88 protein-coding genes, 3 pseudogenes and 1 riboswitch are annotated in these 97,972 nt (G+C 73.1%); of the genes and pseudogenes, 48 read left to right on the top strand and 43 right to left on the bottom strand.

What is annotated here, in order from left to right; translation table 11 throughout:
• Positions 1 to 297: 297 nt before the first annotated feature.
• A complete protein-coding gene (locus UO65_RS06290; RefSeq protein WP_035279700.1) occupies positions 298 to 585 on the top strand; it encodes a hypothetical protein in 288 nt (95 codons plus the stop codon).
• Between the two features lie 26 nt (positions 586 to 611).
• Here UO65_RS06290 and UO65_RS06295 read toward each other — a convergent pair whose 3' ends face one another.
• The gene (locus tag UO65_RS06295; RefSeq protein WP_200873320.1) at positions 612 to 1,412 is read right to left on the bottom strand and encodes a hypothetical protein; all 801 of its coding nucleotides are present in this window, start codon (positions 1,410 to 1,412) and stop codon (positions 612 to 614) included.
• 192 nt (positions 1,413 to 1,604) lie between these two features.
• Between UO65_RS06295 and UO65_RS06300 the strand changes: the two genes are divergently transcribed.
• Positions 1,605 to 2,339, top strand: a complete 735-nt coding sequence (locus UO65_RS06300; protein WP_035279702.1) for a response regulator transcription factor — start codon at positions 1,605 to 1,607, stop codon at positions 2,337 to 2,339.
• Positions 2,317 to 3,768, top strand: coding sequence for a sensor histidine kinase (locus tag UO65_RS06305; protein WP_035279704.1), 1,452 nt, complete (start codon positions 2,317 to 2,319; stop codon positions 3,766 to 3,768). Before UO65_RS06300 ends, UO65_RS06305 begins: the two co-directional genes overlap by 23 nt.
• A gap of 242 nt (positions 3,769 to 4,010) precedes the next feature.
• On the opposite strand, the gene UO65_RS06310 is transcribed toward UO65_RS06305, so the two are convergent.
• The 3 genes from UO65_RS06310 to UO65_RS06320 form a co-directional block, all read right to left on the bottom strand.
• Positions 4,011 to 4,787: a MerR family transcriptional regulator gene (locus tag UO65_RS06310; RefSeq protein ID WP_233427458.1), complete on the bottom strand. Its 777-nt coding sequence runs from the start codon at positions 4,785 to 4,787 to the stop codon at positions 4,011 to 4,013.
• A gap of 17 nt (positions 4,788 to 4,804) precedes the next feature.
• The gene (locus tag UO65_RS36615) at positions 4,805 to 5,644 is read right to left on the bottom strand and encodes a hypothetical protein (RefSeq protein WP_161784433.1); all 840 of its coding nucleotides are present in this window, start codon (positions 5,642 to 5,644) and stop codon (positions 4,805 to 4,807) included.
• Between the two features lie 834 nt (positions 5,645 to 6,478).
• On the bottom strand, positions 6,479 to 6,868 hold the full coding sequence (locus UO65_RS06320; protein WP_152551998.1) for a hypothetical protein: 390 nt from the start codon (positions 6,866 to 6,868) through the stop codon (positions 6,479 to 6,481).
• Between the two features lie 128 nt (positions 6,869 to 6,996).
• Here UO65_RS06320 and UO65_RS06325 point away from each other — a divergent pair, with 128 nt between their 5' ends.
• The gene (locus UO65_RS06325; RefSeq protein ID WP_035279710.1) at positions 6,997 to 7,437 is read left to right on the top strand and encodes a hypothetical protein; all 441 of its coding nucleotides are present in this window, start codon (positions 6,997 to 6,999) and stop codon (positions 7,435 to 7,437) included.
• A 61-nt stretch (positions 7,438 to 7,498) separates the two neighbouring features.
• Here the strand turns inward: UO65_RS06325 and UO65_RS06330 are convergent, their stop codons facing one another.
• Positions 7,499 to 7,981, bottom strand: a complete 483-nt coding sequence (locus UO65_RS06330) for a MarR family winged helix-turn-helix transcriptional regulator (protein WP_035279711.1) — start codon at positions 7,979 to 7,981, stop codon at positions 7,499 to 7,501.
• A 112-nt stretch (positions 7,982 to 8,093) separates the two neighbouring features.
• Here UO65_RS06330 and UO65_RS06335 point away from each other — a divergent pair, with 112 nt between their 5' ends.
• Positions 8,094 to 9,269 carry an FAD-dependent monooxygenase gene (locus UO65_RS06335; RefSeq protein WP_035279712.1) on the top strand — a complete coding sequence of 392 codons (1,176 nt, stop codon included), beginning with the start codon at positions 8,094 to 8,096 and terminating at the stop codon, positions 9,267 to 9,269.
• Between the two features lie 12 nt (positions 9,270 to 9,281).
• Here UO65_RS06335 and UO65_RS06340 read toward each other — a convergent pair whose 3' ends face one another.
• Positions 9,282 to 9,485 (bottom strand): DUF3072 domain-containing protein, encoded by a 204-nt coding sequence (locus UO65_RS06340; RefSeq protein WP_035279714.1) that lies wholly within the window; start codon positions 9,483 to 9,485, stop codon positions 9,282 to 9,284.
• Positions 9,486 to 9,592: 107 nt separating this feature from the next.
• Between UO65_RS06340 and zwf the strand changes: the two genes are divergently transcribed.
• Entirely contained in the window at positions 9,593 to 10,975 is a 1,383-nt protein-coding gene (gene zwf / locus UO65_RS06345) for a glucose-6-phosphate dehydrogenase (RefSeq protein WP_035279806.1), read from the top strand.
• Positions 10,972 to 12,762, top strand: coding sequence for a glycoside hydrolase family 15 protein (locus tag UO65_RS06350; RefSeq protein WP_084175349.1), 1,791 nt, complete (start codon positions 10,972 to 10,974; stop codon positions 12,760 to 12,762). The genes zwf and UO65_RS06350 overlap by 4 nt, the downstream gene beginning before the upstream one ends.
• Before the next feature lie 10 nt (positions 12,763 to 12,772).
• Here the strand turns inward: UO65_RS06350 and UO65_RS06355 are convergent, their stop codons facing one another.
• Together UO65_RS06355 and UO65_RS38555 are read right to left on the bottom strand one after the other, a co-directional pair.
• Entirely contained in the window at positions 12,773 to 13,123 is a 351-nt protein-coding gene (locus UO65_RS06355; RefSeq protein WP_035279717.1) for an MmcQ/YjbR family DNA-binding protein, read from the bottom strand.
• Between the two features lie 57 nt (positions 13,124 to 13,180).
• A complete protein-coding gene (locus tag UO65_RS38555; RefSeq protein ID WP_267880586.1) occupies positions 13,181 to 13,312 on the bottom strand; it encodes a hypothetical protein in 132 nt (43 codons plus the stop codon).
• Positions 13,313 to 13,482: 170 nt separating this feature from the next.
• Here UO65_RS38555 and UO65_RS06360 point away from each other — a divergent pair, with 170 nt between their 5' ends.
• The gene (locus UO65_RS06360) at positions 13,483 to 14,115 is read left to right on the top strand and encodes a TetR/AcrR family transcriptional regulator (RefSeq protein ID WP_035279719.1); all 633 of its coding nucleotides are present in this window, start codon (positions 13,483 to 13,485) and stop codon (positions 14,113 to 14,115) included.
• A 42-nt stretch (positions 14,116 to 14,157) separates the two neighbouring features.
• Positions 14,158 to 15,405: an MFS transporter gene (locus UO65_RS33075; protein WP_052020803.1), complete on the top strand. Its 1,248-nt coding sequence runs from the start codon at positions 14,158 to 14,160 to the stop codon at positions 15,403 to 15,405.
• A gap of 81 nt (positions 15,406 to 15,486) precedes the next feature.
• Here the strand turns inward: UO65_RS33075 and UO65_RS06370 are convergent, their stop codons facing one another.
• The 6 genes from UO65_RS06370 to UO65_RS06395 all read right to left on the bottom strand — a co-directional run bounded on the left by UO65_RS06370 (position 15,487) and on the right by UO65_RS06395 (position 23,557).
• Positions 15,487 to 17,382, bottom strand: a complete 1,896-nt coding sequence (locus UO65_RS06370; RefSeq protein ID WP_035279722.1) for a KedN5 family methylcobalamin-dependent radical SAM C-methyltransferase — start codon at positions 17,380 to 17,382, stop codon at positions 15,487 to 15,489.
• 21 nt (positions 17,383 to 17,403) lie between these two features.
• Positions 17,404 to 19,041 (bottom strand): FAD-dependent monooxygenase, encoded by a 1,638-nt coding sequence (locus UO65_RS06375; protein WP_035279724.1) that lies wholly within the window; start codon positions 19,039 to 19,041, stop codon positions 17,404 to 17,406.
• Positions 19,042 to 19,079: 38 nt separating this feature from the next.
• Positions 19,080 to 20,150, bottom strand: coding sequence for a methyltransferase (locus tag UO65_RS06380; protein ID WP_052020804.1), 1,071 nt, complete (start codon positions 20,148 to 20,150; stop codon positions 19,080 to 19,082).
• A gap of 85 nt (positions 20,151 to 20,235) precedes the next feature.
• Positions 20,236 to 20,850: a malonic semialdehyde reductase gene (locus UO65_RS06385; protein ID WP_035279725.1), complete on the bottom strand. Its 615-nt coding sequence runs from the start codon at positions 20,848 to 20,850 to the stop codon at positions 20,236 to 20,238.
• A gap of 25 nt (positions 20,851 to 20,875) precedes the next feature.
• The gene (locus UO65_RS06390) at positions 20,876 to 22,492 is read right to left on the bottom strand and encodes an FAD-dependent oxidoreductase (RefSeq protein ID WP_035279726.1); all 1,617 of its coding nucleotides are present in this window, start codon (positions 22,490 to 22,492) and stop codon (positions 20,876 to 20,878) included.
• A gap of 12 nt (positions 22,493 to 22,504) precedes the next feature.
• Complete coding sequence (locus UO65_RS06395; RefSeq protein WP_200873321.1) at positions 22,505 to 23,557, bottom strand: acyltransferase domain-containing protein; 1,053 nt, start codon at positions 23,555 to 23,557, stop codon at positions 22,505 to 22,507.
• 227 nt (positions 23,558 to 23,784) lie between these two features.
• Here UO65_RS06395 and UO65_RS06400 point away from each other — a divergent pair, with 227 nt between their 5' ends.
• Together UO65_RS06400 and UO65_RS06405 are read left to right on the top strand one after the other, a co-directional pair.
• Positions 23,785 to 24,810 (top strand): class I SAM-dependent methyltransferase, encoded by a 1,026-nt coding sequence (locus tag UO65_RS06400; RefSeq protein ID WP_152551999.1) that lies wholly within the window; start codon positions 23,785 to 23,787, stop codon positions 24,808 to 24,810.
• A 9-nt stretch (positions 24,811 to 24,819) separates the two neighbouring features.
• The gene (locus UO65_RS06405) at positions 24,820 to 26,292 is read left to right on the top strand and encodes an FAD-dependent monooxygenase (RefSeq protein WP_035279728.1); all 1,473 of its coding nucleotides are present in this window, start codon (positions 24,820 to 24,822) and stop codon (positions 26,290 to 26,292) included.
• A gap of 201 nt (positions 26,293 to 26,493) precedes the next feature.
• On the opposite strand, the gene UO65_RS06410 is transcribed toward UO65_RS06405, so the two are convergent.
• A complete protein-coding gene (locus UO65_RS06410; protein ID WP_035279731.1) occupies positions 26,494 to 27,459 on the bottom strand; it encodes an aldo/keto reductase in 966 nt (321 codons plus the stop codon).
• A 101-nt stretch (positions 27,460 to 27,560) separates the two neighbouring features.
• Here UO65_RS06410 and UO65_RS06415 point away from each other — a divergent pair, with 101 nt between their 5' ends.
• Both UO65_RS06415 and UO65_RS06420 read left to right on the top strand, forming a co-directional pair.
• Positions 27,561 to 28,487 carry an SRPBCC family protein gene (locus UO65_RS06415; RefSeq protein ID WP_035279733.1) on the top strand — a complete coding sequence of 309 codons (927 nt, stop codon included), beginning with the start codon at positions 27,561 to 27,563 and terminating at the stop codon, positions 28,485 to 28,487.
• A complete protein-coding gene (locus UO65_RS06420) occupies positions 28,484 to 29,587 on the top strand; it encodes a Gfo/Idh/MocA family protein (RefSeq protein ID WP_152552000.1) in 1,104 nt (367 codons plus the stop codon). Before UO65_RS06415 ends, UO65_RS06420 begins: the two co-directional genes overlap by 4 nt.
• Before the next feature lie 22 nt (positions 29,588 to 29,609).
• On the opposite strand, the gene UO65_RS06425 is transcribed toward UO65_RS06420, so the two are convergent.
• Genes UO65_RS06425 through UO65_RS06445 form a run of 5 tightly spaced genes read right to left on the bottom strand, consistent with a single transcriptional unit; the run spans position 29,610 to position 35,685 of the window.
• Positions 29,610 to 30,380: a cyclase family protein gene (locus UO65_RS06425; RefSeq protein WP_035279738.1), complete on the bottom strand. Its 771-nt coding sequence runs from the start codon at positions 30,378 to 30,380 to the stop codon at positions 29,610 to 29,612.
• A gap of 23 nt (positions 30,381 to 30,403) precedes the next feature.
• On the bottom strand, positions 30,404 to 31,630 hold the full coding sequence (locus UO65_RS06430) for an FAD-dependent monooxygenase (RefSeq protein ID WP_035279741.1): 1,227 nt from the start codon (positions 31,628 to 31,630) through the stop codon (positions 30,404 to 30,406).
• Entirely contained in the window at positions 31,627 to 33,921 is a 2,295-nt protein-coding gene (locus UO65_RS06435; RefSeq protein WP_052020805.1) for an AMP-binding protein, read from the bottom strand. Before UO65_RS06435 ends, UO65_RS06430 begins: the two co-directional genes overlap by 4 nt.
• Positions 33,908 to 34,861, bottom strand: a complete 954-nt coding sequence (locus tag UO65_RS06440) for an aromatase/cyclase (RefSeq protein ID WP_035279742.1) — start codon at positions 34,859 to 34,861, stop codon at positions 33,908 to 33,910. The genes UO65_RS06435 and UO65_RS06440 overlap by 14 nt, the downstream gene beginning before the upstream one ends.
• 11 nt (positions 34,862 to 34,872) lie before the next feature.
• Entirely contained in the window at positions 34,873 to 35,685 is an 813-nt protein-coding gene (locus tag UO65_RS06445) for an SDR family NAD(P)-dependent oxidoreductase (RefSeq protein ID WP_052020825.1), read from the bottom strand.
• Between the two features lie 195 nt (positions 35,686 to 35,880).
• On the opposite strand from UO65_RS06445, the gene UO65_RS06450 reads away from it, so the two are divergent.
• From UO65_RS06450 to UO65_RS06485, 8 genes are all read left to right on the top strand, one after another.
• Complete coding sequence (locus tag UO65_RS06450) at positions 35,881 to 36,324, top strand: nuclear transport factor 2 family protein (protein ID WP_035279743.1); 444 nt, start codon at positions 35,881 to 35,883, stop codon at positions 36,322 to 36,324.
• A gap of 10 nt (positions 36,325 to 36,334) precedes the next feature.
• A complete protein-coding gene (locus UO65_RS06455) occupies positions 36,335 to 37,498 on the top strand; it encodes a cytochrome P450 family protein (protein ID WP_035279744.1) in 1,164 nt (387 codons plus the stop codon).
• A gap of 546 nt (positions 37,499 to 38,044) precedes the next feature.
• On the top strand, positions 38,045 to 39,946 hold the full coding sequence (locus UO65_RS33080) for an AfsR/SARP family transcriptional regulator (protein ID WP_052020806.1): 1,902 nt from the start codon (positions 38,045 to 38,047) through the stop codon (positions 39,944 to 39,946).
• A 282-nt stretch (positions 39,947 to 40,228) separates the two neighbouring features.
• Positions 40,229 to 41,500 (top strand): beta-ketoacyl-[acyl-carrier-protein] synthase family protein, encoded by a 1,272-nt coding sequence (locus UO65_RS06465; RefSeq protein ID WP_035279746.1) that lies wholly within the window; start codon positions 40,229 to 40,231, stop codon positions 41,498 to 41,500.
• Entirely contained in the window at positions 41,497 to 42,729 is a 1,233-nt protein-coding gene (locus UO65_RS06470) for a ketosynthase chain-length factor (protein WP_035279749.1), read from the top strand. The genes UO65_RS06465 and UO65_RS06470 overlap by 4 nt, the downstream gene beginning before the upstream one ends.
• On the top strand, positions 42,726 to 43,001 hold the full coding sequence (locus UO65_RS06475; protein WP_035279751.1) for an acyl carrier protein: 276 nt from the start codon (positions 42,726 to 42,728) through the stop codon (positions 42,999 to 43,001). Before UO65_RS06470 ends, UO65_RS06475 begins: the two co-directional genes overlap by 4 nt.
• Entirely contained in the window at positions 42,998 to 44,032 is a 1,035-nt protein-coding gene (locus tag UO65_RS06480) for a ketoacyl-ACP synthase III family protein (RefSeq protein WP_035279752.1), read from the top strand. Before UO65_RS06475 ends, UO65_RS06480 begins: the two co-directional genes overlap by 4 nt.
• Positions 44,033 to 44,061: 29 nt before the next feature.
• Positions 44,062 to 45,708: an FAD-dependent oxidoreductase gene (locus UO65_RS06485; RefSeq protein WP_035279753.1), complete on the top strand. Its 1,647-nt coding sequence runs from the start codon at positions 44,062 to 44,064 to the stop codon at positions 45,706 to 45,708.
• A gap of 379 nt (positions 45,709 to 46,087) precedes the next feature.
• Here the strand turns inward: UO65_RS06485 and UO65_RS06490 are convergent, their stop codons facing one another.
• The 3 genes from UO65_RS06490 to UO65_RS06500 are packed head-to-tail and all read right to left on the bottom strand — an operon-like array spanning position 46,088 to position 49,267.
• The gene (locus UO65_RS06490; RefSeq protein ID WP_035279755.1) at positions 46,088 to 46,855 is read right to left on the bottom strand and encodes a TylF/MycF family methyltransferase; all 768 of its coding nucleotides are present in this window, start codon (positions 46,853 to 46,855) and stop codon (positions 46,088 to 46,090) included.
• Positions 46,856 to 46,886: 31 nt separating this feature from the next.
• The gene (locus UO65_RS06495) at positions 46,887 to 48,047 is read right to left on the bottom strand and encodes a class I SAM-dependent methyltransferase (protein ID WP_035279756.1); all 1,161 of its coding nucleotides are present in this window, start codon (positions 48,045 to 48,047) and stop codon (positions 46,887 to 46,889) included.
• Positions 48,048 to 48,076: 29 nt separating this feature from the next.
• A complete protein-coding gene (locus UO65_RS06500; protein ID WP_052020808.1) occupies positions 48,077 to 49,267 on the bottom strand; it encodes a class I SAM-dependent methyltransferase in 1,191 nt (396 codons plus the stop codon).
• A gap of 121 nt (positions 49,268 to 49,388) precedes the next feature.
• On the opposite strand from UO65_RS06500, the gene UO65_RS34390 reads away from it, so the two are divergent.
• The 5 genes from UO65_RS34390 (at position 49,389) to UO65_RS33090 (ending at position 53,825) form a co-directional block, all read left to right on the top strand.
• A complete protein-coding gene (locus UO65_RS34390; protein ID WP_052020809.1) occupies positions 49,389 to 50,672 on the top strand; it encodes a DUF6365 family protein in 1,284 nt (427 codons plus the stop codon).
• 73 nt (positions 50,673 to 50,745) lie between these two features.
• The gene (locus UO65_RS06510; RefSeq protein WP_052020810.1) at positions 50,746 to 51,207 is read left to right on the top strand and encodes a hemerythrin domain-containing protein; all 462 of its coding nucleotides are present in this window, start codon (positions 50,746 to 50,748) and stop codon (positions 51,205 to 51,207) included.
• Positions 51,208 to 51,273: 66 nt separating this feature from the next.
• Complete coding sequence (locus UO65_RS06515) at positions 51,274 to 51,876, top strand: hypothetical protein (protein WP_035279758.1); 603 nt, start codon at positions 51,274 to 51,276, stop codon at positions 51,874 to 51,876.
• On the top strand, positions 51,876 to 53,402 hold the full coding sequence (locus tag UO65_RS06520) for an MFS transporter (protein ID WP_063935900.1): 1,527 nt from the start codon (positions 51,876 to 51,878) through the stop codon (positions 53,400 to 53,402). The genes UO65_RS06515 and UO65_RS06520 overlap by 1 nt, the downstream gene beginning before the upstream one ends.
• 15 nt (positions 53,403 to 53,417) lie before the next feature.
• Positions 53,418 to 53,825, top strand: coding sequence for a VOC family protein (locus tag UO65_RS33090; protein ID WP_052020811.1), 408 nt, complete (start codon positions 53,418 to 53,420; stop codon positions 53,823 to 53,825).
• A gap of 811 nt (positions 53,826 to 54,636) precedes the next feature.
• Here UO65_RS33090 and UO65_RS06530 read toward each other — a convergent pair.
• Entirely contained in the window at positions 54,637 to 55,320 is a 684-nt protein-coding gene (locus tag UO65_RS06530; RefSeq protein WP_035279759.1) for a MerR family transcriptional regulator, read from the bottom strand.
• 128 nt (positions 55,321 to 55,448) lie between these two features.
• On the opposite strand from UO65_RS06530, the gene UO65_RS06535 reads away from it, so the two are divergent.
• From UO65_RS06535 to UO65_RS33095, 6 genes are all read left to right on the top strand, one after another.
• Positions 55,449 to 57,689 carry an ATP-binding cassette domain-containing protein gene (locus UO65_RS06535; RefSeq protein WP_233427459.1) on the top strand — a complete coding sequence of 747 codons (2,241 nt, stop codon included), beginning with the start codon at positions 55,449 to 55,451 and terminating at the stop codon, positions 57,687 to 57,689.
• Positions 57,686 to 58,030, top strand: coding sequence for a hypothetical protein (locus tag UO65_RS36620; RefSeq protein ID WP_035279761.1), 345 nt, complete (start codon positions 57,686 to 57,688; stop codon positions 58,028 to 58,030). The genes UO65_RS06535 and UO65_RS36620 overlap by 4 nt, the downstream gene beginning before the upstream one ends.
• Positions 58,031 to 58,161: 131 nt before the next feature.
• On the top strand, positions 58,162 to 60,054 hold the full coding sequence (locus UO65_RS06545) for an ArnT family glycosyltransferase (RefSeq protein ID WP_152552001.1): 1,893 nt from the start codon (positions 58,162 to 58,164) through the stop codon (positions 60,052 to 60,054).
• Positions 60,055 to 60,137: 83 nt separating this feature from the next.
• Positions 60,138 to 61,439 (top strand): bifunctional glycosyltransferase family 2/GtrA family protein, encoded by a 1,302-nt coding sequence (locus UO65_RS06550; protein ID WP_052020812.1) that lies wholly within the window; start codon positions 60,138 to 60,140, stop codon positions 61,437 to 61,439.
• Positions 61,436 to 63,325, top strand: a complete 1,890-nt coding sequence (locus tag UO65_RS06555; protein WP_035279762.1) for an ArnT family glycosyltransferase — start codon at positions 61,436 to 61,438, stop codon at positions 63,323 to 63,325. The genes UO65_RS06550 and UO65_RS06555 overlap by 4 nt, the downstream gene beginning before the upstream one ends.
• A gap of 120 nt (positions 63,326 to 63,445) precedes the next feature.
• Positions 63,446 to 63,790, top strand: a complete 345-nt coding sequence (locus UO65_RS33095) for an STAS domain-containing protein (RefSeq protein ID WP_161784434.1) — start codon at positions 63,446 to 63,448, stop codon at positions 63,788 to 63,790.
• Between the two features lie 49 nt (positions 63,791 to 63,839).
• On the opposite strand, the gene UO65_RS06565 is transcribed toward UO65_RS33095, so the two are convergent.
• Both UO65_RS06565 and UO65_RS06570 read right to left on the bottom strand, forming a co-directional pair.
• A complete protein-coding gene (locus tag UO65_RS06565) occupies positions 63,840 to 64,496 on the bottom strand; it encodes a response regulator (RefSeq protein ID WP_035279763.1) in 657 nt (218 codons plus the stop codon).
• Complete coding sequence (locus tag UO65_RS06570; RefSeq protein WP_152552002.1) at positions 64,486 to 65,631, bottom strand: sensor histidine kinase; 1,146 nt, start codon at positions 65,629 to 65,631, stop codon at positions 64,486 to 64,488. The genes UO65_RS06565 and UO65_RS06570 overlap by 11 nt, the downstream gene beginning before the upstream one ends.
• An 85-nt stretch (positions 65,632 to 65,716) precedes the next feature.
• On the opposite strand from UO65_RS06570, the gene UO65_RS06575 reads away from it, so the two are divergent.
• Positions 65,717 to 67,141: a serine hydrolase domain-containing protein gene (locus UO65_RS06575; RefSeq protein ID WP_035279764.1), complete on the top strand. Its 1,425-nt coding sequence runs from the start codon at positions 65,717 to 65,719 to the stop codon at positions 67,139 to 67,141.
• Here UO65_RS06575 and UO65_RS06580 read toward each other — a convergent pair.
• Positions 67,123 to 67,734, bottom strand: coding sequence for a TetR/AcrR family transcriptional regulator (locus UO65_RS06580; RefSeq protein ID WP_052020816.1), 612 nt, complete (start codon positions 67,732 to 67,734; stop codon positions 67,123 to 67,125). The two genes, UO65_RS06575 and UO65_RS06580, sit on opposite strands and share 19 nt — an antisense overlap.
• Before the next feature lie 70 nt (positions 67,735 to 67,804).
• Between UO65_RS06580 and UO65_RS06585 the strand changes: the two genes are divergently transcribed.
• Both UO65_RS06585 and UO65_RS06590 read left to right on the top strand, forming a co-directional pair.
• Positions 67,805 to 69,232, top strand: coding sequence for a carotenoid oxygenase family protein (locus UO65_RS06585; RefSeq protein ID WP_035279765.1), 1,428 nt, complete (start codon positions 67,805 to 67,807; stop codon positions 69,230 to 69,232).
• A gap of 119 nt (positions 69,233 to 69,351) precedes the next feature.
• A complete protein-coding gene (locus UO65_RS06590) occupies positions 69,352 to 70,113 on the top strand; it encodes an SCO4402 family protein (protein WP_152552003.1) in 762 nt (253 codons plus the stop codon).
• A 31-nt stretch (positions 70,114 to 70,144) separates the two neighbouring features.
• Here the strand turns inward: UO65_RS06590 and UO65_RS06595 are convergent.
• Positions 70,145 to 70,825, bottom strand: a pseudogene (locus UO65_RS06595) (zinc-binding dehydrogenase); the annotation flags it as partial.
• 29 nt (positions 70,826 to 70,854) lie between these two features.
• Between UO65_RS06595 and UO65_RS38925 the strand changes: the two are divergent.
• Positions 70,855 to 70,929, top strand: a pseudogene (locus UO65_RS38925) (TetR family transcriptional regulator); the annotation flags it as partial.
• A 405-nt stretch (positions 70,930 to 71,334) separates the two neighbouring features.
• Here UO65_RS38925 and UO65_RS06600 read toward each other — a convergent pair.
• The 6 genes and pseudogenes from UO65_RS06600 to UO65_RS06625 all read right to left on the bottom strand — a co-directional run.
• The gene (locus UO65_RS06600; RefSeq protein WP_035279767.1) at positions 71,335 to 71,943 is read right to left on the bottom strand and encodes a TetR/AcrR family transcriptional regulator; all 609 of its coding nucleotides are present in this window, start codon (positions 71,941 to 71,943) and stop codon (positions 71,335 to 71,337) included.
• Positions 71,940 to 73,073: an acyl-CoA dehydrogenase family protein gene (locus UO65_RS06605; protein ID WP_035279768.1), complete on the bottom strand. Its 1,134-nt coding sequence runs from the start codon at positions 73,071 to 73,073 to the stop codon at positions 71,940 to 71,942. The genes UO65_RS06600 and UO65_RS06605 overlap by 4 nt, the downstream gene beginning before the upstream one ends.
• Positions 73,070 to 74,260: an acyl-CoA dehydrogenase family protein gene (locus tag UO65_RS06610; RefSeq protein WP_035279770.1), complete on the bottom strand. Its 1,191-nt coding sequence runs from the start codon at positions 74,258 to 74,260 to the stop codon at positions 73,070 to 73,072. Before UO65_RS06610 ends, UO65_RS06605 begins: the two co-directional genes overlap by 4 nt.
• Positions 74,257 to 74,727: a MaoC family dehydratase gene (locus UO65_RS06615; RefSeq protein ID WP_035279773.1), complete on the bottom strand. Its 471-nt coding sequence runs from the start codon at positions 74,725 to 74,727 to the stop codon at positions 74,257 to 74,259. Before UO65_RS06615 ends, UO65_RS06610 begins: the two co-directional genes overlap by 4 nt.
• Positions 74,728 to 74,767: 40 nt before the next feature.
• A complete protein-coding gene (gene fabG, locus UO65_RS06620; protein ID WP_035279775.1) occupies positions 74,768 to 75,523 on the bottom strand; it encodes a 3-oxoacyl-ACP reductase FabG in 756 nt (251 codons plus the stop codon).
• A 59-nt stretch (positions 75,524 to 75,582) separates the two neighbouring features.
• Positions 75,583 to 75,825: pseudogene (locus UO65_RS06625) on the bottom strand (XdhC family protein); the annotation flags it as partial.
• Positions 75,826 to 75,931: 106 nt separating this feature from the next.
• On the opposite strand from UO65_RS06625, the gene UO65_RS06630 reads away from it, so the two are divergent.
• Positions 75,932 to 76,117 (top strand): hypothetical protein, encoded by a 186-nt coding sequence (locus UO65_RS06630; protein WP_035279777.1) that lies wholly within the window; start codon positions 75,932 to 75,934, stop codon positions 76,115 to 76,117.
• A 40-nt stretch (positions 76,118 to 76,157) separates the two neighbouring features.
• Here UO65_RS06630 and UO65_RS33100 read toward each other — a convergent pair whose 3' ends face one another.
• The gene (locus UO65_RS33100; protein WP_052020818.1) at positions 76,158 to 76,865 is read right to left on the bottom strand and encodes a TetR/AcrR family transcriptional regulator; all 708 of its coding nucleotides are present in this window, start codon (positions 76,863 to 76,865) and stop codon (positions 76,158 to 76,160) included.
• Between the two features lie 300 nt (positions 76,866 to 77,165).
• Here UO65_RS33100 and UO65_RS06640 point away from each other — a divergent pair, with 300 nt between their 5' ends.
• Entirely contained in the window at positions 77,166 to 77,825 is a 660-nt protein-coding gene (locus tag UO65_RS06640; protein ID WP_035279779.1) for an NADPH-dependent F420 reductase, read from the top strand.
• Between the two features lie 176 nt (positions 77,826 to 78,001).
• Here the strand turns inward: UO65_RS06640 and UO65_RS06645 are convergent, their stop codons facing one another.
• Positions 78,002 to 78,772, bottom strand: coding sequence for a pirin family protein (locus UO65_RS06645; protein WP_035279780.1), 771 nt, complete (start codon positions 78,770 to 78,772; stop codon positions 78,002 to 78,004).
• A gap of 117 nt (positions 78,773 to 78,889) precedes the next feature.
• Here UO65_RS06645 and UO65_RS06650 point away from each other — a divergent pair, with 117 nt between their 5' ends.
• A complete protein-coding gene (locus UO65_RS06650) occupies positions 78,890 to 79,333 on the top strand; it encodes a MarR family winged helix-turn-helix transcriptional regulator (protein WP_035279781.1) in 444 nt (147 codons plus the stop codon).
• Positions 79,334 to 79,374: 41 nt separating this feature from the next.
• Here UO65_RS06650 and UO65_RS06655 read toward each other — a convergent pair whose 3' ends face one another.
• Positions 79,375 to 80,157, bottom strand: a complete 783-nt coding sequence (locus UO65_RS06655; RefSeq protein WP_035279782.1) for a DeoR/GlpR family DNA-binding transcription regulator — start codon at positions 80,155 to 80,157, stop codon at positions 79,375 to 79,377.
• A 119-nt stretch (positions 80,158 to 80,276) separates the two neighbouring features.
• Between UO65_RS06655 and UO65_RS06660 the strand changes: the two genes are divergently transcribed.
• Positions 80,277 to 81,188 carry an ROK family protein gene (locus UO65_RS06660; protein WP_035279783.1) on the top strand — a complete coding sequence of 304 codons (912 nt, stop codon included), beginning with the start codon at positions 80,277 to 80,279 and terminating at the stop codon, positions 81,186 to 81,188.
• 206 nt (positions 81,189 to 81,394) lie between these two features.
• Here UO65_RS06660 and UO65_RS06665 read toward each other — a convergent pair whose 3' ends face one another.
• Positions 81,395 to 84,010 (bottom strand): bifunctional FO biosynthesis protein CofGH, encoded by a 2,616-nt coding sequence (locus UO65_RS06665; RefSeq protein WP_052020819.1) that lies wholly within the window; start codon positions 84,008 to 84,010, stop codon positions 81,395 to 81,397.
• A gap of 107 nt (positions 84,011 to 84,117) precedes the next feature.
• Between UO65_RS06665 and UO65_RS06670 the strand changes: the two genes are divergently transcribed.
• Positions 84,118 to 84,552 (top strand): PPOX class F420-dependent oxidoreductase, encoded by a 435-nt coding sequence (locus UO65_RS06670; RefSeq protein WP_035279785.1) that lies wholly within the window; start codon positions 84,118 to 84,120, stop codon positions 84,550 to 84,552.
• A gap of 169 nt (positions 84,553 to 84,721) precedes the next feature.
• On the opposite strand, the gene UO65_RS06675 is transcribed toward UO65_RS06670, so the two are convergent.
• Together UO65_RS06675 and UO65_RS06680 are read right to left on the bottom strand one after the other, a co-directional pair.
• Entirely contained in the window at positions 84,722 to 85,294 is a 573-nt protein-coding gene (locus UO65_RS06675) for a DoxX family protein (RefSeq protein WP_035279787.1), read from the bottom strand.
• A 14-nt stretch (positions 85,295 to 85,308) separates the two neighbouring features.
• Entirely contained in the window at positions 85,309 to 85,815 is a 507-nt protein-coding gene (locus UO65_RS06680; RefSeq protein ID WP_035279788.1) for a hemerythrin domain-containing protein, read from the bottom strand.
• Positions 85,816 to 86,056: 241 nt separating this feature from the next.
• Between UO65_RS06680 and UO65_RS06685 the strand changes: the two genes are divergently transcribed.
• Both UO65_RS06685 and UO65_RS33105 read left to right on the top strand, forming a co-directional pair.
• A complete protein-coding gene (locus tag UO65_RS06685) occupies positions 86,057 to 86,410 on the top strand; it encodes an effector-associated constant component EACC1 (RefSeq protein ID WP_035279790.1) in 354 nt (117 codons plus the stop codon).
• 1 nt (position 86,411) lies between these two features.
• A complete protein-coding gene (locus UO65_RS33105; RefSeq protein ID WP_052020820.1) occupies positions 86,412 to 88,115 on the top strand; it encodes a TNT domain-containing protein in 1,704 nt (567 codons plus the stop codon).
• A gap of 8 nt (positions 88,116 to 88,123) precedes the next feature.
• Here UO65_RS33105 and cobN read toward each other — a convergent pair whose 3' ends face one another.
• Entirely contained in the window at positions 88,124 to 91,708 is a 3,585-nt protein-coding gene (gene cobN / locus UO65_RS06695) for a cobaltochelatase subunit CobN (RefSeq protein ID WP_035279792.1), read from the bottom strand.
• A 50-nt stretch (positions 91,709 to 91,758) separates the two neighbouring features.
• Positions 91,759 to 91,830, bottom strand: a riboswitch (cobalamin riboswitch).
• Positions 91,831 to 91,871: 41 nt separating this feature from the next.
• Here cobN and UO65_RS06700 point away from each other — a divergent pair.
• The 3 genes from UO65_RS06700 to UO65_RS06710 are packed head-to-tail and all read left to right on the top strand — an operon-like array spanning position 91,872 to position 95,163.
• The gene (locus tag UO65_RS06700) at positions 91,872 to 92,999 is read left to right on the top strand and encodes a hypothetical protein (protein WP_052020821.1); all 1,128 of its coding nucleotides are present in this window, start codon (positions 91,872 to 91,874) and stop codon (positions 92,997 to 92,999) included.
• A gap of 26 nt (positions 93,000 to 93,025) precedes the next feature.
• Positions 93,026 to 93,652 carry a precorrin-8X methylmutase gene (locus UO65_RS06705; protein ID WP_052020826.1) on the top strand — a complete coding sequence of 209 codons (627 nt, stop codon included), beginning with the start codon at positions 93,026 to 93,028 and terminating at the stop codon, positions 93,650 to 93,652.
• Positions 93,649 to 95,163 (top strand): precorrin-2 C(20)-methyltransferase, encoded by a 1,515-nt coding sequence (locus UO65_RS06710; RefSeq protein ID WP_035279795.1) that lies wholly within the window; start codon positions 93,649 to 93,651, stop codon positions 95,161 to 95,163. The genes UO65_RS06705 and UO65_RS06710 overlap by 4 nt, the downstream gene beginning before the upstream one ends.
• Here UO65_RS06710 and UO65_RS06715 read toward each other — a convergent pair.
• Both UO65_RS06715 and UO65_RS06720 read right to left on the bottom strand, forming a co-directional pair.
• Positions 95,135 to 95,572, bottom strand: coding sequence for a VOC family protein (locus tag UO65_RS06715; protein ID WP_035279797.1), 438 nt, complete (start codon positions 95,570 to 95,572; stop codon positions 95,135 to 95,137). The genes UO65_RS06710 and UO65_RS06715 overlap by 29 nt on opposite strands.
• Before the next feature lie 62 nt (positions 95,573 to 95,634).
• On the bottom strand, positions 95,635 to 96,288 hold the full coding sequence (locus UO65_RS06720) for a TetR/AcrR family transcriptional regulator (RefSeq protein ID WP_035279798.1): 654 nt from the start codon (positions 96,286 to 96,288) through the stop codon (positions 95,635 to 95,637).
• 96 nt (positions 96,289 to 96,384) lie between these two features.
• On the opposite strand from UO65_RS06720, the gene UO65_RS06725 reads away from it, so the two are divergent.
• On the top strand, positions 96,385 to 97,155 hold the full coding sequence (locus UO65_RS06725; protein WP_063935902.1) for a DUF4386 family protein: 771 nt from the start codon (positions 96,385 to 96,387) through the stop codon (positions 97,153 to 97,155).
• Between the two features lie 109 nt (positions 97,156 to 97,264).
• Positions 97,265 to 97,972: DUF6801 domain-containing protein (locus UO65_RS06730; RefSeq protein ID WP_035279799.1), on the top strand; the 708-nt coding region annotated here is incomplete at its 3' end.

Consider the following 97,972-nt stretch of genomic DNA (forward strand, 5'->3'; position numbering starts at 1 on the left):
TCGTTCCGGTTGTTTTCCCGGCCCGTGTCGCTCTGACTTGGATAAAGTTACACGACCCCAAAACGGGGGTTCACAGGGGGGTCCCTTAAGCCGTCATCGGCCGTGTTCGCGCTGGTCAGCGCCCACCCCGAGGTCGCGGCGCAGCCCGAGCGGCCACGCCGGGCCCGCGACCGCCCCCGGCGCGGAGACCCGCCGCCGCACGCCGGTCCCGACATCCGTCCCGACATTCCGTCTCGACACCGAGCCCCTCTCTCGCTATCTTGATAACGGATAGAGACTTGCGATGTCAGGAGTGGGATGGACGCCGGTGATGTGGGTCGACTGCTGTTCGGCAGGCCGAGTCGACTGCGGTTGGCACTGTGGATTCACCAGCACGCGGGGCCGCGGTTCTTCCAGTCGGAACCACCGAAGACGGTGATCGCGCAGAGCGCCTGCGGTGTGGAGCTGACCCGGCTGGTGGACCTGGGCATGTTGACCGAGCACCGCGAGCCCGCGAACCGGCGCGTCTACTACGAGCGCACCCGCAGCCCGTTGTGGTCGATCATCACCGCCGCCTCGAAGGTCGTCGACCCCGTCGACAAGTAGTCGACGGGGTCGAGCGGGCCGGTCGGTCAGTTCCCGGGCGGGGTGCCGCCCCCGTCCGGGCCCTGGTCGTCGGTGCCGCCGGTGCCGTCGCGGCGCGGCGGCACGCCCTGCTGCTGACCACCGGGCATCCCACCAAGGGCTCCGGGACCACCCATGACGTCTCCCTCGGAGACGGACTCCGCAGTGGCGGTGTCGCCGGAGGTGGTGGCCAGGACCATCACCTGGTCGCCGGTCTCCACCGCGGTCTTCACCGTGTCGGCGTCGATCACGTAGGTCTTGGTGAAGCCGTCGGCGCTCTTGGCGGTGATCGAGGTGTCGCTGATCGCGGTGACCTCACCGGTCTGCATCAGCTTGGTCTCGTAGCCACCGTTGCCGTCCGAGGCGACGAATTCGCCGTGCAGCGCGCCCATCAGCCCACCCACCCCGCCCCGGATGACCATGCCGCCGGGACCTCCGCGCATCCCGCCGGGTCCACCGCGCTGCTCGGCGCCGTCCGCGGTGGCGTTGCCCGCCGCGTAGACGGCGAACCCGCCGCCGACGGCGACCCCCACGGCGACAGCGGTCGCGGCGGCGGTCTTCTTCCACGACCAGCGGGGCGCGGTCCGCTCCGGTGCGGGCGCGCCCCAGGTCATGGACTGTTCCGGCCCGGGTGCGCCCCAGGCCGCCTGCTGCTGGGGTGCGGGTTGCCCCGGCGCGGCCTGCGGCGCCGCGGACTCCTGGCCCACCGGCTGCCGCGCCGCGGGGTCGTGCGCCTCGGGCCGCGGGGCCGTGGGCTGCGCCGCGGGGGCGGGCTGCTCCTGGCCGGGCCTGCCGGTCTGGTCGGACATGGTTCCTCCTGGGTCCACCGCGGGGCCCCGTGCCCCTCGGTGTGGGACCAGGTTCGCCGCCGTCCCTGTGGATGAGCTGTGCACCGCTTCTGCGTCACCTATGTCCGGCTCGTCCGGGGAGCCGTCGCCGCGCACAGCTGATACACAGGGTCGGCACAGTGCGACCCCAACCAGGCGCACCACGATGGGAGCATGTCCGTGAACGCCGTGTCCCGCCCCGACCTCCGCAGGCCCGACGGCCAGCCCGTGCGCGTGCTGGTGGTCGACGACGAACCGACCCTGGCCGAGCTGGTCACGCTGGCGCTGCGCTACGAGGGTTGGGACGTGCGCAGCGCCCTGGACGGGGCCACGGCCGTGCGCACGGCGCGCGAGTTCAAGCCGGACGCGGTGGTCCTGGACGTGATGCTGCCGGACTTCGACGGCATCGAGGTGCTGCGGAGGCTGCGCGCGGAGAGCGACAACCTGCCGGTGCTGTTCCTGACCGCGAAGGACTCGGTGGAGGACCGGATCGCGGGCCTGACCGCGGGCGGCGACGACTACGTCACCAAGCCGTTCAGCGTCGAGGAGGTCGTGCTGCGGTTGCGGGCGCTGATGCGCCGGACCGGGGTGAGCGAGGCGGGCAACGACGCCACCCTGGTCGTGGGTGACCTGACGCTGGACGAGGACACCCGCGAGGTGCACCGGGCGGGTGTGGAGATCACGCTGACCGCCACCGAGTTCGAGCTGCTGCGGTTCCTGATGCGCAACCCGCGCCGGGTGCTGAGCAAGACGCAGATCCTCGACCGGGTGTGGAACTACGACTTCGGCGGTCAGGCCAACATCGTCGAGCTCTACATCTCCTACCTGCGCAAGAAGATCGACGCGGGCCGGGAGCCGATGATCCACACCATGCGGGGGGCGGGCTATGCCCTCAAGCCCGCTGGGTGAGCGGCCCCTGTCCCTGCGCACCCGGCTCATCGCCGAGCAGCTCGTGCTGCTGGCGCTGGTGTGCCTGGTGATCGGGGTGGTCACCGTCGTGGGGTTGCGGGCGTTCCTGGTGGGGCAGCTCGACGACCAGTTGCGGCAGGCGAGCGGCCGGGCCACCGAGTTCTCCGGCCGGATGCCGCCGGGGATGCGCCCACCGCCGAGCAACGCGCCGGGCCGGGGGCCGGGCACGATCAGCGCGCTGATCGTGGGCGGCGCGGTCGACGACGCGAAGCGGCAGACCAACACCCTGGTCCAGGAGCCGCTGTCCGGCTCGGCGATGGACGTGCTGGCGGCGCTGCCCGCCGACGGGGTCACCCGGGACCGGGAGCTGGACGGGGTGGGCAACTACCGGCTCATCGCGGTCCGCACGGTCTACGGCGACGTCGTGGTGACCGGGCTGCCGCTGGCCGGGGTCGAGGACACGCTGCTGACCACGGGCCTGGTGCTCGGCGGGGTCGCGCTGATCGGGTTGACCATCGCGGGGGTGGCCGGGGCGCTGATCGTGCGCCGGACCCTGGAACCGCTCGACCGGATGGCGGCGACCGCGCAGCGGGTGTCCGAGTTGGAGCTGGACCGGGGTGAGGTGGCGCTGTCGGTGCGGGTGCCCGCGGTGGACTCCGACGAGCGGACCGAGGTCGGGCAGGTGGGGTCCGCGCTGAACCGGATGCTCGGGCACATCGGCCGCGCGCTGACCGCCCGGCAGGCCAGCGAGACCCGGGTGCGGCAGTTCGTGGCCGACGCCAGCCACGAGCTGCGCACGCCGCTGGCCGCGATCAGCGGGTACACCGAGCTGGCGAGCAGGCGCACCGGGGAACTGCCGCCGGACGTGGCGCACGCGCTGTCGCGGGTGGGCTCGGAGGCGCGGCGGATGACAGCCCTGGTGGAGGACCTGCTGCTGCTGGCCCGGCTGGACTCCGGGCGCCCACTGCTGCACGAGACGGTCGACCTGTCACTGCTGGTGATCGACACCGTCGGCGACGCCCGGGTGGCAGGCCCGGAGCACCACTGGCGGCTCGACCTGCCGGGCGAACCGGTGCTGGCGGTCGGCGACCAGGCCAGGCTGCACCAGGTCTTGGCGAACCTGCTGGCCAACGGCCGCACGCACACCCCACCGGGCACCACGATCACCGTGGCCCTGACCCGCTCGGGCCCGGAGGCGGTGCTCACGGTGGCCGACGACGGCCCCGGCATCGCCCCGGACCTGCTGCCGGAGGTGTTCGAGCGCTTCGCCCGAGGCGACAGCTCCCGCAACCGCGCGGCGGGCAGCAGCACCGGCCTCGGCCTGGCGATCGTGGCAGCGGTGGTGCAGGCCCACGACGGTTCGGTCGACGTGGCGAGCGTGCCGGGCGAGACCCGCTTCACGGTGCGGCTGCCCGCAGCAGAAGCCTGACCGACGGGCGAGCCGGGCCTCACCACGCAGGTACCCGGAAGCCCGGCCGGGCGAGATCCGCTTCGTGGGGCGGGTGCCCGGCAAGACCCGCCTCTCTGTGCGGCTGCCCGCGGCGCAGGCCCGACCGGCGGTGTTCCACCGTGCGGGTGTCCGCGGCGGAAGCCCGACAGGCGGGCCTGCCGGGCACGGCACGCCTCACCACGCGGCTGTCCGCGTCGCAGGATTGACCGGTGGGGCGTCGGTCAGGGCGGGGTGGTCGCGCGGTCGGCGTTGACGATGATCGCGTCGTGGACGTAGCGCGACAGGCCGGGGGCCATGTCGTCGTAGTTGCGGCCGATGCGCTCGTTGGCCAGGTAGGTGGCGGCGAGGTGGCGGTGCGTGTCGTGGTCGCAGTCGTGGAACCACCGGTGCAGGTGCAGGCGCTGCTCCTCGGCGAGGTCCGCGGCGGTCGGGGAGGTGGCCGGGACACCCGCCCGCATGGCGTCGAGCAGGCGCTGGTGGATGCCGGACTGCTCGGCGCGGATGGCGAGCCAGTCCGGCGCGGAGTGGGCCGAGGCGCGCCGCCGCCGCTGCCGCCACTGCTCGGTGCCGCCCCAGCGCTGCTCGGCGCGGTCGGCGTTGTCCTCCAACCGGGTGCTGCCGAACACCTCTAGTCGCTCCTGCGGGGTGAGGGTCAGGCCCAGCTTGCGTGCGGCCACCTCCCGGTCGATGACCGCCATCATGGCCTGGTGGCGGGCGATCCGCTCGCCGAGCAGCTCGCGTTGGGCGCGCAGCAGGTCCTCGTCGGTGACCCCGGGTTCGGCCAGCACGGCGCCGATCGTGCCGAGGTCGAGGTCCAGTTCCCGGTAGAACAGGATGCGCTGCAACCGCCGCAGGTCGTCGGCGGAGTAGAGCCGGTAGCCCGCCGGGCTGCGGTCGTTCGGTTCCAGCAGCCCGATCTCGTCGTAGTGGTGCAGGGTCCGCACGGACACCCCGGTGAGTGCCGCGACCGCGCCGACGGTGTGCTCTTCCATCTCCATGCCGCCACTGTGGGGCCTCACGTGGCGTGGGGGTCAAGGGGCGCACGGTCGGGCCAGTCCTCGTCGCGGTCGAGGATGCCCGCGATGGGCAGCGGCAGGTATCCGGCCGAGTGCGGGAGGGGGTATTCGTCCAGCCTGCCGGTGTGGACGTTCCAGCGGACGAGGCGGGACGGGTGCTGGGTCGGGAACACGAGGGTGGACGCGCTTTCCCACACCGGGCCGCCCGGACCCACGGAGCTGAGCTGCATGTCGTCGGGGAGGCGGTACCGGGTCGGGGCGATCGCCGCGGGGTCGTGGATCGCGATCGTGTTCGGGTTGTTCCTGAGGGTGTAGACGATTCCGCCCGGGGCCAAGCGGTGCGGGGCCTCGACCGCGAGCGGGACCTGGGCGCCGTCCGGGGTGTGGAGGGTGTACCACCCGGGGCCGCCGGACGAGCGGGTGCCGGAGAGCGGGTCGACCGCCCAGGTGCCGGGGCCGAGGGGTTCGGGGTCGTAACCGGGGAGCCAGCGGTAGGTGGTCGCGTCGTAGTACGTGCCCTCGGTGAAGTACAGGGCTCCGCCGTGGACGGCCAGTGGCCGACGGGTGAGGCCGTCCGCGCGGGGCAGGCTGGTCACCTCCCCGGTGTCGAGGTCGAGCAGGTGCGGCTGGTCCCAGCTGTGGCGGCCGACGTGCGACCGGACCCCGCCGAGGAGCCCGCCGTCCGCGCTGCGCACCGGGGCGAACCCCAGTTCGACCGGCAGCCGCGCCACCTCACCGTCCCAGCGGACCAGCCAGGCGACCTCGCCGGTGCTGACCACGACGCCGTCCCGGATCTCCAGCGCGTGGTGCACGTGCTGCCCCGGCACCCGCCCCAGCACACCGGTTCCTCCCCGCGCCACACGAGGACGTCGCGGGACGCGGTCACCACCCCGACGCGCGGTGGGTCGCCCACGGGCAGCTCCACCCCCCGATCACCACCGAACGACTGCACGACCGCGATGGACGTGCCGCCCCCCACACCACCGCTCCCCAGGTCCTCGGGCGCCACCCTGAACGTGCGTGCGCGGGGACGCGGCTTGGGCAGGACCACGTGCGACGTCGTCGGGAGCGGCCGGGGAAGCGGCCGGATGCCGTCCGGGTCGTGGCGGATGAGCCCGTCGGAGACGGCGTGGGCCAACACCTCGGGGATCAGCCTGTCCTCGACCAGGAGGCGTTCGGCCAGGTCGTCGACGGGCGCGGGGTTCCCCCAGGCGGCGATGGAGGTGACCTCGGCGGCCAGCCGGACGAGGCGAGCGCGGACGTTGCTCTCCCGAAGGCGCTTCGCCTGCTCTTCCGGCAGTTCCAGGCGGTCCACGGCCATCGGCGGCCGCGTGACCAACCGGTACCCGTCTCCCTCCGGTACCAGCACCCCGGCGGCGACGAGCACGGGTATCGCGTCGCGCCGGGTCACCGGTACGGGGACCCCGAGCTGCGCGCACACCGGCGCGGGCACGGGGTCTCCTGGCAGCGGTTCGTCGTACCAGGACTCCGGGTGCCGCATCCCGTACCCCGCCGCGAAGTGGGCGACGTCCATGGCCTGGTACCCGAGCACCTGCCCCCACCCGGGGTCCTCGGCCCCCTCCGCCGCGGTGGTCCGCTTCACCCACCGGTGCCCGGCCGACGCCGCCACCGGCCAGAACTGCTACAGCCAGACCTTCCCCCGCACCTCTTCCTCAGCCGCGCCGGGCCACGCGCACCTCGAACAGCCCGTTCCTCCCCAGATCGAGTTCATCCCCGCATACCCCGCCGGTCAGGCTCCCCAGCCCCACCGAACCGGTGCGGCTGCGGTACGGGGTCACCAGGACGTCCTCCCACTCCCCCAGCTCCACCGCGGGCGCGCCGTCGTGCGCCTCCAGCCGCACCTCCTGGTACGGGTCACCGGTCGAACCGTGCAACCACCCGTCCCCGGCCGTTGCCAGCTCGCCGCTCAGCGCGGAGGTCTCCAATTCCCCCAGCAGCCCACCCGCCTCAGGCAGCCTGTCACCGCCCACCCCGTCCCGGACGACCAGCGTCCCGTACTCCGGCAGGTACTCGTCATCCTCGACCATCCCCAGCATCCCCATGCCCGCGACGGTAGCGGCGCCCGCCGACAGTTCCGGCTCAGGTGTCGAGGGCGTGATCGCTCGGCGAAACAAGGGGCCGGTGGCGTCCACCTGGGCCGGGTGGTGGTCGGGCAGGCTAGTTTGCTCGGGTGAGCCTCCTCGATGATGTGGCCGAGCGCGACGGCTGGCGCTGCTGGGTGTGCGACGAGCCGGTGGACCCCGACATGTCGGTGAACGACCCGCGGGGACCCAGCGTCGACAGCCGGACCGCCGATCGGAAGGCCAAGGTCGCCGAGCGGCTCGCGCACCGCGGGTGCAACACCCGCAAGGGCGCGGTGAAGGTGGTCATCGCCTGGCCGGAGCGCCTGCACGTGGCCGAGCCCGCGCCGCTGGTCACCGTCGCCGGGCGGCTGGAGCGCAAGGGGGGCCGCGAGGTGGTCGCCCGCTGCCCGACCGAGCAGGACGCCCGCGAGGCGGCGGAGTGGCTGGCGGACCGGTTCTCCCGACTGGTCCCCGGGCTGCCGGTGACCGCGAACGTCGAGGCGGGCGGCGGGCAGTTCCTCGTCATCCTGACCACCGGCCGCCGCTGACCCGGGACCACCGCGGCGAGCCGCACCGTCGACCGGACCGCCGGTCGGGGGTCCGCGCCGGTCAGTCGGCGAAGCGGGCTAGGTGGGCGGTGACGTCGTCGGCGAAGCGGGCGAGGAGGTCGGTGAGGGCGCGGCGGTCCTGGGGGGTCCAGTCGGCCAGGGCTTCGGTGAACCAGCCGAACAGGACACCGAGGTAGCGGGTGGCGAGGTCCCGGCCCTGCGGTGTCAGTTCGACCAGGCGGGCGCGGGAGTCGTTCGGGTCGGTGACGCGGTGGACGAGGCCGCGGGTCTCCAGGGTGTTGAGCTGGCGGGTGACGTGCGGGCCGACCACCTGCATCCGGGTGGCGATCTCGCCGACGCGCAGGGGTTCGCCCGCGATGTGCAGGACGTTGAGGACCGTCATGGCGGGGCGCTCCAGCGTCACGCCCGCCGCCGCCATGGCGCGCTCGTCGAGCTTGCCGCGGTTGACCGCGGTGCCGATCTGCGAGAGGCGGGGCAGCAGGGCCGCCAGCAGGTCGTCGGCTCCCCCGGTGTCGGTGGTCATCAGCACTCCCCTTACATGCATACCTAACTTAGGTATATGATCGGTGGTATCCCGTTCGCCGCGAGCGACCGCTCACGGCGTGGATAAAGATACCTAAGGTAGGTAGACAGCCATGGCTCGTGTTCTCGTCTCCGGTGCCAGTGTCGCCGGGCCGACGTTGGCGTTCTGGTTGCGGCACCACGGTTTCGAGGTCACCGTAGTGGAGAAGGCGGGGGCCGTTCGCGGTGGCGGCTACCCGATCGACATCCGGGGCACCGCGGTGGAGGTCGTCGACCGGATGGGGCTGCTCCCCCGGGTCGCGGCGAAGCACATCGACACGCGGCAGTTGACCTTCGTTGACGTCGATGGGCGCGAAGTCGGGACCATTCGGCCGGAGGAGGTCACCGGGGGTGTCGAGGGCCGTGACCTGGAGCTGCCCCGCGGTGACCTCACCGACGTCCTCTACGACGCCGTGCGCGACCGGGTCGACTTCCGCTTCGGCGACTCCATCGCCGCCCTCACCGAGCACGGCACCGGCGTCGACGTGGTGTTCCGGGGCGGGGACCGGGCGACCTTCGACCTGGTGATCGGGGCGGACGGGCTGCACTCGGGCACCCGACGGCTGGCCTTCGGGCCGGAAGCCGACCACCTCCGCCACCTGGGCTACTGCTTCGCCGGGTTCACCATGCCCAACCACCTGGGCCTGGCCCACGGCGGCATCACCTGGAACACCCCGGGCAAGGCGGGCGTGCTCTACGCGGCGGGCGCGAGCGACCGGCTGCACGCGTTCCTCACCTTCAGCAGCCCCGAACCGCCCGCCGGTGCCCACCGCGACCCGGCCGCGCAGCGCGAGCTGGTCGCGGCCGAGTTCGCGGGTCACGGCTGGGAGATCCCGCGCATAGTGGCCGCCATGCGCGCCGCCGACGACCTGTTCTTCGACGTCGTCAGCCAGATCCACCTGCCCGCCTGGTCCACCGGCCGGGTGGCGCTGGTCGGCGACGCCGCCCACGCCCCGTCGTTCCTCTCCGGACAGGGGTCGAGCATCGCGCTGGTCGGTGCCTACGTCCTGGCGGGTGAGCTGGCCACGCACGCCGACCACACCGAGGCGTTCGCCGCGTACGAGCGGGGCCTGCGCGGTTTCGTGGAGCGCAACCAGGCTCTCGCGACCGGTGGCGCGCCGACGATCATCCCGCGCACGGCGGAGGAATTGCGCCTGCGCAACGCGGCGCTCGCCGACCCGACCCTCCTGCCCGGACGGACGAGCCGGGAGGTGACCACCGCGCTCGCGCTGGCGGACTACGCGGCGTGAGGTGTTCGACGTTCAGGCGCCTCGGCCGGTGCGCTCCTGCAGGGCCTCGATCCGCTCGCTCGCCTCGGCCTTGGTGAGGTCGTCCGGGACCTCCTCACCGGCTTCCTGGGCGAGGGTGTGCAGGTAGGAGCGCTGCGGGCCGGTCATCGGCTCGTCGCCGGTGACCCACTCGTCGGTGGGCTTCTCGGCCGTGGGCTCGGGTGTGGACTCGGTCATCTGTCGTCTCCTCGGAGGGGTCGAACGGGTGTTCGGCCAAGGTAGTCGGATCGATTCACCCGCGCACGCCGAGCGGGATGCGGGCGGCGGGCGAATACTCGGAGCACATGGAGACCATCCCGCCGCACGTGTTCGTGATCTTCGGCGCGACCGGGGACCTGGCCAGGCGCAAGCTGTTCCCCGGGCTGTTCAAGCTGTACCGGGCCGGGCTGCTGCCGGAGTTCGCCGTCATCGGGTCGGGCAGGCACTCGCCGGGCACCGACGAGGAGTTCCGCGCCAAGGTCGCCAAGGACCCCGACGACCCGCGGTGGGCGGAGTTCGCCGAGCACATCACCTTCCAGACCTCCTCGGCCGACGACGGCGAGGAACTGGCGGCAGCGGTCGAGGCGCGGCGGGCGGAGTTGGGTGCGGACTCCCGCACGCTGCTGTACCTGTCCGTGCCGCCGGGCACCATGCGGCCGATGGTGGACATGCTCGGCAAGACCGGCCTGTCCCGGGACGCCCGGCTGGTGCTGGAGAAGCCGTTCGGCAGCGACCTGGAGACCGCGCGCGAGCTGAACTCCGCGCTGCACGAGGTGTTCGACGAGGACAGCCTGTTCCGGATCGACCACTTCCTCGGCAAGGAAGCGGTGCAGAACATCCTGGTGTTCCGCTTCGCCAACGGCCTGTTCGAACCGATCTGGCGGCAGGGGCACATCGCCTACGTGCAGATCGACGTGCCGGAGTCGATCGGCATCGAGGGCCGGGCGAGCTTCATGGAGTCCACCGGCACCTTCCGCGACATGGTCACCACCCACCTGTGCCAACTGCTCGGGTTCCTGGCGCTGGAGCCGCCGACGGAGATCAGCGCGGAGGCGCTGCGCGCGGAGAAGCTCAAGCTCTACCGCTCGCTGCGCCCGCTGGACCCGGAGAAGGTCGTCTTCGGCCAGTACGCCGGGTACCGCGACGAGGAGGGCGTGGCCCCGGATTCCGAAGTGGAGACGTTCGTGGCGCTGGAGGCCCGCGTCGACAACTGGCGGTGGCAGGGCGTGCCGTTCTACCTGCGCACCGGCAAGGCGATGGCGCAGTCGCGGCGCACGGTGACCGTCGGGTTCACCGAACCGCCGCTGGCGATGTTCCCCAACCGGGTCGACTGCGCGCCCAGCGAGCTGGTGTTCGAGCTGACCGAGGAGCCGCGGGTGGCGCTGGGCATCCGGGCGAAGAAGCCGGGGCCGGGCCTGGAGGTCGGGTCGGCGCGGCTGGACCTGGACTTCGAGGAGGCGTTCCAGGGCGCGGAACCGCTGGAGGCCTACGAGAAGCTGCTGCTCGACGTGCTGCGCGGCGACCAGACGCTGTTCAGCGGCAACGCCGAGATCGAACGCCTGTGGGAGGTGTGCGAGCCGGTGCTGGAGAACCCGCCGCCGGTCCAGGTCTACGACAGGGGGAGCTGGGGGCCGAAGGCCGCGCTGGCCGTGCCCGGTGAGGCCGGTTGGCGGGCAGCCGAGCAGTGACCGCGTACCCACCGATCGCCGAGCACGGCATCATCGGCGACCTGCGCACGGCGGCGCTGGTCGACACGGGCGGCCGGGTCGACTGGTTCTGCGCGCCCCGCTTCGACTCGCCCAGCGTCTTCGGCGCGCTGCTCGACGCCGAGCGCGGCGGGCACTGGCTGATCAACCCGGTGTGCGAGGTGGTGACCAGGCACCAGTACTACTTCCCCGACACCAACATCCTCATCACCCGCTTCCTCACCGAGGACGGCATCGTCGAGGTGCAGGACTACATGCCGATCCTGCGCCCGCACGACCCCGACCACCGGCAGCGGCTGGTGCGCCGGGTGGTGAACGTACGCGGGCACATGACCATGCGGATGCGCGTCGAACCGCGCCCCGACTACGGCCGCGCCGTCCCGGACACCAGTGGCGACGGGCGACGGGTGGTGTTCGAGACGGCGGACCTGCGGCTGGCGCTGGAGTCCTCGGTGGAGCTGGAGGTCGGGGGCGGTGCCGCCGGGGCGGAGTTCCCGCTGTCGGCTCAGGAGACCGCGCTGTTCGTGCTGGAGGTCGGCGACCCCGGACCGGCCGGGGAGCACGACGGCGACCTGTTCGACGCCACGGTCGGGTTCTGGCGCGGCTGGTTGTCGAAGTCGCGCTACACCGGCCGCTGGCGGGAGATGGTGCACCGCTCGGCGCTGACGCTCAAGCTGCTCACCCACGAGCCAACCGGCGCCATCGTGTCCGCACCGACCATGGGCCTGCCCGAGCAGTTGGGCGGCGAGCGCAACTGGGACTACCGGTACGTGTGGCTGCGCGACGCCGCGTTCAGCCTGTACGCCCTGCTGCGCCTGGGTTTCGTCGACGAGGCGGAGGCGTTCACCGGCTGGCTGACCGACCGGGTCACCGAGGACCACGACGGCGAACTGGGCCCGCTGCGCGTCCTCTACACCATCGACGGCGACAGCGACCTGGTCGAGGAGGAGCTGGACCACCTGTCCGGCTACCGGGGCTCCCGCCCGGTCCGGGTCGGCAACGGGGCGGCGGGCCAGCTCCAGCTCGACGTCTACGGCGAGGTGATCGACTCGATCTACCTGTTCGACAAGCACGGCGCGGGCATCTCCCACGGGGTGTGGGCGGGCCTGTGCGTGCTGCTCGACTGGCTGATGGACCACTGGGACCAGCCGGACCAGGGCATCTGGGAGTCCCGGGGCGACGGCCGCGACCACACGTTCTCCCGGGTGATGTGCTGGGTGGCCGTCGAGCGCATGGTGCGCGTGGCCCGCCGCCGCGGCCTGCCCGCCGACCTCACCCGCTGGACCACCGTCCGCGACGACATCTACCGCCAGATCATGACCGAGGGCTGGAACGGTGAGGCGTTCACCGCCGCCAAGGACACCGACGGCCTCGACGCGGCGCTGCTGCTGATGCCGATGGTCAAGTTCTGCTCCCCCACCGACCCCCGCTTCCTGGCCACGGTCGAGGCCATCGACGAGGCGCTGGTGGTCGACGACAGCCTGGTCTTCCGCTATGACCCCGAGGCCGGGGCGGACGGCCTCGACGGCGAGGAGGGCACGTTCTCGCTGTGCTCGTTCTGGTGGGTGGAGGCGCTGGCGCGCACCGGGCAGCAGGACCGGGCCAGGCTGGCGATGGAGAAGATGTTCACCTACGCCAACCACCTCGGGCTGTACGCGGAGCAGATCGCCCTGACCGGGGAGCAACTGGGCAACTTCCCGCAGGCGTTCACCCACCTGGCCCTGATCAGCGCCGCCACCAACCTGGACCGCTTCTTCGACACCGCCTGAGCGCCCCCGGTCACACCACCGGGTGGTCGGGCACCCGGGCCAGCAGGTCCTCCGGGGCGGACAACCGCCACGCCTCGAAGACCAACTCGGACAGCTCGTCGACCTCCACCCCGGACAGCCGCACCACCACCCAGCCGAACCCACCCCAGGTGAACTGCTCCTCGAACACCTCTGGCCGCTCGGCGACGAGCGCCTGCTGCTCCGACAGGGTTTGCTTGAGGCCGACGGTCTGCGTGCGCGGCCAGTAGTAGCCGAACCTCTTGCCGCACACGGAGAAACTGCTGGCGCGCTCACCGTCGGCGCGGTCGACCTCGGCGAGGGCGCCGAGGATGTCGAAGAACTGTTCACTGCGCACGGCCATCATCCACTCCCCAGGGTCGAGGTGGCGAAGCCTAGCCGGCACCCCCGACAGAACCGGCTACGCGTCGCGGTTGTCGGCGACCGGGTCGTGCGCCTCCCGGTCGGGGCCGTCGATGGTGCCGGTCTCGGCGTTGTGGTGGAACCCGGCCGGGCTGCCCTGGAGGGTTCTGTTCGGCTGGACGGTCGCCAACCGCCCCGGGCGTTGGCCGCGCAGGTGGTCGAGTTCGGCAGGGGTGAGCGGATGACGCTGTCCTGGGCGCCCGGGCCGGGGGTCGCAATCCCGCGACGGTCGAAGGGGTGCGAAACGCGTCGCGCGGCACCCAGTTGCGTAGTGAGTACTCACTACGTATCATTGGTGGCATGAGCGGACAGGAAGCACCTCGGCAGCGGGCACCTCGGCGCAGCGTCGAGGAGCGCCGCGCCATGGTGGTCGCCGCCGCCATCCCGCTGCTGGCCGAACTCGGGCCATCGGTGACCACGTTGCAGATCGCGCGGGCCGCCGGGATCAGCGAGCCCACCGTCTTCCGGGCGTTCACCGACAAGGACGAGTTGCTGGCCGCCTGCCTCGCTCACGTTTCCGACCCCACCCGGGTCATCGCCGAATTGGCCGCCGTCGACCCCGAACTGCCCCTGCGCGAGCGGTTGGTCGCGGTGATCGACGCCGTTTCGGCCCAGGCTGCCCTGACCGGGGCCGTGGTGGACGCCGTGCGGCTGGCCGCTCCCCCTCGGGCCCGCAGCACGGACGCCGCGGGGGACGGGGAACGGGCCAGGGCCACCGCCGGGCGGGACTCCGCCCGCGCCCGGTTGCACGCCGCCGTGGTCGCCGTGCTGGAGAGCGACGCCGGGGCGCTGCGGACCTCGGTCGGAGAGGTGGCGACCGTGGTGCTCACCATCGTGACCGCCCTGGGGACCGGGGCCAGGTGGAGCGGCGACGACGACGGGTTGACCGCGGGCGCGCTCGCCGACCTCGTGTTGAACGGCGTCGCACTGTAGTTCGACCTCGACCCACCACTTGGGAGCGGAAAGGCACCCGCCGTGATCAACGCCGCCCGCGTGCCCGCCATCGCCCGCGACCGCCGGTTCCTCGCCCTGTGGGGTGCCCACAGCATCTCCACCCTCGGGGACGCGCTCACCACCCTCACCCTGATCCTCCTGGTCACCGAGAAGACCCACTCGGTCGCCGCGATCGGGGGGCTGACCCTGGTCATCGCCGTGCCCGGCATCGTGATCGGGCTGCTGGCCGGGGCCTACGTCGACCGGCACGACCGGCGGCGGATCATGATCCTGTCGGACGCGCTGCGGGCGGTGCTGCTGCTGGCGCTCGCCGTCTCGGTCGTGAGCCGGCCCGGGTTGCCCGTGCTCTACCTGATCGCCTTCCTCCAGGCCGCGGTCGGGACGTTCTTCGAACCGGCCCGGGCCGGGTTGATGCAGGTGATCGTGCCCGCCGAGGAGCAACTGCGGGCGAACTCGCTCATGCAGACGACCACGGTCATCGGGGAGCTGACCGGGGCGACCGCGGCCGGTGTGCTGGTCGCCACCCTGCACACCCACTGGATCGCCTTCACCGTGGACGCGGCGACCTTCGCGGTGTCGGCGCTGCTCATCGCGATGATCCGGCGCACCGACAACACCCCGGCCTGCGAGCCGCAGACGACCTGGGCCGCGATCACCGACGGGTTGCGCGCGGTGCGCTCCTCCCCCGCGCTGCGCGGGCTGCTGCTGGTGTTCAGCGCGCTCACCTTCGCGCTCAGCCCCATGGCCGTGCTGCTCGCCCCCTACGTGGTCGACACGCTGCACATCTCCACCGGCTGGATCGGCGTGATCCAGAGCGGTGACACCGCGGGCAACCTGATCGGGGGTGTACTGGTCCTCGTGCTGGCCAAGCGGATCAACCCGCGGTTGATGATCATCACCGGGATGGTGCTGCTGGCCGCGCTGATCGCCGCGCTGCCGCTGGCGGCCACCGTGGTGGCGCTGCTCGTCGCCCACCTCATCTTCGGTCTGCTCACCGTGTCGATCCAGACCGGCATCGGCGCGCTCATCCAGACCGAGGTGGACAACGCGCTGATGGGGCGGTTCATGGGGCTGATGTCGATCATCCCGAGCACCGTGTCCATCTTCGGCATGGCCTTCGCGGGCAGCTTCGGCGCGCTGCTGGGCATCCAGACCGTCTTCGTCACCTGCGGCGCCGTCCTCGCCGTGGGGACCGCTCTGGCCTGGTCGCAGTTCCGGCGGGCCGCCCGGGAGCGGGTGGCGGCGACCGCGGAACCCGCCGTGCCATGAGACCGGTGCCGGTGGTCCGCCCGACGGGAGCGGGCGGACCACCGGATCACCTCGGCCACCGAGGTCGCGCAGGCCACCCGGTCACATCAGGGCCGGGTTGGCCAGCGGGCGGGCGACCGCCATGTAGTGCGCGGCCGTCTCGTGGTTGTCGAGGTGGTCGTGGAAACCGCAGCGGGCCTGGAAGGTGTAGCTGACCCGCTCCGGCCGCGGCGGCGACATCAGACAGTCCGACCAGGCGCGGATGGCCGCCTCCACGTCGACGCCGAACTCGACCGGCTCGCTCACGTAGAACCACTCCCCGTCGACCAGCTCGGTGTACCAGCCGGTGGGCGGCTCATCCCCCGGCTTGACGTACACCGGGCGGCACCAGCGCTCGTAGCGGTACAGCTCCCTGGCGAAGGGGCGCCACTCCGGCGGGAACTCCGGCACCATCGACTGTTCCCACCACTGCCCCACCACCGCCTCCAGCTCCGGTGTGCCGTGCAGCGCGCGCAGCGCGGCCGCGATGGCCGGGGACTCGGCGAAAACCGGCATCCGCTCGACCAACCCCACCGCCGCGGAGGTCCGGTCCTCCTCGAAGGCCCGCATCAGGCTGGTGACCACCTGCGACTGGGTCAGTCCGGTGACGTCGCGCAGCGGTTGCCAGGTGTGGCGCAGGTACTGGTTCTCCCCCAGCACCCTGGCCCAGTACATGAACCGCTGCATCTCCAGGTTCTCCGGCACCGTGGAGGTCCGGTTGGCCAGTACGTACTCGAAGTCGTCCGACTCACCGCGGATGGTGACGAAGCCGTGCACCCCCCGGTTCTCGGTGTAGGAGGTGTTGGGCAGCAACAGCATCGGGTACACAGCGATGCGCGAAACCATGGTGGCGAGGCGGTCGTAGCCGCGCAGGAACGAGTTCGGCGTCTCCCCCGGCGCCCCCCAGATCAGCTCCGCGTAGCAGTCGAGTCCCTCCTCGTTGAGCCAGGTGACCAGGCCCTCCCACTGGTTCACCTTCATGTTCTTGCGCAGCATGCCGGTGAGCGCGTCGTCGGAAAGCGTCTGCAGGGCGAGGGTGAACGAGCTCTTGAAGTCGTGCTTCTTGAGCGCGCGGACGATGTCGTAGAAGCGGTTGGACTTGTTCTTGGCCCAGCTCGTCTCCAGTGCCCGGGGGAACCCGTACCGCTCTCGGGTCTTGATCAGCATCTCGACGAACTGCTCGTCGGCCTCCAGCAGGCCGAAGTTGGAGTCGCAGAGCACGATCGAGGGAACCTGGTGGAAGCCGAACATGTCCAGCTCGTGGGCCAGGCGGTCGGTGGAGAACGAGCGCATCTTCTGCCCCACCGCCCCGCCCCAGTAGCAGAACGAGCACTTGTAGGGGCAGCCGCGGTTGGTCTCCATCAGCGCCACGTCGTAGGGGAAGTGTCCCGCCGCGTTGGTCATCGGGATGGCACCGGTGAGGAACGGCGACGGCACGGTGTCGAGGTCGCCGATGCGCTCGCGCTCGGCCGTGGTGTGCACCGAGCCGTCCGGGCGCCGCACCGACAGGCCCGCCACCGCGGTGCCCGCGAGCTCCCCCGGGTGCTCGTGCAGGTCGCGCACCAGCTCGGCGAAGGTGGTCTCGCCCTCGCCGTTGATCACGACGTCGACCCAGGGGAACTCGCGGAACACCCGCTCGGCCTGGTAGGCGACGTGGTTGCCGCCGAACAGGACCGTGCCGCGCGGGTTGACCTGCTTGAACGTTTCGGCGAGCATGCCGAAGTTGCGGTAGTTCCAACCCAGCACGGAGAAGCCGATGACGTCGGGGACCCGGTCGCGGAACAGTTCCCTGGTCATCTCCGGCAGTGGGACCCCGCCGCGGAAGTTGCGGATCTCGACCTCGGTGGCCACGGCCAGGTCGGGGTCGGCGGCGATCACCGCCTTGAGGTAGCCCGCCGCCAGCGGCATGGAGTCCACCGGCATGTCCCAGGCGCCCTGCTGTACGAGGCAGATGTGCATCTCGGTTCCTCGCTCCCGGTCTCAGGCGGGGAGGTCGAGCAGGTGGGTGAGCACCTCGCGCAGCACCCGGTCGGGGTCCCGCGCGGGCCCGGGCGAGCGCCAGGCGACGACGTTGTCCGGGCGCACCAGCAGCGCGCCGCCCGGCCCCAGCCCGGCGGTGGCCAGCCAGGTCCGGTCCTCGGCGACCAGGTCGGCGTCCCCGCCGGTGCCGACCCGGTGGGCGGTCAGCGACACGCCGCGCACGGCGTCCTCCGCGGCCCGGCACCAGTCGTGCCCGTCCGGGCCGGTCAGCAGCACGAAGCCGGGGCCCGCCAGGTCCAGGGTGGACACGCGCTCGCCCTTGAGCTCCACCCAGCCGTGCGGCAGCCGGGAGCCGGGGTGCCCGTCGAGATCGAGGGCCACGTCCTCCAGCGACGGCACCTCGCCGCGGGCGCCGATGACCGCGCGGGAGTCGTACTGGTAGCCGAAGCCCAGCACGAGCGGATCGGCGATGCGCAGGGCGGCGCGGGCCTTCTCCACCTCGGGCCCGGTGGACCACTGCAGGTGCAGGTTGCGGAACCGCAAGAGGGTCTGCTCCTGGGCGAAGCGGGCCACCGGCAGCCGTTCGGCCTCGTAGCTGTCCAGCAGCCCCCGGCCCGCCTCGCCACGCACGACCATGGCCAGTTTCCAGGCCAGGTTGTGCCCGTCGGAGATGCCGGTGCTCAACCCGAACGCGCCGATCGGCGGGATGGTGTGCGCGGCGTCTCCCACCAGGAACACCCGACCCGAGCACGTGCTCTCCGCGACCCGGGAGGACATCTGCCAGGTGAGCCTGCCGAGGATCTCCACGTCGAGGTCGGGGATGCCGACCGCGGCGCGGACGAGGTCGCGGCACCGCTGCGGCGGGTAGTCCTCCAGGGTCTCGCCCTCGTCCTCCACGGTGACGTGGAAGACCCAGCGGTCGGTGTTGTTGACCGCGACCAGGATGCCCTCGAAGCCGTCGCCCTTGACCTCGCAGAAGGCGAACTCCCGCCCACGCACCAGGTCGGCGAGGTCGGCCTGGAACAGCATGTTGACCATCGGGTTGGTCAGGTCGTCCTCGCCGGTGGTGGCGATGCCGAGCAGGTCGCGGACCGTGCTGCGGGCCCCGTCGGCGGCGATGAGGTAGTCCGCGCGCACGGTCCTGGTGCGCTCGCCGTCGCGGTCGGCCAGGGTCACGGTGACACCGTCGTCGTCCTGGGCGAAGCCGACCAACTCGGTGTTGAAGTGGACCGCGACCCCGCCGTCGACGGCCGCGTCCAGCAGCACCCGGTCGATCTGGTCCTGCGCGCACGGCCCGCCTCTGGTGGGGCTGATCCGGTTGGTCACCTCGATCAGGCCCGGCGGCGGGGTGGGGTAGCGCTCCACCGTGGACAGGTCGTCGGTCAGCGCGGTGACGTTGATCTTGGAGGTGCTCGGCACCAGGGCGGCGCTGGCCCGGGTGATCTGCTCCTCCAAACCCACGGCGCGGAAGAACTCGCGGGCGGGCGGCTGCACGCCGGTCGCCCGCGGGTGGATCGACAACCCGCCGCGGCGCTCGACCACCACGGCCGGGACGCCGTGGCGCACGAGCGCCACCGCGCAGGACAGGCCGACGGTGCTGCCGCCGACGATCAGGACAGGGACACGCTCTTCGGACACACTCTCCCCCTCTCGGTTCGGTTGGCTCGTCCGCCCGGTCACCGGCGCACGGCCTCGACCACGCTCGACGACGCCACGCCGGACCACGCGGGCCGGATGGGCAGGATGCGCTGCAACTCGAAGCCCGCCGCCTTGACCAGGGCGGCGAAGTCCACCCTGGACCGCTCCTTGGCGCCGGTGTTCAGCAGCATGTTGACGTCGCTGCGGGCGGCGATCTGCGACGGGATCGAGCTGTCGAACTGCGCCGGGTACAGCGTCTCGACGATCAGCAGCTTCGCGCCGGGGCGCATGGCCGCGTGGCAGTTGACGAGGATTTCGACGCTGCGCTGATCGCTCCAGTCGTGCAGGACGTTGTTGAGCAGGTAGGCGTCGCCGCCCTCGGGCACCGACTCGAAGAAGTCGCCGGTCACCAGGTCGCAGCGGGAGAGCACGTCGGAGTCGGCCAGCCGGGCGCGGGCGTGCTCGACCATGTAGGGCAGCTCGAAGAGCACCCCCTTGAGCTTGGGGTTGGCCGCCAGGATCGCCGAGAGCAGGATGCCCCGACCGGCGCCGACCTCGACCAGGGTGCCGAACTGGGTGAAGTCGTAGGTGCTCACGACCGCGTCGGCGGTGTAGGTGACGAAGAAGGTCATCGCCCTGCCGAGGATCTCCAGCATGTGCTCGGGCATCTGCGCGAACGGGTTGGCGTGCTTCTCCTTCTCCATCACCGAGCGGCCGTTGCGCACGCAGTCCTCCAGCTCACCCCACCGGTGCTGGTGGTGCGGACTGGCCATCATCAGCGCGAACGGGTGCAGCGAATCCGGTACGTCGGTGCGCAGGTGCCTGCCCTTGGCGGTGAGGGTGAACCTGGTCTGCTCCGGCTCGACCAGCACGCCCGCGCTGACGAGCAGGCGCAGCAGCCGCAGCAGCGCGTCCGGGTTGGCGCCGGTGTGCCCGGCCAACTCCTCGTGCGTGGCCGCCCCGTCACCGATCAGGTCGGCGATCCCCAGCTTGGCCGCGACGTGCACGGCGCTGGACTCGTGGTGCGCGGTGATCGTCCGGAACAGGTCGACCGCGGAGGTCGGCCCCGGCGCGACGGCCTGTTCAGCCCGATCTTCTGTCGTAGTCACGTGACCACCTCTCCTGGCGGAACCCGGATGTTGCGGTAATGGTTTTCCCCGACTCTGGACGGCTCCTCGAAATCCGCTCGAACGCTCAGACCGAGGTCACCACCTGCTCGTAGGCCAGCCGCGGCAGTCGTTCGCGCCAGGCGTCGGGGCCGGGCCTGCCGATGTTGACCACGGCGAGCACCCGGTGCCGACCGTCCGGGAAGAACTCCCGGTTGATCCCGTCGGCGTCGAACCCGCTCATCGGCCCGGCGGCCAGGCCGACCGCGCGGACGCCGAGGATGAAGTAGCCGACCTGGATGCCCGCGTTGAACTCCGCGGTCCGATCGCGCACCGCCTGGTCGGCGAACAGCGCGCCCACCCACGGCGCGTTCGGGAACACCACCGGCAGGTGCTCGTCGAACCCGTGGTCGGCGGCCAGGACCGCGACGAGGGGCGCGCGGCTGGTCTTGTCCTTGTTGCCGGGCATGAGCTGGTCGACCAACCGCTGCCTGGCTTCGGGCGTGCGGACCAGCACCACCCGCAGCGGTTGCACGTTCATGGAGGTCGGTCCCCACTTGACCAGCTCGTGGATCGCGCGGACCTGCTCGTCACCGACGGGCTCGTCGGTGAAGGTGCTGGCGGTGCGGGCGGCGCGGAACAGCAGGTCACCTGCCGCGCCGTCGAGCACCGCGTGCCCCGTGTCGTCCTGCGGATTCGTCATGCGGCCACTCCTCTGCGGTTGTCGGTCACCGCGCGGCTTCGCGGGTGGGCAGCGCGCTACCGTCGGCGGCGACGAGCGCGGCGAGGACGTCGGCGACCTCGGGTCGGTCGCCGCGGGCGGCCACGTAGCCGTCCGGGCGGGCCAGGACCCAACCACCCGGCGGCAGGGCCAGGGCCACGGCGAGCAGGCCGTCGCGGTCGGGCAGGGCGCCGGGGGCGGTCTCGTCGGCGGTGACGACCCTGGTGCTGAGCCAGGAACCCCGGTCGGCCAGTGCTCCGACGAGCCTCCCCGCCGCCGGGCCGACGAGCGCGGTCCACCTCAGGTCGCGCAGCTCTTCGGCGACCGCCGCGGTCGCCGCCGCATCGGCGCACCGGAACGCGGTGAGCCGCTCGCCCGGTCGCGGCCTGCCTGCTCCGCGCGCGGGGTCCGGCGTCGTGAGTGGACTGTCCTGGTAATTCACCCGCAGGCCGGAGACGCCGCCGAGGATCTTGCGCTGGAGCGCGACCTTGATCTTCGGCAGGAGCTTCACCAGGCCGAACACGACCGGCAGCGCCACCCCGGCGGCGGCGTTGCGCATCTGCACCAGGAAGGTGGCGGTGCGGGTGGAGTCGAGCAGCGCGGCGCCGACCGGCACCCGCTCGTCGCCGTAGCTGTCCAGCAGCCCGGGGCCCGCCTGCCCGCGCACCACGGCGGCGAGCTTCCAGGCCAGGTTGTGGGCCTCCTGGATGCCGGTGTTCATGCCCTGCCCGGATGCGGGGCTGTGCACGTGCGCGGCGTCACCGGCGAGCAGGCAGCGCCCGTCGCGCATCCGGGTGACCATGCGCTGCTGGAAGGTGAACACCGAGACCCAGACCGGGGCCGCGACCCGGACCGGCGAGCCGAGCCCGCGCGAGAGCTGCTCGGTGAACCGGGCCGCGACCACCTCGGGGGTGGGGTCGTGCCGGGTGCCCGCGGTGTCGAGCAGCCGCCAGCGGCCGGGGGTGCTCATCGGCACCATCATCATGGTCAGCCCGCCCGCCCGAACCCAGTGGATGCTGTTGCGCGGCAGGTCGGCCTCGACGTCGGCGTCGGCGATCAACCAGGTTTCGCTGGCCTCGCCGAGCAGCGGCAGGCCCAGCCGCTTGCGGATGGCACTGTGCCCGCCGTCCGCGCCGAGCAGCCACGGCACCGCCAGCCGCTCCTCGGTCCCGTCGGCGTGGCCCAGGGTGATCAGCACCCGCTCGGCGTCCTGCTCGAAGGTGCGCAGTCGCACCCCCCACTCGACCTCGACCCCGAGCCCGCGCGCGGTGTCGCGCAGCACGGCCTCGGTCTGCACCTGGTCGATGCACAGGGTGAACGGGAAGCGGGTGGGCATCTGGGAGTAGTCGGCGTCCAGCCGGGCCAGCCGCCGTCCATTGGCGTGCAGGGTGAACGCCTGGATGCGCTGCCCGCGGGCGAGCATGTCGTCGACCACGCCCATCTGGTCGTAGACCTCGAGGGTGCGCGGGTGGGTGGCGATCGCGCGGCTGGTCGTGGCGGGCCCGGCGGCCGCGTCCACCAGCCGGACCGCGATGCCGCGCCGGGCCAGCTCGACGGCCGCGGTCAGCCCGACCGGGCCCGCGCCGACCACCAGCACCAGCGGTGGTGTCTCGTTCACCGACATGCCTTCCTCCCTCTACAGGCCTTCTGCCAGGTCGACTGCGTGCCCCTCGGCCCGCAGGGCGAGGGCGGCGGCGCGCACCGATCGCCGGTCCGCCGCGGGCGGGCCGGGCTGGGCCGGGAGCAGGGCGAGCACCGAGCTGCCGCCGGTGCGCACCGCGGGGTGGCGCCGGGCCAGCGTGGCCAGCCCCTGCCCCGGGCCCGCTTCGAGCAGCAGGACGTCGCCCTCGGCGGCCAGCAGCGCGTCCAGGGCGGGCCAGAACAGCACGGCCTCGACCGGCTGCCTGGCCCAGAAGCGGGGGTTCGCGGCGTCCTCGCGGCGCAGCCTGGCCGCGGTGTAGCCGGAGTAGACGGTGGTGTCCGGTTCCGCCACCGCGACCGAGGCGATGAACTCCTCCGCGCCCGCGGCAGCCTCGGCCAGCGCGGGACTGTGGAAGGCGCTCTCCGCCGGTACCCGGCGGCAGGTGAAATTGCTGTCGCGCAAAGACTCCGCGACCGCGGCCAATGGTGCCGTCGGGCCCGCAAGCACGGTCTGGCGGGGGGCGTTGACCACTCCGACCACCACGTCGCCGGTGAGGAAGGGCCGTAGCTGCTCCGGGGTGGCCGCGACGGCGAGCATGCCGCCGGGCGGTGCGGTGGCCAAGCGGCGGACCCGGTCGAGCACCAGCGCCACCGCGTCGCGCAGGCCGAACACGCCGGTGAGCGTCGCGGCGGCCACCTCGCCGACGCTGTGCCCGAGCAGCGCGACGGGCCGCACGCCCCAACCCAGCACCAGGGTGCCCAGGGCGTAGTCGACCGCGTAGAGCAGCGGCTGCGCGCGGCTGACGTGGTCGATCGAGACGGTGGGCCGCTCGGCGAGCCACTCGGCGCGCAGCTCGGGGGCGCCCTCGGCGGCCATCGCGTCGAGCACCTCGTCCATCGCGGCGGTGAACACCGGGTCGACGCGGTAGAGGCCCGCGGCCATCCGGACGTGCTGCGAGCCCTGGCCCGGCAGCAGGACCGCCACCGGCCGGGGGGTGCCCGGCCGGTGGCGCTGCGGTGAGCCGGGGCTTCCTGCGGTGCTCAGCATGGCGGACTCCTCGCTCTGGTACCGACCGCCACCGTCGGGAGTGCCGGTCGAGCCGGGGTCGACGACGGCTCGACGCCCGCGCCGGAGTCGGCCAGAGCCCGTGTCGGAGCCCGGTGTCGGCGCCGCGTCCGATCCCGTGCCAGAACGGGTTCGAGCCCGCGTTGACCGCTGCCCGAGCCGTGGCGGTGACGGTGGCGGCCCAGTCCGGGTCGGCCAGAAGGAGTGTCATGCCGGGAACAGAGCACGGGGTCACCCGCGAGCGGTTGCTGTCGATGATGACCGCGTACAAGTCGACCTACTTGCTGCGGGCGGCGATCGAGCTGGGGGTGTTCGACGCCCTCGCCGACGGGTCGGCCGACCCGGACACCGTCGCGGCGATCCTGCGCACGAGCCCACGCGGCACGCGGCTGCTGCTACGCGCGCTGGCAGCGGCCGGGTTGCTGGCGGTCGACGGTGAGCAGTTCGGCCTCGCCCCGGGTGCGGAAACCCTGCTGGTGCGCTCCAGCCCGCAGTACGGCGGCGGGGTCGTGCGGGTCGCGGCGAGCGACTGGGAGTGGGACGCGATGAAGGACTTGGCCGGTGCCGTGCGCGCGGGTGGCACGCTGCTGGCGGAGAACGCCGAGGCGCCGGGGTTCCCCTACTGGGTGGACTTCGCCACCCACCTGACCTTCGCCACCGGGCCGGGCGCGGAGTTCGTCGCCGACCTGCTGGTCCCGGCCGCGGCGGGCCGGGACCGGTACGGGGTGCTGGACGTGGGCTGCGGGCACGGGCTCTTCGGCTTCGCGGTGGCCCAGCGGGTGCCCGGGGCGACGGTGTCCTGCCTGGACTGGCCGGACGTGCTCGACGTCGCCCGCGGGCACGCCGAGCGGCTCGGCCTGGCCGACCGCGTCCACTACCTGCCCGGCGACGCGTTCGAGGTGCCGCTCGGCGGCCCCTACGACGCGGTGGTCCTGGGCAACTTCCTGTTCCAGTTTTCCGCCCGGCGCGGGACCGAGCTGCTGCGCAGGCTGGCGGGCGCGCTGAAGCCGGGCGGCCGGGTGGTCGTCATCGGGTTCACCACCGGCGACCGCCCGCCCGCCGAGGACTACCACGCGCACCTGCTGAGCCTGCTGATGCTCGCCGGGACCACCGAGGGCGAGCTGCACTCCCCGATCGTCTACCAGAAGATGTTGGCCACGGCGGGTTTCGCGGCCACGGCGGCGCACGAGCGCCCCGGCCTCCCGCTGCGGGCCGTCACCGCCGAGCTGGCCTGAGGAGGCCCGATGTCGACCGAGACCGACGTGGTGATCGCCGGTGGCGGTCCGGTGGGCCTGATGCTGGCCGCCGAGCTGGCCCTCGCCGGGGTGCGCACCACCGTGCTGGAGCGCGAACCCACCCCGCCACCGCACGCCCGCGCCTGGGGCCTGCACGCCCGCACGGCGGAGACCCTGGACCGCCGCGGGCTCCTGGCCCCGCTGCTGCACGAGAAAGCGCGGTGGCCGAAGATGCCGTTCGCGGGCCTGTGGCCGCTGTTGGAGCTGTCCGCGCTCGACTCCGACCACCCATACCTGGTCAACGTGCCGCAAACACGGGTGGAGGCCGTGCTCGCCGACCGCGCGGCATCCGCGGGCGCGGCGATCCGGCGGGGCGGCGCGGTGGTCGGCCTGCGCCAAGACGCGGACGGGGTGGTGGTGGAGGCGACCGGACCGGACGGGGTGTACGAGATCCGCGCGCTGTTCGCGGTCGGCTGCGACGGCGGGCGCAGCACCGTGCGTGAGCTGGCGGGAATCGACTTCCCGGGCACCGACCCGACGGTCGGATCGCTGCTGTGCGACTGCACTCTGCCGACGATGGCCGACGAGCGGCGCGGGATCACGCGCACCGAGCGCGGCACGGTCAACATCAACCCGCGACCCAGCGGTGAGGTGCGGATCGTCACCACCGAGTTCGGCAGGCCGCACGCCGACCGGGGGGCACCGGTGACCGCCGAGGAGTTCCGGGCGGCGGTGCGGCGGGTGCTGGGTCGCGACCTGGACCTGGTGGACCCGACGTACCTGACCCGGTTCGGGGACGCGACGCGGCAGGCGCGGCGGTACCGGGCGGGGCGGGTGCTGCTGGCGGGCGACGCGGCCCACGTGCACTTCCCATACGGCGGGCTGGGACTGAACCTGGGGTTGCAGGACGCGGTGAACCTCGGGTGGAAGCTGGCGGCGGAGGTGTCCGGGTGGGCGTCCGAGGGGCTGCTGGACAGCTACGAGGCCGAGCGGCACCCGGTGGCGGCGGCGGTGCTGGAACACAGCCGGACGCAGCTCGCGCTGCTGAACCCGGACCGGAACGTGACGGCGCTGCGGGTGCTGTTCGGGGAGCTGCTGGCGATCCCGGAGGTGAACCGGTTGCTGGCCGCGCGGTGCACGGGGACGGACACCGAGTACCCGGGCGCCCGGTTCGCGGCGGACCTGGCGCTGAGTACGGCGGACGGGGTGACCCGGTTGAGCGGGTTGCTGTACGAGGGGCGGGGGGTGCTGGTGGACCTGACCGGGGAGGACTGGGCAGGCCGGGTGGCGGCGCCGTGGGCGGAGCGGGTGCGGGTGATCTCGGCGACCGCCGAGGGCGCGCCCGCGGCGGCCCTGCTGGTGCGCCCGGACGGCTACCTGGCCTGGTCGGCGGGCGTCGGGGAGGCGGAGCCGCCGGAGACGGGGCCGCAGGAGGCGGGATTGCGGGAGGCGCTGCGGACGTGGTTCGGCGTGGTGGTGTGAGGACGGTTCCCACCACCGCCCGCACGTCACCGCGCGCTCTGACCACCACGTTGCGCTTGGCGCACTCCGCCTGTGGTTGCCGCGCCCGGTTGACGTGCTCTCGTCGGCGCGCTCCCGTTGGTGCGCCCTGGTCACCGCACTCTGCCCACTGTGGCCTGGTTGCCGCTTTCCGGCTGCCGGGTTCTTGTCGCCGCGGGTCTCTCATCGGGACACGCGGTGGCGGGAACCCCGTACGCGCTCCGCGGCGAAGGCGACGGCGAGTTGCGCCACGTCCGCGGGTGACAGCCGGATTCCGGTCGCGGCGGCGTTCTCCTCGACGTGCTCGGCGCGCCTGCTGCCGGGGATCGGCACGACGTCCTCGCCCTGGGCCAGCAACCACGCCAGCGCGATCTGGCTCGGACTGCGCCCCTCCCGGGCCGCGATCGCCTCCAGCGGGGCGAGCAGTGCCCGGTTGTGGTGGAAGTTCTCACCTCGCAGGCGCGGGTGGTTGCGGCGGTGGTCGCCCTCGGCGAAGTCCGCCGGGGACCGCAGCGCCGCCGACAGAAAACCCTTGCCCAGCGGCGTGTGCGCCACGAAACCGATCCCCAGCTCCCGAAGTGCCGGGAGGACCTCCTCCCGCACGCCCCGCTCCCACAGCGAGTACTCGCTCTCCACCGCCGTGATCGGGTGGACCGCGTGCGCCCCGCGCACGTCCGCGGGCGCGGCCTCGGACAGCCCGATGTGGCGCACCTTCCCCGCCGCGACCAGCTCGGCCAACGCGCCGACGCTCTCGGCCACCGGGACGTCCGGGTCCACCCGGGCCAGGTAGTACAGGTCGACGTGGTCGACCCCCAGCCTGCGCAGGGAGGCGTCACAGGCGCGGTGGAGGTAGGTGGGCGTGCCGTCCAGGACCACCGGGGGGCCACCGGGGACCCGGGAGCGGGCGCCACCCCTGGTCGCCAGCACCACCCGGTCGCGTATCCCGCGCACCGCCCGGCCCACCAGCTCCTCGTTCGCCCCGCCCCCGTAGAAGTCCGCCGTGTCCACGAGGGAGACCCCGAGGTCGACCGCGCGGCGGATGGCGGCCGCGCACCGGTCCGCCTCGGCCGGGCCGTAGCCGCCGGTCATCCCCAGGCAGCCCAGGCCGAGCGCGGACACGACCAAGCTGCCCAGCTCTCTGTTCTCCATGCACCGCACGGTCCCCAGCGGCGGTCCAACGGCGTTGGAGCCGCGCTCAAGCGGTCGGTGCCAGGTTCGGGGAACCAGACCACGCACGAGAGGAGCGCACCGTGTCGACAGCAAGGCAGTCGGTCCAGGCGACCACCGTGGACGCAGCCGCGGACACCCTGTTCGACCTGATCGCCGAGGTCGAGCAGGCGAAGCGGGTGTTCACCACCGTCATCCACACCGAGTACCTGCGGCGGGAGGAGACCAGCGACCGCGTCGAGCGCTGGTCGTGGGACGACAAGACCGGGGTGGTGCGCAACTGGCGGGCGAGCCGGACCCTGGACCGGGGCGCCGGTCGGATCACCTTCCGGCACGAGAACCCCCCGGCGGGGTTGGACTCGGTCACCGGGGAATGGACGTTCAAGCCCCTCTCGGCGGACCGGACCACCGTCGAGCTGCGCCACGACTTTCAGGCCGCGGACCAGCAGGCGGGCGAGCGGCTCGACCGGGGCGCGGCCACCCAGCTCGCCCAGCTCGCCCGGTTCGCCGCCGACCTGGAGCGAATCCGGGAATACGAGGTGTCCTACGAGGTGGAACTGCTGATCCCGGCTTCCGCCGACGAGCTCTACGACTACTTCTCCGACGCCGCGCGGTGGCCGGAGCGGATTCCGCACTGCCTCAGCGTCCGGCTGTCGGAGGACGTCGCGCCCGCGCAGGTGGTGGAGATGGACGTGCAGGTGCCCAGCGGGGCGGTGCACACCACCAAGCAGGCGCGGATCTGCTTCCCCGGTGAGAAGGTCGTCTGGCGGCAGCTCGCAGGTCTCCCGCCGCTCGACGACGCGCTGTTCGGGTACATGAGCTTCACCCCGACCGAGGGCGGTGTGCTGGCCAGGGCGGGCTCCACCGAGCTGCTCAAGCCGCGGGCGGTGGCCAAGCGGGGGTGGGAGGCGCAGGAGGCCAAGGACCACGTCGCCGAGGTGCGCGGCGGGCGCAACCTGGACGCGCTGAACAGCGCGGCCGAGTACCTGGCCAGGAAGGCGGCCCGGTGAGCGGGCCCAGGGTCGGGATGTTCGGCCACGGGTGGTGGTCCCGCAAGTACCTGGTGCCCGCCCTGGCCGGGGCGGGGGCGGACCTGGTGGCGGTGTGCGGGCGCGACCCCGGCCGGGCCGCCGAGGCCGCGGCCGGGTTCGGCGTGGCGCGCTCGTTCCACCGGCTGGAGGACATGCTCGACGCGGTCGCGCTCGACGCCCTGGTGATCGCCTCCTCGCCCTCGTCGCACCTCGCCGCCGTCACCGCGGCCGGGGCGGCGGGGCTGGCGGTCTTCTGCGAGAAGCCCCTCGCCCGCGACGCGGCGGAGACGGCGCGGATGCTCCGGGCGTGCGCGGGGGCCAACACCGTGGTCGGGTTCACCCAGCGGTGGAACCCGGCGATGCGGACGGTCAAGCGGCTGCTGGCCGAGGGGGCCGTCGGCCGGGTGCGGCACGTGCGCTACCGGACGGCCAGTTCCCTGTCCGCGGACCCCGGCACCCCGTGGGACTGGCGGTACGACCCCCGTGAGTACGCCCACGGCGTCCTCAGCGACCTCGGGCCGCACGCGGTCGACCTGATCCGGTGGCTCGTCGGCGACATCACCGAGGTGAGCGCCACCGGGCACACCGTGCACGGTTCGCGCACCGCGGCGAACGGCACCGAGGCGATCGTGCGCAACTGGGACGAATGCGCGGTGACCGCGCGGTTGGCCTCCGGCGCGCACGCCTCGCTCGCGCTGAGCCGGGTGCTGCCGATCAGCCCGTACCGGCGGTTCCAGAACGAGCTCGACGTCGTCGGCAGCCGCGGCACACTGGCCTTCACCTCGGACCGGCCGGTGGAGGTGGTGCTCGCCCCGGCGGGCGGTGAGCCGCGGGCGGTGCCGGTCGACGAGCTGGAACCGCTCGCCGACGCCGGGCCGTTCGAGCAGCTCATGGCGGTGATGCGGCACGGCGCCGCGCGGCAGGGGCACGACATGGTCGAGGTCTTCCGAGGCGGGGCACCCGAGCACGCGCCCACCCTGGCAGACGGGCACACCGGGCAACTGGTGCTCGACGCGGCGGCCGCGTCGGCGGCCGCGCGGGCGTGGACGCCCTGCCCCGAACCCGCGCCGGTGCGCTGAACGGGCCCGGGTGGGCGTGCGGTCAGTCGACGGTGGCGACGGCCCGCGTCCACCCGGCACCCGCCCTGGCGAGCTTGACGGGGAAGCAGGTGACCGAGAAGCCGAACGGGGCAGGCAGCGCGCCCAGGTTGCCCAACCGCTCGATCTGGCAGTACTCGCGCTCGCGGCCCACCATGTGCGCGGGCCAGAGCACACCGGGGTCGCCGGTTCGGTTGTACTCCTCGATGATGTGCGGGAACGGCGCGTCCAGGCTGAACGCGTCCGTCCCGATCACCCGCACCCCTTGGTCGAGGAGCAGGTGCACCGCTGACGCGTCGAGCCCGGTGAACCGGCTGAAGTAGGCCGGGGTGCCCAGGTGCGCGTCGGCACCGGTGCGCAGCAGGACGATGTCCAGCGGTCGCAGCCGGTACCCGATCCGGCGCAGCTCGGCGGCGATGTGGTCGGCGCCGACGCGGGGCGCGCCCGCGCCGCGCAGGTCGAGCAGCACCCCCGGGCGCTGGAACCAGTCCAGCGGCATCTGGTCGATGGTCTTCGGCGTCCCGTAGGACGCGGTGGACCCGTAGTGGGCGGGCGCGTCGACGTGCGTGCCGGTGTGCACGGTCAGGGTGAAGGTGTCGTTGTTGAGGAACTCCCCGCCGGGCAGCGCGGACGGGTCGAGGTCGAGCCCCAGGTGTTCGAGCATCTCCGCGCACATGTGCTTGGCGCCCTCGGCGGGCGTCATCACCTCGTGCACCACGGGGTCCGGCTCCCAGAAGGTCGCGTCGACGGGCGAGGACAGGTCGATCAGCGCCACGGTGGCTCTCCTCTTCTGCGGGGTCAGCGGACGAACAGCTCGGTGGCGATCCGGATGCGCGGGTTGCCGTAGGCGAGCCGGTTGAGCACCTTGCGGAACACCGGGGTGCGGGACATGACCCTGGCCGCGGTGGGCCGCACGGCCGAGACCAGGCCGCCCTGCGACAACATGGCCCGGCTCTGCAACTGCTGCAGCCGCACGACCTTGGCGATGTCCGCGCGGCGGGCGGAGGGGAACCGGCCGAGGAACGCCGCGGTCGCGTCGCCCGCGGCCTTGGAGGCCATGAGCAGCGGGTGGGCGAGCACGGCGTCCTGCACGGCGAGGTTGATGCCCTGGGCCCCGATCGGGCTGTGCGTGTGCGCGGCGTCGCCGAGCAGCACCAGGCCGTCGGCCACCCAGTGCCGGGCGGTGCCGGAGAACACGTCGAGCACGCTGAGGTCGCCCAGCCGGGTCAAGTGCTCGCGCACCTGATCTGCGTAGGCGGGCACGGCCAGTGCGATCTGCTCGCGGAGGTGGTCGAGGCCGCGGGCGGCGAGCGGGCGGTAGCCGTGGTGCGGGAACGTCCAGCCGATCTGGACGGTGTCCGGGTAGGACTTGTAGGCCAGCACCGGGTTCCCCATGGCGCGGAAGATCTGCACCGCGTCCGGGGTGGCGTCGGTCAGCGGCAGCTTGAACCACAACACGTCCTGGTCGAACACGTCGATCCGGTCCTCCGGGATGCCCGCCAGCCGTCGCACCTTGGAGAACCGGCCGTCCGCGGCCACCACGCAGTGCGCCAGCACCACCCGCTCGCCCTCGGCGCAGCGGGTGACCACCCCCTCGACCCGGCCGTCGGCGCGCACCAGGTCGGTGACCCGGTGCGCGGCCAGGTGGACCGCGCCGTGCCGCTCGGCGGCGGCGAGCAGCTCACCGAGCAGGTGCGGCTGCGGAACGCTGAGCAGGCAGTTGTGCGGTCCGGGCAGGCGGCCGTAGTCGATGTCGACCAGCACCCGGTCGCGGTCGACGAACCGGAACCGCCGGTGCGGGTGGGCGCCGCGGTCGCGGGCGCCGTCGAGCACCCCCAGCCCGGCGAGCAGCGCCTGCCCACCGGGCTGGAGGATCTCGCCGCGGTAGGCGCGGTCGAGCGAGCGGCTGCGCTCGACGACCACGACCCGCGCGCCGGACCTGGCCAACAACAGCGCCAGCGTCAGCCCGGCGGGCCCGCCGCCCACGACGCAGAAGTCCACGCGCAGGTCGGCGAGGGCGGTCATCCCTGCCTGCCCGCGGCGGTGGGCGTCTCCTCGTCGGCCGGCGCCCGGTTCCAGGCCACGTGGGTCACCCGTTCGACGGTGATCTCGGCGGTGCTCGCCAGCCGGGCGTGCTCGGGGCCGGAAACGGCCACCTCGCGGGCGGCCGGGTCCCACCAGTACTCCAGGCCGGTGCAGGTGCCCGCGTCGCGCAGCGAGCGGTTGAGGTCGGCGTAGCCGAAGCCGCGGATCTCGCGGATGTGCGTGGCGAAGGCGGTGAACGCCGCGTCGAACTCCTCCGCCGACCCGGTGCCGCGGTAGGTGGTGATCGTCATCAGCGGGGTGCCGAACTCCGCGCGCTCCCCCGCGGACTCGGCGGCGTTGACCCGAAACAGGTTCTTGCACAGGTCGAGGTCGGCCTTGCGCAGCATCGACTGCATCACGCCTTGGTGGTCGCGGAACTCGGGGCTCTGCACCACCTTCTGGAAGGCCTCCTGGTCGAGCCACCAGCCGAAGTTGACGTAGACCGACGGGTCGTCGGCCAACCGGACGGCCTGGTGCGCGCCGAACCCGTCCTGCCCGCGCATGTACTCCACGTGTTCGAGGAAGAAGCGCTCGAACTCCAGGGGGTCGCCCGCGGTGCTGAAGCGCGCGATCACCGTGATCAGGTTGCTCAGGTCCTTGCCGTCGTCGGCCATTCCCGTCCTCCGTTCGTCGGTGTTTCCCGGCACCCGGGCGCCGAGCGCGCGCCGGGTGATGAGTTCGGCCCGCAGGTCGCGCCGGTTGACCTTGCCCACCGGTGACCGCGGGATGGCGGTGACCAGCTCCACGTGGCGCAACCGCTGGTAGTGCGGCACCCGCTCGGCGACGAAAGCGGCCACCGCCTCGGCGACCCCAATGGTGCTCGCGGTGGGGTCGGCGGCGTCGGCGGCACCGGCCGCGGGCACCACGAACGCGGTGGGCACCTCGCCGCTCTCGGAGTCCGGGTAGGCGACCACCGCGCAGTCGCGCACCGCCGGGTGCCGCTCCAGCACGGACTCGACCTCGGCCGGGGAGACGAGGTAGTTGTCGCACTTGAACAGGTCCTTGATCCGGTCGACCAGGTGCAGGCGGCCCGCGGGGTCGACGTAGCCGATGTCGCCGGTGGACAACCACCCGTGCTCGTCGATCCCGGTCGGCTCGTCGGGATCGAGGTAGCCCAGCATCACCTGCGGGCCGCGGACCTGGACCTCGCCGCGCTCGCCGGTGGGCAGCACCCGCCGGGTGGACAGGTCGACCACGCGGCACGCCGTGCCCGGCACCGGCGGGCCCACCGACCCCGGCCCGGGGTCGGCGGCCGAGGCCGAGTGGGTCAGCGGGGAGGTCTCGGCGAGGCCGTAGCCCTGCAGCACGGGAACCCCGAAGTGCGCGGAGAGCCGCTCGGCGACCACCGGGGACAACGCCGATCCGCCGGAGGCGATCATCGCAACCGTGTCCAACCGCAGCCCCGGCAGGGCGGGGTCGGCGGCGAGCCGGGTCAACCGCACCGGGATCGTGTACAGGTGGCTGCACCGGCTGCGGTTGGCCAGATCGATGCCCGCCTTGGGGTCGGCGTCGGCGCACAGCACCTGCGTCGCCCCGGCGTGCACCGCGGCGTTCAGGTGCATCAGGTGGAACTTGGGCAGTTGGTTGAGGACCGTCGACCCGCTGTGCAGTCCGTGCGCGGCCGCCACCTGCGCGGCGTTCACCGTGAGGTTGCGGTGCGAGAGCAGGACCCCCTTGGGCAGGCCGGTCGTGCCGCTGGTGAAGTGGACGCAGGCGAGGGCGCCCGGGTCGACCGGCGGCGCGGGCGCGGCGCGGGCACCGAGCACCTGGTGGGCGGCGACGAGGTCGTCGAGGGTGCGGATGTCCCCGGCGTCCTCGCGGCCGCCCGGGCCGACCAGGGTCGCCTCCAGCAGGTTCGGCGGGCGGGTGCGGACCCGGCGCAACTGGGCGAACAGGTCGGTGGTGACGAAGGCCAGCCGGGCGTCCGAGCTGATCAGGGCGTGTTCGAGCAGGTGGGCGGGCATCAGCGGGTTGATCGGGGCCACGGTGTGGCCCGCGCGGATCACGCCGTAGAACGCCACGGCGAAGTCGGGGTGCAGCGGCGAGGCGACCGCGACCACGGCGCGCCGGGACCCCAGCAGCCCCCGCAGCGCGTGGGCGCAGGCAGTGACGGCCTCGTCCAGCTCCGCGTAGGTGAGGTCGCCGTAGTCGGCCCGCAGCGCGACCCGGTCGGGGTGCGCGCGGGCGGTGGCGGCCAGCACCGCGTCGAGGGTCAGGTCAGGCCCGGGCATGGCCGCCCTCCTCGGCGAAGGCCTTGGCGTGGCGCAGGGTGGCCATGCTGTTCGCGCTCAGCGCCTGGTGCACGAACTCCCGCGCCTTGCGCACCGAGCCGTCCGGGCCGAGCACGGTGTGCACGGCCGCGCGGTTGATCGACACCGTGTGTCGCGAGGTCGCGGTGACCTCCCCGCCGTCCTCGACCAGCAGCCACTCGCCGGTGTGCACCGTCATCAGCGCGGGGACGGTGGTCTGCTTGTAGACGATGCGGCGCTCGGGGAAGCACACCCGCACCGACTCGGTGGTGTGGACCGTCCCGTCCTCGGTCCGGGTGTCCATCGCCACCACCTGGATGTTCGGGGTGTCCTCGCGCAGTCGCAGCGCGGCGACGTGCGGCAGCCGGTCGGGCCACCGCGCGGCCTCGTGCAGGAACGAGTACACATCGGACAGCGAACCCGCGATCCGCGCCGAGTCGGCGAAGTCGAACGTCAACTCCTCGTGCTCGCGCACGTTCTCGACGGCGTTCTTCAGCTTCTCCAGCTCTGCGCGGCTGTTCTGGTCGACCGCCGCGCGCACCCACTCCAGCGCGCCGGGGTCGTCCTCGACGACCCGGTAGTCGTGCTTGAGCACGATCCGCGTCTCGCGCTCGGACAGCCGCCGCAGCACCCACTCGCCGCCCATGGCGGCCACCGGGGCCTGCGACACGTCCTGTCGGAAGCGGACGCTGAGCCCGTCGGGGTCGAGGTGGCGCCGGGAGGTCCAGCTCTTCACCTCGCCGTTGGCCAGCGCCCACAGCCGGATGTGCTCGTCGGCGCCGTCGAAGCCGAGGCGCTCGGCGTGGATGGTGGGTGGGAAGATTCCCGGCCAGCGCGCCACGTCGGCGACCAGGCCGTAGATGACCTCGGCCGGGGCCAAGACCGTGATCTCGTGCTCGTCGAAGTGCGTCTGCGCAGCCATCGCCGTCCCCCTCAGTAGTTGCCGAGCCCGCCGCAGACGTTGAGCGCCTGCGCGGTGACCGACGCCGCCGCGTCGGAGGCCAGGTAGGACACCATCGCCGCGACCTCGGCCGGGGTGCAGTAGCGGCCGAGCGGGATCTTGGCCTGGAACCGCTCGAGGACCTCCTCCTCGGTCACCCCCCAGTGCGCGGCGTAGCCCTGGCGCACCCGCTGGGCCATCGGCGTTTCGACGTAGCCGGGGCAGACCGCGTTCACCGTGACGCCGGTCTTGGCCAGTTCCAGGGCCAGCGCCTTGGTGAAACCGATGACCCCGTGCTTGGAGGCGGAGTACGGCGCGCCCAGCGCCACCCCCTGCTTGCCGCCGGTGGAGGCGATGCTGATCACGCGGCCGGATGGCCTGCCCAGCATGCCGCCGGTGGTGAGGACCGCCCTGGTCATCAGGAACACGCCGGTGAGGTTGGTGTTGATCACGTCGAACCACAGCTCGTCGGTGATCTGCGCGGTCACGCCGCCGCCGCTGCGGCCCGCGTTGTTCACCAGCAGGTCCACCGGGCCGTAGCGCTCGACGGCCGCGGCGGCGAACGCGTCGACCTCCGCAGGCGAGCGCACGTCGCACCGGGCGCCGTCGACCTCGTGGCCGCGGTCGCGCAGTTCCTTCACCGCCCCCCCGACATCGCCGCGGGCGCAGAGGAACACCCGGTACCCCCGGCCCGCGAGGGACTCGGCCACGGCGAAGCCGATGCCGGTCGTGCCGCCGGTGACCACGGCGACCCGCTCCCCCGTGCCCGTCGGCTCCCGGTCCGCCCGCGCCGCGCCCGCCCGCACCTGCCCCACCTTCGCCGCGCCCACCTGTTCCGCCACCACTGCCTCCTTGCGAGATCGGTGCGTTGAACGTGCTGCGCGCCGCTCGAATCCCGCTCAACGACCGGTGGGCGCGCCGGTTCCAGCGCGGGTCGAGCCCGGCTCGACACCCCCGACCGAGCCTGGTCGACGATGTGGTCCACAGAGGAGGAAACCGCCATGACGCTGCCGCTGCACCGGGCCGGTGCACCCGACACCGAGACCTACCACCGGGTCCAGCACTTCTACGCGCACCAGATGCAGCTACTCGATGACGGGTCGGTCGAGCGGTGGTCGGAAACCTTCACCGAGGACGGGACCTTCGCCGCGAACGCCCACCCCGAGCCGACCACCGGGCGCGGCGCCATCGCCGAAGCCGCGCGCCGGGCGTCGACCGAGCTCGCGCGCGCCGGTGTGGTGCGCAGGCACTGGCTGGGCATGGTGACCGTGTCCACCCAGCCCGCGGGCACCCTGCTCGCCCGCTGCTACGCGTTGGTGATCTCCACGCCCAAGGGCGGTCAGGCCGGCGTGCACGTGAGCACCGTCTGCGAGGACGTGCTCGTGCCCGACGGCGACGACTTCCTGGTGCGCGAGCGCCGGGTCACCCGCGACGACCTCGGCTGAAGGGCCCGGCATGAGCATCGACCAGGACGGGGCGGTGGTCGCGCTCGCCGACAGCCCGGTGTGCGCGGCCGACCCGTACCCCGGGCTGGCCCGGCTGCGCGGGCGCGGGCCCGCCGTGCGGGTGCAGACCTCGTTCATGGGTGAGGTCTGGCTGGTGACCCGGTACGAACTCGCCCGGACCCTGCTCGCCGACCCCCGGTTCAGCCGCAGGCGGCCCGACGACGGCGAGGTGGCCGCGGTCGACTCCGACCCGCCGGAGCACACCCGAATCCGCAAGCTCGTCGGCAAGGCGTTCACCCACCACCGAATCCAGCGCCTGCGGCCGTGGGTGCAGGGCTTCGTGGACGCCCAGCTCGACGAACTGGTGGCGGTGGGCGGACCGGTCGACCTGCTGGACCGGTTCGCCTACCCGCTGCCGATCGCGGTGATCTGTGAAATGCTCGGCGCTCCGGCGGCGGATCGGGCCGACGTGCGGGCGCGGACGGAAAAGATCCTCGAAGGCGAAGTGGCAGAAAACCGCGAGAAGGTTTACGACCTCACGAAAGCATATATAAAGGGCCTTATTGCGACAAAACGGGCACAGCCCGGCGATGACCTGATGAGCGCGCTGATCGCCGCGCGCGAGGGTGACAGCCGGTTCACCGAACCGGAACTCGTCGAATTGGGCATCGCGCTGATCGCGGCAGGCTACGCCACGACCACCAACCTCATCGGCAACGGGATTCACGCGCTGCTGCGCAACCCCGATCAGCTCGACCTGCTGCGGCGGCGACCGGAGCTGATCGGGTCGGCAGTGGAGGAGTTCCTGCGCTACGAGAGCTCCTTCAGCGCGGCGGGCCAGATCGCCAAGGAGGACGTGCCGATCGGCGACGGCCTGGTGGTCCGCAGCGGGCAGGTCGTGTTGATCTCCTTCTGCGGAGCCAACCGGGACCCGCTGCGCTTCCCGGACCCGGACCGGCTCGACATCACCCGCGCGCCGAACCCGCACCTGGCGTTTTCGCACGGGATACACCACTGCCTCGGCGCGCCGCTGGCGCGGATGGAGGCCGAGATCGCGATCGGGACCCTGGTCCGGCGTTTTCCGGACCTGCGTATCGGCGGTACCACCGAATGGCGGGAGAACATCATGCGCGGTCTGCACGCGCTTCCGGTGGTTCTCGGAGAACCCACTTGAAGACGTCGAGCGGGAATCTAGCGCGGCTCCAGCGCAGGGAGTATTTGTTGTAAGGAACGGCGAGGCCGGGAGCCGGGGAGGGGACGTCGTTGCCGGACACTGACAGCACGCCCCCGTTGGCGCGCGTGCGCCTGGAAAAGCCGTACGAGAAGACACCACCGGAAAAGTCACCCGTCCGGTCGATCAAGTTCGACGCCCACCGCGGTCGCACGGAGAGGCCCCCGGTGGGCGCCGGATCGACCGACCCCGACCGGACACGCGCCCGCCTTGACGACACCCCCGCGCGACGGGGATTCCGCGGGCACCACCGGTGATCCCGGGCAGCAGGCGCGTTCCCGCGCGGCGCGGCGCGGGCGACACCGGGGCGACGGGGGCCGAGCGGGGCCCGGTGGTCCATACCACTCACCAGCCGACCGCGGTGCGGTGGCACCACCCCGGCCTGTCAGGCGGGCAGACGGGGACGACGCGCTGAACGGTCATTGTCGGTGACCGACCAGGGGGCTGGAGGCGGCACCCCGGCGGCCACGAACTGAGGGGGAAACGCGCATGACCAGGTTCATGATGCTCGGGCCGCTGGCGGTCGTCACCGCGGACAGAACCATCACGCCGACCGCCCCGATGCTGCGGCGCACATTGGCTCTGCTGCTGCTCAACGTGAACTCCGTCGTCAGCTTCGGCACGCTGGTCGAGGAGCTGTGGGACGAGAACCCGCCGCGCAGCGCGAAAACAACGCTGCAAACCTACATCTACCAGTGGCGCAAGCTCCTCGGCTCCTCCGCGACCCCGGCGCAGTCAGCGGCGGTGGCGGGCGGTTTCCCCGGGACCGCGCTGCTGACCCGGCAGGCAGGCTACGAACTGCGCCTCGGCCCCGACGACGTGGTGGACGTGGACCAGTTCGAGTCCGCGGTGCGCCGGGCCAAGGCCAAGCACGGCGACGGCCTCGTCGAGGACGCCAGCACGGCTCTGCGCTCGGCGCTGGCCCTGTGGCGCGGGGCCATCCTGGACGACACCGAGATCGGTCCGGTGCTCGGCGCCTCGGTCACCCGGCTGGCCGAGGCCAGGCAGGAGGCGCTCGAACTGCGGCTGGACCTGGACCTGCAACTGGGCAGGCACCGGGAGCTGGTCAGCGAGCTGAGTTCGCTGGTCCGCGAGCACCCCGGCCACGAGGGCTTCGTCAACAAGCTCATGGTCGCCCTGGTCCGCGCGGGGCGCCGGTCCGACGCCTTGGACGTCTACCGCCGGGCCCGGGTGGAGATGGTCGAGGGGCTGGGCCTGGAACCGTCCACCGAGACCCAGCGGTTGCACGAGGCGATCCTCACCGGCGAGGTGGACCTGACCCCGCGCGGATCGGCGACCGCCGCCTCGGCGCGGCCCGCCCAGATCCCGCCCGCGGGCAGCCACTTCGTCGGCCGCGGCCGGGAGTACCGGCAGTTGCAGGCGACCGTGGCCGATCCAGGGCAGCACGACGGGTGGAGCGCGGGCGGCGGGATGCGGGTGGTCGAGATCGTCGGCGCCCCCGGGGTCGGCAAGACGGCCTTCGTCACCCACGTCGGGCACCGGCTGCGGTCGCTGTTCCCGGACGGGCAGCTCTACGCCAGCCCCGGCGCCACCGACGACCGCGGCATCGCCGAGATCCTGGCGGGGTTCCTGGAGGGCGCCGGGGTGCCGCCGCAGCAACAGCCCACCCGACTCACCGCGCTGATCAGCATGTTCCGGACCTGGACGGCGGACAGGAAGGTCTTGGTCGTGCTCGACGACGTCGTCTCCAGCTCGCACGCGCGGATGCTGGCGCCCAGCGGCGCGGGCTGCGCGCTGCTGCTGACCAGCCGCATCCCGCTGGGCGCGGTGCAGGCCACCAGCACCGTCGTGCTGCCTCCGCTCACCGAGCAGCAGGCCGTGGACCTGCTGGCGCGCAGGCTCGGCGAGCAGCGGGTGGCCGCCGAGCCGGTGGCCGCGCGGCTGCTGGCCCAGATGTGCGAGCGGCTGCCGGTGCTGCTGCACGCGGCGGCGGGCAAGCTGGCCGCGCAGCCGGAGTGGAGCATGGCCAGGCTGGCCGAGCGGCTGACCTCGGCCGAGGACGTGCTCGCCGAGCTGGGTGCGGGCGGGGCGGCCTTCCTGGTCAACGTCGACTCGACCTACCGCGAGCTGCCCGCGGTCGCCAGGGCCGCCTTCGACTTCCTGGCGCGCAGACCGACCAGGGCGGTCACCGCCGAGGTGATCTCGGCCGAGTTCGAGGTGCCCGCCACGACCGCGAAGAGCGCGCTGGAGAAGCTCGCCGAGGCCTATCTGATAGAGGTGTGCCCGCCCGCGCTGGACTGCCACCACGCCTGCGGGGACACCTACCGCATCTCCCCGCTGATGAGCCTGGTGGCCAAGCGGCTGGCCACCACCTCCCACGCGGCGGGTTCGGGCGGCGCGCAGCCGCACCGGTTGCGCGCGCTCGTGTGAGCGGCCGGGGCGCCGCCCTCGTTGCCTTCCTCGTGGCTCCTGTTCAAGGAGTCGCGGTCGCCCAGGTCCGGCATGACTGACGCCCCCAGCCGAACGCATGATCCGGGGGGGGTGGTGTCACCGGGCCTGGTGGCATCGCCGGCACCCCGGCCGTCTTCGAGTGCGGTTCGAGGAAGACGGACGACCATTCTCCCTATCGGCCAACACTTTCCGCGCACGCGGACACCAGTGAACCGGGCCGGTGGGCGGGTCCCCCGCCCACACTCGTCGACAGGAGGCGCGGTGTCCCAGCGGCGCGTTGTGATAACCGGGATCGGCGTCATCGCCCCGGGCGGTGCGGGCACGAAGGCGTTCTGGGAGCTGATCACCTCCGGCGCCACGGCGACCCGGCTGATCACCTCGTTCGACCCCACCCCGTTCCGCTCCCGGATCGCGGCCGAGTGCGACTTCGACCCGGTGCTCGGCGGGCTCGACCCCGAGCAGGTCGGGCGGCTGGACCGGGTGGCCCAGTTCGCCGTGGTCGCGGCCGGGGAGGCGTTGGCCGACAGCGGGTTCGAGGCGGGCGGCCACCCGCCGGAGCGGTTCGGGGTGAGCATCGGCACCGCCGTCGGCTGCACCCAGCGGTTGGAGGAGCAGTACGTGGCGATCAGCGGCGGCGGGCAGCACTGGCTGGTCGACCACACCGCGGGCAGCCCGCACCTCCACGACTACTTCGTGCCCAGCTCGATCGCCGCGGAGGTGGCGTGGCTGGCAGGCGCGGAGGGCCCGGCCACCGTGGTCTCGGCCGGGTGCACCTCCGGCATCGACGCCATCGGCCACGCCGCCGAGCTGATCCGCGAGGGCTCGGTGGACGTGGTGCTCGCCGGTGGCACCGACGCGCCGATCTCCCCGATCACGGTGGCCTGCTTCGACGCGATCACCGCGACCTCGCCGCGCAACGACGACCCGGAGCACGCCTCCCGGCCATTCGACCGCACCCGCAACGGGTTCGTGCTCGGCGAGGGCGCTGCGGTGCTGGTGCTGGAGGAGCGCGCGGCGGCGCGCAGGCGCGGGGCCCGCATCTACGCCGAGGTCGCCGGGTTCGCCTCGCGCGGCAACGCCCACCACATGACCGGCCTGCGCCCGGACGGCAAGGAGATGTCGGCGGCCATCACCGCCGCGCTGGCCGAGGCGCGGCTGGCACCGGAGTCGGTGGACTACGTCAACGCGCACGGCACCGCGACCAGGCAGAACGACGTCCACGAGACCGCCGCGCTCAAGGACAGCCTCGGCGAGCACGCCTGGCGGGTGCCGATCAGCTCGATCAAGTCCATGCTCGGGCACTCCCTCGGCGCGATCGGCGCCATCGAACTGGCCGCGAGCGCCCTGGCCATCGACCGCGCGGTGGTGCCGCCCACGGCCAACCTGCGCGAGCCGGACCCGGCGCTGGACCTGGACTACGTGCCGCTGACCGCGCGCGAGCGCCGCACCCGCGCCGTGTTGAAGGTCGGCAGCGGCTTCGGCGGGTTCCAGAGCGCGATGGTGCTGACCGACGGGGAAGGGACGGACCGGTGAGCCGCACCGTGGTGACCGGGATCGGGGTGATCGCCCCGACCGGGCTGACCCTGCCGGAACACTGGTCGGCGACGCTGCGCGGGGAGAACCGGATCGACCGGATCAGCCTGTTCGACCCGGAGCGCTACCCCAGCAGGCTCGCAGGCGAGGTGCGCGGGTTCGTGCCCGCCGAGCGGGTGCCCGGCAGGCTGGTCCCGCAGACCGACCGGATGACCCGGTTCGCCATCGCCGCGGCCGACGGGGCGTTCGCCGACGCCGCCGTGGACACCACCGGTCTGTCCCCGCTGGAAATGGGGGTGGTGACCGCCAACTCCTCCGGTGGGTTCGACTTCGGGCAGCGCGAGCTGCAGAACCTGCACGCCAACAGCCCCAAGCACGTCAGCGCGTACATGTCCTTCGCCTGGTTCTACGCGGTCAACTCCGGGCAACTGTCCATCCGGCACAACCTGCGCGGGCCCGCCGGGGTGCTGGTGGCCGAGCAGGCGGGCGGCCTCGCCGCGGTCGCGCAGGCCCGCAGGCGGGTGCGCGCGGGCACCAGGGTGGTGCTCACCGGCGGGGTCGACTCGCCGCTGTGCCCCTACGGGCTGGCCGCGCTGATGGCGGGCGGCAGGCTGAGCACCCGCGACGACCCGCGCACCGCCTACCTGCCCTTCGACGCCGACGCGGCCGGGCAGGTGCCCGGCGAGGGCGGCGCGCTGCTGGTGGTCGAGGAGGCCGAGGCGGCGCGGGCCAGGGGGGCGCGGGTGTACGGGCAGATCGCGGGTTACGGCGCCACCTTCGACCCGCGCCCCGGCTCCGGCCGCCCGCCGAACCTGCGCCGGGCGATCGAGGTCGCCCTCGACGACGCCGAGGCGGCGCCCGCCGACATCGGCGTCGTGTTCGCCGACGCCGCCGCGGTCCCCGAGCTCGACCGGGTGGAGGCCGACGCGCTCGCGGCGGTCTTCGGCCCGCGCGGGGTGCCCGTCACCGCACCCAAGGCGGGCACCGGGCGGCTGTCGTCCGGCGCGGCCCCGCTCGACCTGGTCGGCGCGCTGCTGACGCTGCGCGAGGGGAGCATCCCGCCGACCGCCAACACCACCGTCGACCCCGGCTACGGCATCGACCTGGTGGTCGGCGCGCCGCGGCCGGTCGAGGCCACCGCCGCGCTGGTGGTGGCCAGGGGGGTCGGTGGCTTCAACACCGCCATGGTGGTCCGAACCGAGTCCAGGACAGGAAGGAACCCCCGATGACCGAGCTGACCCTCGATGGCCTGATCACGATCATGCGCGAGTGCGCCGGTGAGGACGAGGCGGTCGACCTCGACGGCGGCGTCGAGGACACGCCGTTCGACGAGCTCGGCTACGACTCGCTGGCGCTGATGGAGGCGGCCTCCCGGGTCGGCCGCGACTACGGCGTCGACCTGCCCGAGGACGCGCTGGGCCGGGTGCGCACCCCGGGTGAGTTCCTCACCCTGGTCAACGACCGCCTCGCCGCGGTGACCGCGGCGGGCGGCGCGCTGTGACCGACCCGGCGCTCTACCTGGCCGGGTGCGGTACCTGGCTGCCGCCTCCGGTGGCAGCGGCGACCGCGGTCGCCGAGGGCCGCTTCGACCCCCGGCTGGCCCGCTCGACCGAGGTGGTCTCGGTCGCGGTCGCGGGGGCGGAGTCCGCCCCGGAGATGGCGGCCATGGCCGCCGGGGTGGCCCTGCGGCGCAGCGGGTGCGGTCCGGCCGACATCGACCTGGTGCTGCACGCCAGCTTCTTCCACCAGGGCCACGACCTGTGGGCGCCCGCCTCCTACGTGCAGCGGGTGGCGGTGGGCAACCGGTGCCCGGCGCTGGAGGTGGGCCAGGTCTCCAACGGCGGCATGGGCGCCCTGGAGCTGGCCGCGGCCTACCTGGCCGCGGCGCCGGGGCGCTCGGCGGCGCTGGTCACCACCGGCGACAAGTTCTGCCCGCCGGGGTTCGACCGCTGGCACAGCGATCCCGGCACCGTCTACGCCGACGGCGGTACCGCGGTGGTGCTGTCGCGGCGCGGCGGCTTCGCCAGGCTGCGCAGCCTGGTGACGGTGTCGGACCCGGAGCTGGAGGGCATGCACCGCGGCGACGACCCGTTCGGCGACACCCCGTTCAGCCACCGCCCCTCGGTTGACCTGGACGCCTGCAAGCGCGGGTTCCTGGCCACCGCGGGCACTTCGTTCGCGGTGGCCAGGGTCGGCGCCGGGCAGGCGACGGCGCTCAAGCGCGCGCTGGCGGAGGCGGGCGCGGAACTGGGTGACGTGGCCAGGGTGGTGCTGCCGCACCTGGGGCGCAGGCGGTTGCAGGCGGCCTACTTCGGGCGGTTCGACATCGACCCGGACCGCACGACCTGGCCGTGGAGCCGCACCGTCGGCCACCTCGGCGCAGGTGACACGTTCGCCGGGTTCGACCACCTGGTCTCCACCGGCCTGCTCGCCCCCGGCGAGCTGTGCCTGCTGGTCAGCGTCGGCGCCGGGTTCAGTTGGTCGTGCGCGGTGGTCGAGGTGTTGGAGCACCCGGACTGGGTGATCACCTGATCCGGACCCCGGAGCGGAAGGAGAGTTCGGTGTCAGCAGAGTCGGAGCGGGTGCCGGTGCTGGTGGTGGGCGCGGGAGGCGTCGGCCTGGCCGCGGCGCTGTTCCTCACCAGGCAGGGCGTGCGGCCGCTGGTGGTCGAGCGCCACGGGTCGACCTCGGTCTACCCGAGGGCGACCGGGTTGGCGCCCCGGACGCGGGAGCTGTTCCGCGAGGCCGGGGTGGACCGGGAGGTGCTCGCGGCGGGCAGCCTGATGGCCCGCAGCGGGGGCAAGGTGGTGGTGCGGCGGCTGGCCGGGGAGGACCTCGGCGCGGCCAGGCGCAATTCGCCGGTCGCCGACGACAGCACCGACGTGGTGGGCGCGTTCAGCCCGATCAACAGCAGCAACGGGATCTGCCCGCAGGACGTGCTCGAACCCATCCTGCTCGACCGCGCCCGCGCGGGCGGCGCACAGGTCCGGTTCGACACCGAGGTCACCGGCCTGCGGCAGGAGGCCGACCACGTGCTGGTCGACCTGCTCGACCGGGGCACCGGCCGCGAGTCCACCGTGGCGGCCGAGTACGTGGTCGCCGCCGACGGCGCGGACAGCGGCACCCGGCGGCGGCTGGGGATCGGCACCAGCGGCCCCGGCGCGCTGGGCGGCCCGATGATCAGCGTCCTGTTCCGGGCCGACCTGGCCGAGCTGGTGCGCGGCAATGAGTTCGTGGTCTGCGAGATCCGCAACGAGGAGACCGAGGGCCTGCTGCTGGCGATCAACAACACCGACCGCTGGGTCTTCTACATCTCCTGCCACCCGGAGCGCGGTGAGACCCCGGCGGACTTCCCGGTCGAGCGCTGCGTGTCCCTGGTCCGCGCGGCGATCGGCCTGCCGGACCTGGAGATCACCCCGCTGGCGGTCATGCCGTGGCAGCCCGCGGCCTTCACCGCCGACCGCTTCGCCGACGGGCGGGTCTTCCTCGCCGGTGACGCGGCGCACGTGATGCCGCCGAGCGGGGCCTACGGCCTCAACACCGGCATCGCGGACGCGCACAACCTGGCCTGGAAGCTCGGCCTGGTGCTCTCGGGCCGAGCGGGCGCGGGCCTGCTCGACAGCTATGCGGCCGAGCGCGAACCGGTGGCGGGCTTCACCGTGGCGCAGGCGATGCTGGTGCAGCGCAACCCGCGGCTGCACTGGGACCTGGAGTCCTCGCTGGCCGAGCGCGAGCGGATCGGCATGGGCCACCCGGTGGTGGTGTCGCTGGGCTACCAGTACACCTCGGGCGCGGTGATCGGGCCGCGGTCGGAGCTGCCGTCGCTGGCCGACCCCGGTCTCGACCTCGATGGGCACCCCGGCAGCCGCGCCCCGCACCTGTGGGTGACCGAGAACGAAGTGCGCAAGTCCACGCTGGACCTGCTCGGCGACGGCTTCGTGCTGCTGTGCGGGCCAGACGGGCAGCGGTGGCGCGAGCACGCGGCCGGGTTGGTCGGGCAGGCCGGGTACCCGCTGCGGGTGCGCGTGATCGGCCCGGAGGGTGACGTGATCGACCCCGACCGGGTTTGGCCGACGGTGGCCGGGATCAAGCCGGACGGGGCGCTCCTGGTCCGACCGGACGGCTTCGTGGCCTGGCGGGCCGCCGACGCCGGGGCGCTGCCGGAGCTGGAGGCCGCGCTGCGGGCGGTGCTGGCCCTGGCGGGCTGAGTCGAGGACGTGGAATGGGGTGGCCACCGGGGGTCGTCGGAAGGGGTTCCGCCCGCGATCGGAAGATCGCGGGCGGAACCTCTTCCGTTTCCGCGCCCAGGCGGAACACCACCAAGCCGCCCCCGCAACCGGGCACCACGGTTAACCGGACTCCGCCGATCCCGAAACGCACACCTGTCATCACGCCCGGGAAGAACACCGTCTGGGAGAGGAACACCCTGTCCTCACGGAACGTCCGGTCCCGAAGTGTGCGGCTGTTCGGTCGGGCATGACGTTCCGAGAACACCGCACCCTCGGAACACCGCGTCTTCGGAAACACCGCTGCCCCGCCCCCGGGGAGCCGGGGCGGGGCAGCGGTGGGCCCCGGGCGGGGAGCCGCTCAGGCGGAGCGGCGCCAGTAGACGCCGAACTTGTCGACGGTGACTATCTCGTCGGTGATGCCGTTGGCGTCGCGGTAGTCGTGCACGGCGTCCGCGCAGGCGCGCAGGCCGTAGTCGTCGATGATGGCGTAACCGCCGACCGAGAGCTTCGGGTAGAGGTTCTCCAGGACCGCGGTCGTCGACTCGTAGAGGTCACCGTCGAGGCGCAGGACGGCGATCCGCTCGACCGGGGCCTCCGGCATCGTGTCCTTGAACCAGCCGGGGAGGAACTTCACCGCCTCGTCCAGCAGGCCGTAGCGGCGGAAATTCTCCTGGACCTGCTCCATCGGGATGCCCAGGACGTCGTTGTACTCGTGCATGCGCATCTTGCGGTCCCTCGGCTTGCTGTCCTCGCCGACCTCGGGCATGCCCTGGAACGAGTCGGCGACCCAGACCGCGCGGTCGTCCACGCCGTGGACCTTGAGGATGCCCCGCATGAAGATGCAGACGCCGCCGCGCCACACGCCGGTCTCGATGAGGTCGCCGGGGATGCCGTCGGCGATGACCCGCTCGACGCAGTCCTGCACGTTCTGCAGGCGCTTGAGGCCGACCATGGTGTGCGCGACCGTCGGCCAGTCCTCGCCGCGGGAGCGCAGTTCGGCGTTGTACGGGCCGTGCGGCGCGGCGCCCGGCCCCGCCGGGAGCCGGGGGTTCGAGCTGTCCTGGTACACCGTGTTCGTCAGCGTCCGCTTGAGCAGGTCGAGGTAGAGGTGGGTGGGGTTGTCCATCGGGGGTCCTTCCGGTCGGGTGGGGGCGGGGTCACCAGGTGGGCGTGCGGGGAATCCAATCGGGGATGCCGCCTTCGCGGTTGACGCCCTTCTCCAGGAAAGCGATGTTGTGGTGGGCGTAGACGCCGGTGAGCGACTCGGCCACCGAACCCGCCGCGCCGGGACCGGTCCACTCCTCGTGGTGCAGGGCGTCGAGGAGGGTCTTGAGCAGGCCGATCGAGGTGCCCGGCCCGGCGACCGGGCCCGCGGTGCCGCCGTAGTCGGGCAGGTACGCCGTCCACAGGTCCTCGATGACGTAGAACCCGCCCGGACGCACGTGCGGGAACAGCGCCGCGAAGGTGGTGAGGATGTGGTCGTTCTTGTGGCTGCCGTCGTCGATGATGATGTCGAACGGGCCGTTGCGCTCGACCACCTCCGACAGCAGCGCCCGGTCGGACTGATCGCCGATGACGGTGGTGATCCGCAGCTCGTCGAGGCCGTTCTTGTCGAACAGGTCCATCCCGTACACGGTGCCGCGGCGGAAGTAGTGCTTCCACACCTTCAGTGACGCGCCGCCCTCATCGGGGTCCTGGTAGCCGCCGATGCCGATCTCCAGCAGCCGCACGGGTTCGTCGCGGAACCGGCTGAAGTGTTCCTCGTAGCGCCGGGCGAACCAGTGCAGCCCGCCCCACTTGTCCGAGCCGCACCGCGCCATCAGCTCGCCGAGGTCGGCCCGGCCCGGCTCGGTGCCAGCCAGCAGGGCGTCGACCGCCTTCGGTGTCTCCTCCACCAGCTCGATCCGGGGGACCCCGGACCCGTCGAGGGCCTTGCCGTAGAGCGGGACCGTGCGGCGGGCGGTGTGGGCGTGGCCGCTGTAGCGGCCGTAGAGGGCGCGAGCGAATTGGTGGACGTCGTACTCCACGCGCAGCCCGACCCGATCCGCGGTCGAGCCGGGCGCCACCTCGATCGGGCGGCCGTCGACCACGGTGCACAGGAAGCTCGCCCGCTCGTCGCCGGACACGACGTCGAGCCCCACCGGCACCGGATGGGTGTTGCCGGGTCTGCGCGCGCGGAAGACCAACTCCTCGACCAGCAGGCGGGCGGTCTCGGCCAGGGGCAGTTCGGCCACGACCGCCCGCAGGCGCTCGTCGTCGTCCGCGGCCCGGATCAGCCGCTCCAGAAACGCGGTGGCGCGTGGTGCTGCTACGTGCATCCCGCTGTCCTTCCTCGGGTGGGTGGCCGTCACGACCGGGTGGCCCTGGCCGCGCGGAGCATGTCGGCAACGGGGCTGCCCGCCGCGTTGGACCCCTTCTCGACCACGGCCACGTTCGGGTACAGGTGCAGGCCGATGACCTGTGTGTCCGTCGGCAGCGGCGCGCGGGCGCCGGGGCGCAGGAATTCCTCGTGGTGCAGTCCGTCCACCAGGGTCTTGAGGAAGCCGACGGTGAACCGCGGGTCGCCGAGGTCGGTGTCGTCGCCGTGGAACACCTCGGGCCAGTACGCGGTGTGCAGGTCCTCGATGACGTAGAGCCCGGTGGGGCGCAGGTGGGGGAACAGGGTGTGGAACGTGGAGATGACGTGCGAGCTGACGTGGCTGCCGTCGTCGATGACGATGTCGAAGGGACCGTGCCGCTCGGCGAACTCCAACAGCTCCTCCGGTTTGGACTGGTCGGCCACGGTGGTGCTCAGCCGGGGGCCGTCGAGCGGGCTCTTGTCGGCGATGTCGATGCCGTGCACCAGCGCCCGGGGGAAGAAGTGCTTCCACATGTGCAGCGACGTGCCGCCCCGGCGAGGGTCCTCGTAGCCGCCGATGCCGATCTCCAGGATCGTCAGCCGGTGCTCGCGCAGCGGGGCGAAGTGCCGTTCGTAGTGCGGGGTGTACTGGTGCAGCGCACCCCACTTGTCGGTGCCGCAGCGCACGGCCAGCTCGCCGAGGTCCGCCGCACCGCGCCGGTCGAGGACCTGCACCACGCGCTGCACCACCCAGTAGTAGAACGGAGGGGGCACCTCGCGGTCGGGTGAGGGCACCACGAACCGGTGCCCTGGCCAGCGGATGGCGCGGGTGGCGGCGGTGACCAGCTCGCGCGGCCCGTACAGTGCGCGCGCCACCTCCACGAGGTCTTGGGCGATGACCGCCGGGGGCGGCGCGGTGCCGGGGGTGTGCCCGTCGCGGACCTCGATCCCACCGGGACCCACGCACACCGTGGTGGCCAGCTCGCGGCCGCGGTGGGCGAGGGCGAGCACGACCGACACCGCCTCCCCGGCGCGGACACCGGTGTCGCCGAGCCTGGCGCGGAAGACGACCTCCTCGACCAGCACCCGCGCGGTGCGCTCCACCCCCAACCCGTCGATCGCGGCGGTGACGTCGCCATCGGCTGATGCGGTCGCGGCGAGCAGGTCCCGGATGAGGTCGGTCGCCTCCGTGGCAAGCATGGCGCCGAGGCTGTCCCCCGGCGCTGGACCGCAGCTCGACCCGCGCTCGAACCGGGGCGGGTCGAGCGCGGGTCGAGCGCGGCGGGCCACGCTCGTGTCCTGACCCACGGGAGGACCCGAGATGAAGGTGCTCGTCTTCGCGCTGTCCACAGTGGCCTACGGGGACACCCTCGTCGGCATCGGGCTGACCAACCAGCTGCGCGCCGCGGGGGTGCGCAGCCACTACGTCATCACCGCCTCGTCGGAGAACCTGTTGCGCCACCACGGTTATCCCCACACCGTCCTCGACCCCGCCGGGGGGCAAGATGTGCGCGCGGAGGTCGACGCGGTGGTCCGGCGGTTCCGACCGGACGCCATCGTGCTGGCCGACTACCTCAACCACTGGGGGACGCTGATCCGCCAGTTCGACACCGACCCGTGGTTCATCGACGACTACCGGCTGCCGGTGCTGCCCATCGACATCTGGGAGTGGGAGAACACCGCGTTCCGCTTCGACGTCTGCGGCAGGCGCCACGAGCGCGAGGTGAGCAGGCGCATCCTGGACATGCCCGCGCACCTGCGGCCGGTGCCGGTGTGCCACCTGGACCCGGGCCCAGCCGGGTACGGCCACCCGTACCGGGTGCTGCCGCCGGAGCCCGCGCTGACCGCGGCGCGGCGGCGGGAGGTGCGCGCGGCCCTCGGCGTCGGTGAGCGGCACCGCCTGGTCATGCTGCCGATGGCGGCCTGGCAGCACCAGCGCGGGGACCGACCCGGGATGACCGAGATGGTGGGCAGGCTGGGCAGGCGGGTGCCCGAGCTGCTCGCCGACTACCTGCGGCGGCTGCCGAGCGACGCGCACCTGCTGTTCATCGGGGGCAACGTGCCTGAGCCGTTCCTGGCGCTGCCCGCCGAGCGGGTGCACCTGCTGCCGCTGTGCGCCCCGGACCGCTACGACGAGCTGCTGGCGTCGGTGGACGCCGTGCTCTCCTTGACCACCACGGGGTTGACGGTGTCCAGGGCGATCCTGGCCGACACACCCGCGATGCTGCTCACCAACCGCTTCACCGTGCCCGACACCGCCGCGGTGGACACCGTGGAGTCCGAACTGGGTGGTATGGACCCCGTGGTGCGCCGGTGGTTGCTCGACACCGCGCCCGTCGAGCCGTTCCGGATGTGGCCCAAGGGCCAGCACGCGTTCCTGGAGCCGCTGCTCAAGGACAACCCACACCTCGACGCCCTGGTGCACCGGGAGCTGTTCGACGGCGGGGGCGTGGTGGCGGCGTTGACGGCGCTGTTGTTCGACCCGGGGACCCGCGACGACCTGGCCGCGCGGCGCGCGGGGTACGCGGCCGCCGTGGCGGCGCTGCCCCCGACCGAGGAGGTCTTCGCGGCGGCGGCCGGGCGGGCGGCACTGGCGGTGCGGTGAGGGCGAACGGGCTTGCGCACAACGGGTGCCTGCCCTGGCACCCGACGGGACCACCCGAGGAGGATTCGACGGCATGACCGAGCCACAGAACGACGAGCGACCACCGAGCCCGGGCGACTTCCTCTGCCGGGTGCACGCCGACCTGCGCCGATCGCTGGCGATCATCCGCGGGCAGTTCGACGACGCGGCGGCCGACCCGGTGCCGCGCCCGGAGCTGCGCGCCGGGCTCACCACGGGGTGCCTGCAGATGTGCGACCTGCTCACTCGCCACCACCTGCACGAGGACGACGACTTCGGGCGGCTGGAGGCCTACTTCCCGCAGCTGGCCCCGGCGATCCGGCGGCTGCGCGCCGAGCACGAAGACGTCGCCGGGGCGCTGGCCGACCTGCGGGCGCTGCTGGCCCGGTTCGAGGTGGGTGAGGTGGGCGCCGACCGCATCCGCGACGACGTGGTGCGGTTGACCACGGCCCTGCAGGCGCACTTCGACTACGAGGAGGCGCAGCTGGTCCCGGTGCTGAACGCGGCGGCCACCTGATCCGCGGGCTCACGGATCGGGTGGGGCAGATTGACGTAGTGAGTACTCACTACATACGATGTCGACATGACCGCACCTTCCCCCGCCGAGCCCCCGACCGCCGAACCGCACCGCGAGCAGCTCGTGTGGGCCGCGCTCCCGCTGCTCCTCGCGCACGGCCAGGACACCACCCCGGCGCAGGTCGCCCACGCGGCGGGCGTCGCGGAGGACGTCGTCACCCGCACCTTCCCCGACGCCGAATCCCTGCGCACCGCCTGCCTGGCGATCGCGCTGCGCGGCGAGGACACCCGGGCCCACCTCGCGGCGGTCGACCCCGGCCTGCCGCTGGTGGACCGGCTCACCATGGCCGCCGAGGCGATCACCGACCACGCCACCCGGGTGGGAGCTCTCACCGGGGCACCCACCCGGGTCGACCACACCCACCAAGCCGACCAAGCCTCCCCTGATCAAGCCCCCACCGATCAGGCAGACCCCGCCGACCGGACTGCGGCGCCGGGCGAACTCGTCGCCCTGTTCGAGTCCGACCGCGCCGCGCTGCGGACACCGCCGGAACGGTTGGCCCCGCTCTTCCAGGCCCTCGCGGTGGCCGCCGGGCAACTCGGGCGGTCACCGGGGGAGCTGGTGGACCTGTTCCTGCACGGCGCACTCACCCCCGGTCAGGAGGACTGATGTCACCGAACGAGGCACCACCCGAGGACGAGCCGGAGACCCGCCACCCCACCGTGGTGATGTGGGCACTGCTGGTGTGCGCCTTCCTGGCCATGCTGGACGGCTCGGTCATCGTCACCATCCTGCCCAAGATCGTCGACCAGGTCGGCGGCTCCGACTCCTGGTACCTGTGGTTGGTCACCGCCTACCTGCTGGCATCGTCGATCAGCGTGCCGATCTACGGTCGGTTCTCCGACCTCTACGGCCGCAGGCGGTTGCTGCTGCTGGGCTTGGGCCTGTTCCTGGTCGGCTCGCTGGCCTGCGGCTTCGCGGGCTCGATGGCGTTCCTGATCGCCGCGCGCACGGTGCAGGGCCTCGGCGCGGGCGCGCTGCTGACGCTGAGCATGGCGGCCATCCGCGAGGTCTTCCCGACCGGCAAGTCCACCGTGCTGCTGCGCATCCAGTCGATCATCGCGGCGCTGATGCTGATCGGCATGGTCGGCGGCCCGCTGCTCGGCGGCGTGCTGGCCGACGGGATCGGCTGGCGCTGGGCCTTCTTCATCAACCTGCCCTTCGCGGGTGCGGCCTTCGTCGCACTGACCCTGCTCTACCCGCGCATCCGCCAGGCGCGAACAGTGACGGGCCGACTTGACGTCGCGGGCATCGCACTGCTGAGCACCGGCCTGTCCCTGGTCCTCATCGGACTCAGCCTCAAGGGCCAGAGCACCGGCGGCCGGACGCTGGAGTGGACCGATCCGGTGGTGGCCGGGTGCCTGGTGCTCGGTGCACTGCTGCTGGCGGCCCTGGTTCCGGTCGAGCGCCGGGCGGGCACCCCGATCCTGCCGCTGTACCTGCTGCGCGGGCGCAGCTTCTCCGCCCTGCTGGTCGGCGGGTTCTTCTTCCAGCTCGCCGTGATGCCGATCGGCATCATCGTCCCGCTCTACTTCCAGCACGTGCGCGGCTACTCGGCCAGCACGTCCGCCTTCTTGGTGCTGCCGCTGCTGGTGGGCATGGCGCTGAGCAGCAGGCTGACCGCGCTGGTCATCCTGGGGACCGGCCGCACCAAACCGGTGCTGCTGGCCGGGGCGGCCCTGCTGACCACCGGCTCCGCGGCCTTCGCCTTCCTCGACGGGGGCACATCCCCGTGGCTGACCAGCGTCTGGCTGCTGCTGGCGGGCGTGGGCACCGGCCCGGCCATGGGCGGGCTGACCATCGCCACGCAGAACTCCGTGCCCCGCTCCGACATGGGCACCGGCACGGCGGGCGCCACCCTCACCAAGCAGCTCGGCGGCGTCCTGGGCCTCACCCTGGCGCAGTCGCTGGCCAACCACTACACCCACAACAGCGCGATCAACACCGAGGCCGCGAGCTCCACCATCCTGTGGATCAGCGGCACCGCGGGCCTGCTCGCCGTCGCCTCGATCGCGATGATGCACGACGTCTTCGTCGAACGCCCCGGCAAACCCCTGCCGGGCACCCCCGCCGCGGCCGCGACCCCCACCGCCCCGGAGGCGGCCTCCGCCCCGATCGGCTCGGCCGAGAAGTAGGAAGAAGGCACCGACATGACCGCGACCGAGAACGACACCGTCGCCGCCCAACCAGACGCGGCCGAGGGCAAGGTCGTCTTCTGGCACCTGCGCACGACCGACATCACCCGGGCGAAGGCCTTCTACGAGGGCCTGTTCGGCTGGGCCTTCCAGGAGATCAACCCCCTCACCTACGCCGTGCAGGCGGGCGGCGGCCTGATGGGCTGCCTGGTGGAGACCGACGAGAAACCAGGCCCGGTGGCGAGCAGCGTCCTCTACACCCACGTCGGCGACCTGCCCGGCAAGCTCGAGCGGGCCCTGGAGCTGGGCGCGGAGGTGGTCACCGAACCGCTGAACGTCTACGGCACCAAGGCCTTCGCCGACCTGCGCGACCCCACGGGCACGGTGTTCGGGCTGTGGACGGAGACCTTCAAGGCGAGCTGAGGCACCCCCAACCTCGGATCGCCGACTGCGGGCGCGGGGCCGGTGGCCGCCTCACCGGCCCCGCGCCGTTTCCGTGACGGCACAGAAATCGCATTGGCGGCGCCGGTACCGACTCCATCGACACAGAATCCCCGCTGAAGAACAAGGGCAGGACCACACACTGTCGCAGTAGGACCAGCGCGACAGTCCCGGTGACGTGCTGGGACGCCATCGACGTGCCGAAGGGGTGACCGTCGCGGAGTCGGTGCCGAAGTCCTCGCACCCCGGCACTTGCCGCGGGTACGACCTCGGCCTCCTCGGCCACGCCACAGATCTTGCCCGCGGTGGTGGCCGCGACGTGCGTGCCGTGGCCGTTGGTGCTCCAGCCCTGCGCGTCCAGGGGACCACGATGATCCCGACCTGCTCGCTGAGCCACTCGTCGGCCTCGTGGAAGGCCACCAACTCCCGCACGGCCGCCCGGACCCCGTCCGGCACTGCCGCGGTGAACACCCCGCGATCGGCGGCACAGCACACATCAACGTTGCGCACGAGGATCGAGGTTGCCCCCGCCACCACGTAGCACGTGTGGTCGACATCGATGGTCAGGTTGTGCATGCGCGAGTCCCCGATGTGGAACCCGACCCGCGCGACCTCGACCGCCCGCCCCCGGTCATCCCGGGTCGACGACCCGGGGCGCAGTTCGGCAGCGTTGACCCAGCGGTTCTCGTCCACCGACCGGAACGGGTGCTCCGAAGTGGCCCCAACCGGCGTCAGACAAACACCCAGAACCACATTTTCGCAGGTCACGCCACGATCGTGACGCCACTGGGGGTCAAGCGGTCAGGTGGGCGTGCAGCAGGCCTGCGGCTTCGAGCAGGGCGAGGGACTGCGCGTCGAGAGCGGCGCGGCGTTCGGCGATGGCGGCGGCGAGGGCTTCACGGCTGCCCGTGCGGTGCAGGTCGGTCAGGACCTGGGTGATGCGGGGGAACGGGTAGTGGGCCTTGCGGAGCATGGCAACGACCCGGGCGTCGCGGACGTCGAGCGGGGTGTAGCGGCGGTAGCCGGTGGCGGGGTCGCGGGCGGGGGTGAGCAGGCCCGCAGCCTCCCACACGCGTAGTGCGGAGGTGCGCACCGACAGCGTGGCGGCGACCTCGCCGACCAGTCGGTCCGGGCCGGGGGTGACCGGGGTGTCGGCGACCGCGCCGAGGGCTTCGGCGGTGCTCTCGGCGGCTTGGCGCTCGGCGTGGAGGGTGGCGTGGGCGGCGTCGACGAGGTGCAGTGCGGTGGTGGGGTCGCCCGCGTTGGCGGCGTGCAGGACGGCGGTGGCGCGGTCGGTGCCGAGGGCGCGGGCGAGGGCGCGGTAGGCGAGGAGGGCGCGCAGGTGCTCGGGGCCGTACCGGCGGTAGCCGGATTCGGTTCTGGGCACCTCCGGGAGCACGCCCGCCGCCTCGTGGTTGCGGACCTGCTGGGTGGAGATGCCCGCGTGCCGGGCTAGGTCGACTGGGCGCAGCGGCATGGCGCATGCCTACCACGGGGGTTGAGGCTTTTTTCGGCCGACTCCAGCACAGGTCTCAACTGGTTGTTCAAAGATAGGGTTGAAGTGTGAATTCATCCAGTTCAGCGCCGGTAGTGGAGTGCATCCGGGTGGTCGGTGCGCATGAGCACAACCTGACCGGGATCGATGTGGAGATCCCCAAGCGCCGGGTCACCGTGGTGACCGGGGTGTCGGGGTCGGGCAAGTCGTCGTTGGTGTTCGACACCATCGCCGTGGAGGGGCAGCGGCAGTTCCACGAGACGCTGCCCGCGTTCGTGCGGTCGTTCCTGCCCGCGTCCGGGCGGCCCGCGGTGGACCTGATCGAGCACCTGCCCGCCACGATCGCCGTCGACCAGCGGCCGCTGGTCGGCGGTTCGCGGTCGACGGTGGGGACGATCACCGACATCGCCCCGCTGCTGCGGCTGCTGTTCTCCCGCGCGGGTGAGCCGTTCATCGGGTACGCGGACGCGTTCTCGTTCAACATGCCCGCCGGGATGTGCCCGGACTGCGACGGGCTGGGGCAGGTGATCGGGGTCGACCTGCCCGCGTTCCTGGACCCGGCCAGGTCCCTCGACGGGGGCGCGCTGCTGGCGCCCGCGTTCGCCGTCGGGTCGTTGGACTGGCGGATCTACGCCGAGTCCGGCCGGTTCGACCCGGCGAAGCCGGTGGCCGACTACACCGACGCCGAGCGCGAGGAGCTGCTGCACGGCGCGTCGGGGCACGTCCCGTTGGACGTCAACGGCTCGACCGTGAAGATGACCTACGAGGGCGCGGTGGTGAAGTTCCGCCGCCGCTACGTCGACACCGCCGAGGAGAAGAGCGCGCGCACCAAGGAGATGGTGCAGCGGTTCACCACCTCCGTGCCGTGCGCGTCGTGCGGGGGGACGCGGCTGTCGCAGTTGGCCCGCGACTGCACGATCGACGGCCGGTCCATCGCGGACCTCAACGCGCTGGAGGCCGACGAGCTGCTGGCCGTGCTCACCGCCTTCGACGTGCCGAAGGCGCAGCCGGTGGTCGACTCGCTGGTGGGGCTGGTGGGCCACCTCGTCGACATCGGGCTGGGCTACCTGAGCCTCGACCGCGCGACCAGCACCCTGTCGGGCGGCGAGGCGCAGCGGGTCAAGATCGTGCGCCACCTGTCGAGCAGCCTCAACGACATGCTCTACGTGTTCGACGAGCCCAGCATCGGCCTGCACCCGCGCGACGTGCACCGGTTGACGTCGCTGCTGCACACGTTGCGGGACAAGGGGAACACCGTGCTGGTCGTGGAGCACGACCGGGACGTGATCACCGCCGCCGACCACGTGCTGGACATCGGGCCGGGCGCGGGCGCGGCGGGTGGGCGGGTCGTCTACGCGGGCGACCTGGCCGGGCTCGCGGGCGCGGGCACCCCGACCGGCGACCACCTCACCGCTCCGACGACGGTCAAGGACCGGGTGCGCGCCAGGACCGGCAGCCTGTCGGTGGTGGGCGCGCGGACGCACAACCTGCGCGACGTCAGCGTGGACCTGCCGACCGGGGTGCTGACGGTGATCGCCGGGGTGGCGGGGTCGGGCAAGTCGAGCCTGGTCGGCGGCGCGTTCCGGGCGCAGCACCCGGAGGCGGTGCTGGTCGACCAGTCGCCGCCGCGGGCCAACCGGCGATCGACGACGCTGACCTTCACCGGGATCGCCGACCAGGTGCGCGCCGCGTTCGCCAAGGCCAACGGGGTGGCCCCGGCCCTGTTCAGCGCCAACTCCGCCGGTGCCTGCCAGAACTGCGCCGGTTTGGGCTTCACCCAGACCGACCTGGCGGCGTTCGACTCGGTGGCCCAGGTCTGCCAGACCTGCGACGGGCGCCGCTTCACCGACGAGGTGCTGGCCCACCGGCTGCGCGGGCGCTCGATCGGCGACGTGCTGGAGATGTCGGTGGCCGAGGGGCTGGAGTTCTTCCGGGGCAGCCGCAAGGTCGCCGCCGTGCTGACCGCGGTCGCCGACGTCGGCCTGGACTACCTGCGCCTGGGCCAGCCGCTGACCACGTTCTCCGGCGGCGAGTGCCAGCGGGTCAAGCTCGCCACCCGCCTGCACACCCCGGGCACCACCTACGTCCTGGACGAGCCGACCACCGGCCTGCACCTGGCCGACGTGGGCAGGCTGCTCGGCGTCCTGGACCGCCTGGTCGACACCTACGGCTCCACCGTCGTGGTCATCGAGCACAACCTCGACGTCATCGGCCACGCCGACTGGGTGGTGGAGCTGGGGCCGGAGGGCGGCAGGCGCGGTGGGCAGGTCGTGTTCGAGGGCACCCCGCGCGACCTGTGCGCGGCGGGCACCGCGACCGGCGAGCACCTGCGCCGGGCGGTGGCGGGATGAGCGGGTTCCCCGCCGCGGTCGCCGCCGCCGCGTCGGCCGTGGCGGACGTCCTCGACGGGCACCGGCCGCGCGGCGGCGGGGCGTACCCGATCGGTGTGGTGCTGCCGGTGCTCGTCGAGCAGCACGACGTGCTGCGGGCCGCCGTGGACGCGGTCCCCGATCCGCTGCCGGAACCGCTGGCGGCCGAGTTGGCGGGGTTGATGAGCTACCTGCAACTGCTGCGGGTGCGCTACCACCGGCTCAGCACCATCGAGACCCAGGACTCGGTGTTCGCCACGCGCGCGATCACCGCCACGCACGTGGAGGCGCGGCGGGTGCGGGACCGGGCGAAGCGGATGTGACCCCCGGGGCGTCCGGCTGGAACCGGTGGACGTGGCCCGTCCGCTGAGTGGCACCGGCGCCCGCCGGACGCACAGCCCGCTCACAGGGAACGCACAAAACCCACCCAGCGCGGCCCACCACCGTGGTCCCCATGACCCTCGTCGCCGACCGCGCCGTGCCCACCGACCAACCCGGTGGCGTCCCCGAAATCCCCGCCGCTCCCCCGCCGAGACGGCACCGCGTCGCACTGGCGGTGCTGCTGCTGGGAACCGCCGTGCTCTACCTGTGGAACCTGGGCGCCTCTGGGTGGGCCAATGCCTACTACTCGGCCGCCGCGCAGGCGGGCGGGGAGAGCTGGTCGGCGTGGTTCTTCGGCGCGACCGACGCGGCGGGCGGCATCACCGTCGACAAGACGCCCGCGGCGACCTGGCTCATGGGGTTGTCCGTGCGGGTCTTCGGGCTCAGCCCGTGGAGCGTGCTGGTGCCGCAGGCGCTGGCCGGGGTGGCGTCGGTGGCTGTGCTGCACGCGGCGGTCCGGCGGTGGTCCGGCCCGGCGGCGGGGCTGATCGCGGGTGCGGCGCTGGCGTTGACCCCGGTGGCGGCGCTGATGTTCCGGTTCAACAACCCGGACGCGCTGCTGGTGTTGTTGCTGGTGGTAGCCGCCTACTGCGTGGTGCGCGCGTTGGAGAAGGCCAGTCCGAAGTGGCTGGTGCTGGCGGGCGCGGCGGTCGGGTTCGCGTTCCTGACCAAGATGTTGCAGGCGTTCCTGGTGCTGCCCGCGTTCGGGCTGGTCTACCTGATCGCCGCCCCCACCGGGCTGGGCAAGCGGATCGGGCACCTGGTCGCCGCGCTTGGCGCGATGGTCGTCGCGGGCGGCTGGTGGGTGCTCGTGGTCGAGTTGGTCCCCGCTGCCAGTAGGCCCTACATCGGCGGCTCGCAGGAGAACAGCGTGCTGGAGCTGGCGCTGGGCTACAACGGCCTGGGCAGGCTCACCGGCAACGAGGTCGGCAGCGTCGGCGGCGGTGCGGGCTGGGGCTCGCCCGGCTGGTCGCGGCTGTTCGGCACCGAGATGGGCAGCGAGATCGCCTGGCTGCTGCCCGCCGCGCTGCTGGCCCTGCTCGGCGGTCTCTGGCTGACCCGCCGCGCCCCGCGCACCGACCGGACCCGGGCCGCGCTGATCCTGTGGGGCGGGTGGCTGGTCGTCACCGGCGTCACGTTCAGCCTGATGGACGGCATCATCCACCCGTACTACGCGGTGGCGCTGGCCCCGGCGGTGGCGGCCCTGGTGGGCATCGGCGCGGCCACCGCCTGGCGGTCGCGGCACGACTTCGCCTCGGTGGGGTTGCTGGCGGCGGGGGTGGCGCTGACCGCGGTCGAGGCGTCGCTGCTGCTGGCCAGGGAGTCGGACTGGCTGCCCTGGCTGCGGCCGGTGGTGCTGTTCGGCGGGCTGGTGGTGGCCGCGCTGATCGTCCTGGTGCCGGTGCTGCCCAGGCTCGCCGCCCGGGGGGTCGCGGCGCTGGCGCTGGTCGTGGTGCTCGCCGCCCCTGGCGCGTACTCGGTCGCCACCGCCGCGCAGCCGCACTCCGGTGCGCTGCCCTCGGTCGGTCCCGGCAGCGCCATGGGCTTCGGCGGGGGCGGTGGACCCGGCGGTGGCGGGCGCGGCGGCGGCATGGGCGGCCTGCTCGGCGCCCCGACCCCCAGCGCCGAGGTGGTCGCCGCGCTGTCGCGGGACTCCACGTCCTACACGTGGGCGGCGGCCGTGGTCGGCTCCAACAACGCGGCGGGCTACCAGCTCGCGATCGACCTGCCGGTGTTCGCCCTGGGCGGCTTCAACGGCACCGACCCGGCGCCGACCCTGGCGCAGTTTCAGCAGATGGTGGCGAACGGTCAGGTCCACTGGTTCATCAGCAGCACGATCATGTCCGGCGGTTCCGGCAGCGATGCCGCCCGGGAGATCGCCGAGTGGGTCGCGGACAACTTCACCGCCACCCCCGTCGACGGCACCGCGCTCTACGACCTGTCGACCCCCACCGCCACAACGTGATCCGCGTCATGACCGATGAGGACACAGGTCCCGCACAGCTTCGGCACACCGACCACCCAGCGGACCCCCGGAGGCTCGCAGCCATGACAGCCACCTCGCTCCCCCTCCCCGCCCAGCGGGGTCTCGGCCGCGGTCCCGTGCGGGTCGCGGGACCGGCCCCCGTCCTCGACGTCGTCGTGCCCGTGCACAACGAGGAGGTCGACCTCGAACCGTGCGTGCGCCGCCTGCACGCGCACCTCAAGGCCCAGTTCCCGTACCGGTTCCGGATCACCGTGGCCGACAACGCCAGCACCGACCGCACCGCCGAGGTGGCCGACGCGCTGGCCGAGGCGCTGCCCGAGGTGCGCTCGGTGCGGCTGGAGCAGAAGGGCCGCGGCCGGGCGCTGCACACCACCTGGCTCGGCTCCGACGCCGAGGTACTGGCCTACATGGACGTGGACCTCTCGACCGACCTGGCGGCGCTGTCGCCGCTGGTGGCCCCGCTGATCTCCGGGCACTCCGACGTGGCCATCGGCTCGCGGCTGGCCCGGGGCGCGCGGGTGGTGCGCGGGCCCAAGCGCGAGTTCATCTCCCGCGCCTACAACGTGATCCTGCGCGGCACCCTGCGCGTGCGCTTCTCCGACGCGCAGTGCGGGTTCAAGGCCATCCGCGCCGACGTGGCGCGCACGCTGCTGCCGCACGTGGCCGACACCGGCTGGTTCTTCGACACCGAGCTGCTGGTGCTGGCCCAGCGCGCGGGCCTGCGCATCCACGAGGTCCCGGTGGACTGGGTGGACGACCCGGACAGCCGGGTGGACATCGTGGCCACCGCGCTGGCCGACCTGCGCGGCATCGCCCGCCTCGGCCGGGGTCTGACCACCGGCGCCATCCCGATCGCCCGGCTGCGCGAGCAGTTGTCCCGGGGCGCGATCAGCGCGGACCCGCCGGGGGTGCCCGCGGGGCTGCTGCGGCAACTGGTGCGCTTCGGCGCGATCGGCGTGCTCAGCACCGCGGCGTACCTGGTGCTGTACGTGCTGCTGCGCGGCGGCGTCGGCCCGCAGGCGGCGAACTTCACCGCGCTGCTGGTCACCGCGGTCGGCAACACCGCGGCGAACCGGCGGCTCACCTTCGGCGTGCGCGGCAGCGGCGGCGCGGCCAGGCACCAGTTCCAGGGGCTGCTCGTGTTCGCCCTCGGGTTGGGCCTGACCAGCGGGTCGCTGGCCCTGCTGCACGGCCTGGGCGACCCGGGTCGCGGCACCGAGGTCGTCGTCCTGGTCGGGGCCAACCTCGCCGCCACCGTCCTGCGGTTCCTGCTGCTGCGCGGCTGGGTGTTCCGCCGCGCGGACGAGCGGTCCACCCTCGAGGAGACCGGCGCCGCGGCGCCGAGTGCGGAGAACGCGCGATGACCACCACGACGACCACCACGACGTCCGAACCCCGGCACGCCGCACCCGCCGCGCCCGCGGTCGCCGCCCAGGTGCCCGCGGCCCGGCGCGGCTGGGAGCGGCCCGCGCTGATCGGGCTGCTGGCCGTGACGGCCGCGCTGTACCTGTGGGACCTGAGCGCTTCGGGCTGGGCCAACGACTTCTACGCCGCCGCCGCGCAGGCGGGGACGCAGAGCTGGAAGGCGCTGTTCTTCGGCTCGCTCGACGCGGGCAACACCATCACCGTCGACAAGCCACCCGCCGCGCTGTGGCTGATGGCGCTGTCGGGGCGGGTCTTCGGGTTCTCCTCGTGGAGCATGCTGCTGCCGCAGGCGCTGTGCGGGATCGGCTCGGTGTGGTTGCTGCACAACGCGGTCCGGCGCTGGTCCGGTCCGGTCGCCGGGCTGATCGCGGGTGCCGCGCTGGCGCTGACGCCGGTGGCCGCGCTGATGTTCAAGTTCAACAACCCGGACGCGCTGCTGGTGCTGCTGATGGTGGCGGGCGGCTACTGCGTGGTGCGGGCGACGGAGGGGGCGAGCTGGCGGTGGCTGGCCCTGGCCGGTGTCGCAATCGGTTTCGCGTTCCTGGCCAAGACGTTGCAGGCCTTCCTGGTGCTGCCCGCCTTCGGGCTGGTGTACCTGGTCGCCGCGCCCACCGGCCTGGGCAGGCGGCTGCTGCACCTGCTGGGCGCGGTCGCGGCGCTGGTGGTCTCGGCGGGCTGGTTCGTGGTCGTCACCGACCTGTGGCCCGCCGACTCGCGGCCCTACGTCGGCGGTTCCACCGACAACACCGAACTCGACCTGGCCCTGGGCTACAACGGCCTGGGCCGCATCTTCGGCGGCTCGGGCAACGGCGGCGGGGGCGGGGGTGGCGGCGGCATGGGCACCGCGTTCGGCGGGGACACCGGGCTGGGCCGGATGTTCGGCGCCGCGTTCGGCTCCGAGGTGTCGTGGCTGCTGCCGTCCGCGCTGATCGCCCTGGTCGCCGGGCTCTGGTTCACCCGCCGGGCACCGCGCACCGACCGCGCCCGCGCCGGGCTGCTGCTCTGGGGCGGGTGGATGGTGGTGACCGCGCTGGTGTTCAGCTACATGGAGGGCACCATCCACCCGTACTACACGGTGGCGCTGGCCCCCGGCGTCGCGGGCGTGATCGGCATCGGCACCCGGGAGCTGTGGCGTGGTCGAGACCACCTGGGCGCGCGGGTCGTGCTGGCGGCCGTGGTGGCGGTCGGCGCGGGCTGGGGCTTCGTGCTGCTGGAGCACGACGCGCAGTGGTTGCCGTGGCTGCGCTGGGTGGTGGCCGCGCTCGGGGTGCTCTCCGCGACCGCGATCGCCGTGGGCGCGCACCGGTTCGCCAGGGCGGCCGTGCCGGTGGCGCTGGTGGCGCTGCTGGCCGGGGGCGGTGCCACCACGGCGTACGCGGTGGCCACCGCGACGACCGCGCACAGCGGTTCGATCCCGGCCTCCGGTCCCGCGTCGGCGGGTGGCGGCGGCGCGTTCGGCGGCGGGGGCGGTCCGGGCGGTGGGCAGGAGGTCAGCGCGGAACTGGTGCGGGCGCTGCGCGCCACCACCGGGACGTGGGCGGCGGCGAGCACCGGGTCGATGGGCGCGGGCAGCCTGCAACTGGCAAGTGGCCGTCCGGTGATCCCCATCGGCGGCTTCAACGGCGGCGACCCGGCACCCACGCTGGCGCAGTTCCAGCGGTACGTCGCCGAAGGCCAGGTCCGCTACTACATCGCGGGCGGTCAGGGCCGCGGGATCGGCGGCCCCGGCGGCAGCGACGACATCGCCACCTGGGTGCAGGAGAACTTCACCCGGACCAGCATCGGCGGCCAGACGGTGTACGACCTGGCTGCGCCCCTCGGGTGAGGACTTTGGACCCCTGGGACAGCGGCGTCGGGCCCGCGTAGGCTGCCGAGCACTCGGTTCCGACGCCGCTGGGAGGGGTGGTCGCCATGCGCGCGTGTGCGCGGCACCCCTGGGACGGCGGTGGTCACCATCGCTGAGCCGGTGCGGCCGCAGGCCCGCGTGGACCCGACCGCAGCCCCGGACCCGGCACCCGGCCCCCGGCTGCAGGGCCACGCGGACCTCACCACCCGCCCGGACGTGGAGGCCCTGCTGCTGGCGCTCTGCGGCCAGGCCACCGGCGACGTCCACCTCGACCTCGCCGAACTCGACTTCATCGACGTGTCCGGCGTGATCTCCCTGCTGCGGGCGGCCGCCACCCTCCCCCCGGGCGCCCACCTGGTGCTGAGCAACCCCCCGCAGGCCATGCGCCGCATCCTGGAGGTCCTCGGCCCCGCGGTGGCCGAGTCCGGCGTCCGGGTCGACTGAGCCGCGCACCTCCCGCCACACTGTCCACACAGGACCGGTCGGGGCGCGGTCAGGGAGCGGGCCTGTCGTCGGCGAGGCCCGCTTCGTAGCCCGCGATGACCAACTGCGCCCGGTCGCGGGTGGACAGTTTGGCCCTGAGGTGGCCGATGTGGGTCTTCACCGTGTGCCTGCTCAGGTGCAGGGCCTCCTCGATCTCCGCGTTGGACAGCCCGCGCGTGATCAGGGTGAGGACTTCGCGCTCCCGGGCGGTCACACCGTCGAGGGAGCGGGTGGGGGCGCGGAGGAAGTCCGCGATGAGCCTGCGGGTGACCGCCGGGGCGAGCAGGGCCTCCCCCGCGGCGACGGTCCGGATGCCGTCGACGAGCCGCGGTGGCGGTACGTCCTTGAGCAGGAAGCCGCTGGCCCCCGCGCGGAGGGTCTCGTACACCGCGGCGTCGAGGTCGAAGGTGGTGAGGACGAGGACCCTGGGGGCCTCGGGCAGGACGGTGATCCGCCGGGTGGCGGCGATCCCGTCGAGGTCGGGCATGCGGACGTCGAGGACCGCCACGTCGAGGCGGTGGCGGGCGGCGAGGTCGCAGGCGGCGCGGCCGGTGCCCGCCTCGGCGACCACCTCGATGCCCGCGGTGACCTCCAGCAGCGTCCGCACGGTGGCGCGGTACTCGGGTTCGTCGTCGGCGAGCAGGACGCGGATCGGCTCAGGTGGCACGCGGCGCGGTCCCCTCGGACGGGAGGGCGGCATCGCACGGGAGGGCGGTGTCGAACGGGAGGACGGCGTGGACGGTGAAGCCGCCGCCGGGGGCGGCGCCCGCGTGCAGGGTGCCGCCGTGCAGGGCGACCCGTTCCCGGATGCCGAGCAGCCCGTGGCCCGGCGGACCCGGCGGGGTCGTGCCCTCGTCGACGACGGACACGGTGAGGGCGCCGGGTTCCACGGACGTCCTCAGGTGGCAGTGGGGCGGGCGGGCGTGGCGGCGGACGTTGGTCAGGGCCTCCTGGGCGATGCGGAGGGCGGAGATCCGCACGGCGGCCGGTGCGCCGGTCAGGTCGGCCTGGTCGGTGGTGACGGTGACCCCGGCCGACCGGGCGGCGTCCACCAGGTCGTCCAGGGCCGGGGTGGTGGGCGCGCGCACCGCGCCCAGGACCGTCCGGACGTCCGCCAGGGCGGCGCGGCTGACCTGCTCGATGGTCCGCAGCGCGTCTTCCCGCTCGCGCGGGCGGTCCTGCGCCACGGCGTTGGCGACCGCGGCCTTCATGGTGATCAGGCTGAGGCTGTGCCCGACCACGTCGTGGATGTCCCTGGCGATGCGCAGGCGTTCCTCGGCGACCGCCCGCGCGGTGCGCGACTCCACCAGCTCGGCGGCGTGCCGCCCGCGGGTGCGCACCGCCGCGGCCAGCGCCCACGCCCCGGTGATGACCACCGCGCTGTAGACCGCCGCGGACAAAGGGGTGGTGCTGAACGACTCCGCCCCCTCCGGCGCCGGGACGAGCGGCAGACCGGGGGCGGCCCACACCACGATCCCCACCCCGATCACGCCCGACAACGCCCCCGCGACCCCCAGGAAACCGGCTCTGGCCGAGGTGAGCGCCACTCGGTACAGCGCCAGCCCGACCGCCACGGCCACGGCGTCTTCCCCGGTTCCGACGACGAGCGCCGCCACCCCGATCGCCCCCGCCGCGACCAGTGCGGCGACCGGCCGCCACCGGCGCGCGGCAACGGCGGCGCCGAGCGCCGCGGCCACCCCCCACCCGAGCGGACCCGCCTGCGGTGACCGCACCACGGCCAGCGCCACGACCACGGCCACCGCGACCACGTCGAGCACCCGCGCGCCTCTCGTACCGAGCATGGGCGCCACGGTATCCAGGACGCGACCCGCCGAACTCGGACCACGGTCCGATGTGCGCCGCACGCAACGCCGCGAGACTCCCGCCGTGCTCACCTCCACCCTGTCCGCGCTGCTCCTCGCCACCACGCTCACCGCACCTCCCGCGACCGTCGACGCCGATGCCGTCGACGCCGTGGTCGAGGCGTACCGGTCGCAGACGACCCTCCCGGGGGTGGCGGTGGCCGTCACCCGCGGCACCGCCGTGGTGCGGACCGCCGGGTACGGCCGCACCGCCGGTGGCGCCCCCGTTTCCGAGCACACCGCGATGGCGGTCGCCTCGGTCAGCAAGTCGTTCACCGCCCTGGCGGTCGCGCAACTGGCGCAGGACGGCCGCCTCCGGCTCGACGACCCCGTCCAGGCGCACCTGCCGGAGTTCGCCCCGGCCGACCCGCGCGGCGCCGAGGTGACCGTGCGGCAACTGCTGGACCAGACCTCCGGCCTGTCCGACCGGACCGCCGCCCCCGAGGTCGGCGTGCGCACCCTGCGCGAGGCCGTCGCCGCGGTGCGGGGCGCGGAACTGGCCGCCGACCCCGGAACCCGGTGGGACTACCACAACCAGAACTTCCAGGTCGCCGCCCGGCTGGTGGAGGTCGTGGGCGGCTCGCCGTTCCGGGATCACCTGCGCCGCCGCGTGTTCGAGCCGCTCGGCATGGGCGGGAGCGAGACCGTCGACACCGAACGCGACCTGCCGCCGAGCGCGCGGGGGCACCTCAAGGTCCTGGGCGCGGCGGTGGCGCTGCCCGAACCGCCCGCGTTCGGCAACGGTTCCGGTGGCGTGCTGTCCTCCGCGCACGACCTGGCCGCGTGGCTCATCGCGCAGAACAACGGCGGGCGCGGCCCGACCGGCGGGTCGGTCGCCACCCCGGAGACCATCGCCGCGACGCACACGCCGTCCGCCCGGTCGGGCTCGTACGCCCTGGGCTGGTTCACCGGTGCCACCGGGTCCGGCGCACCGCTGCTCGACCACGGCGGCGACCTGTTCACCTCGACCGCCTACCAGGCGGTGCTCCCCGCCTCGGGGTACGGCATCGCCGTCATGGCCAACACCGGGTCGCGGCACGGCGACGCCCAGGCGATCGGGGAACGGCTCATCGCGCTGGTCGAGGGCAGGGAACGGGCACCGGCGGAGGACCCGTACCTCGTCGTGGACCTGGTGCTGCTCGGGGCGGGCCTGGGGGTTTGCGCCGGCGTGGTCCGCGGTGTGGTCCGCGCGCGGCGGTGGGCGGCGAAGCGCCGGGTCGGGCCGTGGACCGCCGTGCGGCTGTCGGTGCTGCTGCTGCCCGCCCTGCTGCTGGCCACGCTCGGCGGGGTCGTGGGCTTGCTCTACCGGGGGCGCGAGGTGTCCTGGCTCCAGGTCGCCTACCTGTACCCGACCTTCGTGCTCGTGCTCGCGGTGACCACGCCGGGCTGCCTCGCCGTCGCCGCCACCAGGGTCGCCGCGCTGGTGCGGCGTCAGGGACCGGCCCGGTAGCCCGCGCCCGCCAGCAGGTTCATCATCATCGGCGCCAGCACCCGCTCCACCCCGTCGGTGCCGTGGAACCCGGCGATCTCCAGCAGGACGAAGCCGTGCAGGGCGCTCCAGAGCTGCGCGGACATCCTGGCCGGGGCGACCGGGCGGATCAGGCCCGCCGCGATGACCGCCTCGACCGCGTCGGTGAGGGCGCCGAAGGTGCCCAGGGCGACGTCGTCGGGGTCGTCCGGGGCCGTGGTGGGGTCGTTGGGCGTGGGGCGGTGGCCGCCGATGGAGGTGACGCCGAACATGACCCGGTACAGGTCGGGGTTGTCCTGGGCGTGCGCCCGGTAGGCCAGGCCCAGGTTGGTGAGGTCGGCCATGGGGTCGTCGGTGCGCGCGACGGCGTCGAGGCGGGCGCCGAGGCGGCGGAAGCCCTCGGCGGCGATCGCGTCGACGAGCCTGCCCATGTTCCCGAAGTGGGTGTAGACGGCCATCGTCGAGGCGCCGACCTCGGCGGCGACCTTGCGCGCCTGCACCGCGTCGGGACCGCCGTGGGCCAGCAGGTCCAGGGCGGCGGTCACCAGTTTCTCGCGCACGTGCGGCTCGGCCATGCTTGCCATTCTGGCATAACTCGGTTATACCTATCGACATAACACGGTTATAGCCAAGAAGGGGATTCCGATGGGCAACCCGTACCTGGAGGCCAACTACGCCCCCGTGCACCAGGAGCACACGCTCACCGACCTGGCCGTGACCGGGGTGATCCCCGACTTCCTCGACGGCCGCTTCCTGCGCAACGGCCCCAACCCCGTCGCCGAGGTCGACCCGGACGCCTACAACTGGTTCACCGGCGACGGCATGGTGCACGGCGTGCGGCTGCGCGACGGCAAGGCCGAGTGGTACCGCAACCGGTGGGTGCGGACCCAGGCCATGGGCGGCCCGGCGCCCACCCCGGGCACGCTGCCCACGCTCGGCGCGAACACCAACGTCATCGAGCACGCGGGCAAGACCCTGGCGCTCGTCGAGGGCGGCATCACCAACTACGAGCTGTCCGACGAACTCGACACCGTCGGCTCCTGCGACTTCGACGGCACCCTGCGCGGCGGCTACACCGCCCACCCCCTGCGCGACCCGGCCACCGGGGAACTGCACGCGGTGTCGTACTACTTCGGCTGGGGCAACAAGGTCCGCTACACCGTGATCGGCGCCGACGGCAGGCTGCGCCGCCAGGTGGACGTGCCGGTCGGCGGCAGCCCGATGATGCACAACTTCTCGCTGACCGAGAAGTACGTCGTCATCTACGACCTGCCGGTCACCTTCAACGCGGAGAAGGCCGTCGCCACCGGGGTGCCCCGGCTGATGCGCGCGCCGGTGCGGCTGGTGCTCTCGGCGCTCATCGGCCGGGTGCGGGTGCCGGACCCGATCGCCACCGCGATGACGGGCAGCGCCGGGTCCAACGCGAACCTGCCCTACGGCTGGGACGACCGCTACCCGGCCAGGGTCGGCCTGCTGCCCAGGGAGGGCACCGCGGCCGACGTCCGCTGGTTCGACGTCGAACCCGGCTACGTCTACCACGCCGTCAACGCCTACGACTCCGGCGACTCGGTCGTCCTCGACGTGGTCCGCCACGACCGCACCTTCGACACCGACCCGCACGGCCCCACCGAGGGACCGCCCACCCTCGACCAGTGGACGGTCGACCTGACCACCGGCAAGGTCACCCAGTCCAGGGTGGACGACCGCCCGCAGGAGTTCCCCCGGGTCGACGAACGCCTGACCGGCCGCCGCCACCGCTACGGCTACAGCGTCGCCTTCAACCGCGACGGCCTCAGCGACACCCTGCTCAAGCACGACTACCGCACCGGCGCGGTCACCAACCGCCGCTTCAAGCACGGCGCCTCGATCGGCGAGTTCGTCTTCCACCCCCGCACCCCCGACGCCCCCGAGGACGACGGCGTGCTGATGGGCTTCGCGCACAACCCGCGCACCGACAGCACCGACCTGACCATCCTGGACGCGTCCACCCTCGACCGGGTCGCCGCGGTGCACCTCCCGGTCCGCGTCCCCGAGGGCTTCCACGGCAACTGGGCCCCGACGACCCAGGTGTAGGCGGACGCCGTCGAGCAGCGGCAGCGCACGGCCGCCGACCGCGCGGGGGACCTCGCCGCTCGGCCCGCCACCGGAAAAACACCTCCGAGCCGCCCCGGCGCACCGTCTACGGTCACCGCATGCTCGAAGATCGTCACCGCCAAGTCCGGTACCCAGCCATGCGCTACACCATGATGCACGGCCTGGAGCTGCACACCACCATCACCCTGGACAACATCTCCGAGCACCGGGGCGAACTCCTCGACGCCTTCGCCCACGTGGTCGAAGACCACTTCTTCGACCAGTACGCCCCCTCCGACAGCATCGGCTGGAAGTTCCACGACGAAGAAGAGGCCACAGCTCTGCGAACCATCGTCACCCTCCTCCTCCGCATCGAGGACGAGGTCTTCGGGGGCGAGGAGGCCGAACTCGCACACCACCTCTGGCCACAGGTGGTGGCAGCCGCACACAAGGCCCTGGACCTCATGCGCGCCAACGACACCCACACCATCCCCGGCACGTCCGCCACCTACAGCGATCGTCCACCAGCCCGTTTCCTCGACATGCGCGCCGACACCGAAGCGGGCCTGGAGGTGCTCGGCACGGTCTCCCCGGAGAACACCGGCGGGCGGCAGGGAAGCGTCCGGAACGCGATCGCCCGGGTGGTCGAGGACAACCACTACAACGAGTCCGACCCGTCCGAGAGCATCGGCGTGAAGCTGCACGACGAGAGGGAGGCGACCGCGATGCGCACCCTGGTCGCTCTCGTCCTCCGCGTCTCCGTCGACGTCGAGACCCAAGACCGCGTGCGCGACGAGCACGAGTACCTGACGCACCCGCTCTGGCCCGAGGTCGCCGCCGCCGCCCGCGCCACCCTCCGGCTCATGCGGATGAACGACTAGGGAGTTGTTCGTCGCTTGTCGGACGAACGGGTCAGGCCGTGGACGGAACCACGATGACCTTGCCCCGGAGAGTTCCCGTCGCAGCCCTGGCGTGGACCGACGGCAGGTCGGCCAGCGGGACGCGTTCGGCGACGTCGACGGTCAGTTCGCCGCGGTCCACCCGGGCCACGAGTTCCGACAGTTGCCCGGCGTCGCTGCGGACGTACAGGTCGATGCCCCGCACACCGCGCTCCTCGTCGGCGGGGGCGGGCATCCACACGGTGGTGTTGACCACGACACCGCCGTCGCGGACCAGGGCGGCCAGGGCCGCGAACCCGGCGGGGTCGATCGGCGCGAGGTTGAGCAGGACGTCGACCGGCTCGGTGACCGCGGTGCCCACCTCGGTGGTGGTGTGGTCGACGACCTCGGCGGCACCCGCCGCCGCGAGCCGATCGCGGCGGCGGGGGCTGCCGGTGGCGATCACGTGGGCGCCCGCCGCCGCGGCGCCGTCGACGACGAACGGCAGGAAGCCGACGACCCGGTCACCGACCCCGAGGTCGGTGACGCCCCCGCCGAGCGCATCGATCGTCCCCGCGACGTCCAGACCGGGGATGTGCGGCAGGGTCAGGGGCATCGGGCCCCGCATGAGGCCGGCGCGGATATTGCCGTCGACGCCGTTGGACGTCGTCGCGGCGACCCGCACCCGCACCCGCACCTGCCCGGCGCCGGGGACTCATCCGCGGCGAGGGGGAGAAGGTGCCGATGGCCAAGATCGCCGAGCGCGCGGGCGTGGGGGTCGGGACGGTCTACCGCCACTTCGCCACCCGCGGGGAACTGGTCGAAGCCCTCGTCCACCGCTCGTTCGGCCTCGCGGTGGACAACGCGCGGGCAGCCGCCGAGCACCCCGGTCCCGCCGCGGAGGGCATCCGGCTGTTCTTCCTGGCCACCCTGCGCGACCGCGAGCGCTTCGTGCTCCCCCTGCACGGCGGCCCACCGGTTTTCACCGCCGCCACCCGCAGGCGCCAGGCGGACGTCCGCACCGCCCTGCACTCGCTCCTCGACCGCGGTCAGGCCGCCGGTGAACTGCGCGCGGACCTCACCCCGGAAGACCTGGTCGTGGCCACCTCACTGCTGTCCCGCCCGCTGCCGGGCTCCGGCGACTGGGACGCCCTGGCCCACCGCCAGATCGACTTCATGATCAACCTCTCGGCCCCGCCGTCAGGCCCGGCCCGGCAGGCCGGTCTACGCGGTGACCGCGCCGAGCATGGCCGCGACCAGGTCGGCGTAGCGGGCGCCGAGCTCGGTCGGGTCCGGTTTGGACTCCGGGGTGTACCAGCGGGCGACGTCCACGCACAGCGACAGGATCGCCCTGGCCGCGGTCGGGGTGTCGGCGACGGTGAACGCCGAGGCCGCGACCCCCTCGGCGATGAGGTCGCGGACCGTGCGCTCGGTGCGGCGGCGCAGGTCCGCGACGACCTCGAAGTCCGCCGGGCGCAACGCGTGCAGCTCGTACTGCACGATCCGGGCGACCCGGTGCCGGGTGGCGTGCCAGGTGGTGAACCCGGCCACCAGGGCGCGCATCCGGGTCAGCGGGTCGCCGGGGGCACCGGCCGCCGCGGTCACCATGTTCAGCGCCCGCTCGTGGCCGCTGCGGCTGATGGCGAACAGCACCGCCGCCTTGGACGGGAAGTGCACGTACAGCGCCGCCGGGCTCATCCCGGCGGCGGTGGCGATGTCGCGGGTGGTGGTGGCGTGGAAGCCCCGCTCGGCGAAGGCTTCCACGGCCGCCGCCATCAGCCGCTTGGCCGCGTCCGGGCGGACGTCGGGCCACAGGTCGACCGGTTCGGTCATGCGGTGAGGCCCACCAGCGGGGCCAGGGCCGCCCGGTGCCTGCCGGGGGTGCCCAGCGCGATCTCGTCGGCCTTGGCGCGCTTGAGGTACAGGTGCACCGGGTGCTCCCAGGTCATGCCGATGCCGCCGTGCAGTTGCACCGCCTCCTCGGCCGCGTGCAGGGCCACCGCGGCGCACAGCGACTGCGCCACCAGCACCGTGATCTCCAGGTCCTCGGCCCCGGTCGCCAGTGCGTCCGCCGCCGCCCTGGCCGCCGCGCGGGCGAGGACGAGTTCCTGCCACAGGTCGGCGAGGCGGTGCTTGAGCGACTGGAACGAGCCGACCGGCCTGCCGAACTGGTAGCGCTCCTTGAGGTAGGCGACGGTGGTGCTCAGGCACCACTCGGCGATCCCGACCTGCTCGGAGGCCAGGATGCCCGCGCCGACGAGCACGGCGGCGCGCACCGCCGCCTCGCCGGACCCGGACAGCCGCACGCCGGGCGTCGCGTCCAGCACGACGTCGGCCACCGGGCGGGTCAGGTCCAGCGACACGACCGGGGTGACCCGCGCCGCGGCGGCCTCGACCAGGAACAGCACGTCCCCGGCGAGCACGACCAGCAGGTCGGCCACCGCGGCGTCGGCCACCGACCGGACCGTGCCGGTCAGCGCGTCGCCGTCGGCCGAGACCGCGGGCAGCGGGCCGCCGGGGTACGTCGACAGCGGGATGACGAGCGCCGCCGTGGCCGCGCCCTCGGCGAGCCGGGTCAGCGCCGCCTCGGCTTGGGCGTCGGGGCCACCCCGCTCAGCGCCCTGGCCGAGCAGGTGCAGCAGTGCGCCGGTCGCCAGCACGGCGCTGCCCAGGAACGGGACCGGCGCGACGGAGCGGCCCAGTTCCTCGGCGACGACCGCGGTCTCGCGCAAGCCCGCGCCCTGCCCGCCCAGCGCCTCCGGGATGGGCAGCGAGGTCGCGCCGAGGTCCACCGCGAGCGCGCGCCACAGGTCCAGGTCGAGCGGCTGCTCGTCCTCCACCCGGCCCAGCACCCTGGCGGAGTCGGCGCGGGCGGCGAGGAGGGCGCGCACGCTGGCGCGCAGTTCCTCCTCGACGTCGGAGTACAGCAGGTCCTGCTCGGGGCGGTCCGGTGCGGGGCTCATCGGGGCAGATCCTTCCACGGCACGTCCTTGTCGACCCGGGGTTCCGACGGGAGCCCGAGAATCCGCTCGGCGATGATGTTGCGCAGGATCTCCGAGGTGCCGCCCTCGATGGAGTTGCCCTTGGCCCGCAGGTACCGGTAACCGGCGTCGCGGCCGGTGAAGTCGACCAGTTCGGGGCGGAACATGGTCCACTCGCCGTGGCGCAGCCCGTCCTCGGCGAGCAGTTCCACCTCGAACCCGGACAGCGCCTGCGACAGCCGGGCGAACGCCAGCTTCATCGCCGACCCCTCCGGGCCGGGCGACCCGGCGGCCAACTGCTGGCGCATCCGGGTCCCGGCGTGGCGCAGGGCCTCTGACTCCACCCACAGCTTCGTCAGCCGGTCGAGCGCCTCGGGGGTGTGCAGCTCTGGGTGCGCGCGCCAGGTGTCGGACACGACGCCGACCATGCCGCCCTCGCGCGGCACCTCCCGGCCGCCGATGGCGACGCGCTCATTCATCAGGGTGGTCTGCGCGACCCGCCAGCCGTCGCCGACCTCGCCGAGGCGGTGCGCGTCGGGGATGCGGGCGCCGGTCAGGAAGACCTCGTTGAACTCGGCCTCGCCGGTGATCTGGCGCAGCGGCCGCACCTCGACGCCGGGGTCGGTCATGTCGCAGACGAAGTACGTCATGCCCGCGTGCTTGGGCACGTCCGGGTCGGTGCGGGCCACCAGGATCGCCCAGCGCGCGGTGTGCGCGGTGGAGGTCCACACCTTCTGCCCGGTGACCACCCAGTCCTCGCCGTCGCGGGTGGCCCTGGTGCCCAGGGCGGCGAGGTCGGACCCGGCGCCGGGTTCGGAGAACAACTGGCACCACACCTCCTCGCCGGTCCACAGCGGGCGCAGGAAGCGCTGCTTCTGCTCGTCGGTGCCGAAGGTGAGGATGGTCGGCGCGGCCATGCCCAGGCCGATGCCGATCCGGCGGGGGTTGTTGTCCGGGGCGCCCGCGGCGGCCAGCTCGGCCTCCACGACCTGCTGCAGCGCCCGCGGGGCGCCGAGTCCGCCGAGGCCGACCGGGAAGCCCACCCAGGCCAGCCCGGCCTCCCAGCGGGCGTTGAGGAACGCGGTGCGCTCGGTGGTGGCGGGGTCGTGCCGGGCCAGGAGGTCCGCGACCAGGTCGCGGACCTCCCGCGCGGTCGTGGGGGCGCTCACGAGCCGCTGCCCGGCTTGGGCACCAGCAGCACCACGGCCTCGGCGACGCAGGCGGGTTTGTCCGCGCCCTCGATCTCGATGGTGTTGCGCAGCACCACCTGCACGCCCTGGGCGCCCGGCTTGGCCTCGACCAGCTCCGAGGACAGCCGGACCTTGGCCCCGACCCTGACCGGCTGCGGGAAGCGGACCTTGTTGAGGCCGTAGTTGACGCCCATCAGGAAGTTGTCGAACCGGTAGACGCCCTTGCCCAGCATGGGGAGCAGGGACAGCGTCAGGTACCCGTGCGCGACGGTCCCGCCGAACGGGCCCTTCGCGGCGCGGTCGGCGTCGACGTGAATCCACTGGTGGTCGTCGGTCGCGTCGGCGAAGGCGGTCACCCGCTCCTGGGTGATCTCCACCCACTCGCCGTGGCCCAGGTGCGTGCCGATCGCCGGGGCGATCGAGTCCGGGCCGTCGAAGACGTGCATGTCTGGCTCCCTTGCCGCGTCGGTGCTGGTCGGTGCCGGATCAGTCCCGGGGCCCGCCCGCGACGTAGATGACCTGCCCGGAGACGAACCCGGCCTCTTCGCTGACCAGGAACGAGGCGGTGGCGGCGATGTCGTCGGGGGTGCCGACCCGGCCGACCGGGATCATCGCGGCGGCGCCCTTCTTGAAGTCCTCGAACGGCACGCCCACCCGCTCGGCGGTGGCGGCGGTCATCTCGGTCTCGATGAAACCGGGGGCGATGGCGTTCGCGGTGACGTTGAACTTGCCCAGCTCGATCGCGAGGGTCTTGGTGAAGCCCTGCAGACCGGCCTTGGCGGTGGCGTAGTTGGCCTGGCCGCGGTTGCCCAGCGCGGAGGTGCTGGACAGGTTCACGATCCGGCCGTACTTCTGCTCGGTCTGGTGCTTCTGCACCTCGCGGGTCATCAGGAACGAGCCGCGCAGGTGCACGCCGATGACCGCGTCCCAGTCCGAGTCGGTCATCTTGAAGATCAGGTTGTCGCGCAGGATGCCCGCGTTGTTGACCAGCACGGTGGGCGGGCCCAGCTTCTCGGCGACCTCGGCGACGGCGGCCTTGACCTGCTCGGCGTCGCTGACGTCGGCGCCGACGCCCAGGGCGGTGCCGCCCTCGGCCTCGATGGCCCCGACGGTCTCGGCGGTGCTCGCCGCGTCCAGGTCGACCACCGCGACGGCGAAGCCGTCCTTGGCGAGGCGCTTGGCCACGGCGGCGCCGATGCCGCGGGCGGCGCCGGTCACGATGGCGGTGCGGGACTGGGACACGGGGTTCCTCCGGAGCTGGTCTGTGGGCGCGGTCGTATGCTAAGCAAGCGCTTAGGAAGTTACCCCCGGGTTGCCCGGCTGTCCACCGCCGCCGGGGTGGTGGAGTCGAAACCGCCCGGCCGCCCGGTGCGCTCGGCCCCCAGACCGGCCAGCGGGGCGATCGCGATCTCCGGCGGCGTCCGGGACCCGATGTCGAGCCCGATCGGCCTGCGCACCCTGGCGATGTCGGTCTCCGGCACCCCCAACCCGCGCAGCGCTTCCACGTGCGAGGCGGGGTGGTGCGGGTTGCCCATCACCCCGACCCTGGCGCCCACCACCACCCGCCCCGCCGTGCGCCACCGCGCAGGAGTCACCCATGCCGTGCGGTGTTCCCCGCCGGGGACGCGCCCACACGCCTACAGTGCGGGTATGGCGACCTTCGGTGAACTCACCCCGGGCATGAAGCTGCGCAAGGTGTCCGAGGAGGACGCGGGCAAGGGCGAGCGCGCCGACCCCGGCGGCCCGCTGGACCTGGAGGCGGGGGTGGTGTTCCTGCGGCCCCGCGCCGCCGGACCGGCCGAGTCGGCGGAAACGCCCGACGAGTCACCGGAATAGCTCCCCGGAAAAGGGTCCGGATTCCGGGAGCCCGGCTTTGTCACGCGGATTCAGCGGCTCCGGCGGATTTTCCGTTCGGAACTCCGAATATCAGGAGCGTGGCCTCCACCATCGAGTCCTCCAGTTCCGGCAGCGCCGCCGCGCCGCGGGTGCGCAGGCAGGCCCGGATCACGTCGGCCATGCCGCCCACGAGGATGTGCAGGAGCTCGTCGGACACGTCCACCACCGGGCTGCCCTGCGACCGGGCGTAGGCGTGCGTGGCGCGGAAGAGCAGCAGGAACTGGTCGCGACCCTCGATGACCTTGTCCAGCACCTCGTTGCCCGCGCGCAGCGTCTCGATCTGGATCGCCCAGGACGCCTCCGGCGCGGCGGCCAGCACCTTGAGGTAGGCGCGGATGCCCGAGCGCAGCCGCACCCGCCAGTCCTGCCCGGAAACCGCCGTCTCGGCCGCGCCGATGGCGATGACCACGTCGGACACGCCGTAGTCGATGGCGGCCAGGAAGCAGTCGAGCTTGCCGGTGAAGTGCTCGTAGAAGGTGCGCCGGGACACGCTGGCCCGCTCGACCAGGTCGCCGATCGTCATCTCCGGGTAGCCCTTGTGCGCGGCCGTCCACAGCGCCGCGCGCAGCAGCCTCCCGCGCTGCGAGGCGCGCACCTGCTCCGGGTCCAGGCGGTGCCTGCCGCTGGGCAGCGGACCGCCGTCGTCGGGCAGGTCGGCGAAGGTCGGCGCGGAAGGTCTCGAGCTCACCCGCCCAGCCTACCGGGCGAGCGGTTGTCCCCCGCTGTGCAAAGCGTGTGAAGTCGTTAGCCGATCGCGGCCGAGGAATTCCCCACAATGGTCCACGACGATCCGGTCACCGGCGTGTTTCCCCGGCGATACCCGTTTTCCGCAGGCGCAGCATTCCGGTGCCCCGCCCCCCCGAATCGGGTGCCGCGGCGGCCGGGGTACCGGGCGATCCCAACATGCGGACGGGGAATGGTCCGTTCGCCGCTCGTTGTTGCAGACGGTGACCGGCGGGGTCCGCCGGATCGGACGAGGGAGCACGCAGTGAAGATCGGCATCATCGGCGCGGGCAACATCGGCAGCGCGCTCACCCGCGGCCTGCGCGGACTGGGCCACGAGGTGCGGGTGGCCAACTCGCGCGGCCCGGAGACCCTGGCCGACCTGGCCGCCGAGACCGGGGCCACGGCGGTCGCGGTGGGCGAGGCGGCCGAGGGCGCGGAGGTCGTGGTGGTCACCATCCCGCAGAAGCGGGTCCCGGACCTGCCCGCGGGCGTCCTGGACGCCGCCGCCCCCGGCGCGGTGGTCGTCGACACCGGCAACTACTACCCCAAGGAGCGCGACGGGCTGATCGCCGAGATCGAGGACGGCGTCACCGAGAGCCGCTGGGTGTCCGACCACCTGGGGGTGCCGGTGGTGAAGGCGTTCAACGGCATCGCGGCGGCCCACCTGCAGGACAAGGGCCTGCCCGCGGGCAGCCCCGACCGCATCGCGCTGCCCATCGCGGGTGACGACCCCTCGGCGAAGGCCGTGGTGTCGGACCTGATCGACGCCCTGGGGTTCGACCCGGTGGACGCGGGCACCCTGGACGAGTCGTGGCGGCAGCAGCCGGGTTCGCCCAGCTACGGCAAGGACTTCCCGGTCGACAAGCTCAAGGCCGCCTTGGCCGAGGCCACCCCGGAGCGCACCGAGCAGTTCAAGGCCTGAGGTCCCCCGTCGCGCGACGACCGGACCGGCCGCACTCGGCCGACTACCGGCACCGGCCGCTGCGCCGCACCAGGGCCACCGGCCTCACTGGTGGTCGACCTGCCGAGCCCGTGGGCGGGGGTCGTCCCGGACCGACCCCCGCCCCGGAGCAGGCCGGGGGTCGGCGGGAGGGCGGGTCAGCCCAGGCGCAGGCCCGCGTGCATCTCCCACACCAGGACCTCCGCGCCCTCGGGACCGGCGGTCAACCGCTGGCCACCGGAGGCGGTGAGCCGCACGGCGTCGCCGGTGGTCAGCGGGCCGCTGCCCTCCATGGTCACCGAGCCGACCGGCACGAACAGGTGCACGTACGGGGCCTCGGGGAGGGTGACCACGCCACCGGGCTCCATGCGCGCGGCGTACAGGGCCGCGTGCTTCTGCCCGATGCGGATGGCCGCCGCGTCCGCGTGCCGCTCCATCCCGGAGGCGACCGGCACCAGGCCGCCGGAGAGCAGTTCGTGGTCGATCTCCAGTTGTTCGTACCCCGGCTTGCCACCGGCCTCGTCCGGCACGACCCACATCTGCACGAAGTGCACCGGCTCGGTGTGCTCGGGGCCGCCGGACACCCGCCAGGAGTCGTTCTTCTCCGAGTGGAGGATGCCGCGACCAGCACTCATCCGCTGGGCCAGGCCCGGGTAGATGATGCCGTTGTGCCCCTCGGAGTCCTGGTGCACCAGGGCGCCGCGCAGGACCCACGTCACGATTTCCATGTCGCGGTGGGGATGTGTCTCGAACCCGGCGCCGGGGGTGACGACGTCGTCGTTGTTGACCAGGAGCAGGCCGTGGTGGGTGTTCACCGGGTCGCGGTGGTGGCCGAAGGCGAAGGAGTGCTTGGAGTCCAACCAGTCGATCTTCGTGGCGAACCGGTCCGCCGCGCGTCGGATGTCCACCTCGGACAGTTGCTGAGTCATGCGACCACTTCCCGTAGGTCTCGCCGCTCGAAGTAGTTAAGTCTTTAACCAACTCGGACTGTAGACCCATGTAGTTGCACTGTCAACTATGTCGTCCGGTGGGCCTAGGCTGACCCCATGACGCCCTGGCTCGAACCACAACAGCAACGCTCCTGGCGCGCCCTGGTCGACGGCGCGGGTCGCCTCGTCACCCACCTCGACCGGCACCTGCGCGGCGCGCACGGGCTGTCGCTGGCGGAGTACGAGGTGCTGGTGCGGCTCTCGGAGCTGTCCGACCACCAGGTGCACATGTCCGAACTCGCCGCGGGCCTGAGCCACTCCCGCGCCCGCCTGTCGCAGACGGTCGACCGGTTGGCCCGAGCGGGCCTGGTCACCCGCCTGCCCTGCCCCCAGGACCGGCGCGGCGTCCACGCGGCCCTGACCCCCGGCGGAGCCGCCGCCCTGCGAGCCGCGGCGGCGGACCACGTCCGCGAAGTCCGCCGCCTGGTCATCGACGTCCTCAGCGACGCGGAACTGGCCACCGTGGGCACGGCGATGGACAAGGTGCGCGCGGCGGTGTGACGGCGCGCGTCGCCCGATTGGTGGGTTGCCCGGTTGGCGGGTCAGACCGTTCGCACGGGGAGCCCCGCCTCGGTGAACCCGGCCAGGATCGCGGGGTCGGCGTCGGCGTCGGTGATGAGGAGGTCGAGGGAGGTGGTGGGGCAGATGCGGGCGAAGGCGTGGGCGGTGAGTTTGGTGCTGTCGGCGATGACCACGACCCGGCGGGCCCGGGTGGCCATCAGGCGGTTGACGTTGGCCTCGCCCTCGTGGTGGGCGTAGGCGCCGTGGACCGGGTTGATGGCGTCCACGCCGAGGAAGACGATGTCAAGGGTGAGTTCGTCGATGATGCGGGTGGCGAGGGGGCCGGTCAGCTCGAAGGACTGGGGGCGGGCCACACCACCGGTCACGACGATCTTGACGTGGGGGCGGACCGCGAGTTCGTTGGCGATGTTGAGGGCGTTGGTGACGACCGTGAACGCCGGTTCGCCTGGCGGGCAGGCCTCGGGGCGGACGGCGAGGGCGCGGGCGATCTCGGTGGTGGTCGTGCCGCCGTTGAGGCCGACGACCATGCCGCGCTCGACCAGGGCGGCCGCGGCCCTGCCGATGCGCTCCTTGCGGGAGGTGTTCCTCGCGGTCTTGTAGCGCAGGGGCAGGTCGTAGGCCACGTTGTTCGCGACGGCGCCGCCCCTGGTGCGGGTGAGGAGTTGCTGCTCGGCGAGGTGGTCGAGGTCGCGGCGGATGGTGGCGGCGGAGACCTCCAGGTCCGCCGCCAGGGCGTCGACGTCGACCTTCCCCCGGTTGCTCAGCAGGTCGAGGAGGGCGCTCAGGCGCTCGTAGCGGTTCACGGTCCTCCCTGCGGCGGTGATCATCGGGACCGCAGTATCGCGCACACTTGGCATCGGGTGCGAGATCACGCAGTATTCGGGTCGTCCACGAGCATGTTCACGCGATTCGAGGAGGCTGGATGGGTGAGCGGGCGGTGGTGGCGGTCGACGTCGGCGGCACCTCGGTCAAGGCGGCCCTGGTGTCCCCCGACCTCACGCCGCTGCGCGCGCTGCGGCGGCCCAGCAGCCGGGTCGGCGGGGCGGTGGCGCTCGGGCCGATCGCGGACCTGATCGGGGAGCTGGCCGGGGGCGCCGACGTGGTCGGGGTCGGGGTGGCGGTGCCGGGGATCGTCGACGACGCGACGGGGGTGGTGCGGGCGGCGGTGAACCTGGGGTGGACCGACCTGCCGCTGCGCGACGAGCTGGCGGCGGCGTGCGGGCTGCCGCTGCGGGTGGGCCACGACGTGCGGACCGGGGGCCTGGCCGAGTTCACCGTGGGCGCCGCCGCGGGGGCGCGGAACGCGCTGTTCGTCGCCATCGGCACCGGCATCGCCGCGGCGAGCCTGGTCGACGGGCGGCTGGTCGCCGCGGGCGGGTACGCGGGCGAGATCGGGCACGTGGTGGTCGACCCGGCGGGTGACACCTGCGGCTGCGGCACGGTCGGCTGCCTGGAGACGCTGGCCGCCGCGCCCGCGCTGGCCCGCCGGTACGCGGCGCTGACCGGTGTCGAGCGGACCGCCGAGGAGATCTGCGCCCTGCTGCCCGACGACCCCGCCGCGAGCCGGGTGTGGGCGGACATGGTCGAGGCCATGGCGACCGCCCTGCACACCGCGTGCACCCTGTTCGGCCCGGAGGCGGTCGTGCTCGGCGGCGGGCTCTCCGAGGCGGGGACGGCCCTGACCGGGCCGGTGGCCGAGGCGCTGGGCCGTCGGCTGACCTTCCAGCGGCGGCCGTCGGTGGTGCGGGCCGCGCTCGGGCAGGACGCGGGGCGCGCGGGGGCGGCGCTGATGGCGTGGGACGCGGCCGGGATCAGCCCCGCGGTGGCGGGCTGAGAACCCGCTCCGCCCGGACCGGGCACGGGCGGCCGGAGCGGCTCCGGCCGCCCGCCGAACCGCATCGGTGGAGCACCGGGTCGAAGGCGGGGGAGGTCGGCGCGCGCCGCTCGGTCACCGATCGCGCGCCTCCTGTGTGGACGGTGCGCGCCCACGTCCGGCGGGGCGGGAACCCTGTGCCCGGAACAGGTTCGCCGACCCCCGGCTCAGCCCGCCTCGACCTGGCTGGTCCCCGGGCCGGTCTCCACGACGGGCAGCAGGTTCGGCCGCCACACGCCGTCGTGCGCCAGCGCCGTGGTGCGGCGTTCCTCGGGGACCTCGCCGTAGGTGGTGGTGCGTTGGCGGGCGGGGCGGCCCGCGAGTGCGGCCAGGGCCTCCAGGTCGGCGATGGTCTTGTAGCTGCCGTTGTCGCTGCCCGCCATGCGGCTGATGGTCTCCTCCATCAGCGTGCCGCCGAGGTCGTTGACGCCGCCGTTGAGGACTTCCACCACCCCCTCGTCGCCGAGTTTGACCCAGCTCGTCTGGATGTTGCGGATGCGGCCGTGCAGCAGGATGCGGGCCAGGGCGTGCACGGCACGGTTCTCCAGGCGGGTGGGGCCGGGGCGGGCGATGCCCGCGAGGTAGAGCGGCGCGTTGGTGTGCACGAACGGCAGCAGCACGAACTCGGAGAACCCCCCGGTGCGGTCTTGCAGCGAACCGATCAGCTTGAGGTGCGCGACCCAGTGCGCGGGGGTGTCGACGTGGCCGTACATCATCGTCGAGGTGGTGGGGATGCCCAGGTCGTGGGCGGTGGTGACGACGTCGACCCAGGCCGAGGTGGGCAGCTTGCCCTTGGTGAGGACCCAGCGGACCTCGTCGTCGAGGATTTCCGCGGCGGTGCCGGGCAGGGAGTCCACCCCGGCGTCGCGGGCGGCGGAGAGCCAGTCGCGGGTGGACAGGTTCGTGCGGCCCGCGCCGTTGACGACCTCCATCGGGGAGAAGGCGTGCACGTGCAGGCCGGGGGCGCGCTTCTTGACCTCGGCGGCGATGTCGAAGTACGCGGTGCCGGGCAGGTCGGGGTGGATGCCGCCCTGCATGCACACCTCGGTCGCCCCGACCGCCCACGCCTGCTCGGCGCGCTGGCCCACCTGCTCCAGCGACAGCGTGTAGGCGTCGGCGTCGGTGCGCCGCTGGGCGAACGCGCAGAAGCGGCAGCCGGTGTAGCAGACGTTGGTGAAGTTGATGTTCCGCGTGACCACGTAGGTGACCTCGTCGCCCACGGCCTCCTTGCGGAACCCGTCGGCCAGCGCGGCCAGCGCCTCGATCTCGGCGCCCGGACCGGCCGAGAGCAGGACCAACGCGTCCTCGTCGGACAGCGCGGTCGGGTGGTGCTCGGCGTGGCGCAGGGCGCTCAGGAACTCGGGGCGGGCCGTGCCCCCGCCGCCGGTGGCCGGGCCGGTGCTGGGGTGGACCTGGGTGCGCAGCTCGTCCCAGTCGCCGTAGACGGAGTCGAAGTCGTCGCGGCGGTCGGCGGTGCGGCCCTCGGTGTCGATGGTGGTGTGCAGGTCGGTGCGGCCCGAGGCGGTGAGCGCGACCTCCGGCTCCTGCCAGGGTCGGCCCACCAGGGGGGCGTCCTCGACCGCCAGGCCGGTTTCGGGGTCGGCGAGGGCGTCGACGTGCGCGCGCAGCCGGGGGTCGAGCCACGGTTCGCCCTTGAGCACGTACTCGGGGTAGATCGTCAGCCGCTCGGCCAGCCGGAACCCGGCCGCCGCGGTCTGCTCGGCCAGCGCCTCGATCTGCGGCCACGGGCGCTCGGGGTTGACGTGGTCGGGGGTCAGCGGGGACACCCCGCCCCAGTCGTCGATGCCCGCGCGCAGCAGCAGGCCGAACTCGCCGCCGATGAGGTTCGGCGGGGCCTGGATGCGCGCCTTGGGGCCGAGCACGACCCGCGCCACCGCGACGGTCGCCGCCAGTTCCTCGGCCTCGGCGTCGGGCATCCCGCGCATGGCGGTGTCCGGCTTGGCGCGGAAGTTCTGCACGATGACCTCTTGGACACCGCCGTAGCGCCGGGCCGCCTGCCGGATCGCGAAGATCGACTCCACCCGGTCCGCCAACGTCTCGCCGATGCCGATCAGGATGCCGGTGGTGAACGGCACCGCGCTGCGGCCCGCGTCCTCCAGCACCCGCAGCCGCACCGCGGGCTCCTTGTCCGGCGAGCCGTAGTGCGGCCCGCCGGGCTTGGCCCACAGGTCCGTCGAGGTGGTCTCCAGCATCATCCCCATTGACGGGGCCACGGGCTTGAGCCGTTGCAGGTCCGTCCAGGACAGCACGCCGGGGTTCAGGTGCGGCAGCAGCCCGGTCTCCTCCAGCACCCGGATCGCCATGGCGCGCACGTAGGACAGCGTGTCCGGGTACCCGGCCGCCTCCAGCCACTCGCGGGCGGCGTCCCAGCGGTCCTCGGGGCGGTCGCCGAGGGTGAACAGGGCTTCCTTGCAGCCCATGGCCGCGCCCTGCCGGGCGATGTCCAGCACCTCGTCGGGGCTGAGGAACGGGGCGGGCAGCCGACCGGGGACGGTGGCGAAGGTGCAGTAGTGGCACCGGTCGCGGCACAGGCGGGTCAGCGGGATGAAGACCTTCTTGGAGTAGGTGACCACCCCGGGCCGCCCGACCGCTTCCAGACCGGCGTCGCGGACCCGGGACGCGGTGGTGACCAGGTCGTCGAGGTGCCCGCCGCGGGCGTGCAGCAGGACCTCGGCCTCGGTCCGGTCCAGGGTGACCCCGTCGCGGGCCCGGCGCAGGGCTCGGCGGAACGCGGACTCGCTGGGCGCGGCAACGTCGGTCATCCCCCCAGGCTAGTTCCCGGGGCGGCGGGCACCGGACCAGGACCGGGGTGATATCCCGTGCACCGGAACGGGGAATAGAACCACCGCCCCGTGACCACTATCTGAGCATGACCACCACACCGTTCAACCCCCACGCCCTGCTCGCGGAGAGCAAGCTCGGCGTCCTCGCCACGATCAAGGCGGACGGCCTGCCGCAACTGTCCCCCGTGCTGCCCCACTACGACGAGGGGGCGGGAACCATCCAGATCTCCACTCGGGAGGGACTGTCGAAGACGAAGAACCTACGCCGCGACCAGCGCGCGGCGCTGGAGGTCACCAGCGCCGACGGCAAGTCCTGGGCGACCGCCGAGGGCACGGTCACGATCACCGGACCGAGCACCGACCCGCACGGGCCCGAGGTCCAGGCACTGGTGGACTGGTACCGGGCCGCCTCGGGCGGCGAACACCCGGACTGGGACGAGTACCGCGCCGCGATGGTCGACGACCGGCGGGTGCTCGTCACGATCGCGGTCACCCGGGTCTACGGCGCCGACATCGGCTGACCGCCCCGCGATCCGCCGCTCCGGCCGAGCGGGGATCGCCCCCGATGGGCGGCGGTGCGACACCTTGGTGGCGGCGCGGGCCTCGTGGACGGCGCCCGCTCTGGCCTGGTCGCGGACACGGCTCCGCTCCCACCGCAGTACTGCGGTGGGAGCGGAGCCATGTCCGGGATCAGCCGGGCAGCACGCCCGCGATGGCCTTGCGGGCCTTCTTCGGGGCGCTGCTGAGCGTGTCGCCCACCGTGTCGGTGGTGTCCGCGGTCCAGGCGCCGAAGTCGTGGGCGGTCTTGTTGAGCTTCTTGCCCGCCCGCTTCGCGCGCCAGCCCAGCGAGGGCTTGCCTGCGGTGTCGGCGGAGGCGAGCAGGAGGCCGCCGAGCAGGCCCACGTTCTTCAAGAAGTGGATCTGCTGCTGCTGGCGGTTGCCCGCGTCCTTCTCCTCCCAGAACCGGTGCGTGGCCAGCGTGGTCGGCACCAGGCTGCCGGAGAGCAGCAGCGCCGACAGCCTCGGGAACCGGCCCAGCGCGAGCAGGGCACCCGCGCCGACCTTCACCGCGCCGTCGATGCGCACCAGGGTCAGCGCATCGGAGGGCACCTGTTCGGGGAGCTTGTCGCCCACCTTGTTCAGGGTGCCGTCCAGCACCGGCTTGGCCGCCTCGACGTGCGCCTCGGGGTTGCGCAGCACATTGATACCGCCTGCGATGAAGATCCCCGCAAGCATCGGGCGCGCCAGTCTGCGCAAGATCATCGGGCCTGTCCTCTCTAGTCGATCCGGTGCTTGGTCTGCGCGACCAGCTCGCGGACGTGGTCGATCGAACCGCACCCGGCCTTGACGCGCTCGTCGCGGACGCTGACGAACTTCGTGCCGAGTTCGGCCCGCCGCTCGTCGGCGACGTTGTCGCGCGCGTCGTTGAGGATGGTGCGCTCCTCCTCGTCCACGTGGTGGTTGATGGCCTTGACCAGCTCTTCGAGCTTCTCGTCCCAGTCGTCGGAGTCGGTGTCCTCGACCTCCATCAGCTCCAGCAGGGCCACGTGCCCCTCGGCGTGCTCCTCCGCCCCGTGCTCCACCTCGTGGTCGTCGACGCCCTTGTACCGCCGCAGCGCGGAGTAGACCTCGGACTCCTCGGCCTCGGCGTGCCCGACGAGCACGTGCGCCAGTTCGTCGAGCAGCTTGGCCCGGTCGCTGGTGCGGTCCCGCAGACCCCGGAACAGCTCCTCGAAGCGCCGGTGGTCGTCCAGGATCAGCTCGATGACGTCGGTGGTGGGCATGTGGTGGGCCTTTCGTGCTGGGAACGTCGCCGGGTGGGTACCCGGCGACGACCGCACTCAACCTTCCGACCGGCCGATCACGACGGCGGAGGCGGGGTGGGCGCGCGCGGGCACCGAGTGGCGCCGCGCGAAGCCCGATCCACCGGTGGCATCCCCCATGCGAGGGCCGGAGCCCGCCGCTCCGGTGCCAGCCGGCACCATCTCACTCCCAGTTCTATCGATCTTGAGGGGGCGGACGCGGGTGGAGGTCTTGGTCGCTGTGCCGGGGGAAGAGGAACTCCTGGACGGCTTGTTGGACTGGTTGCGCCGCGAGGAGGGCTTGCGGGGGCGCGCGAACCGCACCCGGGTGACGGTGCCCGCGACCACCATGGGCGGCGTGGTGGAAACGCTGACGGTGGCGGTCGGCGGTGGTGGCGCGTTGACCGTGCTGGTCACCTCGGTCGGGGCATGGGTGCGCAACCGGCGGTCTGACGTGACCGTGGAGGTCACGGTGGCCGACCGGACGGTGCGGGTGGAGGGCAAGCGGATCAAGGCCGACGCCGACAGCCTCGCGGCGCTCGTGGTCGAGGCGAACCGGGCCGCCGACGGGCACTGACATGCGACTGCCCGATCCCGCGACCTCGCGGGTCATCCTGATCGGCACCGCGGCGTACGAGGACCCTGACATCGCCGACCTGCCCGCGGTGTCGGCGAACGTCACCGACCTGGCGCGGGTGCTGACCGACCCGGACCTCGGTGGCTTGGATGACGCCGCGTGCCACCGCTTCGTCGACCCGCGCTCGGACGACGTCTGGCGGATAGCCGAACTGGCGGCGCAAGCCGAGGACGTGCTGGTGGTGTACTTCGCCGGGCACGGCCTGCTCGGCGACGACGGGACGCTGCTGCTGGGCATGGCCAACACCAAGCTCAGCTACCCGGAGTTCACCGCCCTGCACGTCGACCAGTTGGTCCGGGCCATCGAGACCAGCCAGGCGAAGACCCGGTTGTTCGTGCTCGACTGCTGCTACTCCGAGCGCGCGCTCAGGCACATGGGCACCCCGGCGCAGCAGTTGGTGATCGAGGGCACCTACACGCTGGCCTCGGCACCGGCCAACCGCAGCGCCGTCGCGCCGGAGGGCGAGCGGCACACGGCGTTCACCGGTGAGCTGATCTCCCTGCTCCGCTCGGGCGATCCCGCCGAGGAGGAGTTGCTGTCGGTCGCCGCGGTGTTCCGCAAGCTGGTGCCCGCGCTGCGGTCGAAGGGCTACCCGACGCCGAAGCAGTCGAACAGCGGCACCGCCTCGGCGCTGGCCCTGGTCCGCAACGCGGCCTACCGGCCCGCCCGGTTGGCGGCTCCCCCGCCCGCCCTCCCGTCCGCGGTGGACCTGCGGCGCGCGGTGCTGCGGGCGACGTCGCCGGTCGCCGAGCGCTTGGCCGCGCTGGACACCCTGGTCCGGCGGGCCAAGGCGGACGAGGATTGCGTCGAGGAGCTGGAGCTGCTCGCGGTCAGCGGCTACGTGCCCCTGGTCCTGCGGCTGGGCTGCGTGTACGCCCTCGACGCGCTGCGGGAGGAGTCCAGGGCGAAGACCGCGGCGGCCACGATCGTCGCGGGCACGAGCGCGACCGTGGACCTGGTGCGGTTCTTGCTGGGGTCGCTGGTGCACACCGGTGACGGCGTCGCGCTCAGCGAACTGGGCAGGCACTCGCACCCGCTGTGGGGCCGTCAGGTGTCTGACGTGCTCTCGGGCATCGGCATCCCGGTGTCTGAGCGGATCAGGGCGGCCGCCGACCTGGCCGGGCTCGGCTGTCACGCAGCGGCCCTGACGCTGCTCCGCGCGCTCTCCGACCGCCCCGACATCGCCGAGGACGCGCGCGAGCAGATCCGAGCAGCCATCCGCGAGACGGAGGCCGATGCGACCGCGGAGCTGCGCTTCAGCTTCAAGCCCGCGCCCCCGAACCGATGGGGCATCCAGCCGCTGCTGGGGGAACCCCCGTTGACGCTCCTCCGCGGCAAGCACCTCAAAACCCTCAAGCCCGGATTGACAATCGATCGCTACGGCCAACCCACCGGGAACCTGACCTACCACGCGGGTACGCCCTTCGAACGCCGCTCGCTCGTCCCCGAGTGGATCGAGTATCCATATCACGCGTACGAGGTGCGCGAGCCGTTGCGGGCGCTGGTCGGGACAGCGGTCCCGTGGTTCGACCAGCCGGGCGGGGGCACCGCGTACGTTCTGCCCCACTCGATCGCGGACCTGCTTGAGCGCGGTCTGATCGCGGAGGTGCCCGCCCAGGCACCGGGCCGGTACCGGGCGGGCTGACCCGACCGCTACTCGGACCCGGCCTCGATGTCGCCCTCGACCTGCAAGTACAGCTCCTGGAGCTGCCGCAGGGTCTCCGGGTCCGGTTCGGCCCACATCTTGCGGTCGGCGGCTTCCAGGAGGCGTTCGGCGATGCCGTGCAGGGCCCACGGGTTGGACTCGGTGAGGAACTTGCGGTTCTCCGGGTCCAGGGCGTAGGTCTGCGCGAGCTTGTCGTACATCCAGTCCGCTACGACGCCGGTGGTGGCGTCGTAGCCGAAGAGGTAGTCGACGGTGGCGGCCAGTTCGAAGGCGCCCTTGTAGCCGTGGCGGCGCATGGCCTCGATCCAGCGGGGGTTGACCACGCGGGAGCGGAAGACGCGGTTGGTCTCCTCCGACAGGGAGCGGGTGCGGACCGCGTCGGGGTTGGTGCTGTCGCCGATGTAGGCGGCGGGGGCCTTGCCGGTCAGCGAGCGGACGGTGGCGATCATGCCGCCGTGGTACTGGAAGTAGTCGTCGGAGTCGGCGATGTCGTGTTCGCGGGTGTCGACGTTCTTGGCGGCGACGTTGATGCGGCGGTAGGCCGATTCCATGTCCGCGCGGGCGGCGACGCCGTCGAGGTCGCGGCCGTAGGCGAAGCCGCCCCAGACCGCGTAGACCTCGGCGAGGTCCTTGTCGTCGCGCCAGTTGTGGCTGTCGATCAGCGGGAGCAGGCCCGCGCCGTACGCGCCGGGCTTGGAGCCGAAGATGCGGGTGGTGGCCTGGCGTTCGCCTCGCTCGGCGTCGGCCTGGACGTGGGCGCGGACGTAGTTGTCCTCTTCGGATTCGTCGAGGGCGGCGACCAGCCGCACGGCGTCGTCGAGCAGGTAGACGACGTGGGGGAAGGCGTCGCGGAAGAAGCCGGAGATGCGGACGGTGACGTCGATGCGGGGGCGGTCCAGCTCCGCCAGTGGGATGACCTCCAGGCCGCTGATGCGCCGGGACGCCTCGTCCCAGACCGGGCGGGCGCCGAGCAGGGCCAGCACCTCGGCGATGTCGTCGCCCGCGGTGCGCATGGCCGAGGTGCCCCACACCGACAGGCCGACCGAGCGCGGCCACTCGCCGGTGTCGCGCCGGTAGCGCTGCACCAGCGACTCCGCCATCGCCGAGCCGGTCTCCCAGGCCAGGCGGCTGGGCACCGCCTTGGGGTCGACGGAGTAGAAGTTGCGGCCCGTGGGCAGCACGTTGACCAGGCCGCGCAGCGGTGAGCCGCTGGGCCCGGCGGGCACGTAACCGCCGTCGAGGGCGTGCAGGACGTTGTCGATCTCGTCGGTGGTGCGGGCCAGCCGGGGCACGACCTCCACCGCGGCGAAGGTCAGCACCTCGACCACGGCCGGGTTGTCCGACACCCGCGCGGCGGCGTCGGGGTCCCAATGGTGGTTTTCCATGGCCTGGACCAGGGCGAGGGCCTGCGCGTCGATCTCGTCGGTGCGGGTGCGCGACTCGGAGCCGTCCTCGGACAGGCCCAGCGCCTCGCGCAGGCCGGGCAGCGCGGCGGCCTGCCCGCCCCACATCTGCCGGGCGCGCAGCATGGAGTTGACCAGGTTGACCCTGGCCGCGCCCACCGGCGGGTCGCCGAGGGTGTGCAGGCCGTCGCGGATCTGCACGTCCTTGATCTCGCACAGCCAGCCGTCGACGTGCAGCAGGAAGTCGTCGAACTCCGCGTCGTGCGGGCGGTCGTCGAGGCCCAGGTCGTGGTCGAGCTTGGCGGCCTGGATCAGGGTCCAGATCTGGGCGCGGATCGCGGGCAGCTTCGCCGGGTCCATCGCGGCGATGTTGGAGTGCTCGTCGAGGAGCTGTTCCAGCCGGGCGATGTCGCCGTAGCTCTCCGCGCGGGCCATCGGCGGGACGAGGTGGTCGACCAGGGTGGCGTGCGCGCGCCGCTTGGCCTGGGTGCCCTCGCCGGGGTCGTTGACCAGGAACGGGTAGACCAGCGGCATGTCGCCCAATGCCGCGTCGGGGCCGCAGGCGGCGGAGAGGCCCAGGTTCTTGCCGGGCAGCCACTCCAGGTTGCCGTGCTTGCCCAGGTGGATCATGGCGTGCGCGCCGAAGGTGGCCGCGACCCACCGGTAGGCGGCCAGGTAGTGGTGGCTCGGCGGCAGGTCCGGGTCGTGGTAGATCGCCACCGGGTTCTCGCCGAAGCCGCGCGGGGGCTGCACGATCAGCACCACGTTGCCCGCGCGCAGCGCCGCGAGCACGATCTCGCCCTCGGGGTCGTTCGACGTGTCGACGAACAGCGAACCGGGGGCCGGGCCCCAGTGCTCCTCCATCGACTCGCGCAGCTCGGCGGGCAGCGTGGCGAAGAACTCGCGGTACTCCGCCGCGGAGATGCGCACCGGGTTGCCGGTGAGCTGTTCCTCGGTGAGCCAGTTCGGGTCCTGCCCACCGGCCTCGATCAGGGCGTGGATCAGCGCGTCGCCGTCGTCGGCGGCGACGCCGGGCAGCGCGTCCGGGCCCTCGGCGGGGCCGATGTCGTAGCCGGCGCCGCGCAGGGCCTTGAGCAGGCGCACGGCGCTGGCCGGGGAGTCGAGGCCGACGGCGTTGCCGATGCGGGCGTGCTTGGTCGGGTACGCCGAGAGCATCAGCGCGATCCTGCGCTCACCCGGCGGTACGTGCCGCAGGCGGGCGTGCGCGACGGCGATGCCCGCCACCCGCAGGGCGCGCTCGGGGTCGGGCACGTAGACCGACAGGCCGTCGCGGTCCTGCTCCTTGAACGAGAACGGCACGGTGATCAGCCGACCGTCGAACTCCGGCACCGCGACCTGGGTGGCGGTGTCGAGCGGGGACAGGCCGTCGTCGCTGTCCTCCCAGGCCGACCGCGAGGAGGTCAGGGCGAGGCCCTGGAGGATGGGGATGTCCAGGTCGGCCAGGGCGCCGACGTCCCAGGCGCCGTCGTCGCCGCCCGCGCTCGCGGCGGCGGGCAGCGTGCCGCCCGCGGCGAGCACGGTCACGACCAGGGCGTCCAGGGTGCCGAGGACGTCGAGCAGTTCGGTCGGGGCGGTGCGCAGCGAGGCGCAGTAGACCGGCACGGCCTGCCCGCCCTTGGCCTCCACGGCGTCGGCCAGGGCGGCGACGAACGCGGTGTTCCCGGACAGGTGGTGCGCGCGGTAGTAGAGGATGCCGACGCGCGGGCCCTCGGTGCGGGTGGGCGTCCAGTCCAGGCGGCCCCACGGCGCCAGCTCGACCGGCGGCTGGAAGCCGTGGCCGGTGAGCAGCAGCGTGTCGGACAGGAAGTTCGCCAGTTCGCGCAGGTTGGCCGGGCCGCCGTGGGCGAGGTAGCGGTGGGCCTCCGCGACGACCCCGCCGGGGGCGGTGGAGCACTCCATCAGCTCCGCGTCCGGCGCCTGCTCACCGCCGAGCACGACCACCGGCCGGTCCTCGGCGAGGAGCGCGTCGAGGCCGTCCTCCCAGGCCCGGCGACCGCCGAGCAGCCGGACGACGACCACGCCGACGCCGTCGAGCAGGCCGGGCAGGTCGTCGACGTGCAACCGGGCCGGGTTGGCCAGCCGGTACTCCGCGCCGCTGGCGCGGGCGGAGAGCAGGTCGGTGTCCGAGGTGGACAGCAGCAGGATCATCGAGTCCCTTCCCGGGGTGTCCGCGCCCCTGGATCGGTGGGCAATGGCCGGAGTTCCTGGCTCCCCGGGCGGGCGCCCGGGTGACAGTGGCGGGACCGCGCCGGTTTCGCACCGGCTTCCTCCACGTGCCATTGCTGTGTCGCGCCCACCCTATATTCACCGGGTGCCCCTCCCCCAGCGCCGAACGGGCGCCGATGCCTGCCCCGGTGCGCTCGACACGCACGCGGCGGCCGACGGCGGGCTCGCCCGGGTGCGCGTGCCGGGCGGTCTGCTGCGGCCCGAGCAGTTGCTCGCGGTGGCCGAAGCGGCTGCCGACCTGGGCACTCCCGTGCTGGAGCTGACCTCGCGGGCGAACCTCCAGGTGCGCGGGCTGGCCCCGGGCGCGGAGGTCGAGCTGGGTGACCGGCTGGCCCGGGTGGGGCTGCTGCCGTCGCCGACGCACGAGAAAGTGCGCAACATCATGGCCTCCCCGCTGGGCGGGCAGCGGTGGGTGGCCGAGCTGGACGCGGGCCTGTGCGCGGACCCCGGCCTCGCCGGGCTGCCCGGCCGGTTCCTGTTCTGCCTGGACGACGGGCGCGGCGACGTGGCCTGGGCCGGGGCCGACGTGGCCGCGCTGCCGGTCGGCGACGCGGTGGCGGTCCTGCTCGGCGGCGCCGACCACGGTGTGCGGGTGCGCCCGGGCGAGGTGGTCGGGGCGGTGCTGGCCGCCGCGCGGGCGTTCCTGGAGCTGCGCGACGGGCAGTGGCGGGTGCGCGAGCTGGGCGCGGGTGTGGCGGAGATCGCCACCCGGCTGGGCGCGGGGCCCGCGCGGGTTACGGTCACCCCGCCGGTGACGGCCGGGCCGATCGGGCCGGTCGGGTTCGGTGACGGCGGTGCCGGGTACGCGGTGGCCGTGCCACTGGGACGGATCACCCGCGAGCAGGCCGCCGCGCTGGCGGATCGCGGCGAGGTCGTGCTCACCCCCTGGCGGGGTGCGGTGGTGCGCGGCGACGGGTCCGGGTTGGCCGACGTGGGGTTGCTGACCTCGGCGGAGGACCCGGGGATCGGGGTGACCGCGTGCACCGGGCGGCCGGGCTGCGCCAAGGCGCACGCCGACGTGCAGGCGGCGGCGCGCGGGCTGCGGGTCGGCGGGCGGGCGGTGCACTGGTCGGGCTGTGACCGGCGGTGCGGGCGGCCCGCCGGGGATGTGCTGGACGTGGTGGCCACGGAGGCCGGCTACCTCGTCGACGGTCGGGCGGTGCCCGGCGAGCGGGTGGTCGAGGCGGCGACCCAGGGAAGGGAACAGCGGTGAGCGAGTACAGCGAAAATGGCTACACGGTGCCCGACTACGTGAAGGACGGCCAGGAGATCTACCGGCGGTCGTTCGCCACGATCCGGTCCGAGGCGCGGCTGGACGGGCTGCCCGAGGACGTGGCCAGGGTGGTGGTGCGGATGATCCACGCCTGCGGCATGGTCGACCTGGTCGACGACGTGGCCTACTCCCCCGACGTGGTCAGCTCCGCGCGCGCCGCGCTGCTGGCCGGGCACCCGATCCTGTGCGACGCGCACATGGTCGCCTCCGGCATCACCCGCCGCAGGCTGCCCGCGGACAACGACGTCCTCTGCACGCTGACGGACCCGCGGGTGCCGGGTCTGGCCGAGGAGCTGGGCAACACCCGCAGCGCGGCGGCGCTGGAGCTGTGGCGCGACCACCTCAACGGCGCCGTGGTGGCGATCGGCAACGCGCCGACCGCGCTGTTCCGGCTGCTGGAGCTGATCGAGTCGGGCGCGGGCCGCCCGGCGGCGGTCCTCGGGCTGCCGGTCGGGTTCATCGGCGCCGCCGAGTCCAAGGACGCCCTGGCCGCGTACCCCGGTGAGGTCCCGTACCTGGTGGTGCGCGGTCGGCGCGGCGGCAGCGCGATGGCCGTGGCCGCGATCAACGCGATCGCGAGCGAGGAGGAATGACCGGCACGCTGTACGGGGTCGGCCTGGGCCCCGGCGACCCCGAGCTGGTGACGGTGAAGGCGGCCCGGCTGATTTCCTCGGCCGCGGTGGTCGCCTACCACTCGGCCCGGCACGGCCGGTCGATCGCGCGCGGTGTCGCCGCCCCCTACCTGCGGGAGGGGCAGATCGAGGAACAGCTCGTCTACCCGCTGACGGTGGAGACCACCGATCACCCCGGCGGCTACGCGGGCGCCATGGCCGACTTCTACGAAGCCGCCGCCGCCCGGCTGGCCGCGCACCTCGACGCCGGGCGCGACGTGGTGGTGCTCGCCGAGGGCGACCCGCTGTTCTACGGCTCCTACATGCACATGCACAAGCGGCTCTGCGGTCGCTACGCCACCGAGGTCGTGCCCGGGGTGACCTCGGTCAGCGCGGCGTCGGCGGTCCTGGGCGTGCCGCTGGTCGAGGGCGAGGAGGTGCTGACCGTGCTGCCGGGGACGCTGCCCGCCGAGGCGCTGTCGGCGCGGCTCGCGGCCACCGACTCCGCGGCGGTGCTCAAGCTGGGGCGCAACTTCGACAAGGTGCGCGGGGCGTTCGAGGCGGCCGGGAAGCTCGACCGGGCGCTGTACGTGGAGCGGGCGACCTGGGAGCAGGGGCGGGCGCTGCCGCTGGCCGAGGTGGACCCGGCGTCGGTTCCGTACTTCTCCCTGGCGCTGCTGCCCAGCCCGGTCAACGACGGGGTGGCCGCCGGGGTGTCGCCGCACGTGGCGACCGGCTCGGTGGGGGGCTCGGTGACCGTCGTGGGCACCGGTCCGGCGGGGCGGCCGTGGCTGACACCGGAGGCGCAGGAGGCGCTGGCGGTGGCCGACGACCTGGTCGGGTACACGACGTACCTGGCGCGGGTGGCGCCGAACCCGCGGCAGCGCAGGCACGCCTCGGACAACCAGGTGGAGGCCGAGCGGGCGGCGTTCGCGCTCGACCTGGCCAAGCGCGGGCGGCGGGTCGCGGTGGTCTCCTCCGGTGACCCCGGCGTGTTCGCCATGGCCGCGGCGGTGCTGGAGGTGGCGACCGACCCGCAGTGGAAGGACGTGCCGGTGCGGGTGCTGCCCGGGTTGACCGCCGCGCAGGCGGTGGCCAGCCGGGTCGGGGCGCCGCTGGGGCACGACTTCGCCACCATCTCGCTGTCGGACCGGCTCAAGCCGTGGGAGGTCATCGTGCGCCGCCTGGACGCGGTGGCCGCCGCCGACCTGGCGATCGCGATCTACAACCCGGCGTCGAAGTCGCGGACCTGGCAGCTCGGCGAGGCGCGGGACGTGCTGCTGCGCCACCGCTCCCCGGACACCCCGGTGGTCATCGGGCGCGACGTGGGCGGTCCGCAGGAGACGGTCCGGGTGCTGCGGTTGGACGAGCTGGACCCGACCACCGTGGACATGCGCTGCCTGCTGCTGATCGGCTCGTCGCAGACCAGGGTGGTCGAGCGCGGCGACGGCTCGACGGCCGTGTTCACCCCCCGGACGTACCCGGCGGGTTGAGGCGGGCGGTGATCTGCTGGACGACCCAGCCGTTGCCGTCGGGGTCGTCGAAGAACAGGAAGCCCTGGTTGTTCAGGTCGTCGTCGGGCTCGGCGGGGCGGAACCCGCCGGGTCCGGCGACCTGCACCGGCGTGGTCGTCACGCCCCGCTCGGCCAACTGCGCGTGCGCGGCGCGGATGTCGCCGACGACGAGCTGCAACCCCTTGAGGGAGCCGGGTTCCATGACGCCGACGCCGGTGCCGATCACGATCGAGCAGCCGGAGCCGGGCGGGGTGAGCTGCACCACCCGCATGTCGTCGCTGACGCGGGCGTCGTGGTCGAGGGTGAAGCCGAGCCGGTCGGCGTAGAACTCCTTGGCCCGGTCCACGTCGGAGACGGGCACGACGACGACTTCGAGTGTCCACTGCACGCACCTGTCCTACCAGACGTGTCGAGCCCACGACCGGGGCATCCTCTGTGGACGGACGGGGGTCAGCCGCCGGTGATGCCCGCGAGCAGCCGGTCGAGGCCCCAGAGGTACTGCTCCACGGTGTTGTACCGCGCGATGACGTCGGCGGCGGCCACCGTGCGCGGGTACCGGTCCGCCGGGAGGGCGGCCAGCCCGGCCCGCCGCCCGCCGATCCGCTCCGCCTCCGACGGCGCCGCCCCCTGGTCGGCGGCCTCCAGCGCGATCGAGCCCAGCACGTGGACGATGACCGAGTAGGACGCCCGCGCGGCCGTCTCGCGGTCCAGGCCCGCCTCGGCGAGGGCGTCGAGCACCAGTTCGCCGAGCCGCAGCGCCTCCGGCCCGTCCAGCGGGGCCGACATCAGCAGCGCCGCCGAACCCGGGTGGGCCAGCACGCCCTCCCGCAACCCCACGGCGGCCCCGCGCAGCCGCTCGTCCCAGCGCCCCGGTCCGGTCAGCGGCGGGATGCCGTGCCTGCCGAGGAGCCGGTCGAAGACGGCGCGCACGACCGCGGCCTTGTCCGGGAAGTAGGTGTAGAGGGCGTTCGGCGCGACCCCGGCGGCGGCCGCGATCCCGCGCATCGACAGCGCCTCCGCGCCGCTCTCGTCGAGCAGGCGCAGCGCCGCGTCGGTGATGGTCTCCGGCGACAGCGTGCGCCGGGGTCCCGGGCGTCCCGGCATTCGACTCCTCCTCGGCTCGACCCTTGACGTTGGACAGCGTACAGGATTAACTCTGCACAGCGTACAAATTGTACGACGTACAGAAAGGGGGTCGCCGTGCGCGACCGGACCACCGGAACGCTGATGGTCGCCGGGGCGGTGGCGGCGAACACCGCCTTCGCCGTCCTCGGCGCGGTCTTCGACTACCCCGACGTGCTCGGCCACCCGGCGGCCGAGGTGCTGGCGCGCTTCCACCGGCGGCCCGTCCTCATCGGCTCGACGTTCCTGCTGCTCGCGGTCGGCGCGGGCCTGCTGGCCCCGATCGCGCTGCGCCTGCGCCGCCACGCGGGGCGGTACGGCCGGGCACTGGCGGTGATCGGCGTGGCCGCCGCGGCGGTCCAGGTCGTCGGACTGCTGCGCTGGCCGCTGCTGGTGCCGTTCCTGGACGTCGAGTCCTTCCCGGTCGTCCACACCGCGCTCGGCACGGTGCTCGGCGAGACGGTCGGGTACCTGCTGACCGCCGCGTGGACCACCCTCGCCGCCGTCGCGCTCGGACGCCGGATGCCCGGCGGGCGGTTCTCGCTCGCACTCGCGGCAGCCTCGGTGCCGATGATCGCCGCGGGCGTCCTGGTGCCACTCGGCTTCGAGTTCGCGGATGCGGCCAATTTCGCCGGTTATGTCCTCTGGAGCCTGTGGCTGGTGACCGCCGGAACGTTTTTCATCACTTCCGGACGAAAAGCCGACGCGGAAGCGACCACTTCGAGCAAGTCGGCGATTGCCAAGCGGGACAACGGATCGAGCTCTGTAAACCACTCGGCGTCGTTGCCGGGTAACCGAGAGGTGTACACATCGGAAAAGAAAGAACGCTCCTTGCGCACGCGGAGGTGAGCGTGGTTTCGTTTCCCCTGCGGACCCCTCGGAAAGAACATTCGGGCCGGGCGGGCCTGGAAGTATTTCCCTGTATCACCGCTGATACCCCAGGAAGGTCTAAACCCTGATGCGTCCCAAGGTTTCCAAGAAGGTGCTGGCGGGTCTCGCCGCCACCACCTCCGTCGGTCTGGTCGCGACCGGGCTGCTGCTCGGCGGCGGCACCAGCTCCGCGGCCCCGGTGTCGTTGACCCTGAACTACTCGTGCCCGTTCCCGCTGATCGGCAACCAGGACATCAAGGTCGTCATCAACACCGACCTGCCCACCTCGGTCGCCGTCGGCGAGCAGACCGGCGCCTTCGACATCCAGGCGATCACCACCGTCTCGGGCACCGCGACGCAGGGCCTGTCCCTGGTCGGCGCGGCCACCGTGGAGGGCACCGCCCTGGCGGGCGCGACCGTGGCGGCCCCGGACATCACGCTGCCGGTGAACGTGCCGATCGCGGTCCCGAAGACCAACGTCCCGGCGTCGGGCGCGTTCGACATCCCGGCCACCGGCTCGACCCCCTCGCTGTCGTTCCAGAAGCCGGGCGAAGCGAAGATCACCCTCGGTGACCTCAAGCTGACCCTGTCGCCCAAGCGCGCCGACGGCACGCTGACCGGCCTGGGCACGTTCGACTCGCTGTGCACCGTGGTGCCGGGCCAGAACGTCACGCTGGCCACGTTCCAGATCACGCCGGTGGAGACCACGACCACCACCGACCCCACCACCACGACCACCGAGCCGACCACGACGACGACGGAACCGACGACCACCACGACGGAACCGACGACGACG

It is taken from the genome of Actinokineospora spheciospongiae (genome assembly GCF_000564855.1).
GTDB lineage: Bacteria > Actinomycetota > Actinomycetes > Mycobacteriales > Pseudonocardiaceae > Actinokineospora > Actinokineospora spheciospongiae.

Coding starts and splice junctions, on each gene's coding strand:
- UO65_RS06550 (WP_052020812.1), top strand. CDS start 60,138: ATGACAGCCACCTCGCTCCCCCTCCCCGCCCAGCGGGGTCTCGGCCGC.
- UO65_RS06300 (WP_035279702.1), top strand. CDS start 1,605: ATGTCCGTGAACGCCGTGTCCCGCCCCGACCTCCGCAGGCCCGACGGC.
- UO65_RS06605 (WP_035279768.1), bottom strand. CDS start 73,073: ATGAGCCCCGCACCGGACCGCCCCGAGCAGGACCTGCTGTACTCCGAC.
- UO65_RS06660 (WP_035279783.1), top strand. CDS start 80,277: ATGGGTGAGCGGGCGGTGGTGGCGGTCGACGTCGGCGGCACCTCGGTC.
- UO65_RS06500 (WP_052020808.1), bottom strand. CDS start 49,267: ATGCTTGCCACGGAGGCGACCGACCTCATCCGGGACCTGCTCGCCGCG.
- UO65_RS06320 (WP_152551998.1), bottom strand. CDS start 6,868: ATGGGGATGCTGGGGATGGTCGAGGATGACGAGTACCTGCCGGAGTAC.
- UO65_RS06570 (WP_152552002.1), bottom strand. CDS start 65,631: ATGCTCGGTACGAGAGGCGCGCGGGTGCTCGACGTGGTCGCGGTGGCC.
- UO65_RS06340 (WP_035279714.1), bottom strand. CDS start 9,485: ATGACCGAGTCCACACCCGAGCCCACGGCCGAGAAGCCCACCGACGAG.
- UO65_RS06385 (WP_035279725.1), bottom strand. CDS start 20,850: ATGACGAATCCGCAGGACGACACGGGGCACGCGGTGCTCGACGGCGCG.
- UO65_RS06530 (WP_035279759.1), bottom strand. CDS start 55,320: ATGCCGCTGCGCCCAGTCGACCTAGCCCGGCACGCGGGCATCTCCACC.
- UO65_RS06580 (WP_052020816.1), bottom strand. CDS start 67,734: ATGGCCGAGCCGCACGTGCGCGAGAAACTGGTGACCGCCGCCCTGGAC.
- UO65_RS06680 (WP_035279788.1), bottom strand. CDS start 85,815: ATGCCCACCACCGACGTCATCGAGCTGATCCTGGACGACCACCGGCGC.
- zwf (WP_035279806.1), top strand. CDS start 9,593: ATGGAGACCATCCCGCCGCACGTGTTCGTGATCTTCGGCGCGACCGGG.
- UO65_RS06455 (WP_035279744.1), top strand. CDS start 36,335: ATGAGCATCGACCAGGACGGGGCGGTGGTCGCGCTCGCCGACAGCCCG.
- UO65_RS06630 (WP_035279777.1), top strand. CDS start 75,932: ATGGCGACCTTCGGTGAACTCACCCCGGGCATGAAGCTGCGCAAGGTG.
- UO65_RS33080 (WP_052020806.1), top strand. CDS start 38,045: ATGACCAGGTTCATGATGCTCGGGCCGCTGGCGGTCGTCACCGCGGAC.
- UO65_RS06515 (WP_035279758.1), top strand. CDS start 51,274: ATGACCGCACCTTCCCCCGCCGAGCCCCCGACCGCCGAACCGCACCGC.
- UO65_RS06390 (WP_035279726.1), bottom strand. CDS start 22,492: ATGTCGGTGAACGAGACACCACCGCTGGTGCTGGTGGTCGGCGCGGGC.
- UO65_RS06495 (WP_035279756.1), bottom strand. CDS start 48,047: ATGCACGTAGCAGCACCACGCGCCACCGCGTTTCTGGAGCGGCTGATC.
- UO65_RS06395 (WP_200873321.1), bottom strand. CDS start 23,557: ATGCTGAGCACCGCAGGAAGCCCCGGCTCACCGCAGCGCCACCGGCCG.
- UO65_RS06360 (WP_035279719.1), top strand. CDS start 13,483: ATGAGCGGACAGGAAGCACCTCGGCAGCGGGCACCTCGGCGCAGCGTC.
- UO65_RS06290 (WP_035279700.1), top strand. CDS start 298: ATGGACGCCGGTGATGTGGGTCGACTGCTGTTCGGCAGGCCGAGTCGA.
- UO65_RS06370 (WP_035279722.1), bottom strand. CDS start 17,382: ATGCACATCTGCCTCGTACAGCAGGGCGCCTGGGACATGCCGGTGGAC.
- UO65_RS06295 (WP_200873320.1), bottom strand. CDS start 1,412: ATGTCCGACCAGACCGGCAGGCCCGGCCAGGAGCAGCCCGCCCCCGCG.
- UO65_RS06585 (WP_035279765.1), top strand. CDS start 67,805: ATGGGCAACCCGTACCTGGAGGCCAACTACGCCCCCGTGCACCAGGAG.
- UO65_RS06310 (WP_233427458.1), bottom strand. CDS start 4,787: ATGGAGATGGAAGAGCACACCGTCGGCGCGGTCGCGGCACTCACCGGG.
- UO65_RS06450 (WP_035279743.1), top strand. CDS start 35,881: ATGACGCTGCCGCTGCACCGGGCCGGTGCACCCGACACCGAGACCTAC.
- UO65_RS06305 (WP_035279704.1), top strand. CDS start 2,317: ATGCCCTCAAGCCCGCTGGGTGAGCGGCCCCTGTCCCTGCGCACCCGG.
- UO65_RS06440 (WP_035279742.1), bottom strand. CDS start 34,861: ATGGCTGCGCAGACGCACTTCGACGAGCACGAGATCACGGTCTTGGCC.
- UO65_RS33090 (WP_052020811.1), top strand. CDS start 53,418: ATGACCGCGACCGAGAACGACACCGTCGCCGCCCAACCAGACGCGGCC.
- UO65_RS06400 (WP_152551999.1), top strand. CDS start 23,785: ATGCCGGGAACAGAGCACGGGGTCACCCGCGAGCGGTTGCTGTCGATG.
- UO65_RS06490 (WP_035279755.1), bottom strand. CDS start 46,855: ATGGACAACCCCACCCACCTCTACCTCGACCTGCTCAAGCGGACGCTG.
- UO65_RS06675 (WP_035279787.1), bottom strand. CDS start 85,294: ATGATCTTGCGCAGACTGGCGCGCCCGATGCTTGCGGGGATCTTCATC.
- UO65_RS06475 (WP_035279751.1), top strand. CDS start 42,726: ATGACCGAGCTGACCCTCGATGGCCTGATCACGATCATGCGCGAGTGC.
- UO65_RS06410 (WP_035279731.1), bottom strand. CDS start 27,459: ATGGAGAACAGAGAGCTGGGCAGCTTGGTCGTGTCCGCGCTCGGCCTG.
- cobN (WP_035279792.1), bottom strand. CDS start 91,708: ATGATCCTGCTGCTGTCCACCTCGGACACCGACCTGCTCTCCGCCCGC.
- UO65_RS06600 (WP_035279767.1), bottom strand. CDS start 71,943: ATGACCGAACCGGTCGACCTGTGGCCCGACGTCCGCCCGGACGCGGCC.
- UO65_RS06555 (WP_035279762.1), top strand. CDS start 61,436: ATGACCACCACGACGACCACCACGACGTCCGAACCCCGGCACGCCGCA.
- UO65_RS06430 (WP_035279741.1), bottom strand. CDS start 31,630: ATGACCGCCCTCGCCGACCTGCGCGTGGACTTCTGCGTCGTGGGCGGC.
- UO65_RS34390 (WP_052020809.1), top strand. CDS start 49,389: ATGAAGGTGCTCGTCTTCGCGCTGTCCACAGTGGCCTACGGGGACACC.
- UO65_RS06510 (WP_052020810.1), top strand. CDS start 50,746: ATGACCGAGCCACAGAACGACGAGCGACCACCGAGCCCGGGCGACTTC.
- UO65_RS06355 (WP_035279717.1), bottom strand. CDS start 13,123: ATGGCCGTGCGCAGTGAACAGTTCTTCGACATCCTCGGCGCCCTCGCC.
- UO65_RS06435 (WP_052020805.1), bottom strand. CDS start 33,921: ATGCCCGGGCCTGACCTGACCCTCGACGCGGTGCTGGCCGCCACCGCC.
- UO65_RS06645 (WP_035279780.1), bottom strand. CDS start 78,772: ATGACTCAGCAACTGTCCGAGGTGGACATCCGACGCGCGGCGGACCGG.
- UO65_RS06335 (WP_035279712.1), top strand. CDS start 8,094: ATGGCTCGTGTTCTCGTCTCCGGTGCCAGTGTCGCCGGGCCGACGTTG.
- UO65_RS06330 (WP_035279711.1), bottom strand. CDS start 7,981: ATGACCACCGACACCGGGGGAGCCGACGACCTGCTGGCGGCCCTGCTG.
- UO65_RS33105 (WP_052020820.1), top strand. CDS start 86,412: ATGCGACTGCCCGATCCCGCGACCTCGCGGGTCATCCTGATCGGCACC.
- UO65_RS06590 (WP_152552003.1), top strand. CDS start 69,352: ATGCTCGAAGATCGTCACCGCCAAGTCCGGTACCCAGCCATGCGCTAC.
- UO65_RS06720 (WP_035279798.1), bottom strand. CDS start 96,288: ATGCCGGGACGCCCGGGACCCCGGCGCACGCTGTCGCCGGAGACCATC.
- UO65_RS06615 (WP_035279773.1), bottom strand. CDS start 74,727: ATGCACGTCTTCGACGGCCCGGACTCGATCGCCCCGGCGATCGGCACG.
- UO65_RS06665 (WP_052020819.1), bottom strand. CDS start 84,010: ATGACCGACGTTGCCGCGCCCAGCGAGTCCGCGTTCCGCCGAGCCCTG.
- UO65_RS06545 (WP_152552001.1), top strand. CDS start 58,162: ATGACCCTCGTCGCCGACCGCGCCGTGCCCACCGACCAACCCGGTGGC.
- UO65_RS36620 (WP_035279761.1), top strand. CDS start 57,686: ATGAGCGGGTTCCCCGCCGCGGTCGCCGCCGCCGCGTCGGCCGTGGCG.
- UO65_RS06650 (WP_035279781.1), top strand. CDS start 78,890: ATGACGCCCTGGCTCGAACCACAACAGCAACGCTCCTGGCGCGCCCTG.
- UO65_RS06670 (WP_035279785.1), top strand. CDS start 84,118: ATGACCACCACACCGTTCAACCCCCACGCCCTGCTCGCGGAGAGCAAG.
- UO65_RS06405 (WP_035279728.1), top strand. CDS start 24,820: ATGTCGACCGAGACCGACGTGGTGATCGCCGGTGGCGGTCCGGTGGGC.
- UO65_RS06710 (WP_035279795.1), top strand. CDS start 93,649: ATGACCGGCACGCTGTACGGGGTCGGCCTGGGCCCCGGCGACCCCGAG.
- UO65_RS06520 (WP_063935900.1), top strand. CDS start 51,876: ATGTCACCGAACGAGGCACCACCCGAGGACGAGCCGGAGACCCGCCAC.